Source organism: Paenibacillus sp. J22P51 (genome assembly GCF_059692215.1).
The window spans coordinates 1-115343 of the sequence record NZ_JCAUAZ010000012.1 but is presented as its reverse complement, the minus strand read 5'-3'; the positions used below and the strand labels follow the sequence as shown (position 1 = coordinate 115343).

Genomic DNA, 115343 nt, shown 5'->3' with positions numbered 1-115343 from the left:
TTGTACATCGGATGTAAGGGGAGCTTCAAAATACCTCTCAAGTCTATTCAACTTCTTGACGACATAGTCTCCGAGGGCTTCAGTAACTTCAAGGTGTTCTCCGCGAATGCTAATTTCCATAGTTAAACATCTCCCTTCCTTCTTACATTATACTACATTCCACCCCATCTTCATAATTCCTTTAAATACCGATCTAAATTTTTTTGGCAAAATATAAAAAACACCCCAGGTTAATCCCCAGGGTGACTTTGTTCGTAGGTGTATGCGATGGCACAACGCGTGCCAAATAATTATAGTCTGCTTACGTTTGCTGCTTGTGGTCCGCGTGCGCCTTCTACGATGTCAAACTCAACAGCTTGACCTTCGTCCAGCGTTTTAAAGCCTTCGGACTGAATCGCTGAGAAATGAACGAATACATCTCCACCATCTTCACGCTCGATGAAACCATAGCCTTTTTCTGCGTTAAACCATTTCACTTTACCTTGCATAACGTACACAATCCTTTCGTTTTAAAAAATATAAAATGATAAGAGCAGAGAAATGTAAACCCTTACATTCCGACTATAACACCGATCCGCTTGGCCTGTCAATTTCTAACTTTATCGGAAATTAATATTTCTGAAAATTCGTGTATATACAATCCGTGGATAACTGCGGAATTTGTAGAATCCTGTCGTGTCGGGCTCCTTTACAACTTATTCACAAAGTTATGCACAGAGTTGTGCACATTATCCACAGGTTACATTTGGTACAATAGATGGCAACGGTTTCTCCATTCGTTTATTCAAAATCTCTTGAATTTGTTCCTCATCGCGTACTTTCACCCAATTACTCGTTAGCGTGTCGTACATTTTAATTACTCTTGAAGGATTACCAACAACTACACTATAGTCAGGAATATCTTTATTTATGAAAGTGTTAGCCCCTATGACGCATCCCTTACCTATGTGAACATTGCCTACTATTACAGTGTTAATTCCCAGCCAAGAACCTTCTCCAATCGTAACTTCATTAGTGGTCGATGTAACACCTTGATGCATTATTGGCAACGTAATATCTTCATAAGCATGCCCGCAATCGGCAATATAAACATTAGGACCAACAATAACATTCTTCTCCAAGACAGCCTTATTTGCAACGGAAACAGTAAAGTTTTTACCTATTTGACATCCATCATCAATAATAATTCGAGGCTCACCTTGAAAATTATTCAAAGCAATATTTAACCAGCAATCCTTTTTTATAAAAACGTTGTCGCCAATTGAAATTGCTTCAGCACCTACAATCTCGCATCCGCTAGCTACAAAAGAATTCTTTCCAAGTTTGTAAAAAGGGATTTGTTGATTGGTTTGTCTTTTGTTCACAGTATTAGTGAATATAGTTGCATCAGGTGTAACTTGAATCGAATACTTCGCATCTTTACTACGTTTTTTCCTGCAAACAGCTACTACATACATTGGCTGCATATCCTTTACTTCACCCAATGGAATTAACTCATGCCCTTTTGCCTGTGATGCCTTTACAGGCACAAATTGTGTATCCATTTTTCGGACTTGCCGCATTACTTTTGAATAATAGGACTCTTGATCATTTTGAAACGTTTGGCCATACAATTCCAGAACATCATATTCCTTTAGTAACTCTCCTACGAATTCAGTGACGCTATATTCAAACCGATGATGAGGATTCATTGGCTGCTCTGTAAAATATGTACCTGGATTTGTAATCATTCGATTTGGTGTGGAGACAAGGAATACTCCTTCATCTTTGAGGACCCTTGCAGATTCCCGAATCCAATTCGCACCTCGCTCTATATGTTCGATAGTTTCAAAGGAAACGACAACATCAAAGCTGGCATCTTCAAAAGGCAATTTATTTACATCACCATAAGCGAAATCAACATTAGAAGCACTGTATACTTTTTTCGCATTGTCCAAACATTCCTCTGAAACGTCTACTCCCATTACAAGTTTTGCTCCTGCCTGTTGAAGCATTTTCGTTCCATAACCAGCTCCGCAAGCGGCATCCAGTATTACTTTGCCCTCCGCATATTTACAAGCTAATTGGTATCTATGCAAATGTTCTTCTAATACATTATTGTAATTATTTTTGACTTCTTGATTGATTACGAGCCTCTCACCGGTAAATACGACATCATTCTGTTCGATTTCTAAAATATTCTCGTCCGCTTTTTTTGCCAACCTGATTGAATCAGTTATATTTTGTATTAAATCAATGACATCGTCACTCTTATCCTTTATTTTATTTGCATAGCTTAAAGCCAAATCCGCTTCCCCAAATTCCGTTAGAACAATACTTATATTAATAAGTGTATCTTTATGAAATGGGTCTTGTTCATGCGCCTTTTGAAGGAAGGGTAGTATACAATCGTAATTTTTGTTTTCATACCCAGTAACCGCTAGAATGTTGTACATGTCTATCTTTTTCTCAACTTGTTTATCAATGAGCTCCATCACTTCAAGAAGAACTCGATTGCCTTGTAATCTTGTAACTATTTCTTTAGCATTCTCATCTACTTTATTTTCCTTATCGATTTCAAGTAATAACTCTATCAGACTTTTATTCTCTGTCGACTCAACCATTATCAGCATATCTCCTTGACTCTCTGATCTCCTCGCACTCACAAGGAATTTATATACTTCATAATATTTAGAAATCCCAACATCGTTTAATCTATTTAATTCTTTTAAGAAAAGTTCATCCTCTGTTCGTTTTGGCAAAGTAGTATAATTAATCTCTATATGTTTATAACCAGCATTTTCAAATAATAAGTTAATATCCATTGGAGACAAATGATTTACTTCCGATTGATTCAATACTCCGTCCATTTTCTTTTTAAGCACAGAAAAGTGAGCTGGATTGGGAATACTTGCAATGAGCATCCCATCTTCTTTTAAACACTTTCTAGCTAAATTCAACACATGAACAGGTTCTTCAAGTGCATGGATGTTATCACCGAAAATAACAATATCAAAATATGACTCAGAATAGCCATCTAAGAATTCATCAAAAGGTCGATCTGATACTTGGGCGACAAGATTAGATATCCTGCTAGTTATTGGGTTAGTCTCAATCCCATACAACTTCGCATTTGGATACTCACTCTTCACTTTAAGCAAAGTTCCTCCACAAGCGCATCCAACTTCAAGCACCCTAATTGCTGTATCTTTTGGTTTATTTATTAACATTAGAACATCTAGCCGTATTAGGTTGTCTACGTCTGGATCATATTCCCATTTATCTATAAATTTCAACTTGTTTTTAATCAATAAATCTGTGAAAATTGGAATATTTTCTCTAAAAGATACACTTCCAAAATGATGAATAAACGTGTCTTTACAAAGCATAAGTTTATACCCAGCTTTTCTAATTCGTAAAGAATAATCATCATCTTCATAATTGCCAGGAGTAAATATTTCATCTAGTAATCCGATTTGATCGACAACAGATCTCTTAACCAGCATGCAGAAGCCAATTAATTTTAACCTTTCTTCCCACATCAGAGGGTTAGAATGATTATATCCAGCCGCAAATATGTGCATTTCTTCTAATGATTGATAGTCAACTTCAATATTTTGATAGTAAGAACAGTTGTTAGTAACTGCTCCAACAGCACCTATATTATCGCTATGATACAGGCATAAAACCAGATTAGATAACCAATTTCCAGTCACTATTGTATCGTTATTTAACAGCAGGATATTCTCACCACTAGCAATTTGAATCCCCTGATTACAAGCTTTTGGAAATCCCAGATTGTCATCATTAAAAATAGAAATGACATCAGCTTGCTGTCTTAACCAATCTACTGTTCCATCTGTTGAATGATTGTCTACCACAATTATTTCATATTCATCAGATGGAGTATACGTTCTAATACTTTGAATACATTGTTGCGTATACTCAAGTTTGTTATATGTCGCCAATATTATGCTTGTTTTCACGTATGCTCCCCCACATCATTGCTATTTCATTCCTATGACATATATCGACAACTATGAATAAAATAATAAGAATAATCTTGTACTATCATATTCCAAACTATGAATCAACTTATTTATATCGTATTCTACAACTAGACTTGGTAGTCTAATGAATCATATATCCTTAAACCAGTGTAGCCTAGAATTTAAATTTGAACGACAAAAATCGAATTTAAAACTATACTATTTATATAATATTTTTCAACATTCGTTGATATGGCTAAAAACATTTTACTAATTAAAACCTAGCAAATACCGATAATAAAAGTGACTCGCCTAATTCATCTCCTTGGAGGAAATAAATGAAGCCCCTTCTTTCACTCTGTATGATTGTTAAAAATGAAGAAAAAGTACTTGAACGATGTCTTCTGAGTGCCAAAACCCTAGTCGATGAAATTATTGTTGTCGATACCGGGTCAACGGATCAAACCAAAGCTATTGCAGCCCGTCATACAGATAAAGTATTTGATTTTACATGGACAAGCGATTTCGCTGTTGCACGGAACGAATCAATCCGACATGCTTCAGGGCGTTGGATATTAATTCTTGATGCAGATGAGTATGTGCAGCCCACTGATCATGATAATCTTAGACAATATTTGCTGGAGTATAAGAGCAATAAGCCTTGTGGATTTTTGCTGAAAATTTTGAATTATGGCGGCAGTGGTTATGACGAATCAAATGTAATCGAATCGACAGGAGCACGCCTTTTTCTCAATGACCGATCCACTCGATATGTCGAACCAATTCACGAGCAGTTAACATCAGACTTCGGTACACCTTTGTTCACAGCATATCCATTTGTTATTTATCACACTGGTTACACGACACCGTTCGTTCAGGAAAAGAATAAATCAGAACGCAATTTGTCCATATTGGAGAAAATGAACGTAGGCGATAAGCGGAATAACCCTTATTTCTGCTTTATTCTCGGCAATGAATATGCAAGCGCCAAACGTGAGGATGAAGCACTGGAAGTTTACCGAAAATCCTTGGAATACAGCAACCCAACAGATACGTGGTATTTTTATCTACTCGAAAGTCTTATCACCATTGAAATGAAAAAGGGTCATTACGCGAGAGCGCATGAAAGTATTCGAACAGCCATTAAATTAATGCCTGATCGAACGGATTTCCTGTGTATGGAAGGCATTTTATTTGAAACTCTCGGGCTTTGGAACGCTGCAGAGTGTGTATTTCAGCAGTGTATTCAAATTGCAGAGGAAGCTGAAATGAAAGGTTCACCATATTGGATTGTGAAGCCGTCGTTCGGAAGGATTGTTCCACATCAATCTATTGCTGAAATAAGGCGCAGAAAAGATGATATCACAGGTGCGATCCATCATTGGGTGAAAACGCTCCAGCTTCAGCCAAAAAATTACGCTGTACTACAAAAATTAATGGATTATATGCTTCAAACAGAATCAAGCAATCAAGTGATGGATATTATTGAACAACTATATCCCCTTCACCAGCCCATAAATAAAATTTTATTACATAAAATGGCATTGAATATTGGTAGCTTTGAGCTAGCTTCCAAGTATTCAGAGAATATGAAGGAACTCAATTTCCGTTTGGATGATACTGACATCGTCCAACAAGATTTGCTGCTCCACAATTTGTCCCAGTTCACTATATCTTCTCTTCAGCAGGCATCCTTAGAAGATTCACTGGCAATTGCAGTTGCCATTGCACAGCAAGACATTTCGATAGCTCACGCAGCGATCGAAGACTCCACTGTCTGCGTTGCCATAGTGGAACAGGCCCTGCTGGCAATAGATAATAAATCTTGGAATACTGCTGTCCTAACACATCAAGAGGATAAGTTTACGCAAGCGCTACAACTGCTATGGCGTTACAGATATTCGGAGATCTATTTAACGCTTATGAAAAATATGGCAAATGAAATCATCTTAAACCGTATGGCAGACTGGTTTTTCCATGTAGGACTTAATGAGCAGGCCCTCGACCTGTATAGTGTCCTTCTAGAGAACGAATTGCTCCATGCCGAAGGCCTAAAAAATGTTGGAATATGGTATTTTAGTTTAGGAAATGCGGAAGAAGCTTACACTTTTCTAGAAGCATCGTTCAATATCGAACCTTCTGTTGATGTCATTGGGTTAATCAGGGAAAATGCAGATGAAGAAACTTACCGTAACTTTGCTTCGATATACTTAAAGCAATTTCCTGATCTGTCCGAATGTAACTTTCTGCAATAATAGCAACGGAGCAAATCATACACCTCAATCGTTTTTATAACTTATTCCTCCACATTATATCGTATTAACGCGACATTTAATTAAATCATCGTAAATAAAAGAAAGCCTGTTGATAAAAATCAACAGGCTTTCTCTATAAGTAATCAAGTATATTATTTATATTCGTATTGAACAATATTGCTTTCTTGACCGTCAGGATTCACTACCTTAACTCCCGTGAAACCAAGGCTTCCTGCAGGTGCAATTACTTTGACTTTGAGTCCTCCTGCGTAATAAGTTGCTACTTGGGCTAATGCAGACCCAAAGTAAACTTTAAGCCCTGATACGTACCCTGAACCAGTTAGGCTAACAACAGTTCCGCCAGCAACAGATCCGTTTGTTACACTCAGACTAGTAATTACTGGTGCAGGGGCTGCAGGTGGAGCATCATACGTAAATGTACTCGCCGCCGTTCCCCCTGATGGTGATTTAATTACTAGTGGAACTGATCCGGAAGTAGTGCTGCTTGGAGTAATGATCTTTACTTTAGTGCTTCCATAATAGGTACTAATAGGAACTGGTTTGCCATTTAAGCTGATTGTCATACTAGGATCAAAGTTTGTTCCGTCAATAGTGACTACAGTACCTCCCGCTAAAGGACCGTTACTTGGGGTCAAGCTAGTCACAGTTGGAACTAGTTGTTCATAGGTATACCCTTGTGTTAGAGTGAAGCTTTGTCCGTCAGGGTTGGTAACGGTCACATCTACCGCCCCGGTGCTAGTAGATGAAGGAGCAATTACCACAACTTTTATTGTACTTTTAAAGACTGCATTTACAGTTGTTGACCCAAATGTTACTGAAGCACCTTGTTGAAAATTAGCCCCAATAATAGTTATTCCCTCTCCACCCTGTACAAATCCTTTGTTAGGGGTTATAGAAGTAATTTGCGGGGCCGGCACAGGTGGTGGTGCAAGATAAGTATAACCTCCTTTTAAAGTACCCCCTTGCCCATCCGGATTCACAATTCTTACATCTACGAGTCCTTCAGCTACGGCAGCCGGAGCAGTGGCTGTTAAGTTCGAACTCGAAGTAAATCTAGCTACTATTGCTTCATTATTTCCAAAATAAACTTTTGCTCCATTTATAAAATTCTGCCCGTCAATAGATATAAATTCTCCTCCGGTCGTTATACCACTATTCGGAGTTAAATTTGTAATAACCGGTGATGGCGGTGGTGGTGGTGCAATAAATGTAAATCCTGAAACCAATGTATATTCTTGTCCATCCGGATTTACCACTTTTACATCTACAGTTTCTTCGACACTTGATACAGGAGATAGAACTTTAACTTTTGAAGTAGAAGTAAAAGTTGATATAGGTACCTGTATCGATCCAAAAAATACATTCATTCCATTAACAAAATTTGTTCCAGTAATAGTAACTACTGTGCCACCAATCGTAGGCCCAGAGTTAGGTGAGATATTTGAAATACTCGGAGCAGGTACTACGGGCAAAGCATTATATGTAAATCCATTAGCCAATGTCGCAGTTGTATTATCTGGATTTACAATTTTTACATCTACAGCTCCTGCATTTGCAACCTGAGGTGAAGTTACTTTGATTTTTTCACTTGAGTAATAAGTAGCGATGGGCGCTTCGTCATTGCCAAAATAAACTTTCGCACCATTTTCGATTTTCGTCCCTATAATATTAACACCGTCTCCACCAGAAACTAGACCTGTATTCGGGCTAACCGAATTGATTTCTAACTTAACTATCGGAGGTGCGTTATAGGTATAACCGCCTGATATCGTTAAATTTGTTCCATCTGGGTTTTCAAGGGAAATATCAACTGGACCTTCCGTAGTAGAAGCAGGGGCATACACTTTCAGATAAGTTGAGCTAGCATTCAAGAAAGTCTGAGCGGCAACGCCACCGAATTTTACGGTTATGCCACTCATGAAGTATTTCCCAGTGAACGCTACAAGATTTCCACCATCTAAAGGCCCATTATTGGGCTGTATTAATGTAACAACAGGATCCGCTTTATATTGATAATTTGTAGTTGTTTTTTGGCTGTCTGGATTGGTAACTGTTACTGTAACTGTTCCTTGAGCTCCTCCTGGAACAGTTACAGTAATCTGATCGCTACTCACAACATTAACATTTAATGCATCAGTATAACCAAAAGTAACAGTAGCACCTGGTCTAAACTTAGAACCGTTTATTGTGACTGTTTCTCCTCCTACAGGACTTCCATTATCATTTACTATTGATGTAATTGTTGGAGCTGGAAAAGTTACATTTATGTAAGTATTAGGTATTAACTTAGAACGATTTGCACCGGCGTAGTCGTTGTAAGTAATGTTCGATGTGGAAGTGGATACTGAAAGTGTTCCTGCTTTATTAGGATCCTTAGGTTTGATCTTATATTTAAAAACAAGATCATTATTTTTTAACTCTTGAAAATTCCAAGTTAATGTATTTCCTGATACTGTTGGTTTTGGGATATTGTTATCGTAGGAACCCGGTACAATATCAAAATCAGAAGAAACAGTATCGGTAACAACAACATTATATGCACTTGCTACACCAATCTCTTTTACGATATTGGTGTAAATCTCCGATAATCCTGTTGTACCAAGAACAAAGTGATGATGCTGTTCTGTTGTAGACATTTGTTTTAATAAAATATTAGGACCACTGGTATCTGGATTATCAGTAGGCGATAGCAAAGCAATTGTGTAAAATACAATACCTGCGTCTTTTGCAAGCTGCGCATTCTGTAATGCATACTCATATGGATTTTGACTAGGCAGAGTAGCTTCGCCATCAGTCATGATAACAATGACTGGCTGCGCATCAGGACGATGGTTGGAAAGCAACGCTATGGCTTGATCAATTGAATAACCAGTTGCTGTAGCTCCATTAGCAGATAAGGTGTTAATGTAGCTTTTTGCAGCAGCTGCATCAGTTGTTAGTGGAAACGTGCCTGTTACACCTTCTGAACTAAAATCCACTATGCCAACCTCATGCTTTGTTAGATCCATAAGATCAATAAAGCCTTTTGCTGCATCTTTAGCGGCGCTCATCTTGGTAACACCGTTACCATAACTAGTACCCATACTACCAGATTTATCAATAATCAGAATGACATCATTGGGCATAATTATGTTAGCTGGCGGTGTCCCCTTAATATTTAATGTAACTTCGGCTTCTTGCTCGGTAGTAATGGTAGTCGGGTTAACACTTTTTGAAACCGTTACATAATCATTCACTGCAGCATTGGCTTTTGATGTGAGCGGAACAGAAAATCCGCTAAAAGCTAAAATTAAGACCATTGTAAGCAAAAAATTCTTGTGAATTCTTTTCATTGTTCTTCCTCCCCTTTTATACTAGAAATAAAAAAAACAATAGCAGATTGCTATTGCTTGAAGAAACATTCAAACAGTTTGCAACCTGGCGATCATGAGTAGTCTATTCTGACTATTCAAGACCCATGGCTTTGCGTCCCTATATCTCTATAGGTTTGCCAAATATGCTGTTATTTTGTAGAAATCAAGCGATTACATAAGTAAATATTACCATAAATAACACACCGGTAGAACAGTTATTTTATTAAGTTATGACAAAAGTTTGGGTCGCATTCCCTAATATTTATTCCAGAAAGCCTTTCCAATCCTTTAAAAAAGATGGGAATACCTACCGGTTTTCTCATTTGTTAATTATGTTTATCTATAAAATAACCATCTATCTGTGTAGGTAATAATCGATAGCCATTCCGTGCCTTATGACCATTTTCAATATGTTTAATGTTGCGGGCCAACTCCAATTTGTAGCTATTCATCTTCTCATTTAATCGGGCTTGCAGATCAATGCATTCTTTAACTACTGCTATTAATTCTTGCGAAGAATTTGACTTACTATAATGAAAGTTAAGTTTGTCTATTTTCTCTCGAAGCTCATTTTGCTCTATTTGCAAATTATTTAGCTGTTCTATTGAATCATCCATTCCTAAATCTAGCTCCAAAACTTTTTCTATAGAGTGCTTCAATGTAACGAACAAGGAATCAGGTGCGCTTTGAATCTGGATCATACGGTTACCTTGTTATTCGACTTAATAACCTTCAGAGCTTCAGACCATGTATCCCTTAGTTCTTGAATAAAATCTATACATATTTGAAGACTTTCAACATCCAATTGAACATTTGCATAGATTAATTTTTCTTTAATATAGTTGTATAACGCTGATAATTGCTTCGAAATCTCATAATTCATGTTTAGTGTAATTAAGAGTTCATTAATAATATCTTGAGCTCGAGTGAGATTACTATTTTTTAGCTCATAATCCTTTTTATTCATCCCATCAAGAGCCTGCTTCATAAATTTTAAGCAACCATTATAGAGCATCAAAGTAAGTTCTCCTGGTTGGGCAGTATTAACCTGAGTATTAATGTAAAGATTCTGTGCTTTATTCATTGTTGTTATCCCCTCTCATCAAAAATAGCGCCACTAATCTCCTGTAACTTGTCCATTAAATCCAGGAATTTCTCTGGTGGCACCTCTCTAATTACCTCATTAGTCTCCGCATTGAGAACTTTTACCACTATATCCCCAGTTTGCTTATGAATACTGTACTGAAATTTCTTTTCTACACCCATAATTGATTGATTGGCTTTATTAATCGCTTTGATAACTGCCTCATCAGCAATGGACAACTCATAACTTTTTTTATGCCTTAACTCAACATAGGAGGAAGAATCAACTGAACTTGAATGATTACCTTCTTGGATAGTATCACTCTTATATGCCTTTGTAACCACATCAGTTATTGTTTGAGTAACACTTCCTTTAGCTGAGATAGAATTTATGTTCATCTGTAATACCCCCTATATTATTTGAATTGCTGAGACAACCATGACATTTGACTGTTTCCATTAGCAACAGCCTGATCCATAGCGGTAAATCTTTTATAGTAGTAATCTTCTTTACTGCTTAATTTACGATCAAAAGTACTAATACTATTCTGCATGTCATAAAGCCTTTTCCCTAAATCGGTACTTATGTCTGTTGAAATTCCACCGACGCGTCCAGCTTTCTTGACTAGGTCGCTCAGACTGTTGTTTACTTGTTCATATAATGCTTGTGCAATTCCTTTTTCATCCAAAACATCGTTCGATGATTGGTTAGTAAAAAGGTTAATTACACTAGTTGGATCTTGTGATAATGCTTGTTTTAATTTGGTTTCATCGAGTTTTATTTTACCTGCATCAATAGGATTATAAGCTGCTGCAGGAGAAACCGTAGTTATACCAACTTTATATAGTGCATTATATGCTGTAGGAATATTTTGTACCGTTTCGGTTAATAATGAGCGGAAATTACTCGCGGTTTTTGATAATATCGTATCATTATGCAAAAGACCTGCCTTCGCCTTATTTTCCCATAAAGTAATATCAGTATCCTTCATACTACTCTTTTGCTCATCAGTTAATGGATCATAACCTTTTACTTTTGTATCGCTTAATCTTTGATTAATGAAACCAATCATATCATTATACTGAGTCACAAAATCTTTAATTTTACTCAGAATAGCATCATTATCTTTTGTAACAGAAACTGTTACATCTGATGTTGTCTTGCTATTTAAAGAGTAAGTGACCCCATCTAATGTAAAGCTGTTAGAATCTCGTTTGGATGGTACTCCATCAATTGTTACATCAGCATCTTTACCCGATACTATCGTTGAATTCATTTTTATAGAGCTGAGAAAATTACCACTTCCAGATTGAAGATCAACCTGTGCGGTTGCACCTACTGTTTTACTACTAAATGTAAATGAATCACTAATTGAATCATAGCTCATATTTACATTGGCTGCGGAACTGTTCACTCTTGAAATAATTGAGCTGAGTGTGTCTGTATCCGTGTATGATATTACTTGACCATTTACTTTAAAATCAAATGTCGAACCTGCTGGAGTTATAGTAAGTGGAGTCGAGAACTTGGAAGCAATGTCCTTTAACTGAGCTTTTACATTAATTTTATAAGATTGTTGATCAACAAACCCCAAGTCCGTTATGCCACTGTTTCCAGATACCGCACCTATGACTACTTGCGGTAGGCTTCCACTTGACCCATTCGGTACAATTTCCAGCTTGCCCCCATTAAGGCTAGCGTTAATTTTATTTGCACCAAAAGCATTATCCAACTGTTTTTGAACCTCAGTTGTTAATTGGCTGTTATCATAAGTACCCGCTGTAAGCTTAATGGTTTGTGTTACTCCATTCAAAGTTACATTAATGGAATCATTAGGGGTTGCTCCGCCACTTGTAATGTTAATACTAGCAGCTAAAGAATTCCCAATGAGCGCTGGGTTAGAAACTCCTCCTGGAGTACTATTCTTGATTGCGCCAGATGCTAATTCATTTACAGCAATCGTGTGTGATATTGGGTTGGCAATATTACTCGCCGTTACCGATACTTGAGATGGATTTGAAGATGCTGCTTGAGATTGGTTTAAGGCACTTGAAAATCTCATTCCACTTAAAAAATCTCTAAAACTGGCAAGTTTTGAGTTAACTTCTCTGTACATGTCTGTTTGCCAGCTAAGTACTTGTTTTTTTTGATTCAACTTTTCCCGTGGCATTTTTTCTGCCTTCATTAAATCACCGACAATTTTGTCGATGTCCATACCCGAGCCCATACCACTAATTCTCATCGGCATATCCCATTACCTCCAATTTATTTCTATATACTATTATATCGACCATTTATCTCTCGAATTATAGTAATTTTTTTATATTTTTAATAATCTTACTTGAGCCTCCCTATATTCATATTTAGCGGAAATCTCATAATAACTCCTAGCTAGATTTAGATTGCCTGTCAGTTCGTAATAAATCCCCAAATTGAAGGCCGCCTTATAAGACCCGACACCATCAACTGATGTATATTTATCTGTTTCTCCAATTTCTAGAGCTTTCTTGAAATTACTTTCGATGCTTTCTATTTTCCCTGTATCCATTGCAAGTAATCCAAGTAAAAATGGCAAATCAGGGTAATTTCTGTACACGTTAAAGTAAGCTAGCAATAACTTTTCAGCTTCCGCGCTTTGTCCCAAATGCTTAAGCACATATCCCAAAGATACAAGTAGAACCGGGAAATATAGCATTGATTCTTCATTTTGGCTCAACGACTTATAAAATACTTCACGAGCCTGTTGAAAATGATGTTTAGAAAAATATAATTTACCTAATTGATAGAGCATGTAACCGTCATTTGGGAATTTTATTAAATGTTCATTATAAACTTCCAAATATCTTTTGAACTTATCTTTATTATCATACTGGTCTGAGTGATAACCAGAATGAATTATTTTCACTTTTGTGTCCATGAAATCAGCTACCACATCATTACAGTATACTTGTTCATGTACCTTTCCACGAAAAAAAAACTGGGAGTTATTTGGGAAAAACCTAACCATCCTATGTCTAGTGACCTCTTGGGCCTGTATATTATTTATAATAACTGTACCAGCATGAATGGGATATTCTGATACAAATTTATTAATCTGTCTCTCTGCATCTTCGGCAAGCTTTTCATCAGCATCTAAGACAAGGATGTAATCTCCATTGGCTTGAGTAATAGATGCATTTCTTGCAGCTGAAAAATCGTGGTTCCAGGTATAATGACTTACTTTTGCACCTAGCTCCAAAGCAATTTTAACAGTTTGATCTATTGACCCCGTATCCACTACTATCTTCTCGTAAGACTCTGGGATACTACTTAAAGCATTTCCGATATTCGCTTCCTCATCACGCACAATCATACAAACGCTAACTTTCATAGTTCCCCCTATATAACGAAAAAAGCCCAAATACATGGGCTTTTTTCTAGTTTGCAAATTAACGAAGCAATTGAAGAACACCTTGAGGGGCTTGGTTTGCTTGAGCCAACATTGCAGTTGCTGCTTGTTGAAGAATGTTGAACTTCGTGTAGCTCATCATTTCTTTCGCCATATCTGTATCACGGATACGGGATTCTGCACCCTGCAAGTTCTCTGCTGTTGTACCCAGGTTATTAAATACATGCTCTAAGCGATTTTGGAATGCACCAAGATCTGAACGGAAGCCGTTAACTTTACCAATAGCAGTATCAATTGCCCCTAATTGTGCACCAGAAGATGCAGCTGAGAGTGTTCCAAGATTTAGAGCTGCAGCACCGGATGTAATATCAGTGTTTGTTAAGTCGATAGCAGCTACATCAGCAACTGAATCGCCAATTTGAATTGTGAGTGGAGCTGTAGTGGAACCATCTAACAGAGTAATTCCGTTAAATTTAGTTGTTGTAGCAACACCATCGATTGCACCTTTCAAAGCCTGATATTCCTTGTCCATAGCAGCTACGTCAGAAGCATTGTAAGTAGCGTTGTTTGCTTGAACTGCTAATTCTTTCATGCGACCAAGCATATCAGAAACTTCACTCATTGCACCCTCAGCTGTTTGTACAAGTGAAATACCATCTTGAGAATTACGTTGTGCTTGACCTAAGGATTTGATTTGCGCGCGCATTTTTTCGGAGATGGAAAGACCTGCTGCATCGTCAGCTGCACGGTTGATGCGGTAACCAGACGATAGTTTCTCACTGGATTTACCTTGTTGAATATTGTTCAGTTGCAGGTTGCGGTGCGAGTTCATTGCATTCATGTTGTGATTGATAATCATTTGTTATTCCTCCTTGAATTTGTATTCCACATCCATGTGGATTATTTAGGTCTTTGACCTTACTTTTATATTATCGGCTGAACTCTGGAGAAAGTTTATAGCTAATTAGTTCTTTTTCACTATTTTTATAATTTTTTTATCATTTTAATATAGGCAATAGGTTTATCTACCCTAAATCTCTTCTAAATTCATCATTTTTCTCATGTTCTCGATATTCGGCAGCCTTGTAATCGCTTGTTTATTGCTCTGCTGAATTGCCTCAAACACTTCCTTACGAAATATCCTTGTCTCGTTAGGAGCTTTTATACCTATTTTCACTTGATCCCCCTCTATAGATGTGATGAAGACTTCAACATTTTCACCTATTAGAATAGACTGGCCAATTTTTCTTGTAAGAATTAACATGATTCACCTTCAATTCCTTTCTCGTTTAATTTTGGAAATAAAGGTGTTTGGGTACTATATCCTTTAGATGGTGCATGCACAATTTGACTTCCTGCAAGATGATTAATATTAATAACAAGCGGCGCCACCAAATTCATTGTTGATTTTTCAAAGGGATCTTTCAAGGTAATAATCCCTAACACAAGAACTTCCTCATGAGTATTTATGTGCAACCACGCCTTATCTTTTTCATCCAATTCAAAACTATATTCTTTGAAAAAAGTAAATGGATCGGCTACAACAAAACCGATACTCTTTTCTTCTATACTCTTTAAATATGCAAAAGGTCCATTTGCATCAATTATCTCCAATTCAAATATATCTAATTCCTTAAAACCAAGTATTGTTCCATTAAAGCTAATTGTTTTCCCATTTAAATAATTAAACATTCTTTATCCTCCTCTTCAATAATTTAAGGCAATAGCATTAGCTATTGCCTTAAATTATTGATTAATTGCTACTTATACCAATCATACGAACTTACGTTAATTTCTATTGAGTTTTTGTGCTTTACATAAATATCAATATTTCCAGGAACATAATTGACCTGGGGTTTCTGAGGTGTATATTGTATATCAGCTTGATGGGGCGTTATGTTTATTTCTGGCTTCCTCATTTCATAATTCAGCTTAACATTAAGATTGGAAGCCTCACCTACATATTGTACAGGGTTTTGTTCATTCATTTGGTTTGCGGCAATCTCGGAAAATGGATTACTTGTATTTGTGATCATGGCCATTCGGTTGCCATCTTCAACAATCTTACCGATTGCTTGCAGCGCAACTGATTGTAGCTGGCTGTAAATTTGGTTCATCCACTCCAAATGGTTTCCCTTACCTAAGGCACTCCAAGCGGCAGAAGAATCAACGCTTAATTCTCCCATGGGACTGGTAATATCAATTGTTGCCTCTTGCTGCTTGATAACCAATTGGCCGGGCGGGGATTCTATAGAGAGTTGCGTTCTCTGGGTATCGATGCCGATCTCTGCGTAAGTTTGGTGGATAGATAATCTAGGTATGTTCAAAACGAACCTCCTTATTATCTTAAGAAGTCAATTAAGCTGGGTTGGATAATTTTCGCTCCTGTTGATAGAGAAGCTTGGTATACATTTTCATCCGTTTTTAATTTGGTAATAGTTTCAGCCATGTCTGCATCTTCAGTTTTGCTGCTGAGATCGGTAAGGTTTACGTTTAGATCTTTAAGTCTGTTATCCATTAGATCAATACGGTTAGCTCGCGCACCTACTTCAGATCTAACTTGTAAAAAATTGTCAAATCGTTTTGATAGATCGGTCATTAACTGTCCTGCAGCCACCAAATTTGCCGTGCCTGGAGGAGTTGGGGAAAAAGCATTCTGCAGACCCTTCAATATTTTAAAGAGGTTATCATTATTGGGACTAGTAGCTGTATCACCTGCCCCAAAGACATCAGTTCCTGTTTGATTCACAGATATAGTAATGCCCGCAGAAATCTGATAATTAATCTTTTGATCATCAGTTTGATCTGATGACGCTGTACTAACATTATAAGGCTGTTTATCTGTAAATTGCCCATTAAATGTATACTTACCATTTAATTGATCATTTCCAAGACCTACTGCCGTTTCATATAATTGTCCCATTTCGATGCCAATTGCATCTAACGCCGATTGTGGGTTTGTTCCGTTTAGTCCTTGAACCGTTAACTCTTTGGCCCTTTGCATGACGTCATTTATTTGGGATAAAACTGTCTCTGTATGGTCAACAGCGGATTTAGCCGCATCAATGTTTCTTTGATACTGGTCATTTATAGAAATTTCACTGCGATACCGAAGTGCATAAGAAATCCCTACGGGATCATCGGAAGGTTTATTAAGTTTTTTACCCGTAGAAAGTTGATTCTGACTCTCGCTCATACGCTTCACATTATTGCTTATGTTAAAAAGAAGCTGTGATTGTATCATTCCTTGCGTTACTCTTAAAACCAACTGAACAACCTCCTAGTCAAACATGATTATCTACCTACTACGCCCATTCCATTAATAACCTTATCCAACATTTCATCAAATGTGGTCATAACTCGAGCAGCAGCAGAATAGGCATGCTGAAACTTAATCATGTTTGACATTTCTTCATCCAATGAAACTCCGCTTACAGATTGCCTACGGCTCTCTACTTGATCGACTAACGTCTTTTGATTGCTCTGCTGCCGTGTTGCCTCTTGAGCTTGTACACCGAGTTGACTGACAATGGATCTGAAGAAATCATCGAGTGTTCCCGAACCCAGAATGGCACCGGATTTTGCGGGATTAAAGTCAAAACTAGTATCCTTTAATTGTCCCATTAATAAGGCCAGTGTATTATTTCCCTTTACGACTGTTTCCGCCACGCCAGTACCGCTAGTTCTCATAGAACTGGCTATCTTAGAAGTGTCTCCGTCAATAATAGGATTAAATTGTATGCTGTCCGCGGTTATTCCGGTCGAGCCCGCTTTGGCTGTAAAGAAGTCAAGACCGGGTTTAACAGGATTCTCCAGTGTGTATCCAAGCTTATGCAGGCCATTTAACCCTTTTACTGTTACCGTTATATCACTAGCGAGCTCTCTAGAAGCTCCTGTATATGTAATACCGTTAAATATGGTTTTATCAGGCAAAACTGTTCCCTTAGGGATTGTAATCTGGATGTCGCCGTTAGCAATTGTATCAGCAAGCGTGTTTAGTTGATTTTGATAATCAACTACAAATTTATCTCTAGAGACAATAATACCATGTACCTCACCGCTATTCAGATCACTTGAAGCATACGCGGACATTAAAGAGGCAGAAGTAGTTGGATTGGTAGTATCACCAGTAACTAAATTCGTATTACCCATATTAATGGTATACCCATCCGGTGTATCAACGACCTTAATGTTTACGATTTTGGATAGGTTGTCCGTTAGTAAATCCCTCTGATCTCTTAGATCATTAGCATCATCGCCCAAGCTTTCGATCTTTTTGATTTCGAGATTTAAATTTGCAATCGAGGAAGAGAGCGAATTGATCTCTTTTGATTTTAATTCAATACTATTGGTCAAATCTTCTTGTAAATCTTTCAACTTGCTGCTTGTAAAATTAAACGTATCTGCCAAAGCAACAGCAGTCTCCTTAACGACCTTACGTGCAGAGACACTTTCAGGATCTTTACTTAAATCAGACCACGCTTTCCAGAAATTATCCAGAACAGTTCTAAGCCCTGAATCGGTCGGTTCATTCATAATTTTTTCCAATTTTTCGAGAGTGTCAGACTGGATATTCCAACTTCCAAATGCCTTATTCTCATTCCGATATTGATCATCCAGAAATTTCTCGCGAACTCTGGTAATTGAAGTTACCTCAACCCCTGTTCCAAGTTGCCCAGGCGCATTGGAACGGTTCATGCCAAAGGCTTCAATAGGGATACTTTCGGTCATATTCGTAATTTGCCTAGAGTAGCCCGGCGTGTTAGCGTTAGCTATGTTATGCCCTGTCGTGCTTAGAGCTGCCTGTTGCGTAAACAAACTACGTTTAGACGTTTCCAGCAAATGAAATGTGGATCTCATAATCTTTCTCCTTTACGCTTTCGTATCGAACCAACCGCTTCTTGATGAAGTTTGATACTGCTGATTAGGGTTACTGTATACGGCATCTTGTTCGGTTGTATTCATCAATAAATTAATAGAATAATCCACGAACGATAAAGAATGCTCAATTAGATTCTGATTTAACTCATTGATCTCTTGTAATTCCTTAATTTTAGTAGATAATCTCTCATGTATGTCAGTAAGGTTCTTCTTCTCTTCGGCCTTAAAAATCACTTTGATTAAATCACTGACTTTAACCCGCGGGTCTGGCCTATAACCTCTGGACAACAAATATTCACCAATCAATTGAACTCGAAGTTGATTGATTTCCTCAATCTGCTTAATCAGTTTGCTCTCTTTAAGGACAATTTGGTTTAATCGATCTATCCGATTGTCCACGAGAACCGGTGTTTTTTCCTTGGAAGTCACCAATAGGGCATCATGAAGGGCAATTAACTCCTCTATCGTTTCCACAATGGCTGAAATGGACACTCGAAACCACCTATTTCTCTTCAGGATATATGTCTAGTACTTATCGTAAGTAAGGATACAATTTTTCTGCAATTTGGTTGGCGTCAACCCGATACGTTCCTGCTGCAACAGACCTCTTTAGCTCTTCAATATGTTTTCTTTGTTCAGTTCCTTGAAGTCCGTTCGTGTTTTCAAGCAATTCTTTGGCCTCAGGAGAGATTTGCACTTCATCTTTTCTTTTTTTCTTTTCCGTTCCGTTTGCAGATCTACCTTCATTGCTTTGTATATATTTGTTGATATTTCCGATTCGTTGATTCTCATTGATTTTCATAGGTTACACCTCACTATCCCTCTAATAAACAAAAAACCGATAATCATTACTCCTATTATCGGCATCCGGTATATGAAACTTTATATCTATCCATTGTTTAATGTCGATCTCTTAAACGATCTTTAATTTTAAAACTAACCTGACCTTCTTTGGCCCCTTGTTCCGACTTCCGTTGTTCATCCTCCGCATTGTTCCTAACATCTTTCACGAGCTTACTGCGGCAAGGTTCACAGATTGTATTTTCACGGATCAACGTTCCGCACACTTCACATGGGTAAGACATATTAGGCGCATTCATGATAGAAATGCGACCCTCACGAATAAACTTGGTGATTTGTTTAACAGTTACACCTGTTGCTTCGCTTAAATCATTTATATTGACACCCTTGTTTTCACGCAGGTATTTCAAACATTTCTCGTATTGAAGCTCCAGGTCCTTCATGCAGTTCGGGCAAAACTCTGCGAAGCCTTTCACAAATATCTTTCCACAACGCGAACAATTCGCCACGTTCATACCCATAATATGGCCTCCTTTTAGTATTCCCAGTTTCCGCTCTTTAATTCCAGTTTACCGCAATTCGACGGCGTTTGCCTATCCTTATTTTCAGAGAAATAGAACTACCACACTTCTACCTCGCCCAAGTTAGCCCATATATTTCGACAGGTATCAACATTCGTTCCTTAATTGCCATCGCACATTGGTTCATGGTACTCCCCGTTGTGTATACATCATCGACGATATAAACGATAATCGGCGCTCCCTGAGCATCTAATTCAGGCTGACCCGAGGCATCAACTTCAAAAACATGCGCCAGATCGTCGATCCTCTCACTCCGTTTCTTAAAACTTTGCTTATCTGTATGCTTAGAACGATTCAGCAAGCGTACGACCGGGAGGCCGACTCGTCGACCTAACTCTATAGCCATTTGCTCCGCTTGATTGAATCCACGCTCTTGCAAGCGACGTTCGCTAACAGGTACGTATGTGATGTACTCTCGCACCTCACCCGCTCCTATTAGCTGCGTTGCCGTCCTCTCTAACTGCATTAGCTGAAAAGCGTGAACAAGCATATGGCCGAGAACTGTCTTCAATCGTTCATCCCCTCGATATTTGTACCTGGCCAATAGCTCTTTCATCACTTCATCATATCGGACGGCACTCCGACTTCTAGTGAAATGGGCATGCGGCTTCCGGCGACAGTCTGGACAGTACTCTCCTCTTCCACAGGATGCACAAACTACCTTGCGAATCCACGGAATTCGTATATAGCACGTATGACAAAGCCCTAGCTCGCCTCTCTCCAAGCTGCACATTTGTTTACATAATAAACAGGCTTCTCTCTTGGGACTTAACAGCGAAAATAACGCGTTCCCCGTTTTTCTCCACCACTTGCTCATGTCACGCCCCCTTGTAGAAAACCCTGTTTACGGGCTATCCGATTCATTGTACGGATCTGTCGAACGGCTTCTTTCTGGGATCTTGTTGTTTCAGCAGCAGCAAAATACACCTTCCCATGCGGGTCATCTTTCGATCTTCCAGCACGTCCCGCCATCTGGACTAGCGCAGCTTCGTCGAACAACCTCGAGTCCGCGTCCAAAATGAAAACATCCGACTGGGGCACGGTTACCCCTCGCTCAAGGATGGTCGTCGTGACGAGCACACGAATTTCCCGATTGCGGAAAAGCTGCACCTTCCCAGTACGCGACAGATCCTTGGAGGAGGTTCCCTCTACGCGAACAGCCGCATCACCTTTTAACCTAATTCTTAATAACGCTACCATCGGCTCTACGAGCTGGATATTCGGGACGAAAACAAAAACTTGCGCACCACGTTCAATGGAAACCTCCAAGCGGGATTGAATCGACAGCGGAATGGTTTGTGCAGCGATGAACTTCCTTACTGTAGGAGTAGAAATCAAAAGAGGGACAGGCAGGGGATGTTTATGAAAGCGTACGGGTACGCGAACATGCGGTAAGCGCCCGCGCTCGGCGGCTTGCCTAATCCGCACAGGCGGTGTTGCCGACAGCAGGATATTCGTCCCGCTGGGCTTGCATACGCTCTCAGCAGCGTAGCTGAGCATCGGGTTGTTATGATACGGGAAGGCATCGATTTCATCGATGATGACGAGGTCGAAGGCTTGATGAAAGCGCAACAGCTGATGCGTTGTTGCGATGGTGATTTGCCCTTGCTCCCAGCGCTGCTCGCTTCCTCCATACAGCGTGACCACGCTGTAGTTAGCGAACGCCCGCTGGATGCGCGGCTCTAGCTCTAACACCACGTCTTTGCGTGGTGTTGCAATGAGGACACGCCCGCCACGGGCGGCAGTGTAGTGAATGAACGGGAAGATCATCTCCGTCTTCCCGGCGCCAGTGACGGCCCAGATGAGGAACTTCCCTGTGCCCTCTGGTTGCTTGCCCTGGATATAGCTCAAACCATCAAGGGAAGCTTTGGTTTGCGCATCACTTAGTCCCCAGGGTGCGATGTACGTTTGCAAATCGGCTGCAGCTTCCGACTTAGAAGCTGTTTCACCTGAGCCTCCGTGAACAAGCAAAGAACAAGAGCGAACCCTCCCCATCGTGAGACACTCCTCACAATAGGGACACGCTTGTCCGCAATGCAAGCATGGCGACCAGAACATTCGCTCCGCTCCGCTTCCACAGCGTTTACATACGTAGTCCGAAACTGTCCTGAACCACTTTCGCCAGTCACGCCTTTCTCGAATGCGTAAGCCATTCGTGAGCACCACATCACCATTGAGGTGTGCGAGTTGCAGGTAGGCTGGCCACAAGGACTCCAACCCAGCTAACTCCGCCCCAGACGCCTCTATCAGCTGTTGAAGCTCATCTACCAGCAAGGAACGCCCTTTGCAAGCTTCAACAAGACTGATATATGCGCTCGAAAGAATCTTTACTCTGCGAACACGCTCATCACACCATAGCGAGTATACCATCATTTCAGAACGCATCTCATCCGCATTCGTCATTCCAATCGCCATAGCCTCTCGCTTAACCATCGCAAGTAAACGACTCTCACTTTCTTTGCCATCCGTTACAACTGCCATCTTACTTAACTTCTCAAGCAGTTCCATGCCCTGCCCTAAAGAAATAAAAGGTTCGAACAATACGAGGCCGGCGTCGGCTGCGTAGTGCTCGAACCAATATTGGATATCCGTCTGGGCGTGTACCGTAACTCGCCATTCCCATACATTTGCCTTACGAACAGCATAGATCTGAACCTTCATTCCTCACCGTACTCTCTTCATAACATACTATTTGAAAGCGTTCACCATCAGATAACAGGGATCTTCACGAGATCCTCCCTGTTGCTGAGATGAACAAGTACAACAGGATCTTCGTCATGCTGACTCAGAAAGCGATCAACCGCATCATAATCCGACTGTAAACGCAGTTCCAACGCATACGTTTGGGATAAGCGCTCAATGATCTCTCGCGTATCGTCGGACGAACCCTCATCGATGATTGTTGCTCTAACCTGATTGCCTTTTACACGCGAAAAGAAAAACAATGAGCGAATAACCCACTCAATCTGATTTTGATTATTTTTGGTAACAAGTAAAATAGTAGCTGGTTTCTTCTTAGTCCCCTTACGGGCACCCAATAAGAGATGCAGCATGACAATGCTCACGCCATAGCAACCGAAGATACAAAGCAATCCAATCCACATAGCGGGTCCCTCCCTTACCTGCAGTGTATGCGGCAGAGCAAAGGGGGGTTCCTATTGGCATTGTAATGAGAGTCTGTGAATTACAGCGTTACCCAACCATTTTTGATAGCAATAATTACCGCTTGTGTACGGTCATCGACTTCCATTTTTTGAAGAATACTACTTACGTGGTTTTTCACTGTTTTCTCACTGATATAAAGGAACTCACCAATCAGCTTATTGCTTTTGCCTTCTGCCATAAGACGAAGCACTTCCGCTTCCCTTTTGGTCAATGGGCTGTTCGCATTATGTATGTATTTCAGCGCGGAATCCTTAGCGGCTGTGCCTGTTCCAACTACACCAGCGTCATCCAGATACGTCATACGTCTTAGTTGATTAATAAGCTTGCCCGTTACTTTAGGATGAATGTAGGCATGTCCTGCAACAACTGAACGAATCGCATTAATTAGCGACTCTGCTTCCATATCCTTCAACAAGTAGCCAGAAGCCCCTTTACGCAGTGTTTCAAACACATAGCTTTCATCATCATGAATAGAAAGAATGATGACTTTGATATCAGGAAAAATCAGTTTCAGACGTTCTGTTGCGATGACACCGTTCTCAAGTGGCATATTAATGTCCATGAGCACAATATCTGGCGTGATCTGATTACACAATTCAATGACTTGGATCCCATCGCCACACTCACCGATAACTTCCATATCATCTTCCATATTAATGATTCGTTTTACACCTTCACGAAATAGCTGATGATCGTCGGCAATGACAATATGCACATTGCGTTTATGACTCCCCGTGTTGTCCATTCTAATTATCCTCCTTGTTCTCTCCAACGCCGCCGATAGGGATGAGCATCGTAATTTTTGTTCCTGAATCTTTCTCGGACTCCAGAACCATCGTACCTTCTAGCAGCTCCACACGCTCTCGCATTCCCAGAAGACCAAAGTTATTTCCCTTGGCTATTCTTAGTTCTGTTAGCGGCACATCAAAGCCGATTCCGTTATCTACAACGTAGATCTGAACTTGATCTGGTTCTAATGTGAGTTCAACAGACAAGAAGGTTGCTTTGGCATGTTTGTATACATTCGATAAAGCTTCCTGCACCAATCGGAAAATAGCAATTTCTAGACCGGACGGTATGCGTGTCTCTTTCCCAACCAAGTTGAATTGTGTGTGGATTCGATATTTATCTTCGAAATCCTGCACATATTTCCGCAAAGTAGGCACAATCCCTAAATCATCGAGCGCCATTGGCCGGAGGTTGAAGATAATCTTCCGAACCTCCTCAAGGCCATTTCTGACTTGTCCCTTTAAATCGATTAACTCATCCTTCACCGCGGAAATATCTTCCTTCACGAGCATGCGATGGGCAATTTCAGTCCGAAGCACGACATTCGCCAAGGTTTGAGCCATGCCATCATGAATTTCTCGTGCGATTCGTTTGCGTTCTTCCTCCTGAGCCAGAATAATTTTCAGCCCCAGCAGTTGTCGATTCTTAGCAGACTCAATTATACGTGTTAACTGATTGAGATCCCCTGATAAGTATTCCAATGCCACATTCATCTGAGAGACGATCGTCTCGGCACGTTCTACCTGCTTGTCCACATTCTTCATGCGAAGCTGCAGGTCATTGCGTCGGTCCTTGAGAGTATTCTCTTTTTCCCGCGCAACGGTTAGCTGTAATTGAAAAGCGATAGCGGCTTCATAAGCAATCTTGATATCTTCTTCACGATACTTGTTGAAATCACGACTCACTTCCGTTAGTCGGATCCGCGACCTCTTGTATTCTTTCTCTAACATATCCACGAGATCAATCGTGACACCCGTCTCATGCTTAATGTCATTCAGCTCTCGAGCAAGTGACTCTTTCTCTAAGCGTGATGACTCAGCAATTTCAAACAATTGATACTTGCTGCTTTCCATGACGTTAATGGCGTTGGTAATGACCTGGTCTATAGCGTCTGGTTGCACATGAAACGAGCTCCTTTTTGATAAAACCATATAGTAGTAAGTTGTCTACCCCATATTGTAGCATAGTTCTTCCCGTTTGCCGTGTACTTCTAGTACTATTTATTCAATAGAAATTCCATAATTCTGGGGATCCCAGCCTACTTTGAAGCCTAATCTCTCAGAAATTAGCCGTAATGGGACCATAGTCACATTATTCATGATCGCTGGCGACACCTCTGCAGTGACTCGCAAGCCGTTTACAAGCAGATCCGGTTGATCAATCCAGAGGTCAATTAGCTTATCACCACGAATAACGGTTACCTTACGTTCCTTGTCGTCCCACTTCACAGTTCCACCCAATGCCTCCGTGACGAAACGAATCGGAACCAACGTATTATCCTTCACGATCGTCGGTGCTTGCTCTAAAGTCATCGCTTTGCTATTCAAGGTTGCTTGCTTTTTATTTACAGTAAGTTTAATTGCATTTTTCGGTAGTGCAGGCAGCTGCCCTTTATAAATGAATGAAATATCGTCAATATTAATTTTCCCTTTAGCAGCTCTTTCATCCTGTCCGTTAGCTGGATTTGCGACATAAATGCTTTTGACCATAAGAGGTGCCTTCAGATCCGAAACATCGGCCGTCACCTTGCGCCAGCCTGTCCAGTTCATGTTTTCCGTAAAACTCACATAGTTCAACTTGCCGTCAGCATCAATGACCTCTGCACGAACCCAATTGAAGCTGCCATCGCCTAGGACTTTAGCAGTAATAAATTCAGGTTCACCCTCAATTGGTGCACCGTTCCCGTTATTAAACTTCGCGTAGGCCGCTTTCGTACCTAGTCCTTTGGTGAAATCATAGGCGATTTCCAAATTCTTATTTCCATTGTTTTGTGCAATATTAACTGTAGAAACGACCTCTGCCGGATATTTATCCCCAGTTGTCATCACAGCAAATTTATCAAGATCGTACCAAACCTTCTCCTGTCCTACTGGAAGTGTGACCATTGTGCTATACCCATCGTATCGTGCGATGACCTGGGCAGTTTGCGCTCCCGCTGTGCTGTCTACGTGCAGAACGCCGTTGGTGATCGTCCCCTTAACACCGCTGAGCTCCCAAGTGGCTGATGCCGCGGGTAGTTCTCTGTTTGCTCCACTTCGTGTTGTAACGGTAATCGGAAGCTTGAAATCGCCGCCTTCTGTCAGCGAAAATGCCCCGGAGCTAAAAGCCATCGACGTAATCTGATCACGCCCGACAATTTCGACATCCATAGTCGCGGATCCTTTGCCTGATCTAGCGACAATCTGCGTTTTCCCAGGCATCGTCGGTGTATAAATGTTATCTTTGAAAGAGCCATTAGCCATCGTGCTGCTCCACTGTGGAATAATGCCAGTCGTTGCAATCGGATTATAATAATCATCATATGCTTTAAATTGATAAGTGCTGGATTCATTCATGAATAATAAGGATTGCCCTTTTAAAATAAGACCTTTCAACTCACCCTTCGGCGCTGTCGAATACACACCCAATCCATTTACAACAGCACGCTGATTGCCATTCTGTGTTTTGTTCCAAAGCTTCGGATCCACATCACCTAACGGCCTAGACACCATCTGTGTCGAACCACCGCCGTCAAGCACCATTCCCCTCCAAACACCTGCATCAATCATGAACTGCTGCAGCTCTGGGAGTGTCATACCGGCACTATCACCGCTGCGGTCGGAAGTAATAATATAAGCCTTCTTCAAGTCTTTCGAGTAACCAACAGCCGTCCGTGAAAGTGGACTATATCCGTTAAAATCATTAATATTCCGCGTAAAATAGCTCGGCTTTGCCTCATCCACCAGCAAGGTGCTGCCACCGATGAGCATTTTGAAGTTTTTCCAATCATAGGTCTTGGATGCATCGTGCGGTACCATATCATACTTCGTCGTAATTTTATCCCCAACCTTGAGGTGATTTACGATAAATTCCCTAGCTAATCCGGAGCCTCTTAGAATATACCCATCTGCAGGAGCAATCATTTTCACATTTGTATCGATCTGGATTTCCTTGACGATATCATTCTGGATGAGAGCCTCGGTTGGTACGTGTGTACCATCCACAGCACGCTGTGTCATCGCCCAAGCACTTGTATAGAGGAATAGGCCGTCTGCAATCATCGGAACGTCATTGTCGTCCCAGTAGAACGTTTTGTTCACGCCGCCAAGCTCGAACTGTGTGCCATCCTTTGCCGTAACCTTACCCTGAAAATCAAAAATATCAATAATTGGCTGATTCGTATTCGTAATTGCAAATGAGTACATACCTGAGATCTTCGCAGGCGTTGACATCACTTGTCCATTCGTGATCTGTGCCCCCTCCGGTACACCTTCTGCCTGCGTATTGTAGAAGTCACCGTTCACCCCAGCTACAGCACCTGTATCCTTCACCATGCCAAGCACACTCTGGTTCTTCGTAAACTGGTTCTTCGTGCCTGCCATTGCGTCTATCTTCACGTTCGGGTTCGTTAGATCAACCTCGACCACATTGGCGTTCACCGATACTTCCTTATTGCTTCGTGTTGTTGTCCATACGTAATTTTTCATGATTGCGCCTGATGTAATCGTCTCTTGCGAGCTCAGCGTCAACTTCGTGCCCGCCGCGTTCACCGTTGTCCCCGCTACTAACTGCCACATCATTGCGCAAGCCAGTGCAGCTACTCCTACTTGCCTCTGTACCTTCACGTTGCTGTTCCACTCCTCTTTTTCATCTAAGTCTAGTATCTATCATTCATGCGATAACTATATAGACTCTTAAACTATGGAAAAAGTTACGATATTCTCCATGTTGTATTCATATGTCAGCAAATAAGGCATCAAAAACTAAAAAGAGCATAACCCTCCCCGGGTTTGCTCTCTGCTTGAGATGCTTTGTGTATATAAATATAATCAAATAATTTTCTTTAATTTAGCCTCTTGTTCAATCGAACGCGCTGAGAGAAGCTCAATAATCCTGTGTTGTTGTTCTTGAACAACCTCCAGACGCTTCACGATCTCATTAGTTTCTAATACGGCTTGTTTGATTTGAGATTGTTCGAATTCTATTCTGTCTAATTTAGAGTCCATCCCATCTAACCTTACTTCCATTCCATTTAATCGTGAATCAATGCCTTCTAATCTTACGTCCATTCCATTTAATCGTGAATCAATGCCTTCTAATCTTACAAGTACTGGTGATAATTCTGCCTTAAGTATAGCGGTAAGTGCGTTTTTCAAATCGTTATCTAACATATCGCTCTCCCTTCTTCTAATAAAACAGAACTTATCTAGTATTCATCATAACATAATTCCCTATGTAATGGCATGAGATGACATATACAGATATTACTATAATTAAGTTTACAATTGCAATTAAATAATATCACTTAAGTAGTTTTTATAATAGACATAAACAAAAAGCCGCCCACAAAGGACGGCTTCTCTCTATTCTAAAGCTTAAGCTCTAACGCTTGTGCTTTCAACGTTTCTGCTTTATCTGTACGCTCCCAAGGAACATCAAGATCGTTACGACCGAAGTGGCCATAAGCCGCTGTTTGACGGTAGATAGGACGACGAAGATCAAGTTCTTTAATGATACCCGCTGGGCGAAGGTCAAAGTTTGAGTGAATCAGCTCAACAAGCTTCTCTTCACTTACTTTAGCCGTACCGAACGTATCCACAGCAATGGACACCGGACGAGCAACACCAATCGCATAAGCCAATTGAACTTCACATTTCTCAGCAAGACCAGCTGCTACGATGTTCTTAGCAACATAACGCGCCGCGTAAGCACCAGAACGGTCAACTTTTGTTGGATCCTTACCAGAGAACGCACCGCCGCCATGACGAGCATAACCACCATACGTATCAACGATAATTTTACGTCCAGTCAAACCAGCATCCCCTTGAGGTCCACCGATAACGAAACGACCAGTAGGGTTGATGAAATAGTTTGTGTTCTCATCTAACAAATGAGCTGGAACGATTGGGTTAATAACATGTTCTTTAATGTCTTTTTGGATTTGCTCCAAAGTTGTATTCTCATCATGCTGTGTGGATACAACGATTGCGTCTACACGAACTGGTTTATCATCGATGTACTCAACAGTTACTTGTGTTTTACCATCTGGACGCAGGTATGGAAGAGTGCCATTCTTACGAACTTCTGTCAAACGACGAGCCAATTGGTGAGAAATGGAGATCGGAAGAGGCATAAGCTCAGGCGTCTCGTTAACTGCGAAACCGAACATTAAGCCTTGGTCACCAGCACCAATCGCTTCGATTTCTTCATCAGACATGGAACCTTCTCTTGCTTCAAGGGCTCTATCCACACCTTGTGCAATATCAGGAGATTGTTCGTTCAAGGAAACGAGAACCGCACATGTTTGGGAGTCAAATCCGTACTTCGCGCGTGTGTAACCAATTTCCTTAATTGTTTGTCTTGCGATCGCTTGAATATCTACGTATTCAGAGCTTGAAGTGATTTCACCAATTACCAAAACTAAACCAGTTGCTACAGATACCTCACATGCTACACGAGCATTCGGATCATTAGCTAGAAATGCATCCAATACCGAGTCAGAAATTTGGTCACAAATTTTATCTGGATGACCTTCTGTTACGGATTCGGATGTAAATAAACGACGTCCACGTACTTGAGCCATATTATTCATCCTCCTACATTATCATTAGTATGTTTGAAAAGCTTCTACTCGATGCCTCTATAAATAAAAAAAATTGGGCCCGGCTTTAGCGGCAGCTTTTCACGCCAAACGGAATCCCTCTTTTGCGCTCATGCGCTGACAAGATCTTTGAATTCCGCACTAGGTAAATATATATAAATCATGAATAAAGACAACATTAAATTGACCCTTCCCCTATAGGAAAAGGTTAAATTAAATATTGACCTTCAATAAACCATCCTACTTCATTTGTCGTCTAATGTCAATTTATAATTTCGATTTGGATTGAGGATTACAGCGTAAATTACAACCTGCAGAATGAACAAAGAGGTCAGCGATAGCTGGCCTCTAAGGTGTTTCAATATAGATAAATGATTACAAAGTAAATAGAGTTTCTTCCGCCCTTTGGATCAGTCGCTGCGTAATCCGACCGCCTACAGCTCCTGCATCTCTAGATGTGATATGTCCCCAGTAGTCTTCCTTCACTGATGATGCTTGGATAGAGCCTAGTTCAGTCGCAAACTCCGTATCAGCATTCAACGACGACATTTGCTTACCTACCGGCAAGCCCAATTCAGCTGCAATTTCATACTTTAGAATATCCAATGCCTTTTTCGACTCCGGAACCACTTTACTTCTAGCCATAACCAAACGCCTCCTCAGAGTTTTTAGTTGTGATCATGTACGTGTTAAGCAGCTGACCTTTCTCAGTTGGGTACAATGATTAGTATGGCTAGAATCGTACAGGCAACACGAATAAGAAGTTGTCAATTTGGGTAAAATTATGGAGTAGATATTTATTGCGTAACCTTACTACCGTCTGCATTCAAAATCAAAAATCCACCACGTACCATTACATAAATGGACGTGTCATTCTTCGGTGATGGCTTAATACCTCGGCCCTCAGTCGGGAAAATCAAAAGATGATTCAGCGCGACTTCCGTCCCCGCTGCCAAGTCTTTGCCTCCCGTTACATCCGGGATGCCATTCTCATCGTTGCTCACGGCGAGTACCTTGCCGCTTCGCACGATAAACTCCGCGCCAGCGCCTGCGTACAGGGTTTGTCCATTCTGCAATTGGACAACCTTCATGTTCGCCGCTCCCGTTGGGGTAGTGCTCGTGCCTCCGTTGCTCCCGCTAGGCTGGCTTCCGCCAGCAGCTGCGATCGCGGAGGCAACAATCTCCTTCACCTTTGCTTCGCTTAAGGTGTTCTGCTCGAAGTAGCTTTGAGTGATCAGCGGGTCTGTTGTGCCTGGTGTTGGGGCTTCGGCTTGGAAGGTTGTTACGAAAGTGCTTAGGAGAAACGTTAGTAGAATTGCTGTTAGGGTTAGTTTGATTTTCATGAATTCTCTCCTTTTCATTTCTTATATCATAGAAATACTATGTAATAAACAAAGAAAGACCCCGAAGGGTCTTTCTAAATTTGTTACAGGTTTTACAAAAGATTAGTTCGTAACGATTGTAGAAACTGTTTTACCATTGCTTGTTACAGCTGTTAACAAGAACTCATTAACATTTGCACCAATTGTTACTGCGCCAGTTGATTGATCAACTGTTACAGTTCCAGCAGTTCCACTAGTTGCTTTAACACCAGAAACTGTGTACAGCACGCCTGTAATTGCGTTGTAAGCGTTGATGTTTGCACCAGTGAATTCAATACCATAGTTGTCAACAACTTTAATGTTCATTAGATCATAAACATTTCCAGCAGCACCAACTGTACCAGCAGTCAAAGCTTTCGAAGCATCTGCAGTGATTGTAGCAACTACAGGAGCATCTACTTTAACGTTTACGTCTACAGCTTTGGAAATAACTTCATTGTTAGCTGCTTTGAATGCAACTGTAATTGTAGCTGTTCCCACTTTGTTACCAATAACTTTTACTTGACCATCAACTGCGCTGTATGCAACTTTAGCAACTGTTGTGTTGGAAGAAGTTGCGCCAATTACACGGTTGTTTGGAATAGCTACTTTGTTGCCAGATCCGTCAACTGCAGTAATTTCTACAATGCGACCTGTTGCTACTGTGAAGTATTGAGTGTCAACTTTTTGAGCTGCAGTCAGGTATCCACTATCAAGAGAAGCATGTAGATCTTTAACAGTATTCACGCTGTAAGTCAAGGAGCTATCGTTAGCTACAGTTGTGATGGACTTAGCTACTTCTTTGATAACTTTATCTTTAGTGCGATCAGCAGCATTAACAATCTCTACTAGAGTTGCTTTGAACTCTGCTTTACCTGCTGTACCTGTGATTGTGTTAAACACAAAGCCTTTGTTAAAGCCAGTGAAGTTAATAAGCTCTGATCCAGCTGTGTAAGGATAAGCAGCATCTTGACCAGCAACAGTAGCATAAGTTGTTCCTGTTACGCTTGTTTTGATAGCGTATTTAGCAGCTACAGACGGTTTAAGTGCATCTAGAGTAGCACCGTATTGGTCTTTAACTAACAATTTAAATTTGGACGTTGCTCCAAGTACAGCTTTAGCAGCTGGATCTGTATCAACAGCGATTGTGGTTGGTTTACGAACTTCAACAACATTAAGGTTCAATGTAGCATTGTTTTGAACTCCAGTTGAGTAGATACCAACGTTTAGGAATACGATTCCTCTTTCGCCAGATGTAACAGTAGCAAGTTTCAATTTACCTTTATTTTCGCCTGTCTCAACAACACCTGTAGTTCCAACCATGCCAGTACCAGTAGCAACAGTTGCACCAGATACTTGAACAGTGAATCTACCGTTCTTTGCATTATCAACGATTTCATCTTGCGTTAATTTGTTTCCAGCTGCATCATAAGCAACGATTGGAACATACTTGTTAGTATCCTCAGCTGCAAGAACGCCTGTGAAAGCTCCAAACTCAACTTTGTTAGCTACTTTGGAAGACTTAATGCTTACAGTTGCTGTAGCAGAAGAAGAACCAACGAATAATGTTACAGTATAATCAGCATCTTTCTCGACGTTTTTGTCAAGAGTTACTTTGATTTTACCGAAGTCGGATTTATCAACAAGTACTGCATTGTCGTAGGAATAAGGGGAAAGAATGGATTCAGTTGTAACAGCGTTAGCGTTAGTAGAATCTGAAGTAACAACGTCACCGTACTGGTCATACTTAGTAAGGCTGAACTCAGCTACGTCACCTTTGCTAGTAAGTGCCTTCTTGTCTCCTGGGTATTTAACAGTTCCAAGTTCAATTTTGGAGATGAAAGGAGCTGTTCCAATTTTGAACACTTTTTGTACGGATACAGCAGAGTTATTGAAGAACACGTTGACTGGAAGTACAGAAACTTCAGGTTGTGTAGCAACTCCACCCACCACTTCAGTGTTAACATCAAGCTCTAGTAAACCAGTGTCGTCGTTTCTTGTAATTGCTTCAGTGTTACCGTTCACGTATGCTGTATAGCTTCCACCAGTGAATGCAGCATTTTCGCCATATTGGTTAGTAGCTTTTACTTTGATTTTTACTTTCGCACTGCGAGCGATTTTCTCACTTGCATTTACGAATTCGATTTTAGTTACTTTCTCGTCTTCAGCAGTGAATTTAGCAACTCCAGTTGCAACAGTCGCTGCATCAACTCCACCAAGAGTTACAGTGTACTCACCAGCAGTTAGCTTGTAGTCTTTCAAAGTCAATACTGCGGATTTCTTGTCAGCGGACCATACTGCAGTAGTTGCTAGAGCAGTATTACCATTAGCAAGAGAAAGTGTTGCTACAGCTGTGTCAACTGCTTTGCTAAGTTTAACTTCAACTTTAGTAACGCCAGTTGCTTTAGCTTCTGTAACGGATACTTTACCTTGAGATTGAACAGCCACGTCAGCAGCGTATGAACCTACAACAAGATCAGCACGAGTTGCAAGTTTAGCGCCGTCAGCTCCTAGGTCTACACCAGCTGCTTTAGCAACATCTAGGTAACCTTGGTACCAAGGAGTAGTTGTTTTAACGTCAGCTGCTTTACCAAAGCCTTTAACAAGCAATGTAGCAAGTTGACCTAATGTAACGTTATCTTTTGGAGCGAAAGTTGTATCAGTCATACCATCGATGATACCAGCTTTTTTAGCTGCTTCGATGAAAGGAATTGACCATGCTATGGAAGCATCAGTTCCATCAACATCTTTGAAAGAAGAAGTTTTATCAGTTCCAACAGTTAGGTTGAAGATTTTAGCAACCAATTTAGCAGCTTCCGCACGAGTCATGTTACCTGTTACGTCGAAAGTTGTATCTGTTTTACCTTCCATGTAGCCTTTTGCAAGCAATGCATCGATTTTCGCAAGCAATGCTGCGTCTTTACCAGCAAGATCTGTAAAGTCTTTGGAAGTTTTAACTGCAGCTTGTGTTGTTACCGCTGTTGGAGCTGACTCAGCAGCCATTGCCACCGAAGCGAACATAGAGAATGCTAGTGTTGCTGTTGCGATTACTTTTAAACTTTTTTTCATAACCTTTTTTTCTCCTCCTTGAATATCGTGAGTTTTATTTTTTAAGTTTGTTTGTTCTTTATTCCAGCTCGATTTACTCATCTTATTGTTCACCCCCTCTCCAGAGTTAGAGCATAATATAACTAAGGTTCGCTTGTAGCTCTCAAGCTACATTTGAAACTAGTAAACTGTAATGAAATAAAATAGGAACCTAGACCAATTTACATTATACATTGATCACTCTGGATCGTAAAGAACTATTTTCAATACTGTATCCATGTATAACTTTTGCTAGCTTACTGAGTGTTTCAAAGTATTAAACGCAGGAGTTTCATAAAAGTTGCGATTTACTTCAAAAAATATTAGCACTTCACTTCTTTGCTCTCGTGTAGCTTCGCGTCTATCACCTCGGCTACAAACTTAGTATACGACATTGTATACGTGATTTCATTGATAAGTATTTTCCAGTCGACATACCTTCAAACAAAAAGAGAAGACCCATAAGGGCCTCCTCCGCTTATTTCATGCCTTAAGATTAGTTAACCAGTGTTGTAACGGATTTCCCATTTGCAATTGCTTTAATAGTGAACTCAGTTACACCTGCCCCAACGGTGATCGTACCGTTAGCATTCACAGTTACTTCTCCGCCTGTTACGTTAGTTACTAGATATTGTACACCAAGTAGGCCTGCGTATCTCACTAGCTCAGCACCTGTATATTCAACACCGTAGTTATCAACGACTTTCAGGTCTGGCAACAAAGTGTATGCAGCAACTGGCGTCGTTGGCATTGTGATGTCATTAGATCCAGCAGCTGTAATTGCTGTAGCTACTACTTGATCCGCTTTAACAGTAACCGTCATTGCCTCGTCTTTCGTAGTTCCGTTAGCCAATTTGTATACAACTGTAATCGTCGCTTTACCAGCTTTGTTACCTACGATTACCGCATCACCAGCGTCTTGTACTACTTTTGCTACGTTTGGATCAGAGGAAGAAGCGCTAACTACTCGGCCTGCAGCAATTGCAACTGCTTCTCCGGATTTGTTTTTCGCTGTAATTTCTACTTTTCTTCCTAGGCTGCCATTAAATGCCCATTCTGTTGCGGAAGTAAGTCCTTTCTCGCTGTTTGCAACGAAATCACTATCCAATGTCGCATACATGTCACTTACTGGTTTGATGCTGTACGTCAAGTCAGTGCTATCCGCAACAACTTCCATGGAGCTATCCACAGTTTTCAAAATATTTTGTTTTGTAGCACCTGGGTTTTGAATCAGTTTAGCTTCTACTTTAGCTGTCCCTACACCCGCGGCTGTAAATGTAAGACCTTTGTTGTTCAAATCTTCAAGATGAGTTGCTGTGTACTCATAAACTTTTGGTCCTTCTTGGTTAACAACAGTTGTTTCTAGACCTGTGAATTTTGCAAAATTGCTTCCTGTGATTGTAACAACAACTTTATAGTCGCCATCGTAATCAGCAATTGTTTTACCTAATTTCTCACCATATTGATCTTTTACAAACCATTTTACAGTTGTTGTGCCGCCAATCAATGCTTGTTGAGCTGGCTTGTTACCATCAAGTACCAATGTTTCCGGTTTACGAGCTTCTTGAATTTTAAAACTTTGTTGCGCATTGCTTTGAACATTTGCAGAGTAGATACCTACATTTATAAAGACTACGCTGTTTGCGGAAGCTTGGATCGAATTAAGCTTGATTTGTCCTTTGTGTTCGCCCGTTTGAACAATCGCGTCGTTTCCATTATGTCCTGTTGCAGCTGTTGCACCAGAGATGGATAGAGTGAATCTGTTTGCTGCCGCTTGATCAGCGATTTCTTGTGCAGTCAATTTCGCACCATTTGCATCAAAAGCAACAATAGGAATGTACTTATCCGTGTCGCCATGAGCTAGTACACCTGTAAAGGTACCGAACTCTACTTTGTTTGCTACTTTAGAAGCATCCGTTTTTACTGTAACTGTTGCACTTGCAGAGCCAACATAAATTGTTGCTGTGTAGTCTCCTGCTTTTTCAAGCTTTTTATCCAAGTTTATTTTCACAGTATCATAATCGCTATTTACAAGTTTAAGAGCTTCAAAGTTATTAGGTGTGATCACAGCACTATATTCTGTGCGATTTGCTGGGATTGCTGCCTTAGGAACAATATCACCATACTGATCGTAACGAGTGATTCCAATTTCTGCAACATCGCCTTCGCTGGAAAGTGCTGTTTTACCCGCTGGATATTTCACTGTACCTAACTCAATTTTCGTTACGTATGGCTCAGTTCCAACTTTGAATGTTTTTTGTACAGATACAGAAGTGTTTGTTAAGAATACATTCACAGGGATTACATCAATCTCAGATTGATTTGCACTTGTGTTAAGCGTAATTTCTAACAAACCTGTATCATCGTTACGGGTCAATGTTTGGGAAACACCTGATACATACGCTGTATAGCTACCACCATTGATTGAAGCTACTTCACCATATTGGTTCTCTGCTTTTACTTTTACAACAACTTTAGCAGATTTAGCAATTTTATCACTTGCATTTACAAAGCTCAATTTTGTTACTTTTTCATTTTCAGCTGTAAACGTTGCTGTTGTTTTATCGACACCAGCTGCATCCAAACCTGAAAGTGTTGCTGTGTAGCTGCCTTCAGTTACTTTTACATCAGTCAAGGTCAGTACAGCCGATTTCTTGTCATTAGCAAATTTAACTGTTGTTGTTACATCTGCAGTGCCTTTTGTTAAAGTAATTTTAGCTTTATCTGTGTCTACAGGTTTGTTAAATGTCACGGTTACTTGTTGGAAACCAGTCGCTTTTGCTCCTGTCACTGATACTTTACCAGCCGGTACAAATTGTTGCTTAGCTTCGTATGCGCCGCTAACTAGTAAATCGCGAGTTGCGTTAACCATACCGCCGAAAGTGCCGTCACCATTGTTAGCTAAAAGGTTCAATTTCAATGCTTCAGCTACATAACCTTGTGCCCAGCCAGAAACAGTTTTATCTGTACCAGTCAATGTTTTAGCTTCTCCGTCTTTACCAAGAACACGAACCAAGAAAGTTGCTAATTGTTCTTTCGTTACTTTACCAGCCGGGTTGTACATGCCTTCTGCATATCCGTCAGTTACGTTAGCTGTTTTCAAAGCTTCGATGTAAGGAAGTGCATAACCATTAGCCGCGTCGGACACACTAACATCCTTGAAGCTTGAAGTTTTAAGATCCTTGTTTACGTCAAGACCCATGATCAATGCTGCTACTTTCGCAAATTGCGCGCGGTTCATTTCGTCTTTAAGACCGAAAGTTGTGTCGCTCACACCGTCAAAGATCTCAGCGGAGATCATTGCGTCGAACTTCGCTTTTGTTGCTGCGTCAAGGTCTTTCAAGTCCGTGAAATCTGCAGATGTTTTACCAAATGCTACGGATGAGAACATGGAAAGAGCCATGGCGGACGTAAGAACTACGGATAGGGTTTTCTTCATAAAGGTTATTTCCTCCTAATATTTGAAAGTTTTTTTAAAAAAACTTATAACCAACGGGGCGACTGATAATCTGATTCCTATTTCCTATTCGGATGAATCAATGTTTGTTTCGCGTGTAGCTTCGCGTCTATCATCTCGGCTACAAATTTAGTATACGATACTCTATACGATTTTTCATTGCTAACTATTTACCAACAGTCATTCTGTGTATAACAAACAGACCCAACACGTTTTAAGTGCTGGGTCTGTTTGTTACTTTAAATTTAAGGAACCATCTTCTGTTGCTTCATCACACGATATCCGATTATGGATGCTTGTGCGCGTGTAAGCAGCTCAGTCGGGTCAAATCGCACTGTTTCTTTCTTCTCTCCTGGAAGTAAAGCGTTTGGAATTCCTTCGATTAGCCCCGCTTTAGACACTGCTTCTACAGCAGGTCTGGAATAGGACTCAATTCTGTCGCCATCCGTAAATGCTTTTTGCAATGTGATTAGGGACTTATTAAGATCAGTGTTCATTTTCATTTCGGCCGCCCTAGCGATCATTACAGCAGCGTCTTGGCGCGTAATGGATCCGCCTGGGTTAAATCTATTGCTCGCTTGACCACGAATAATACCCGCTCTCGCGGCTGTCTCAACATACTTATAGTCATAAAGCATGCCTATTGCGTTATCAATTTTGAGAACATCCGAGAATGTTGAGCTACCCGCGTAGTTCAATGGAAGCTTAAAGATTTTAACCAATACTTGAGCAAACTCGCCACGTGTAATGTAATCATTCGGGCCAAAAGAGAACGTAGTTTTCGCTCTCATTAAACCTTTGGAGTACAGTGTCTCGAGCTCATTTCTTGCGAATGAGTGCCCTGTCATATCATCGAAGCTGCGATCCATATACATAACTTGATAGTAGCCGAACTTTCGGAATGGCACTGTGATCGTGTTGTTTTTGGTATCTACAACGCCGCCGAGGTTCCTCCAGCCATAGTCTGTTGTATTGGAATAATTCGCATATATATCGTAGAAGAACACAGTGATGTACTTTCCAGCATCTTGACGAATGGCTGGATCAAACTGCAGTGTCAATTCTCCATCTTGTGTAGGTACAACGATCTCATCGTTGAGACGGTTAAAATATGCTCTTCCTGAGTTCGTTGTGTCATACGGATCAACGCCCGTGCCGTTAAGCCCATTAGTTAAATCATCAGCTGTTGTTGTAGTTGAATTTGGCGCTGGAATGAAACCTGCGTCCATATAGTACAGATTACTTGCTGCATGGAATGTATCTTCTACAATTTTGGCGCTAATTTTAGATTTATAATACCCATTCGGTACAGGAAATAGTGCTTTATCTACTCGACCATCATCTGTATCCGCGATACCAAACAAGATCTTACGTCCTGTTGTAATATACTGATTGTTATTGCTATCCGGTACATTTCTCATTAATTTAGTGTCTTTAGGGAAAGATAGCTGTAATCCACTATTAAAGAGTTTAAACTTACTATTCATATTTTGAAGCGTGGCTGCACCCTGAACATTGGTATTGGTATTGAAGAGAATAAAACTACCATTCACTTTAGCCCCATTACGATTAATAGTAAATTTGATTTGATTTGCACCAGGCTTCAAATTAGTAACTTGATATAAATATTGATCCACGGAATTCACTGTACGTTTGGTTGCTTCATTCTTATCGAAGAAAACACTATCCGCATTCTCAGCTTCAATAATGATGTTATAAAAATCACTATTGATGTTAGATTGTAACTCCCCTTTAGGGTTCTTAATCAAGAGAGGTTGAACAACCGTGTAAGGAACATTCTGCCTTGTAATAGTAATAGACTTCGTTGCTGTGATATTAGAATTATTGGTGATTCTAAACTCAAATACAACATCTGAGTCATCCAGCAATTTAAAAGCTGTTGTTTTAAAGTTTGTGCTACTAATTGAAGTAAAGTAATCAGCATTACCAGCTGAAGTCACTGATTGCGAATTCGCTGTTTGGTCGATAACAGCAATCGAGCTGGAACTACCTATCGTTTGCTGATAAACTAACGCATCTCCCTTGGCATCTTTCGTATGTACAACCAAGGTTAAAGCTTTAATTGGTGAGGCCGTTCCATTTGCGTCTAGACTTGAATATAGCCCGTCAAAAGAAACAGTACGCTGCGTCGTTGTGTAAGTATCAGGATCACTGTTGGCGATAAATTGAGTTCCTGATGTACCACTCTCCACAGGCTTAATAGCTGTAAATTGAGGAGCATCTGTTGAGAATAAATAGATGTCATATGACTGTTCTGTAATAAATACATTATTGACGTAAATTTTGAACTTCAACGTATTTTTACCTTCTACCATTACCTTCGTAAGATCAGCATTAAAGGAATTCAATGGTAGAGTAAATGTATTCAATGTTCCTGGAATCGTTGGTGTTGAAGGAACTTTTCCAAATATCGCTTCAACAGTTCTAGAATCAAGCGTATAAACACTTTCGTTCATAGATACTTCTACTTTATTAACAGGTACCGCAGGGGCTGTTACTGGATCTTGATAGAAGTTAACAAGTCTACCCGAAATACACGCTTCTGTAGCTCCACATTTTAAGTTTTTGATATTTTTAATCGTCATACTGTTAGAAATATTATTAACCAAGACATAAGGAGCGTTACTTATGCTCAACTTATAATCAACTGTGCTGTACTTCGGCGTTGTTGCCCCAGCGTCACTATAGAGCTCAATACTTAATTTCTTGTTACCATCAGTTATGCCTTGTAGTCTTAGGTCATACTTGTACATACCGGTCGCAGCATCAAGTGTCCTTACTATTGGTTCAGGGTAATATACCCCATCAATCAGAGCTTTGATTGCGCGAGTTTCGCTATTTGCATACACGTGAATGTCAGCAGGAAGCTCATTCACTAGTGTTGCATCACTTAAGCTAAGTTCATTTTCAATCGTTCCATTACTTATGGTTGATTTATCGATGTATGGATGACTAGGATCTACATATTTAAATTTATATTCTGTGATGGCTGGAATTAGGCTATTAGTAACATCTCTGAAAGTAAATGTTAGACGCTGCTCATTCGCGGCAACAGTAGTAATAGTTGATATGGCAACCTTCAAGTCTTTCACCAGATATTCATTGTTTCGAGTCAATGAGTTGTTTTTAGATGCAGAGTAGGTGACTCCTGATACCGTTGTTGGTAGAAGATCACTAGGATCACCTAAATCAATTGTTGCCACAGAAGCGTCGTTAACAGCCACATCTACATAGCGGTATCGCAAGGAACCTGATGTTTCTAAATCACTTTTTACACTAGCCGTGAAAGTTAAGGCACTTGTTTGGAATGTTGGAATCGTAATTAAGTCTTTTTGAGGTAATAACCCTGCCGTATCCTGTATTTTTCCGTTAAAAGCAAACGGCTGGCCATTATCGTACCAAAGTTTTTTAACTACTTGATATTTATTCGTATCATTGTTCGCAATGAAGCTAATCATGTTGTCACCTGGATTCAAACAGAAGCTGGTAACAGAAGCACATGTAGAAGATGATTTGTTCTTGTCGTCCCCTGTGAAATAGAAGTAACCATCATTACTTTTGAAGCCTTGTTTAGGCAGACTATCGCCAGTTAATGTAGCTTGAACAGCACTAGCATTGGATGCCTTCGTTTTAATTTGAATACCTGTTGTCCCTGCTTTCAGAGGACCACGGTCAATCGGATAGATCTTTCCTTCTTCCAGTTGAGCGTTATTTACCGTAATATCGGATAAATTGGTCGTTGGGGCGTAGTAAAGCCATCCTGGTGCAGATGCAATTGCATTTGACTCTCCCAGGTAAACGACGACTTTATTTAAGCCTTCTGTTAACTGGATATTATCGAATTTCACAAGATTCGTTCCAGTAACAACCGCTTTGTTGTTTTTCTCTGTTGTCACAGCGCCTGAATTGATATTCGTAATTTCGAAATAGATGGATGGAATCTGTGAATCTGTTACATTTGTTGTTTCTACATTTAATGTAAAAGGTAATTGCGTGATTCGTGTAACTAAATTGTTATCCGTTGGCTTGGCCAAGGATGTACCGGCATTATCAGTCCCTGTGTAAAGATTCTTAATAACAAGCGTTGAAGCTGCGCTCGCAGTCATAGCAGGCATTAAACTAATCATTAAAGTCATGATCAGTACGATACTTGCCCATTTGGTATGCAGTTTTTTCAAAACGAGTTCCTCCTTATGTTATATAAATGTTGTTAGCATCCGGCAGGTCAATCCTTATAACTCTATGTAAGACTAGATTTCGACAATCCCTCCCATATTCTTCTAACATTCCACAAGATTAGACGCGGCTGACCGCCAAAAGTTACTGTACATTACTTATCGGTAGATTACTTGGAAATGTTTAGAGAGAATCCTTGAAAGTAAGAAAAACCCAGCCACGAGGGCTGGGTTTGATAAGTCATATGAAATGAGATGAATATTTATTTCCCTAAGCGATCGCTCTGCACTTGCTTACCAACTAACCTTTGTAGGAAGTTGATCACTGGTTTGCGGCTTTTGCTTATGATACCAATGGCCTCTGCTCCTACAAGCATAACGAGGAACAACGCTACTATAATCATGATCAATCCCCAAGTAGAGTCTTGGGAAATAAATACCGAGCAGACTACCGCGCTGCCACCGAAAATCGCAGCAATTCCATAGATGATCAGAACGCTTGTACGATGGCTGAAGCCCATTTGCAATAAGCAGTGATGCAAGTGACTTTTGTCCGGTGCCGAGATCGGCAGTTTATTCACATAACGACGGAGCATTGCGAAGAATGTATCAGATAATGGCACGCCTAGAATCATAATCGGAATTAAAAGTGAAACGACAGCCGCTTGCTTAAAGCCGAGAATCGATAGCGTTGCGAGGGCGAAGCCCAGGAACAAGGCGCCAGAGTCGCCCATGAAGATTTTGGCTGGATGGAAGTTAAAGAACATGAAGCCTGAAATACTTCCTAGCAAAATCACACAAAGTAAAATAACAGTTACATTACCCATCATTAGGGCAAGAACGAGAATTGTTGTTGTTGCGATACCCGATACACCTGCTGACAAGCCATCAAGGCCATCTATCAAGTTAATCGCATTCGATACGCCGACAATCCATAATATCGTAATCGGGATACTCAACCAGCCAATTGGCAGATTAGTTTCACCAAATGGAATATTGACTAAATCTATTTTGAGTCCAAAGGAGACAACGATACAGGCAGCGATGAGCTGGCCTAACAGTTTCCATTTGGGAGATAGTTGAAAGCGATCATCTAGGGCTCCTGTGACAACAATCACAAAGCCTCCGAGCAGAAGTCCGAAAGCAGCATCTGAGTTCACGGCATCAAGTGCTGGAGAGACGATGAAATAAGCTCCGACGAACGCAAGGAAAATCGCTAATCCTCCTAGACGCGGCATAATTCGCGTATGAACCTTCCGATGGTTCGGGGCATCAACAGCTCCTACATAGAAGGCGAATTTTTTGACCAGGGGTGTCAGCAACAACGCCATAACGCACGCAGCAATAAACCCTATCGCATATAATCCATACATGTCTTCTTCACAGCTCCTCTTATCATGGGTGGCAGGCTGGTGACCGCCGAAATGAATTATACTCCCATTCCGTCACAAATACTACTGCTAAATTCATCTGAAATGACCGTTTTCAGCCAATTTTCATAGATTTTTTCATGATTTGGTGACTTTTTCTTTGTCACGCATCACTTTCACTGCGAATTTCGGGAGTAGAAGCATTCTCTTATAGCGCCAAGGCTCCTGAAGAAGGCGGTAAAACCATTCCAGACGTAATTTTTGAAAAAATACGGGTGCTCGTTTTAGCTTGCCCGAAAGCACATCGAAACTTCCGCCGACTCCCATCATGACAGGCACACCCAATTGTTCTTTGTATTTCCCAATCCAAGGCTCCTGATTCGCCGCCGCTCTTCCTACTAGAAGCAGGTCTGGTGCAGCAGCATTGATGGCCCGGATCACTTCCGCATCCTCGGCATCACCGAAATAGCCGTCACGGACTCCGACGAGATTAATCTTCGGATATGTTGTGCGGATTTTCTCAGCCGCGGCTTGAATGACTTCATCAGAAGCCCCAAGTAAGTATACCTTCCAATCCTTCTTCTCCCCAACTTTCATGAGCTCATGGATCAAATCATAGCCTGGCACTCTCTCAGCAACAGGTTGGCCGACTCGACTAGCAGCCCATACGACGCCTGTTCCATCAGGAACGATTAGCTCCGCGCGCTGCATCATGCTTAGATAAGAAGGATCGTCCTGTGCAGCCATGACCATAATGGGATTGGCGGTGATAACCTGATGCGGCTGCTTCAATTCGATAACTTTGGATAAGTAATCGACGGTTTGTTTCATACTCATTTTGGAGATCGGCACGCCGTAGATACGTACCTTCGGTATAGCTTGTAAGGACGCCAGTGCTGCTGGTCCATTCGTTACTGAAGTCGAGCTCATTATATCTCTTCCTTATTATTGACGTTGTAGGTTAAGTTTTGGTTGCTAGTTGGTGGAATGTGGATGGAAATCTACATTCCCTTGCACCGTAGAAAAGGCGATCAATGCAGAAATAGCGCACTAAGTTCCGCTTCAGGGCAGAAGATTATTTCCTTTTGTAAAAGGAAATGATCCGCTGCGCAGGCAGCTGCGCTTGCGCCTTCAGCTGCTCGATGGCGGCGCGGCTTGACGCCGCCCACTGCTCGCGAGCATCGAGGAGGCCCAGCGCCTCCTCGGTAAACACCTGCGCGTCGAAGCGAGCTGTCGATGCGGCGGCTTTCATACCAAGCCTATGGAGGAACTGGTCGATCTTCGGATCGTACGAGATTCCCACCATAGGCACGAACTGCGAGGCTGCATAAATCAAAGAATGCAGCCTCATCCCGATCAGCAGGTCGCACGCCGCGACCTGCGCGAGCATATCCTGCGGATGCGTGATGCCACGCACCATCTCCGCACGCCCACCGTGATCGCCCAAGCGGTCGATCACGAACTGCGACGCCACCTCATCCGAGGGGAGGTGGAAGGGCAAGAACCGCAGCTGCACATCCGTGCGTGCTGCGAGCAGCTCTTGCAGGGACCGCGCGAGAGCTTCCAGCTCGGAGCGGTCCTCGTTCCAGAAGCGGACGGACACGCCAATCGTCCGCACCGCGCCCTCAGACACGCCACCACTAGGCGTGTCCACCACACTATCCCGGAGGGGCAAGCCCATCACCGGGTCGGGCACGACCGTGATGCGCTCCCGCGGGAGACGCATCTTCCCAAGCAGCTCCGCGGACTCCGTATCGCGGACCGACACGAAGGCGCAGCGCTTGAACACGCTGCGGATCCAGCCAAAGAACATCGGCCGGCTAACAGGCCCGATGCCTTGCGAATAAATAAACGTTGGCTTCCCGAGCCATTGAGCAATTTTCAAAACGGCCAAGTAATACGGGATCGTCTTCGAGCTGGTGGCATCCTGCAATAAGCTGCCACCTCCGCTGATTAGACCATCCGATTCGCGCAAAGCTCGTAGGAGTGAACCTGGCTTCATCCGATGGTAAGCCTTCACCTCGTACATCTCTGTAGTTTTCTCTGGATTGGCCGAAAGCACGATTGGTTCAACCTGAACACCCTGCGCCTCGCCCTGCTCTTTCAAAGCGAACAAAATCGACTGCAGCACAGCCTCATCCCCGCTATTATCGAAGCCGTAGTAGCCGGATAACGCTATTTTGACAATTGGGGCTGTACCCATCGTTTCCAACTCCTTGTGAGTATTTCCCAAGCTGCAATAAGGACTAGTCCGATCAAAGCACCTAGTACAAGTCCGTAGGAGATACGGATCAGGGAGATGTGCAACGGCGTATGCAGATGAGCAAACGTATCCACTAAGGAAAGCTGGCCAACAACGCCGATGAAGAGTAAATATACAGCATGGCGATAGCGGACTGACAAGTACGCACCCAGCAAGAAGATCGGATGGGCCACCAAGAATTCTTTTGTTCGTGGACGCACGCCTAATGTATTTTCCAAGAAAGAACGGAATAACTTCTCGATAGAGGAAGCTTGTCCTTCATTCCCCGTACGAGACAAGTAGTAGAAGACAGCTGCAAGTGCTACGCCTGCAATCACGATCCACAACACACTTATATAGGAAGAAAGCAATTTTCGAATATTCGCGATCTTTTCCTTATACGTATTATTCTCACTAAAGAACAAGAGATACAGACCAACAATGCCAATTGGAAGCAAATGCAGCATCCCAACGCCTCTGAATTGTTGCAGCACCAAGGAATACGTTACATGATTCAGTAGCGCTACGACATAAACGACACCGAAGCATGAAATTAGCGATGTTCGAAGCAGCTGCCATAGTCCGTAGGCGAGTCCTGATTTCCATCTGGCTGCAACACCTGAACGGACCGATCGAATGGCCAGCATGACTGCAACGCTAGGTGCGCTAATGGCCGTCGCCAACGCAAGTCCTTGTGCATACAGATTCGCAGAAAGCGTATGTAAGGCCACTAAACCAAGCAAGCCCACAACGAAGAAAACAATCGTCAATTCAGGCAAGAAGAACGAAATCATCCAAACAATCAAGCTAAGTCCGCCTAACAGTAAGAAGAAACGAGCAATCTTCTGCCAACCTGTTGTATGTACATCGAAAGGCTCAGCTGGCCCTAACGTAAAGCCTACGTCTTGGATACGCGGAATTGCGCCATCTTTGCCCTGCAGGGCTGCATAATAGGACGAAAGCGGATCAACAACCTTGCCTTTGTCTAAACTTTTCACTGGTTTGGCATTCAGAAACACCATACGGATATTCCGATCCTTCACAGCCAAAACAAGTCGGTCAGACACCCCTTGAATACGGTCAGCAAGCTCGGATTTCTTGAGCGGCTCTGTCAGCTTTTCGCCATCCTTCTCTGTAAAAGAGTGCAGGCGTACGACGTTGTAATTCGTTTGTTTGGCTAATGTGCTGAAGCCTTTTTGCGGCTCCTTCAACAGCTCAATCGCCGCGAGTCCGATACCATTTTTATGGAGCAAATCGGCCATCTTATTCAAGTTAACTTCTGTATTCTCTTCGGTATACCCAGGGACTTCATTTCCGTCCACAATAATTCGCTTCACACCAAGATCATGGAACTGCTTCAGCATGGCATCCATCTCATTGGTATTAAACGGTCTGCGGTTCGATAAGCGTACGACGATTTGGAAGCCTTGATCTTTCAACGTTTGCAACGTGATCGGGTCCGGATCCATCGCTTTAATGGAGGCGTCATCCATGCTCATCTGAATGATGAGACCATTACGACTCTTGAAGCTCCACGGCTTCACAACAACCTTAAGATCTGCGAACGTTTTTTGGATAAGCGGTTCAAGCTTCTGCTGAGTCTGGCTATCCGCGAACAGCACATACGTGAAATTCTCACTCGGGTCGCCAGGTGTTTGGGTCAGCATGGCCGCGTCACGTGAGCTATACATCTCGATGCGACGGCTCTCCTTGAACTCCCCTAATGTACTTTCATAAACAGCCATAGAGCTTATGCCCGCGGCTTTCATGTTCTTCAGCTCTGTGTTCACAAAGCTCTGCGGATTCGTCTGCACATCAGAAATATCCAGCAGGTCGCGATAGTCAAAAACAAATTCAACTTGGTTCGCCGAGGTTTCGGTTTGGTGACGTGTGTAGGCAAGAGGCAAGGAGATCAGCATCCCTAAAATCACGATCCACCACAAAATATTTCTTAACGGGTTATTCCAGGTTTGATACAAATTCACTAGTTCGTCCACTCCTTAGAGCATGTACTTTTTATAAACATAGCATTTAAATGCTTCACAGGATAAGTCGGCTATATTTCTAGATAAACGCTACCGTCCAAGAAGGACGGCGGAGTCGTTTATTTCGTTACTTTCCGATCCCGTATACATTCGAAAACCTCTCCGCCCCAAACGCGGGAAATACGCCCAATGCATGGTAGATTTCATATCCAGCCATTCATTAGACGATCTATCCCTCACTTAGGTTCTGAAGAGGTTTTGTACACCTATTGCACTATCCGTCTACACGATTAAGTACGTATTGAATAATACCATCTAACTGCTGTGCAGCATCAGGTCCTGTTGTCCCTTGCACTGCGAAATAGAATTTAATCTTCGGCTCTGTACCAGATGGACGCAAACAGAACCATGAACCGTCTTCTAGTTTGAACTTCAGTACGTTCTCGCGAGGTAAGCCCTGAATGCCTTGTGCATAGTCCTCAACGGAGCTTACGCGTGTACCGCTGATCTCAGCTGGCGGATTCGTTCTCCAAGCTTCCATCATGCGGCCAATTTGTTCCACGCCGTCTTTCCCTTTGAGTGTTCTTGATTCCAGTTTTTCCAAAAAGAAACCAAAGGATTCGTATAGCTCCTGAAGCACCTCATATAGGGTCTTGCCTTGCTTCTTATAATAAGCCGCAGCTTCCGCGATTAACATGGCTGCGATGACCGCATCCTTGTCCCTTGCATAACTGCCAGCCAGGTAACCGTAGCTCTCTTCATAGCCAAACAGGTACGTATGCTCACCCGTTTGTTCGAATTGCGACATCTTTTCACCGATATACTTAAAGCCCGTTAGCGTATTCAGTGTTGGAATGCCGTAATGGTTGGCAATCACTGCGCCCATCTCGCTGGTTACGATCGTTTTGATCACAACGCCGTTCGCAGGAAGTGTTCCACGCTCTTTCATGCTCCCCAATAAATAGTTCACTATAATCGCACCGGATTGATTACCCGTTAAGACGACATATTCACCGTTCGCATCCTTCACGACTGCTCCCATGCGGTCAGCATCCGGATCAGTTCCGATGATGATATCGGCATCCCATTCCTTCGCTTGTGCAATGGCTAGTGTGAACGCTTCGCGCTCTTCCGGATTTGGTGATTTCACGGTGGAGAACTGCGCATCAGGCAGCTCTTGCTCAGCTACTACACGCACTTGTTCGAAGCCGACGGCCTGCAACACCTCGCGTACCGGTATATTCCCTGCGCCATGCAGCGGCGTGAACACCACGCGGAAATCATCGCTGATTTCCTTAATGACGTCTGGATTTTGACTAACGGCCGTAACGGCCTGTATGTAAGCCTGATCAACATCTTCGCCTAACCAAGCCAATAACCCTTGCGCTTCCGCTTCTTGCTGAGACAGCTTCTTCACTTTATCAAAGGTATCAATGCTTTGTACGTGAGCAATGACTTGCTCTGCAAACTCAGGCACTAACTGCCCACCGTCTGCCCCGTACACTTTGTAGCCATTATATTCTGGCGGATTGTGGCTCGCCGTAACAACAACACCCGCAGTCGCGCCTAAGTATCTGACGGCAAAAGAAAGCTGAGGTGTCGCGTGCAGCGTCTTGAATAGATACGCTTTAATCCCATTACCTGCGAAAACAAGCGCGGATTCCAGTGCGAACTCAGGAGACATATGACGGGAGTCATAGGCAAGAACGATGGCAGGGTTAGCCGCACCTGTTCCGTTCACATATTGCGCTAAGCCTTGGCTTGCGCGTCCCACGGTGTACACATTGATACGATTCGTACCTGCACCAATGACTCCACGGAGACCGCCTGTCCCAAATTCAAGATCTTTATAAAAGCGATCCTCGATTTCTCTCTCATCTTCCCGAATAGCTTGAAGTTCTTTCTTCGTTTGCTCATCGACAGCTGGATCTTGGAGCCATAATTGATACTCTGTTTGTACACGCGTCATCGTCGTCAGGTTCATCTCCTTTATATGTATGGGCTATTTATTAGCAAGGGCGAACATAAGCTCACCTTCGACTACCACTTTGTCACCAACCTTAGCCACAGCTTGACCTTTGACAATGGTGCCTTTCACTCGTGTGATGGTCATTTCTAGCGTAAGTGTATCGCCTGGCACAACCTGTTGACGCCAGCGAATGCCGTCTGCGCCTGCGAATAGGCCAATTTTGCCTTTATACTCCGGCATTGACAAGACGGCTACAGCGCCAACCTGAGCGAGGGCTTCAACAATCAGAACGCCTGGCATCACCGGATAACCGGGAAAGTGCCCTGCGAAGAAAGGTTCATTAATGGTAACATTCTTAATCCCAACAGCTCTGACCCCTTCTTCTACTTCCAAAATGCGGTCAACGAGCAGAAAAGGCGGGCGGTGAGGAATGATCTCTTGAATTTGGTTAATATCTAGCATCGTGCATTCGTGCTCCTTTCGAATACTTGTATAAAATACAAGGGAATTACTTACAATAGGGAGGTCCCTTCATATCCTGCAGAAGTGAAGGTTCATATAAGGGGAGCTTATGTAAAGGTCTGTATCACAGACCCCTACATAGGCTCTTTTTCCGTTTTGCCTGTGATGGTCATTTGGCTCTAGCCCCTCGATTTAGCAGAAGGAACTGGAAAATATAAATAAATGATGTTAAGAAGGAGACCCCGATCACAATCCATAAATACGAGACGGCAAAGGTAAATTCAAACACAATGAAGAGGATGGCGAAATAGTAGAGAACGGTCGTTAGCTTCCCCATAACATTCGCTGGAACGGTCAGTTTCCCTCTGAAATGGAAAAAAGCGGAGCCAATAATCATGCCTGCATCACGTATGAACATGGCCACTGCTGCTTGCCAAGGAATCATCTCTGAGATGAGGAGGGAGAGGATAACCGCAATCAGCATACACTTATCGGCCAGCGGGTCTAACATGACTCCCATGGGGGTGATTAACTTACGCGTTCTAGCGATATAGCCATCTAAGATATCCGTTAATCCAGCTACGAGTAGAATGATGAAGGAGGTTCGGATATAGCCATTGAAAAAAAGCACGAGGTACACGGGGATTAGTACAAACCTGCTGATCGTGAGCATGTTCGGTATATTCAAGGTACTCCTCCTGCGCCTAAGTATCCGATCCGAAACTTCATGATTTGGTAGATAAAGCCTTTATCCATTATACCGCTGCTTGCATAAAAATAAAACTCCCATGAGGGAGTTCGAATTAATTTGCAAAAACGAGATCGTATAAATGCCGCCATGTGCTAATATGTAAGATTTCTGATGATGGCTGTTGTCCTAGTTTCGTGTAGCCCACCCATAATCCTACATAGATAGCTAGAACACAGAGCACAGGAATACGTATGATTTTGAAAATAAGCCAAAGGATCTTCTGCCATCTCGGCCTTGGCTGCTTCTTCTTGACTGGAGCAGGCTTATCTGCCATCGAGCCTATCCCTACCTTTCTACGATCAAGCGCGTAAATTGTTAGCCATGTTCATCATCTGATCGGACGATGTGATAGCCCGGGAATTCAGCTGAAGCGCGCGTTGAACAATAACCAGGTCTGTCATTTCATCCGAAAGTGTCACATTCGATTGCTCTAGGAATCCTTGCAGCAAGCTAACGCGATTCGCTTCTGTCGCAGCCACGCCGTTCACATCTTGCAAGATGTTCGCCTTCTCACCCGCCGTAATCCCTGATGGCAGCGTATAAAGGTTATCTCCTACATCTTGAAGCAGCTGTGGACGTACCACACGAACAAGCTTGATTTGACCTAATGTTACGGGTGCTGCTGATGGATCCTGTTCATTGTAGCCTTGAATTGTACCATCTTTCCCAACGGCTAGTCGGAAACCAACTGGCACGTGAATCGGGTTGCCGTCCGTACCTGAGATGAAGTGTCCTTCTTTGGTCGTGAGGACTGTCCCGCCAGTTCCATCCGGTGTTAAGCTGAATGCCCCATTACGGGTCCAAGCTGGTTGAAACACTTGATTACCATTCTCGTCCACCTTGCTGACAGTAACTTCGAACAAGCCGTCGCCTTGGATGGCGAAGTCTGTTAGATTACCTGTCGACTGTACAGGTCCTTGCGACAAATTCGTTTGAATTTGCACTAGCCTCGAGCCCCAGCCTTGGTTAAAGCCAAGCGGAGAGAAACGTCCTTGCTGGCGGAACCCTTCGGGCTGAGCTTGAACGTTTGTCAAGACATCCTCGAAGGAGGCTTCCTTCTTCTTGAATCCATTGGTATTTACATTTGCTATGTTATTGGAGAGAATATCCAGCTTTTGCTGTAAGCTGTGCATGGATACCGATGAGTTGATCATGGAATTGTTCATGGCTGGCCCCTTCGCAAGCTAGATTTAGACGCGTCCTACTTCGTTTGCTGCTTTGTCCATACTTTTATCATACGATTGAATGACCTTCTGATTCGCTTCATAGGCGCGCAGCGCCGACATCATGTCCACCATGGATTGCGCGGAATCCACGTTCGAACGCTCGATATAGCCCTGACGTACTTCAACTTGATCGCCTGGCGCTACTTGCGTGATCGTCGCTTCATCCCCCGGATTAATGCGTAGTAATCCATTCCCCTCGCGGAGCAAGAGATTCGGATTCTCTGCCCGTGAAAGCATCAAGCCAATCGGTGCTCTTGCCGCATCCAATATCGGAATTCCGTCACTGTCCATGAACTCGCCCTTAGCCGTTACTTTGAAATTGGAAATCGGTTGCCCGGCTCCATCCAACAAGACCAAGGGTTGTCCATCCCGACCCAGCACTTGTTCTCCGTTGGCATTCACAAGCTGGCCTGCTGCATCGACAGTGAATTTCCCGTTTAAGGAGTAACGTTGTTCACCATTCGGATTCAACACGGTAAATAACGCCTGCGGTTGGAACGTCCGTTCTCCGTCTTCGTTTACGTACTTGCCCGTTGCATCAAATGTGATTCCCGGCAGTTGAATATTGGAGACGAGTGCGAAGTCGAAGGGATTCTGCGTCTCCTGCAGATCACCTTGTGTATGGACAGAGATACTCTCCTCGGAGAACACACCTAAGCTCATCTTCCCAAGCGGTGCTGGAGAGGCACCTTGTCCACCGCGAATCGTAGAGATAAGCATTTCTGGAAACGAACGCGACAAGGCATTACCCTGTTTAAAGCCTGGGGAATTCAAGTTGGCAATGTTATTCGTGATGGTATCGTGTCTGCGTTGCTCAGAAATCATCCCTGCTGCCGCGGTATAAAGTCCTCTTAACATCTAGTCACCTCTTAGGTAGTGTATCTAACTAAAATTTGCGTTTGGTTACTTTATCTAAATTATCCAGCATAATCCCTGTTCCTTTAACTACACAGGACATTGGATCTTCTGCGATTAATACAGGCACTTTCAATTCATCCGCAAGCAATTGATCAAGACCATGCAGCAATGCGCCGCCGCCTGTCAGAATAACACCACGGTCAATAATATCCGCAGATAACTCTGGAGGTGTCCGCTCAAGCACGCTCTTCGCCGCAGTGACGATGGAGGAAACCGGATCCCATAGTGCTTCCTGTACCTCGCTGGAGTGGATCGTAATGGTCAATGGAAGTCCGGATACCATATCTCTTCCGCGAATATCCATCTCTTGATCGCGCCCATGTGGATATACCGTTCCAATTTTCAACTTGATATCTTCGCTTGTCCGTTCACCGATAAGCAGCTTGTACTTATTTTTGATATACTTCATGATCGCTGTGTCGAACTTGTCGCCAGCAATCTTGATGGAAGAGGAGGTGACGATGTCGCCCATAGATAGCACGGCAACATCCGTCGTACCTCCGCCAATATCTACAACCATATTACCGCTAGGCTGGAAGATGTCCATCCCGGCGCCAATTGCTGCCGCCTTCGGTTCTTCTTCCATGAATACCTCACGGGCACCGCTGCGCTCAGCGGCTTCGCGAATCGCTTTCTGCTCGACCGAGGTAATGTTGGTAGGGGCGCAGATCAGTATTCTCGGGTGAGAATACCAATTCTTGCCCCCAATTTTCGCGATAAAATGCTTTAACATCATTTCTGTAATATCAAAATCTGCGATAACACCGTCCTTAAGTGGACGAATAGCAATGATGTTGCCAGGTGTTCTACCTACCATGCGAAAGGCTTCTTCGCCTACAGCCAGCACGCGTTTCGTATCGCTTTCAATCGCAACTACGGATGGCTCATCAAGCACAACCCCGCGACCTTTAACATGAATAAGCACATTTGCCGTGCCGAGATCTATTCCAATATCCTTGCTGAACATTTCTAATTAATCCTCCCTAAACCTACCGTCCATCCCGTGAAGAATCGGCGCTCTGATATACAGTTCTAATTATAAGCTAAATTCGCTATAAATGCATGTTTTCCTCTTTTTCCGTGAAAATTCGACACGCCCAGTTATAGGAAACATAGGAAACATAGGAAACATCTCGGGATGAAGGGTATCTTAGGACTTAACCGTAACCAGAACTTCGGAAGGCTTAGGATTACGGGTCTTACGATACTTAATTTTCGTCGCTTCTCCTCCCCTAAGGTGCCGAATTGACTTGTGATACTCCAAAATGTGCTTCACCTGATTGGCCAGGTCTGGGTTGATTTCCGGTAGTCTTTCCGTCAAATCCTTATGCACCGTGCTTTTGGAAACGCCGAATTCCTTAGCAATGGTGCGAACCGTATTCTTGGTCTCGACGATACAGGTACCAATCTTAATGGTTCGCTCTTTGATGTAATCGTGCACTCCCCTCGCCTCCCTACTCGAGATAGTTTGGTAAAGTATATGAGGGGCATGACTAGATATTCTACGTAACCAAGCCTGACAAGCTCATTTCCCATATTTATTTTCAAAATAATGGAGCAATTTGGGCTTTAGCCGCTTATACGGGTCCAAATCGGATGAAAAATAGGAAAAAGCAGCAGGAATGTACCCGCTGCCTTTCACTTATATCTTATTGTTTCACGTTCAAGAGGCTTTCTGGGTTAACGGCTGCATTGTCGCTAACTTGGCGCACTTCAAAGTGTAAGTGCACGCCATCTTCCTTCTCGAAATCGTTGCTGCCTGCTTTGGCGATGATGTCGCCTTTTTTCACTTCTGCACCTTTTGTTACCTTCACGTCTGATAAGCTTTGGTAAATACTGATCAAGCCATTGCTGTGTGTAATCTCAACCAGCTTGCCTACAACAGGGCTTTGCTCAACTGCTGTAACTTTACCACCAAGTGCCGCTAGAACATCAAAGGCTGCGCCATCTTTGGCTTTCAAGTCAATTGCGGTGTGCGGAGTCAATTGATCGAGATATTCGATCATAGCCGCTGCTTTCACATCATTGGATGCATTGGTGTCATAGTAAGGAATCGCCACTTCGACAGCAGCTCTGTCTTTCACAGGCCATTGCATCGCTTCAGCTGTTCCGTTAACCGCGACAGCCCCATCATGTGGTGCTCTTGGATTATCGGTTTGTTCCGTGCTGCTAACCTTAATACCCAGTTCTTCTTCGCTGACTGTTTTCGTTCCTGCTCCCTGGTACACCCACATTAAGGTTAAGATAATTGCTGCTGCTGCCACATACGTCGCTGGGAATACCCATTTCTTAGCAAGCAACCTCTTCCATGCAGATGTTGAACCTTGTGCTCCTTGAACAGTTTTAGGAGCTTCTTCTTTCTGAAAACCTTTGTTATTATCACTCATGGTTATCACCTCATCAACCATTCTTGACACATTCCAAGGTTTTATACTTGAAGAAAGATATTTTTATAGAAACGCTGAAAGTTTAAGATTTGTGGAGAAAAGAAGCTGCATTTTCGATAGAGATGCCCGTGTAATAGTAGGTTACGATCTCCTCCGCCGTTTTCCCTTCCTTCGCCATTCCGTTGGCTCCCCACTGACTGAGACCTACACCGTGGCCGTAGCCATACGTGGTAATGATAATTTGAGAGCCTGCCCACTTCCAAGCGAATTGAGAGGATGCTAGGCCTAGCTTCTCTCTCACCTCACGTCCAGAGAAAATCTTGCCTCCTATTGTCATACTTTTTATTCGATGTCCGGTAGACCAAGAGAGTACCTTCATCCCTTTGGCGCTCGTATCCGTCGTCGCAATGCTCGTCACCCCCAGTTTCTGAAGCAGCGTCTTGTAACTGATCGTGACACTTTCTTGATAGCGAGAGGAAAGCTTGATATCCCATGGACTAGGCACGCTGCGCAAATAAGGACTTTTGAAAGGCCAGTACTCTTCCGAATTCTCGGTATAGCCATTACTTGTTGAGAAAAATGTTGCATTGATCGGTTCGTGACCATAGGTCAATATTTTGTCCTTGGTCTCATTGACGGCTCTATCAATCTTGGCCATATTCGTTTCATACTTGGACTTGTCCCACTTCTCTCTGAGCGCTTGATCTGTTAAATAGGCCTGATGAGCTGTCGTATCCGTCACAAGTGCATCGTTTACCGGCATATTGCTATAATCCTTTTCTATCACTCTACGTACAACATAGGTTCTAGCTGCCATCGCTTGTGCCTTGAGTGCCTCTAGCTCGAAATCGACAGGCATCTCGGCAGCTAGCACACCTCTCACATATTGCTCTAGTGGAACGGTTTGAACGGTCGCCTGTTTCGTTAAATACACAGGGATCATCAGCCCTTGTTCGGCACTAGTCTCTTGCAAGGTTGAGCCTGCAATTGGGATGGGGTACACCTCGTCGGTCGGAATCTTCTTGACTAGCAATCCAGGCACAATGATAGTGACACACAACATGGAAGATAAGCAAACAGCCATCCACAGGATGACCCCTTTTCTGAGCACGCGTTTCTTTTTGAACATATGTCTGAGCAGCCTCCATAAGCGCGTTTACTAGCAGGAATTTTGGTATGTCTTAGCTTATGAGAGGGGTTGATAGAATAGAACTTGAGAAGGGTCTGGGAAGTGCTTGAGAAGAACTTGAACAGACGCCGTCAATCGGACAGATCACGAAATAAACGCATTCCGAGTCTACTAGTTCGCCTTGAATCCGGGTCAAGCTAGAACGACAAACTGCCCCGCTGGCTGCGGTTTAACTGGAAAAACTCCATTTATTTTCGTTGAAAATGCCTTAACTAGCTGATTAGCTGGAAAACCTACAGCTATCTTGCACGAATTCAGGCTTATCGGCGAAATCTCGCGAAATTAACTACAGGAAACCATTTAGTTTAGTTCAAAGTGAGAAAAGCAGTGAGATTAGCTGTAGTTTTTACAGTTAAACATGGGGATTTGCAGGTAGATGGGGGCAGGTAGAGAGAGTAGGAGTAGGAGTAGAAGTAGGAGCTGAAGCAAGTGCTGGTAGGAGTAAGCAGGAGTGAAAGTCGAGTAAACGCGAGCGTAACTGTTCAAATGAGAGCTTGAGCGAGAGTGAGAGAGTCAGTCCGCCACAGCAGCTAAATCGTAATTTGTTTAAAACACGTAATCCCTCAACAGTACCTCCCCCCACCAACATGCGATAAACCAAGGGAAATTAACTGATCATACTCATCTGATTATCCGCAATAGATGCACATTCACAGGTTTTTCTGGCGAAGGGAGCGTGCCGGGTGAACCTCTCTCATTCAAAACAAAAAGAACCATCAGGTTCGTTCCCTGATGGTTCCTCTTCTATTACGCGAGCGTTGGCTGGATATTGAAAAATCCAAGCTCCGCCACTTCCTGTTCGATCTCTTGTGGGACCGAGCGATAAATATCGGCACCTAGTTCACGCAGAACGTCCGTGATGTCAACATATCCACGATCGATATGGTGAACACCCGTGATCTCGGTTTCACCCTCAGCCGCTAAAGCCGCAAGAATGAGCGCCGCACCCGCACGAAGGTCTGTTGCGCATACCTTCGCACCACGCAGTTTCGAGTTACCGCTTACTATCGCTGTACGTCCGTCCACTTTAATGCTTGCGTTCATATTCGCGAACTCATCCACATGCATAAACCGGTTCTCGAACACGGTCTCGGTTACAAGACTCGTTCCGTCTGCCACCATTAGCAGCGCCATCATTTGCGACTGCATATCGGTTGGGAAGCCCGGATACGGCAACGTCTTCACGTCCACCGCGCGCAGTGGACCCGTAGCCCGAACGCGAATACCGTTCTCATCTTCTTCGATCGTTACGCCCATTTCCTGCATCTTTGAAATGACAGGACGAAGGTGATCACCAATCGCACCTTCCATGTAAAGCTCGCTGCCCGTAATAGCTGCAGCGATCATATACGTTCCGGCTTCTACGCGATCCGGAATCACCGTATGTACGGCGCCGCGAAGCTTCTCAACACCCTCAATGCGGATAACACCCGTTCCCGCACCGCGGATGACAGCGCCCATCGCATTCAGATAATTGGCCAAATCAACAATTTCCGGCTCTTTCGCCGCATTTTCAATCGTTGTTGTGCCTTCCGCAAGCGTTGCGGCCATCATAATGTTCTCGGTTGCGCCTACGCTGGCGACATCCAAATAGATTTTGGCACCCTTCAGGCGCCCTTTCACTTTCGCTTCGATATAGCCTTGACCCAGTTCAATATCGGCACCCATCGCTTCAAAGCCTTTGAGATGCTGGTCAATCGGTCTTGTGCCAATCGCACAACCGCCAGGAAGCGAAATCCTCGCTTGACCCAACCTAGCTAACAAAGGACCCATCACGAGGAAAGAGGCTCTCATTTTACGGACTAGATCATAGGAAGCTTCACAGGTATTAATCTGCCCAGCTTTTACTCGAATCACCTGACGGTTATATTCGACTTCAATTCCTAAGCTTTGTAATACTTTATTAATGACTAGTACATCGTCAAGGGGAGGCGCATCGTGGATGACGCTTTCACCTTCCGACCCCAGAATGGAAGCCGCAATAATCGGCAGTACCGCATTTTTTGCTCCGTTGATTTTTACATTGCCAGCTAGCTTTCGGCCACCGCGGACGATAATTTTGCTCATCATGGTCCCTCCGCGCACTTATTTTTAAAGACAGGTTTTGCACATTTCCTAAGTTTATCATTTGGAGCCACATAGATACAACTGTGTTCTTTTGGCAGTCAGAGATGCCCTACATAGAGTTCGAAGCCTCTTGCGTTTTTCATTCCGTTCTATTATCCATTGTTGACAACAAACTTCTGCATTATTCGGGAAATTGTATTAAAACATCTTACTGAAACTCATGGAGAGACCTAAATACTGAATGAAAAAGCCCGCAACCAACTGCCCGAGTCCAATCGAAAGTAAAATTTGCAGCATAATGGCTTGTGCGCCTTTGGGCCTTCGCAGCAAAACATCGAAGCGGAACGCTTGCAGCGACCACCACGCTAAACCGATGCAAAGAATATAGACAGCTATACTGGCCATGTTCATCAACGACGCGTATTGCGCCACTTCACTCCATTTGTCCGTCTCGCTCATAGGTCACTCCTCTTCGATTTTACCGATTTACGACTTTGGCCAGCAATGTCACAAATTCAGCCCGTGTTGCCTGATCTTCCGGATGAAAGGTACCGTCGGGAAACCCGCTGATCCAGCCGTCCGCCGACATCTGTTTGAGAATGCCTACACCCCAGTAAGATTCACTGACATCGCTAAAAGGCGTATTGCCGCGCAGCTTTCCTGTCATATTCATACTGCGTGCAAGCATTTGTGTCATTTCCATGCGGGTTAACTTACCGTCGGGATCAAAGGTCCCATCCGGGTAGCCCTCTACGATCGACGCTTGAACTGTTTTGGCAATATCTGCGTATGCCCAGTGCGAAGCTGCTACATCGCTAAACCGTAAGTCCTTGCGTTTCGTTAAACGCAAAGCATGTGACAGCACGGTAGCTGCTTCGGCCCTTGTTATCGACTGATTCGGAGCAAACCGATAGTTCCCATACCCGCTAATCATGCCTTGCTCGGTAAGCTGGCTAATGGCATCCTGTGCCCAATGTCCTGCAATATCGACATACCCGCTGACAAGCCCAAAACTACTCAACTGCAAGCGATACATTTGGCTCATAAACCATTGGTTCGCCTGGAGTTTAATATAATAAGTCCCTTCGGGTAATGGCTTCTCGAAATTGAGCTGACTCGAACCATTTTCACTACGATAGGTACCTTGCTCCTGAAGGGAATGATTATACAAGGTAGCATATAACGTACGTGATGTAGGAATATTCGTTAATCGCACTTGCGCCAAGCTATCTGAAGTCAACCGGAATTCAAACCAATCGACGTCATCACTTTTGTTAAAAACACCCTCATACCCTGCATTCATCGCAGCAAACGTGGCTTGATACGATTTGTCATTCGGTTCGTTAGGGTCAATTAATTTAGGATCATACTCAATCTCTAACGTGTATTCACCCGTAATCGGTCCGGTATAGTCCTTCACATTACTAACACGAATATAGTACTGTCCAGGAAGGACTTCCATCTGCGAGCTAACCTCAATACCACCATCGCCAGCTTGATCAATCGTCGCCCCCTTCTCTCCTTCTTTCTGGAAAAGAAGCATGGGATCAATCCGCCCAGTATCCGTGGATAGTCTAAGGCGCATCGTGCCCGAGTGTTCCAACGTTAGTGCGAACCAATCGAGATCCCCTTTTTCATGAAAAGTACCTCGTACAGTTTGACTGCGCTCTGGTAATGTAAAAGCCTTATACTGCCTATCATTATCCTCAAAAGGATCCGTATAAATCACAAAGTCCGTCCAGACTGTGTAATTCAATGCTGTCTTGCGCGTCCGATCCACGTTCTCCATTTGCACATACGTTCGCCCTTTAGTCACAGCCACCATGTACGGCTTAGCATCTGTACCACTGGCCGCGACAAAGCTTTGCCCCGAATCGAAATTCACGCGGATTCCTGCGCCGCTATCTTCGGGCAGCACACCTAATTGGATGTACCCGTCATACGCCGCATCAATCACGTACCAGTCCTGATCCTGCCCCGAGCTAAGGTTCACTCTGACCATCGTATGATTTGGAAGTGACGCTGCCTGACTGGCTAGATCATTCGGCTCAAACCGATCTTGCTTATACGTCTCGGTCAGCGCTTTCTCGATGTTCAATAAGCCATAACCCGTCTTAGCGTCCCACCCTTTGGTCATCAAGTCCTGCGCCGTTTGTTCGATCTGCGATCGCACCTGATACGCCGTCATCCCAGGGTATTTACCCCAGACTAACGCTGCTGCGGCTGCCACTTGAGGCGCAGCCATCGAGCTGCCATCTTGGTACTGATAACCCCCGCCAAGAGCGGTTGTGTATACATCCCAAGGTGCCATAATATCCAGCTCTGGGCCGTAATTCGATCGTGGATCAGCGAGTTTAGCTAGGCTTACCCCACCAACGGATAACACCGTCGGATAAGCCGCGGGATATTTCACACTTGTGCTTTCATTACCAACAGCTGCGACAAGCAACACATTATGATCCTCAGCGTATTGCACAACACCTGCCAGGTAATCCGAATATTTATTCAAACCTAAAGAAAGCACAACGATTTTCGCTCCGTGATCGACTGCATATTTAATGCCTTCTCCTAGCTTAGCCTCGCCGCCTGTTCCATCTGCTTCTAGCGCCTTAATCGGCATAATCTTGGCATTGGGAGCGATTCCCGCAATACCTTTATCGTTATTAATCGCAGCGGCAATTAAGCCAGCTACGTTCGTTCCGTGTCCATTATCATCAAAAGGCTTCTTAGAAGCCTGCAGCAAATTCACACCATCCACCAAATTGCCAATTAAATCTGGATGCCCAAGATCAACGCCTGTATCAACAACGGCGACTATAATCGGCGAACGAGAATCTCCTGCCGCCGCCCACGCTTGATCAACGCGAATCATATCCAGATAGGTTTGTTTCACCCTCATCGGATCCGAAGACACCGCATACGCTGCCTCTACGTTGGTCACGAACCCTGTTAGTCCTAGGACGAGCAGCAGCATCATTATCATGAAGCCTACGTATCGAAAACATTTCATCACATCAGGTCCTTTATCCCATATTAAATCTCTTTTGTCATTTACTTATATATCTATACCACAATAAACTTCTTCTCGATACCTATAACGGTTTATCTTCGCAAAAAGTTCGGATCTTGCGAGAATTTTTTAAGTATTTTCTGGGAGTTGTCTGACAGATGGAGCAAGTTGTTCATTCTTTATGGCCGGTTGAGCCGCGGAATATCATTCCTACACGTCCATGACCTGCGACGGACCTGAGCGCCGTTATTTCCGGGGAAATAGGTAAATTGCATTTCTAACGGACTTCAGCGCCGTTATTTGCTGATACAAGGGCAAATCTAATCATTTAGGCGGATAATAGCGGTCTTGCGGTCCGTTACGGTTTGAAATTAAAACATTGTCGTCAGATAACGGTTCCTATGTACTTTAAGTAGTTAGTATTGCCCGAGAAGATTGCCCGATTGGATATATCCAATGTAATGCTCTATTAAAGAGCTGAAATTTGAAAATGATTGGACAAATACAGTCAAATAGAAAAATCAGGGTGCTAATAAGCCGAATTGTGGACGATCCACTGGATATATCCAATGAAGATGGACAATTTAGGCTCTATTTAGAGCAAACACTGTATTTATCCAATGAGTGCAGTGTATAGTACCAAGTTTAGTCTGGTGCGGGATTAGGTAAATAGAAAAAAGCCCTCCCTACTTTTACGTAGAGAAGGCACTGTGAGAACGAATCTATTATTGGATGATAAAATCTTTCGTCAAGGTAAAGACGCTCTCAATAGCTTTCAGCACCAAGTGTGGTACCACGCCAAGCGCAACGCTGATTAGGGCACATAACCAAACGGTTATGCCTAATGGTACGGACACTCTGATAGCGGCAGGCTCATAATCGCTGCGCATGAACATTTGACGCACGATGCTGAAATAGTAGTAGAACGAGACCACGCTGGTTGCGATCATTAAGGCCCCAAGCCAGTATTGCTGCGTCTGCATCGTTCCTAAGATAATGTAAAGCTTACCGAAGAATCCACCTGATAAAGGAATACCAGCTAAGGACAGAATGATCAGTACCATCGCCACGGCTGTTAAAGGTGCGCGATAGTATAAGCCTGCGAAGCCTTTGGCCTCGGTATGGCCTTCAGCCTGCTCGATAATCATCAGCACAGCAAAAGCTCCGATATTCATAAACAAATACGCAATTAAGTAGAAAATGAATTCCGAGAAATTGGCATAATGCGTGGCTGAGAAGTATGTTCCGATCGGAACGAGCAGATAGCCAGCATTCGCAATACCCGAATAGGCGAGTAGCCTTTTCAAATTCGTTTGCTTCAGTGCAATGAAATTCCCCACCACCATCGCGATGGCCGCCATAACGGATATCGCTAGGAACACATCAGACTGCAAATGGCTCTCTTCGAAGCCACTAAATCCGAACAGGACATAGAAGACACGGAACAAGATGGCAAAGCCGGCCGCTTTGGACACGACAGCCAAAAATGCCGTAACCGGTGTTGGCGCTCCTTCGTATACATCCGGTGCCCAGCTGTGAAATGGCGCAGCGGCGATCTTGAAGCCGAAGCCTGCTAATAGCAGGAAGAACGCCACGTAAAGCAAGGGCTCATAGGAGCCTACCAGTGTCGGGAGGGCTGTACCAATCTCTTGCAGATTCGCAGAGCCGACCATCCCATACAGGAAAGACATGCCGTACAGAATGATTGCGGATGAAATACCGCCCATCACTAAGTACTTGAACGAGCCTTCGTTGGATTTATGATCATTTTTCTTCATCGCAACTAACAAGTACGAGGTAATGCTAAGTAATTCCAAGCCTACGTAGAGTGTAATCAAATCACCCGAGGATGACATGATCATGGCCCCTAACGCAGCAGGCAAATAGAAGTAGTAGTACTCCCCGACATGCGGGATGCTATCCTCTTTCACGAAGCCTAAGCTCATGAAGACGATGAGTCCCGTACCAACGAGGGTACATAATTTAAGTAAGTTCGAGAAATCATCGACGCGGTAGCTTTGATTTAGAAGCTGAATTGCCTCGTCTGGATTCAACTGCAGGACAACGAAGACGGCGGAAATCGCGATGCCGACTAAGGTCAACCATCCGATAATCGAGCGACTGAATCGGTTCGGCAGGACCAAATCCAAGAGAGATAGGATGATCGCGGTAGCAACCAGCGCAAGCTCAGGGAGCAGATGCATCAAATCAGCAGCATGGAGTCTAATCTGTTCCACTGGACTAACCTCCTATCTTCCCGGCTACGCTATGGATCAATTGATCCAAGCTGCCAATGGTTTGTTGAAGCGGCTGACTTAGCACGCTTGGGTACACGCCCAGCAAGAGAATGAACGCGACCAAGGTAATCATCGGCACAGCCTCGATGAGACGCGCGTCGCGCATCCCTTGCTGCAGTAAGCTCGGCTGCTTAGGGCCGAACGTGATGTTCAGTACCCCGCGCAGCACGTAAACCGCTGCGAAGATAATACCCAGTGTACCGACAATCGCGTACACACGGTGTGTTTCAAAGAGTCCGACGAACGCGAGGAACTCACTGACGAAGCCGGATAAGCCTGGCAATCCGAGCGAGGCCATCCCCGCAATCAGCAGAATCCCGCTGATGAAAGGAATGTTCTTGGCGAGACCGCCCAAGCGATCGAGCTGCGTGGTTTCGGTTCGCTCGTAGATGCTGCCAACGAGCAAGAACATCAGGGCTGAGATCAACCCGTGTGAGATGAGCTGGAACACGGCGCCTTGCAGACCTGCAATGTTGAAAGCAGCAAGTCCCAACAGGACGATGCCCATGTGGCTGATACTCGAGTAGGCGAGCACGAGTTTGAAATCTTTTTGGACCATCGCGAGAAGCGCACCATAAACGATGTTAATAACGCCGAGGAGCGCGAGCACCCATGCCCATTGCTGAGCTTCCGCAGGGAAGAACAGAATGCCGAATCTGATGAGGCCATAGGCCCCCATTTTGAGCAAAATCCCGGAGTGAATCATAACAACAGCAGGCGGAGCCTCTGTATGTACTTTCAGCATCCACGTATGGAACGGGAAGATCGGCAGCTTGATCCCGAAAGCGACCAGCAGCATGATGAACACGGTCCATTTCATAGCTTGACTCATAAAGAACGGCGTGTTCGCCTGATTCACATAGGCCTCAGGGGCCTGTAGCAGGTTATGCGCAATCGTATGAATGTCACCGCTATAGTAAATGATAGCTTCTGTCTGCGACGGATCTTGGTTAAATCCTGCAGTAGTGACCAGAATTAGGAACGCAATCAGCATAATCGCGGAGCCAAGTCCGTTATACAGCAAGAAGCGATTTGCCGCTTGCTCCCGGTTCATATAGCCCCAAATTCCGATTAAGAAGAACATCGGCACAAGAGTAATTTCGAAGAACAGGAAGAACAAGAAGAGATCCTGCGCCATGAATACGCCGAACATACCCGTTTCTAGCAAAAGAAACAGAATGAAATACGTTTTCCAACGTTTCTTGATGTAAACGGACGCTAATGCGGCCATCGACGAGATCAGCGCCGTTAGAAAGACGAGTGGCAGCGAAATGCCGTCGACAGCTAACGAATATTTAAATTCGAAGAAGAATTGTGTGATTTGCTGAATGCCCTCGTGATTTAAAGGAACTTTGATCCAATCCAGCTGTTCTTTGTACTGAAGCGGATCCCCTTGATAGTTATAGTCCACATACAGCCATGCCGCCAAAATCAGCGGTATCAACGTCGTGACGATACCTACTGTTTTGATCAGGCGTCCACGATCTCCCCGAAGGAAGAGCAAGACGAGAACACCAAGCAGGGGCGAGAAGGCAATCATACTTAGAATGGGTAAGTTAGCCGGCATGTATGAACCTCCTTCCTGCAATGGCAAGTGCCAGAATCAGCATCCCTAGTAGCATGATGACCCCGTAGGACTGCAGTTGACCATTTTGGAGTCGGGAGCCTAAACGTCCAAGGCTGACCACCGTGAAAGCAACTAAGCGTACAATCCCATCAATGATGTAAATATCAATCAATTCTAAGATATAGCCAAGACCGCGAAGCGGTTTGACAACAATGGCATCATAGATTTCATCGATGAAATATTTGCGATTAAGCAAAGTGTACAGCCAAGGCATTTTGCCCGAAACGATGTCCCGAGGGATTGTGCGTTTGAGATAAATCAGGTAACCCAGTCCAATTCCTAATAGGCCAGCTAGTGTGGACAAAATGATAACCGTCCAATTGGCCGTCTCTTCATGCTCGTGCCCTGTAAGCCAGTGCCCCAACCATTCATTGAATGGCGTATTCACAAAGCCTGCAACAACAGCTAGAACAGCTAGAATAATAAGCGGTGTCGTCATAGACGCCGGAGATTCATGCGGCTCATGAGCGTGGTGGTGCTCGTGATCATCGTGATCCTCCACAGCATGATCTTTCGCTCTAGACGAGCCCATAAACACAAGGAAGAACAGGCGTGACATATAGAAAGCGGTGAAGAACGCCGCAATCACACCGACCCAGAACAGAAGCTGGTTATGCTCATAGGCTTCGGTTAGAATCATATCCTTCGACCAGAAGCCTGCGAATGGGAAGATACCAGCCAAAGCCAGCGTTCCGATTGCGAAAGTCCAGGTCGTGATTTTCATTTTGCGGGATAGGCCGCCCATTTCATTAATGTCTTGCGTATGAACCGCATGAATTACACTGCCTGCGCCCAAGAAGAGCAGCGCTTTGAAGAAGGCATGCGTGAACAAGTGGAACATTCCTGACGTCATCGAAACGCCAATCCCCAGCGCCATCATCATGTAGCCGAGTTGACTCACGGTCGAGTAGGCAAGAATCCGTTTAATATCGTTCTGCGCAATACCGATTGTTGCTGCGAAAATAGCGGTAAATCCTCCGACATAGGCAACAACCATCAGCGCATCTGGCGAGGCATGGAAAATATCAAACGTCCGTGCCACGAGATACACCCCAGCAGCAACCATCGTTGCGGCGTGGATCAGCGCCGAGATCGGCGTTGGTCCTTCCATCGCATCAGGTAACCAAGTGTGCAGCGGGAATTGACCGGATTTCCCCATCGCCCCGATGAAAATCAAGACAGCGATCCATGTGACGATCGTAGGGTCGATTTTGCCCGTTGTGAAGGCATTATGTATAGATGTGAAATCAAGCGCATGCCCTGGCATGTATAGATACAACAGCAGGATCGCGATAAACAAGCCCACATCCCCGATGCGGGTGACGATGAATGCCTTTTTGGCTGCAGCCTTCGCCTCTGGCTTGAAGTACCAGAATCCAACGAGCAAGAAGGAACATACCCCTACAAGCTCCCAGAAGATGTAGAGTTCAAACATATTTTCTGAAATAACAAGACCTAACATGGAGAAGGAGAACAACGCAATGTAACCGAAAAACACGTGAATGCGCTCGTCGCCTTTCATATATCCCTTGGAATAAATGTTAACCAGCAACGATACGAGTGTAACAATTACAAGCATGAGGGAATTAAGGTTAGTCACCTCAAAGCCCATTTTCAGCGTGAAATCGCCTACCTGCAGCCAGTTCATTTTATCCCACGTATAGTCTTCCACCTTGCCGCCAATACGCTCTACGAAAATGAGCAAAGCCACAATGAAGGAAAGCAGCATCGCAAAAATACTTATATAAATCCCTAAATCCTTAAGTTGACGTCCCATCGCCGTAAGCGCTAGAAAAGCAAGCAACGGAAACAATGGAATGAGCCAGGCGTACTGTGAATAGTCCGATACCATAGCCTTGTTAGCCTCCTAGCGCTTCATAGAATCCAAATCCGTAACTTCAACTGTACCTTTATTCCGGTAAATCGTGATCAATATCGCAATCCCCACAGCCGCCTCAGCAGCTGCAATCGTAATGTTAAAGAGGGAGAAAATTTGCCCCGTTAATGCCGGATGATCCCCTAGCTTGGAGAAAGCAATCAAATTCAAGTTCACCGCATTGAGCATGAGCTCGATGGAGAGTAAGACGATTACCCCGTTTTTCTTTGTTAGTGCACCGTAAAGTCCAATGCAGAATAGGATCGCCGCCAATGTAAGATAAGGAGTAATTAAGTTACCCAACGCTAATCCTCCTCTCTCTTCGCGACTACGATAGCACCAATGAACGCTACCGTCAGCAGCACGGACATGATTTCGAAGGGAATGACATGCACATTATAGAGCAGCTTCCCAATTTCGAGTGTATTATCCTTGCCAGCATCCAAGGCCCCCGAAGAAACGAAGGTCGATTTCTGAATCGCATAGAACAATACGCCGAATAATCCCACAGCGCCGAGAATGGCCAAACCTTCATGCCATGGACGCTTTGGTCCGTCGTCTTCACCCTGTCTATGCTTCGTCATCATAATGCCGAAAATCATCAGAATCGAGATCGCCCCTGCATAAATCAGGACTTGCACGAAAGCGACAAACTCAGCTTCAAGGATGACATACAGGCCGGCCAAGCTAATAAACGTAAGGGCAACCGCGATAACCATGTGCACGACTTTCGTAAAAGAGATCATAAAGATTGCCCCGCCGATGGCGAGCAACGCGAAGATGAAGAACGCCCAGCTCGTACCGCTGGATAGGAAATCGCCGAGTCCACTAAACATCTTTCTTCGCGCCCCCTTTAGGCATCGCAGAATTGTTCTCTTGACGAATGTTTTGTGTGTTGTTGCTCAGCCACTCCATATTTTTGAACAAGTCATCCCGACTGTAGCTGCTCAGCTCAAAATTGTTCGTCATTACAATTGCTTCTGTCGGACACACCTCTGTGCAAAGGTCGCACAGAATACAAATTTCGAAGTTGATGTCATACGTATCAATGACCTTCCCCTTTTTCTCAGGGTCCGGGTTCGCTTTTCCAGTTAACGTAATACACTCCGTCGGACATACACGCGCACATTGATTGCACACAATGCATTTCTCGGGATCAAAATATTGAATACCACGAAAGCGATCCGGCATTTTAATCGGAACTTCAGGGTATGCGTACGTTACTTTCTTCTCAGTCAAGTGCTTGAACGTAAAGCCTAAACCTTTCATAATGCCCTTCATGTGTTTCAACTCCTTCAAGTTTTCCAGTGGAAAACTAACTTCGTGCGCATTAACTTAACGGTTGCGAAAGACAAACTAACATCTTGGGCTTAAAAAGACGCTTTCATCTACTTTTATGACTCAAGAATCGTTCTACCCGACTAGGTTAACCTACCTTGCTTGTTTAAAAGATGGTCATGATGATCGCTGTCAGCAGCATGTTGACCAGTGCCAGCGGAAGCAGAACTTTCCAGCCAAACCCCATCAACTGATCAATCCGAACACGTGGCAGTGTCGCCCGCAGCCAGAAGAGGAAGAACACGACCGATGAGAATTTCAACAGGAACCAGAGGAAGCCTGGAATGAAATCAAGGAACCCGAATGGTGCATGCCATCCACCAAGGAAAATCAGACTGACGAGTGAAGCAATGACGAAGACGTACACATACTCCGATAGCATGAAAAAGGCGAAGCGGAAACCGCTGTATTCGACATGGTAGCCAGCAACGAGCTCTGATTCTGCTTCTGGTAAGTCAAACGGCGTACGATTGAGCTCCGACACGCCCGCAATCACGAAAATAATGAAACCCAGGAACTGCGGGATAAAATTCCAATGCCAGAAGCCGCCTGTTTGATGATCAACAATGGTATGCAGATTCAAACTGCCCGTCATCATGACCACGCCAACGACCGAAATAACTAACGGAACTTCGTAACTAATCATTTGGGCTGCGGAGCGCATGCCGCCCAGCAACGCATATTTATTGTTGGATGCCCAACCGCCAAGGATAATCCCAATGGTTGAGATCCCAGTTAGTGCTACGTAATAGAGCAATCCCACATTCAAATTCGCATTGAACATTCGATCCGAGAACGGAATGGTCGCAATGATCGTAAAGGACGGGATAAAGGTAATGATCGGTGCGAGAATGAACAGCTCACGCTCGGCTTTCCGAGGAATCGTATCTTCCTTAATGAGAAGCTTGAATACGTCAGCGACGCTTTGCAGCAGCCCGAAAGGACCTGTCCGGTTCGGCCCAATCCGCAATTGCATCCAACCGATGACCTTACGCTCGAAGTAGATCGCATAGGTAACGAACCCCAGTACGAGCATGAGCATCACGATGCCCCAGAATAGGAAAACGAAGAAGTTCGTCCACGTCAGACTCTCCTCCAATAGATTGACCATTAGGCATCCACCTCCCCAACGACAATATCGATGCCGCCCAGAATCGTAATGAGATTAGTCATCGACTCCCCGACCAGAAGCTTGGGCAATATTTGCAGATTCACGAAGGATGGTCTGCGGAATTTCAAGCGGTAAGGCTCTTGTTTCCCTCGGGAAATAATATGACAACCAATTTCCCCACGCGGAGACTCGATTGCTGCATAAATTTCGCCTTCTGGCGGGCGAATGACCCTCGGCACCTTGCCCATGGTCTCGCCACCCTCAGGGAACACGTCTAAGGCTTGTTCCAGGATGCGCAGGGACTGTTTAATTTCTTCCATACGGATTAAATAACGGTCATAGCAGTCTCCGCCATTCCGTACGGGCACATCGAACTGGAAGCGGCTGTACAGGCTGTAGGGCTGTGTTTTACGAATGTCCCAATCCACACCCGTACAACGCAGGTTCGCCCCGCTAAGGCCATAAGCAATGGCTGTCTCGGCGTCATATTTACCTACACCCTTGATCCGTGAAAGGAAAATCTCATTTCCAGTAACAAGCGTGTGATACTCTTCTAGTTTGCCATACATATATGGCACGAATTTCCGTACTTTCTCGATCCAGCCTTCCGGTGCGTCCCATTTCACGCCGCCTACACGCATGTAGTTGTACGTTAAACGAGCGCCGCACAACTCATTGAATAGATCGATAATGATTTCGCGGTCACGGAACGCATACAAGAACGGACTCATCGCCCCGATATCCAGCAGGTACGTTCCCCACCACACCATGTGAGACGCTATACGTTGCAGCTCCATCACGATGAGTCGGAGGAACTCCGCGCGTTCAGGTATTTCTAGCCCCATCATTCTCTCTACGGCGTTAACTAACGCATAGTTGGTCGTCATCGCCGATACATAGTCCATACGGTCGGTGTACGGGATGATCTGGGTATAGCTGAGGTTCTCAGCCAATTTCTCGGTTCCTCTATGTAAGTAGCCCATAACGGGTATTGCTTCACGAATAATTTCACCATCCAGCTTTACGATCACGCGGAAAACCCCGTGAGTACTAGGATGCTGAGGGCCAACGTTTAACAGGAGCTCTTCTGTCCGTAACACGTGCTACACCTCCGGGTCAAGCGGTTCGTAGTCTTTGCGCAGTGGATGACCCACCCAATCATCAGGCATCATGATCCGTACTAAGTTCGGGTGGCCAGGGAAATCGATGCCGAAAAGGTCAAAGGCTTCGCGCTCGTTCCAGTTGGCCGTCGGCCAAACATCAGCTACCGAAGGTATGCTTGCTTGCTCGCGGTCTGTTTTTACTTTCACACAATACTCATGCTTATGTGTAAGGGAAAGGAGATGATACGCCACCTCTAGGTGCGTTTCTTGGTCAACACCGGAGAGATTGCGCAAGTAATCGCAGCGCAGCTCCGCATGATCTCTCAGCGTCAGCGCGGCCTGCGGCCAACGTGAGCTGTGAATGATCACGTAAGGGCGATGCGCGTCCCTTTCGTTGATGAACGCGTCGACGACGGCGTCTTCGCCTGCCTCGGCCTTCAAGATCGCGACCAACCTGTCCAGCAGCGGCTGGTTTGGTGAAGGCTCCTTCGGCGCGGCTGGCTCCGCCGATTCGGTCTTCGCCCCGCGTGCTGCGGCACGCGCGGCACGGGCTTCTGCGGCGGCCTGGGCTTTGGCCGCCTTCTCTTCGTCGCTAGCGTCTGCGGACGCTGGCGTTGCTGTTGTGGCCGACGCGGGCTCGCCCGTCGGTTCTGCGGCAGCGCGCGCTGCGAGGCGCGCGGCTCTTGCCGCGGCGCGCTCCGCCGCCGCGTCCGTAGCTGGCGGGCTCGCCTCTGGAGCTGCCGCCGTCTGAGGCGGCTCGTTGGCTACCGCTTTGTTCTCGGTGTTACCTACAGCATTGCTTTCCACAACTTCCGTTTTACTCTCAACCAGGCTCTCCGCTGCGGTGTTCTCGCTACCTTCAACGTTGCTCTCTACATTGCCTTCCTCTTTCCCATCCTCACCAACAGGAGGAGTCGGAACCGCTGTTTCTTCCGGCTTTTTCTCCTCGCTCATCGATTGGTCACCTGCTTCCCAGTCTTCGCTTCATAACGAATCTTCTCCTGAAGCTTATTAATCCCATAGATAAGCGCAGCCGGATTCGGCGGACAACCTGGGATATACACGTCCACAGGTACGATTTGATCGACACCTTTAACAACTGAATACGATTTCACATAAGGCCCGCCTGCTGTTGCACAGGAGCCCATCGCGATAACCCACTTCGGTTCTGGCATTTGCTCATATAAACGGCGCAACAAAGGAGCCATTTTCTTCGTAACTGTCCCTGCAACAATCATGACATCTGATTGCCTAGGTGACGTACGGAAGATGACTCCGAATCGGTCTAAATCATAGTGAGATCCGCCAGTTCCCATCATTTCGATCGCGCAACAAGCCAATCCAAAGGTCAATGGCCAAAGCGAATTACTGCGAGCCCAGGCTTTGACCTGCTCCAGTGTTGTCATAAATACATTACGGTTTATTTCTTCCCGTTCCTCGGGAGAGATTGACTCTAGACTGAAGTCCATCGCAGCACCTTCTTCTTCCAAGCGTATATTAATCCTATGGCTAGCAAGGCTACAAAAATACACATTTCTATTAAAGCAAACAATCCAAGCTGATCAAAAGCAACAGCCCACGGATAGAGGAACACGGTCTCCACATCAAAGATGACAAACATCAAAGCAAACAAATAATAACGAATGTTAAACCGGATTTGCCCCTCACCTACAGGCTCATTACCACTCTCATACGTCGTATACTTCTCATCGATGGGTTTACTCGGTCTTAACCATTTGCCAATCGTCAGCGCCACAATGGGGAGAACAATGCCTAACCCAAGGAAAATCGCTACGATTACATAGTTATTTGTATACATCATGTGAATGTAACCGCCTCCATTTCTTATTTACGTTCCTTAGCATTTAAATAGTTTTGGTAATAATCACCTATATTAGTATAACAAAAAGGGGTTTAGGCGTCGACATTAATTCTTTAACACTATGAGTAGCATACCACGTTGACGGGTACACTATGCATTGGGCAATCGGGGCTCTGGCCACAATGTCTATTTAAATACGCGAAGGGACTGATTATTCATGTCAAGAGCATCAAATGCTAACCACCAACATAAAACGAATGACAAAGTGACGGAAACGGGTCGATATCGCGATGCCGACGGACAAAGCATTGAGTTGAGCGCAGGCGAAACGTTCCCTCCTTGCCCGAAAACAGGCGAATCCACCATTTGGCATCACGCATAAAATGAAATCTATGCAGCTGCTCCTCTCATTAGAGAGGGGCAGCTTTTTTTTCCACCAATTAAACGCAAAAAAGCGGAAGAGCCTAGGCTCTCCCGCTTACATATAAAATTTATTTCCCGGACACACCGATACGATTCAATGCTCTTTGTAAAGAAGCTTCAGCACGTTTGAAATCCACGTTATCTTGCTTAGTTTCAGCAAGACGTTTCTCCGCACGCTCTTTCGCTGCTCTCGCACGATCGATATCAATTTGTTCAGGTAGCTCGGCGCTTTCCGCCAAAATAACCACCTTATCCTTGCGCACTTCCATGAAACCGCCGTTCACTGCGATGACTTCGTCTTTGGAGCCCGTTTTCTTCACAGTAATCGGTGCAATTCTGAGTGGAGTGACCAATGGAATGTGATTCGGCAGAATTCCAAGCTCCCCTTCAGCACCCTTCACGCTAACCATGTTCACTTGTTCAGCGTACACTTTGCGCTCCGGTGTTACAATTTCAAGTAGGAATGTACTCACTTGGATTCTCCTTCCTAAACTTACTTAGAGAGTATGCAACTTACAGCGTTTTAGCTTTAGCGATTGCATCCTCGATTGTGCCCACGTTGTGGAAGGCAACTTCAGGAAGATTGTCGTGCTTACCTTCAAGAACTTCTTTGAAGCTGCGCACGGTATCCTTCATTGGTACATACAAACCTGGGAATCCGTTGAACGGCTCAGCAACGTGTAGCGGCTGAGACAAGAACAGACGAAGACGACGCGCACGAGTAACGACCAATTTGTCCTCATCAGACAACTCATCCATACCCAAGATCGCGATGATATCCAAAAGCTCTTTGTAACGTTGAAGAATTTGTTTAACGCCTTGTGCTACTTTATAGTGCTCTTCACCAACGATTTCAGGTGTCAAAACACGGGAAGATGATGCTAGTGGATCTACCGCAGGGAAAATACCTGCAGCCGCGATGCTACGCTCCAAGTTCGTTGTTGCGTCCAAGTGAGCGAAAGCCGTTGCTGGAGCCGGATCCGTATAGTCATCGGCAGGAACGTAAATCGCTTGAATGGAAGTAACGGAACCTTTTTTCGTGGAGGTAATACGCTCTTGCAATTGACCCATTTCTGTAGCTAGAGTTGGTTGGTAACCTACCGCGGAAGGCATACGGCCTAGCAAAGCGGAAACCTCGGAACCTGCTTGTGTGAAACGGAAGATGTTATCGATGAAAAGAAGAACGTCTCTTCCTTCTTCGTCACGGAAATACTCAGCCATTGTCAAACCGGACAAAGCTACGCGAAGACGCGCGCCTGGAGGTTCGTTCATTTGACCGAATACCATCGCTGTTTTTGCGATAACGCCGGAGTCTTTCATCTCGTGGTAAAGGTCATTACCTTCACGAGTACGCTCACCTACGCCTGCAAATACGGAGATACCGCCGTGCTCTTGTGCAATGTTGTGAATTAGCTCTTGCATCGTTACCGTTTTACCTACGCCGGCACCACCGAAGAGACCAATTTTACCACCTTTTGCATAAGGAGCCATCAAGTCAATAACTTTAATACCTGTTTCAAGAATCTCTGATTTTGTCGACAAGTTGTCGAAAGCTGGAGCTTCTTTGTGGATCGGGCTAGTAAATGTACGGTCAACCATTTCGTTACCATCGATCGGATCGCCCAATACGTTAAATACACGACCCAGTGTTGCTGCACCAACAGGTACAGTAATCGCTGCGCCAGTATCTGTTGCTACGGCACCACGTACAAGTCCGTCTGTTGAGGACATTGCTACGCAACGTACGAGGTTGTCACCAAGGTGAACAGCCGCTTCAACCGTCATAGTGGATGATTGTCCACCTTCGGTTCTTTCAATTTTGATAGCATTCAGAATTTCAGGGAGTTGTCCGCGTTCGAACTCAATGTCGACGACAGGCCCTGTAATATTCACAACGCGCCCTTTGCTCATGGTTTCCCTCCTAAGTAAAGCTTGTGTCTCCATCGAGACCGTTTATCATTATGCGTTCGCGTTAGCTCCAGCGACGATTTCCGAAATCTCTTGCGTAATCGAAGCTTGGCGTGCACGATTGTAAGCCAATGTGTAGCTGCTGATCATCTTCGTTGCATTCTTCGTTGCGGAGTTCATCGCTGTCATTCTCGCGCCAAACTCACTTGCTTTACCTTCCAGAACAGCACTGTAAATAAGCGTCTCAGCATATTTAGGGAGCAGTACTTCCAGAACGCCTTCCGGTGACGGCTCATACTCATAGCTAGCTGCAGCCACGCCGGATACATCTTCCATAGGAAGTAGACGAATCATGGTTGGAATTTGGGTAATCGCATTTTGGAACTTGTTGTAAATCAAGAACAGTTGGTCATACGTACCGTTCACGAAATTAGCGACCGCTGCTGTTGCAACAGGCTTAATATCCGAGAATTTAGGCGTATCCGGAACACCGGTTACTTCTTCAACAATCGGAATATTTCGTTTTGAGAAGAAATTGCTTCCCTTACGTCCAATTACGAAGACGGAGTACTCAGCTGTTGATTTATGATTTTCACGAATTTCAGTCATTGCTTTACGCAACACGTTTGCGTTGTAACCACCAGCGAGACCACGGTCGGAAGTAATGACCAAATAGGCCGTTTTCTTCACTTCACGTGATTGTAGCATCGGGTGCTTCACGCCTTTGGTGCCAGCTGCAATACTTGCAACCACTTCTTTCAACTTCTCGGAGTACGGACGTGCCGCTTCCGCTGATTGCTGTGCTCTACGTAAGTTAGCTGCTGCAACCATTTCCATTGCTCTCGTGATTTGCTTCGTGCTTTGTGTGGATTTAATTTGGCGCTTAATCTCGCGCATTCCTTTTGCCATACCTGCTCACCTCTCTTTTGAGGCTTAAAAAGCCTTCATTCGAAGACCTGAATTCAGGCGTCCGCCTGCCCAGGATTCACATGGTAGCAAGAGCTTCACTTCAACATGAAGCTCTGCCATCATGAATTATTCTGAAACTGCAAAGCTCTTTTTAAATGTATTGATTGCATCAACCAATGCTTTATCGTTATCCGCAGTAATATCTTTCGTGTCACGAATGCTATGCAGAACTTCAGGACGGTTGGATTCCAAGAAAGCCAAGAATTGTGCTTCGAAACGCGTTACGTCTTGAACTGGGATATCATCCACATGACCTTTTACAACCGTGTAAAGGGAAGCAACTTGCTTTTCCAAAGACATTGGTTGGTGAACGCCTTGTTTCAAGATTTCAAGCGTACGAACCCCACGATCCAAGCGAGCTTTAGTTGCTCTATCCAAATCGGATCCGAATGCGGCAAACGCTGCAAGCTCACGATATTGTGCCAAGTCTACACGAAGTGTACCCGCAACTTTTTTCATCGCTTTCGTTTGAGCGGAGCCCCCTACACGGGATACAGAGTTACCAACGTTAACCGCTGGGCGCTGACCGGAGTAGAACAAATCGGATTCCAAGAAGATTTGACCATCGGTGATGGAAATTACGTTCGTTGGAATGTATGCAGAGATATCGCCTGCTTGTGTCTCGATGAATGGAAGTGCCGTAATGGAACCACCACCAAGTTCATCGTTCAATTTCGCAGCACGCTCTAGCAAACGGGAGTGCAAGTAGAATACATCCCCTGGATAAGCTTCACGACCTGGTGGACGACGAAGCAAGAGGGACAACTCACGGTATGCGGCAGCTTGTTTGGACAAGTCATCGTATACGATAAGAACGTGCTCACCTTTGTACATGAAGTACTCAGCCATAGCACAACCGGAGTATGGAGCTAACCATAGCATCGGTGAAGGCTCGGAAGCGGAAGCTGTTACTACGATTGTGTAGTCAAGCGCACCAGCAGCACGAAGGGTTTCAACAACACCTACTACTGTGGATTGTTTTTGACCGATCGCAACGTAGATACATTTAACGCCATTGCCTTTTTGGTTGATGATTGAATCGATCGCAATCGCCGTTTTACCTGTCTGACGGTCACCAATGATCAACTCACGCTGACCACGGCCTACTGGTACCATAGCGTCAATCGCTTTAATACCTGTTTGCATTGGTTCATGTACGGATTTACGAGCCATTACGCCTGGAGCCATGTTCTCTACAGGGCGGAACGCTGTTGTATTGATTGGACCTCTGCCATCGACAGGTTGACCCAAGGAGTTAACTACACGACCTAGAAGTTCTTCACCAACTGGAACCTCCATGATACGGCCTGTGCGTTTAACTTGGTCGCCTTCACGAATATCTCTGTAAGGTCCAAGAATAACGATACCTACGTTGCTTTCCTCAAGGTTAAAAGCATAGCCTAGTACGCCGCTTGGGAATTCAAGCAGCTCGCCTGCCATAACGTTTTCCAAGCCGTGAGCACGAGCAATACCGTCACCTACTTGAATGACTGTACCTACATCAACTACTTGGATATCGGAATTATAGTTTTCAATCTGTTGTTTAATCAATGAGCTGATTTCTTCAGGTTTGATACTCAACGAACTTCACCCCTATTCTTACAGTGCTTATATTAAACTAACGCTTTGGCCAAACGATCAAGTTTGCCTGCCAAGCTTCCATCATATAAACGATCACCGATACGTACTTGAATGCCGCCGAGCAGTTTAGGCTCAACCACAGACGAAACACGGATCGTTTTACCAGTTACTTTACTGAAATGTGAAGCAATCTCAGCTTGTTGTGCATCCGAAAGTACGTATGCAGAGTATACGGTCGCACTCGCTTGACCGAGCGCCTCATTCGCAACTTTGGCATAATCATTCGCCAAAGCAGAAACAATGGACTGTCTACCTTTATCAATCAAGACAAGCAGCGTGTTCCACACCGGTTCGGAAACTTTGCCTTCGAAAATCTGCTTCAGCAGGTCCGTTTTAGCGGTATTCCCGATGTTCGGATGGTTCAGGAACTTCTGCAAGTCTGCATTATCCCTAATCGCACTAGCTACAGATTTAAGCTCATCTTCAACTTGGGAAATAATATTCTTTTCCTTCGCTACTTCGAATAAAGCTTTGGCATAACGCTTCGCTACGACGATGTCACTCATACGTTGCCTCCTACCTCTTTGAGGTAATGCTCAACAAGTTCTTCTTGTGACTTTTCGTCAATTTGTTTCTCAATAATTTTGGATGCGATCAGAACGGACATCGCGCCAACTTGGCTGCGAAGAGCGGCAACCGCTTTGTTCTTCTCATTCTCGATATCTTTCAAGGCTTCGTCTTTCAGACGTGAAGCTTCTGCACTAGCAGCATGAATAATATCATCCGCTTGCTTGGAACCAGTATGCTTCGCTTGCTCAATAATATCGTAAGCTTCCTTACGAGTTTGTTGCAGCGCTTGCTTTTGTTCCTCTAACAATTGATCAGCTTGCTTACGGCTTGCTTCAGCTGTTTGTATTTGATCTTTCACCAATTGTCTGCGTTTTTCCATCATGCCAAACAGAGGACCGAACGCAAATTTGGAAAGCAACACATACAGAATCAAAAACGCGATAAGTTGTATAAAAAATGTGGACCATTCAATATGCAAGTAACGTCACTCCCTTCTGATAACGTGGGCAAAACGAAGGCGTGGTGGCGACTGCGGCCATCAACGCCAAACGATTTCTTAAGCTTTTCCCATAAAGATGAACGCAAGAACCAATGCAACGACCGGCATTGCCTCAACTAGACCTACCCCGATAAACATTGTTGTTTGAAGCGTACCACGAAGTTCTGGTTGACGGGAAATACCTTCCAAAGCGCGACCTACGATCAAACCGTTACCAATACCTGCACCTAGTGCTCCCAAACCGAATACGATACCTGCTGCTACTAATGCTATTGCTCCCATTGATAAAATCCTCCCTTAAACTCTTAAGTTTTTGTTGTTGTATAAGTGACTCGAGACTTCCCGAGGTAAGTCTAATGCTTAATGCTTTTCTTCGTGAATTAATGTTTGTGAGATATAAACCATGGTCAGCATCGTGAATACGAAGGCTTGAATCGCACCAACGAACACACTGAAGCCCTGCCATACGAAGAGAGGCGCAATTCCAAACCAACCTGCTCCAACAATGACAGATATCATGATCTCACCTGCATAAATGTTACCGTAAAGACGGAACGCAAGCGTAAGTGGCTTGGATACAACTTCAATTAAATGAAGGATCAACATTGCCCCTTTGAACTCAAAGTAATGCGCGAAGTAATGCTTTGTGTTACGCGTTATCCCTAAGTAGTGACTTATGAAGATAACGACAATCGTTAAGGCTCCTGTAACTGCGATATCAGCTGTCGGTGATTTCCACCAAGATACGTGATCTTCCGTTACGATTGAGAAAGGAAGGCCGAGCATATTGCCGATAAAGATATACATGATGAGCGTAAGACCAAGTGCAATAAATCCTTTGCCATGCTTGGAACCGATCGTGCTTCCAATAATGCCTTCTACAAACTCAATCGTCCATTCCATGAAGTTTTGAAGTTTCGAAGGATTCGTTACGGATGCTCGGCTAGCGCCTGCAATTGCAAGAATAAGCACGATAACTGTGGTAATTCCGATCATCATCAGTGCTGATGCATCGAAATGAATGCCTAACCACTCAAACTCTGGTACCTTATGTTCCATATTTTCCATTTTCACCCCTTTCATCCGTGGAAGTTACATCGTGGAATTACTTCTTAGACTTCTTAATAGAAAGAATACCCAGTACGAGTGTTGCCAATTGAGCAAAAAAGTATCCAACAATCGTCGTAGTTAATGCAACTTGTTCTGGATACCTGACGGCAACCAAACCTACAAACCCCGCGATTGCTGCCCTTGTCAGAAAGCCAAGGGTTACCTTGCGCCCTGACTGCTCTATCGCAGCTGCTGCCAGCTTGTTAATCTTCCAGGCTAAGAACCTTGCATTGATCATACTCGCACAAGCTCCAAGCATTATCCCTGCAACGTAAACCCGGTAATCGACAAGAAGCGCCCATGCAGCCAAACAAAAGGATAAAAAGAAAAGAAATACATTTTGAACCGTTTTCAGAGTGGCTGAAAAGTCGTCCATCATAGCCCTCCGTACCGCTTAATCATGAAGTAAATGCTCATGATTCCGGTTACAAGCCCAAGTAAAAACCCGACTAACAACCAGATCTGTCCACCTAATGCACCACTTAACCAATCGCCGAAGAAATATCCGGCTGCCAAACATACGACAAGGTCTATGCCAATTGCACTAGTTAACGCTACTGCCCGCCAAGGATTATCATTGGAATTTGGCCGTTTCATTGCACCCTCCTGGGTGTTTTCCACATGGGAAAACGCGTCTCGTAGCTCATCTGCTACGAATCCTCATTCATTGTATCGAAGCCATGCTAAGTTTGTCAATTGACGGAACTTCATTTGTCACATCTCACAAAACTCCTTAGAGCCTTGCGGCTCTAGGGTTTGCGCGTTTTCAAACCGAACAGTCCAACTGTACGCTGTAACGTTTGTCATGATTTTGTCACGGTTAGAAAGCTTCAGGACGTTCCGTAGTCCTACCGAAGTGGTGGAGAATCGCTTGAACGATGCGTTCTGACGCTTTTCCGTCTCCGTAAGGGTTCGCTGCTTGGCTCATTTTATTGTACAAATCTGGATCTGTCAGCAGCGCACGTGCGCGAGTGTAGACCACTTCTTCATCTGTTCCAACTAGCTCCAAGGTGCCGGCTTGAATGCCTTCTGGGCGCTCCGTTGTGTCACGTAGAACGAGAACTGGCACACCGAATGAAGGTGCTTCTTCTTGCAGACCACCCGAGTCCGTTAGAATCATGTGTGCATGCGGGTAGAAGTTATGGAACTCGAACACGTCAAACGGCTCAACCAGCTTGATGCGTGGGTGATTTCCTAGAATCTCATGTGCTGGTTCTTTAACCGCTGGGCTCGGATGAACCGGATAAACGATGGCAATATCCTCGAACTCATCAGCAATACGCTTCACCGCACGGAAAATTTGGCGATGAGGCTCACCTTGAGCTTCGCGACGGTGCGCTGTCATCAGGATCAATTTGCGGCCAGCCGCCCACTCCAGCACGGGATGATCAAATTGTTGTTGCACTGTGTATTTGAAAACATCAGTAACCGTATTCCCAGTAACATAAATTTGTGACTCTGATTTATTTTCTTTGCGCAGGTTATCTGCCGATTGTTGTGTCGGTGCAAAATGAAGATCTGCGATAACGCCCGTTAATTGACGGTTCATTTCTTCTGGGTACGGGGACAATTTGTTCCACGTCCGAAGACCTGCTTCCACGTGCCCTACTTGGATCTGCTGCATGAAGGCTGCATAGCTAGCCAAGAAGGTAGTCAGCGTATCACCATGCACAAGAATCAGATCTGGCTTTGCTTCTTGGAACACAGGCTCCAAGCCTTGCAGCACGCGCATCGTAATCTCATTCAGTGTTTGGCGATCCTTCATAACGTTCAGATCGAAGTTTGGTGTGATTTTGAAAATATCAAGCACTTGGTCCAACATCTGACGATGCTGTGCAGTTACGCAAACCAGAGACTCAATGTGCTCAGGATGCTTCTCCAGCTCGAGAATGAGCGGAGCCATTTTGATAGCTTCAGGTCTTGTTCCGAAGATCGTAATCACTTTTAGACGTTTCATCGGTTTCTTCTCCCCTTTTTCAAAAATTAATCCGTGCCGTATAGACGATCCCCAGCATCCCCGAGACCAGGCACAATATAGCCATGATCATTCAAATGATCATCAACGGCTGCGACGTAGATGTCGACGTCAGGATGTTCTTTTTGCACAGAAGCTATGCCCTCTGGAGCAGCAATAAGACACATCAGCTTAATACGCGTACAGCCTCTGCGTTTCAGCACTTCAATCGCTGCGTTCGCAGACCCGCCTGTAGCGAGCATAGGATCGATAACTAGTAAATCCCGCTCCAATACATCAGTAGGCAGCTTCACATAGTACTCTACAGGTTGAAGCGTATCCGGATCGCGATAAAGACCAACATGTCCTACTTTTGCAGCTGGCATCAGCTTTAACACGCCGTCAACCATACCTAGCCCTGCTCGCAAAATCGGAATCAGCCCTAACATTCTGCCCGAAATAACTTGGCAATCTGCTGTTGTAACCGGGGTTTTCACTTTCACTTGCTGTAGTGGCAGATCTCTTGTAATTTCATAAACCATTAATGTAGCAACTTCATCGACAAGCGCTCTGAAATCCTTCGTTGTCGTGTTCTCATCCCGAATATAAGTAAGCTTATGCTGGATAAGCGGATGATCGCAAATATGTACTGTACCCATATGTTCCTCCTAAGTATAAGCTTGTAGGTCAGGCAAACCTCGTCCATTATATCATATGTTATCCAACTTATCTGCTGTAGAACCCAACAAGTTAGACTGTTTTGCAAAGGGTGTAAAAATCAGAGTATGAATGCCTCAGCACACCAGTTTGTGTCACGTGGAGGCTGCCAACTAATGTTTACATGGATAAACTACAGCTAATTTGCTCCAAAATCGGTGTGTGTTCAGGAATAGATGGAAAAAGTGCAGCTAATTTATCGAGAATTTGAAGAATCGAGCTAATCGATGGAAATTAACTGTAGGAACTACAGTTAATCCGTCAAATCTGAGAAATATGCTACAAATAGATGTAGAAAATCCAGTTAGATTGAGGGCGGGTGGACTGGGAGGGTGAGTTGCGTCGGGTCGAGTAGAATTGAGTTGAGTTGAGTGGGCTGAAGTGGAGTTGCGATGATAGAGTTGGGGCTGGTGTGAGTTGAGTTGCATATCATTGGATCGACATACTTGGATTGATGAATAAAATTGGGGGTTAGGTTGGTGTTGGTACACAAGGCATTCCAAAGACATAAAAAGGGCCAGCTCCAAAGAGCTGGCCCTACAAATCAGACTTAGTAAGTCAAACCTGGGTAAAGCGGGAATTGCGCAGTCAAATCCTTCACCATGCCGCGAGCTTTCTCCAGCGTAGCTTCGTCCTTCGGATTCTTCAGTGTAAGACCAATAACTTTCGCGATGGTTCTCATCGCTTCTTCGTCCATACCACGGGAAGTCACAGCCGGTGTACCCAAGCGAATACCGCTTGTGATGAACGGGCTTGTTGGATCGAAAGGAATCGCGTTTTTGTTCGCTGTAATACCGATTTCATCAAGAACGTGCTCTGCGTCTTTACCAGAGATGTTCAGGTTACGCAGGTCAACCAACATCAAGTGGTTGTCCGTACCGCCGGAGACAAGGTTGATGCCCTCAGCTGTCAGTGCAGTCGCCAAGGCTTGTGCATTGTTGATGACGTTTTGACCGTACACTTTGAAATCCGGTTGAAGAGCTTCACCGAAGGAAACAGCTTTAGCTGCAATTGTATGCATCAAAGGACCGCCTTGGGAACCAGGGAATACCGCTTTATCAATCGCTGCAGCCCAAGCTTTCTTCGTAAGAATCATACCGCCGCGAGGACCGCGAAGCGTTTTGTGTGTTGTTGTTGTTACGAAATGTGCGTGTGGCACTGGGTTCGGGTGCAAGCCAGCTGCAACTAGACCTGCGATGTGTGCCATATCAACGAAGAACAATGCGCCTACATCGTTAGCGATCGAAGCCAATGCTTCGAAATCAATCGTACGCGGGTAAGCACTTGCACCAGCTACTAGCATGCGAGGCTTATGTTTGAAAGCTGCTTTGCGAACATCATCATAGTCGATGCGGAAATCTTTTTCACTTACACCGTAAGCTACGAAGTTGTAAAGAATACCGGAAGCATTTACAGGGCTACCGTGTGTTAAGTGACCACCATGCGCAAGATTCATACCAAGAACCGTGTCACCAGGGTTTAGAGCAGCCAAGTAAACAGCCATGTTCGCTTGTGCACCGGAATGCGGTTGAACGTTCGCGTGCTCAGCACCGAAAAGCTCTTTCGCGCGGTCACGAGCGATGTCTTCCACGATGTCTACGTACTCACAGCCACCGTAGTATCTTTTGCCTGGGTAGCCTTCTGCGTATTTGTTCGTAAGTACAGTACCCATAGCTTCAAGAACCGCTTGGCTCACGATGTTCTCGGAAGCGATTAGCTCAATTTTGTCGCGTTGACGGCCTAGTTCAAGGTTCATAGCTTCTACGATTTTTGGATCTTGTTTGTTCAAAAAGTTTGTCATATTGAATTCCTCCTAAGGATGTTAGTTAAAAGTAAATTAGCAATCTGCATCAGGTGCAGCTTGTTGATAAAGTTGATCCGCCAAATCAGCGGAGTATACAGCTCTAGTACCACCGATCAGCTTCGGCCGAGCGAATGCCATCGTGACATAAGCCTGGCCAATATGGCGAACTGGCGGCCTTGCGGGAACAGCGACTCTGCGCAGATGCATGCCGATCAGCGTTGAGCCAATATCGATGCCCGCATGCGCCTGAATCGTCTCAACAACGACCGGCTTCGCGAAGTGTCTATATGCGTACGAAGCCATCGAGCCCCCGGCCTTCGGCACGGGAATCACGGAGACGGGCTCAAGCTGAGGCACCAGCGTCAACAGCTCTTCCTCCACGACTAGCGCACGATTCAAATGTTCGCAGCATTGAAACGCCGCATGCAGCCCGAACTCGCCACAAATAAGCTTAACCGTCTCGAAAATCGGCTTTGCCGCATCTAGCGTACCCGATGTCCCAATCCGATGTCCGAGAATTTCACTCGTGCTCGTGCCGATCACCAAGATGTTGCCAGGACGCAGGCTGCCAACCGCAATCAGCTCACGCAGGTTCGATTCTAAAGCTTCTGCTATAGGTTCATACATAGAATCTGTCATTGTGGCTCCCTCATCTCTAGGGATGTACCGTGAAACGATCTTCGATGCTCTGTACTTTGTTAATACGATTCTTGTGGCGGACACCTTTCGAAAACTCGGTTTCCAGCCAGATTTTGACGATTTCTTCCGCTACGCCAGGACCAACAACACGCTCACCCATCGCTAGCACGTTCGTATCATTATGTTCACGCGTCGCTTTCGCTGAGAAGAGATCATGCACAAGTGCACAGCGGATTCCCGGAACTTTATTGGCCGCAATGGACATCCCAATGCCTGTTCCACAAAGCAGAATACCTTTATCTGCGTCTCCCGAAACGACTTTTTCGCAAACCTGAAGCGCATAATCTGGATAATCGACGGAGTCGCCGCAGCTGCATCCGAAATCGATCACTTGATGACCTAATGATTCAATAAAAGGAATGATAACATCTTTCAAACGATAGCCTGCATGATCAGCACCTAAAGCAATTTTCATAACTTAAACGCTCCTTTTGACTTGTTCGAATTCGACCATCCTATTATATCCCAAAGCTCACCAAAAACGAAAAAAAGAGCGCACACGCTAGAAAACGCGCGTTGCTCTTTTGCCCAGGCGACCGGCCGTATAGCTCAATGCTCCATTGTGGTTAACCCCACTCGTCGCCAGTTACATTGAGTCTTGCTTGTTACTTGTATTTTATCGCATTCCCTGCGATGTGTAAAGCTATATTGACCTATCTCATGCACGTGAAGACAGAATTATAGGCTTGCTGTTGATTTTAGCGTAATTTTTTTACCAATTTATCCAAGCTCCGGCTAATTTCCTCAGCAGTGAATCGGTAATCGGCTAGGGATCCGCCATAGGGATCCGAAATATCGTAATCTGGGATCGAATTTTCCAGCGTATACATACGGCTTCTTTCTTCCACTGATACTGTCTGAGATAGCGCCATTTTGAGTTGAAGCTCTGTCGCAAGCTGCTTTCGTTCTTCAATCGCTTGGAGAATACGAGAATCGTCCTCTACATACTCTTTGAGCGTATACGTCTTCTCGATCGCATGAGGAAATCGCCCAATGACTGTGCGCTTATGCCCCGTCGTCATCGTCAAGATCAGATCAGCCCAATCAACATCCGCCGCGCCAATCGCTAGAGAACTGATAGATTCCTTAAAGCCCGCTTCGTGAAGAAGCGACTGGCTGTTTCTCGAGATTGGACCACCCGTCATCGCAGATACACCTGCTGAACGAACCTCCGCCGCAAGCCCCTCTTGATGCACCCTCATACGCAGCAAACCTTCAGCTAACGGACTGCGGCACGTATTTCCTGTACAGACAAATAGAATTCGCAACATGAAATCCTCCCGATATAAGCATTTTAAAACCTAACTCCCCATATTGTATCATAGTAAAAACTTGATCCCAAACCCTAATAGGATGAGCCCGCCGAATGCCTCGCCGTATTCCCCTACCCATCCGCTAACGCGTCTGCCTAGCAATAGGCCAGCTATCGAAAGTAACCCGCCAAACAGACCGAAGATGAGCACTGTAAGCACAATATCCGTAGCAAACATCCCCAGAGAAACGCCTACAGAGAACGAATCTATACTAACACTGAGGGCGAAAATGATAAGCCCCCATAACGTCCGATGATCGAATGCCGTTGCTTCTTCCCCGCGTATCGAGCTATACACCATATGCGCGCCGAGCAAAATAAGTAAACATCCACCTGCAGCCGTCGCAACGTTTCCCAGAAGGAGGGAGACATACTGTCCCATAAACATGCCCATAAGTGGCATGAGCACGTGAAAAATGCCGATCACAATGCTAATTTTCAAAATATCCAACAAACGAATGCCCTTCATTCCTATGCCAATTCCTAACGAAAAAGCATCTAGGCCCAAAGCAATCGCCATTATTCCAATTGTCATGAGTTGCCCAACTTGTACCCCAGATGCGAGCATAGCACGATCCCCCTTGTCCACGATTCTTTCTCAAGATATGCGGACAAACTGGGAATCATGCTAATTAGAGGCGGATCCGCTCATGACCAGCTGCTTTCAACAGTCGGTTCATTATCGCGCTGCCAATACCTGAATCTGGAATACCTTCAGCAACAATATAGCTAATGCCTTTCTGATCAAAAGCCCGCAGAGCGGCATATAGCTCCCGAGCTATCGTATCCGGCTCAGATAAAGAGCCGCACGCGAGAACGAGATCTGCCCGATATCCCTGTACTCTTTCTTCAAAAGTGAGAATACCCGTCGATTCCCCCCGTGACTTCGCGGCATCAATATCGCGTTGAATCCAAGTCGAGACTTCCTGTTCGTCATCTCCTTGCACAATGTGCATGAAGCCCTTCGGTGCATAATGCGCATACTTCATTCCCGGTGCGCGAGGCGTATCCGCAGCTTCTACCTCTGTCGGCTCAGCCACATGAATACGCATGTCTGGCAAAACCGCTTGCAGCTTTTCCGCAGTCACCCCACCCGGCCTCAGCACATGTAACTCGCCGTCTACAAGCTGTATGACCGTGGACTCGACGCCAACACCTGTTGCACCACCGTCTACAATTCCGCCAATTTTGCCATCCAAATCATCACGAACATGCGATGCCAGCGTCGGGCTCGGTCTACCCGAGCTATTCGCGCTTGGCGCTGCAATAGGAAGTCCCGCTTCACGCAGCAGCTTAAGGGCAACTGGATGATCCGGTATTCGGATACCAACGGTTTGCAGACCAGCCGTAACTAACGGCGAAAGGCTACCTGCAGTAACAGGTAGCACAATGGTTAATGGCCCGGGCCAGAAAGCCTTCATAAGCGCTTGATGATGGGTTGTCACACAATCTGGCTGAACAAGGCTTGGGAGCTGCTTCGCATCAGCTATATGTACAATCAGAGGATTGTCGGAAGGTCTCCCCTTTGCAGCGAAAATCTGCTTAACCGCTGCGGTATTGGTCGCATCCGCACCAAGTCCGTACACCGTTTCGGTCGGGAACGCGACTGTATCGCCCTGCTGCAAGAGGCTCGCCGCCTCTGCTATATCCTGCGCTATCGCGCGCTCTTCTCCTTGATTCACGTTCCAGTAGATTGTCACAATCACTCTCATCCTTACTTATATGTAATAAAATTTATATGCCTGATCACACAGCATCTATTAGCTGAACCACGAAAAAATAGCTTTAAACATTTCCCAGATAAAAAACTTCACTTTCGGTTGAGTTGGCTCTTCGGTCGTGGAAGCTGAAGCTGCTACTACTTCAACTTTAGCGTCTTTCTTTGCCACTTTCTCAGTCGATGCAGATTTATCTTTACTTGCGACTTCGTCTTTCTTTTTAGCAGATGACGTTTCACCAACTTTAGCCTTATCTTCATTAACCGGCTTCTTTTCCTTACCGTTCTCATCCGTTGTTTTGGCCACGACTGCAGCCGAAGCAACGGCTTCACCGGATACAGAATCTACAAAGCATAATGGCGGAAACAGCACACACCACCAGTTCTGGCCTTCACCAGAACCAATCACAACACGCAAAGCTTCATAATCCCCTGCTGGGTAAACGTCATTTCCGTACATTTTCGTTGGGAAAGGAACAACACCAAGCTCAACCGTATATGGATAGCTATAGCCGCGTTCTTCAATCATTTGGCCGACAAGCTCATGAAATTCAGGCAAATGCGCATTCACGACTGCTCTCGCCTCGTCCAAAGAATGTGGCCCAACGACCCACTCCGCCATACGAGCAATAATCGCATCACGAATCTCGCGTTTCATAGCCTGGTCCTGCGCTGAATCCGAATTTGCTAGAATACGCAAACGAATGGATTCTTCGGGTATAGTAGGCGAAATAACCGCCGCGTTCGTACGATTGGATTCCCAACACATAATCATAAGTATAAGTGCAAAAACAATGAATAATAGGCTCTTAACTGAGTGGCGCTCCGTTCTCTTAACCATGGAGAGTAGCCCCTTTCCCGTCATCTACTAGCCAGTATGGACAATAGTGGGTGGGGCTAAACCTATGAATCTATGATTTTTTTGCAAAATGATAGAGTTGGTTCGCCGAGAAAACAGGCGGAAAGAAAGCAGCCGATCCTGGAAGGCAATCGGCTACTCGGAAGAGCGGATCGCGATCACGTGGCGATCGATTCCTTGGAGATCCTGCACGAAGCGGATCTCCGTCCAGCTAGCTGCGACGCGCAGCAAGGCCGCAACCGCCTCCGCCTGCCCGATGCCCACCTCGAACCCGACCACGGTCGGGATTCGCGGCAGCCGGTGCAGCTGCGAAATCATACGGCGGTACAGGTCGAGTCCCTCGACACCGCCGAACAGTGCTGTGTGCGGCTCGAATAGCCGCACCTCGGGCATCAGCGCCGGCAGGTCGCTATCCGGAATATATGGTGGGTTCGACACCAGTATATCCGGCGCGAGCCCGCGCTCAATATAAGGCTCGAGGAGGTCGCCCTCGAGCCACGAGATCCGCGCAGCCACGTCGTGGCGCTGCGCGTTCTTTAAAGCCATCTCCAGCGCTGCCGCGGAGATGTCGCTGGCCGCCACGCGCCACGCAGGGCGCGCGTGCGCGATCGTCACCGGGATGATGCCGCTCCCGGTGCCCACATCCGCAAGCAGCGGAGCGCCTTGCGGGAACAGACGCGAGCCCTCGTGGAGCAACGCCTCCACGAGCAGCTCGGTTTCCGGCCGGGGGATCAGCACCGCCGGGCCGACTTCAAACGGAAGGCCGAAGAAATCCTGCTCACCGGTGATGTACTGCACCGGTTCGCCTGCGGCCTTCCTTGCAACCAGCTGGTCCCACGTGGCGACCAGCTCTTCAGGCATCTGTTCCTGCCACCAACGGAACAGCAATTCGGTCCGACTGCAGCCACCCAAGAGGTGCTGCAGCAGCAGTTCCGCGCAAGAAGAAGCCTCTGCGACGCCTTGCTCTGCTAAAAAAGAAGAAGCCTTCACAAAGGCTTCTCTCACACTCATGTTTGCAGTCGTCATTACATAGCCTCTAACGCGTCGGATTGTGCAGCAATCGTTAATGCTGACACAATTTCCGCCATATCGCCGTTTAACACGGTTTCCAAACGGTGCAACGTCAAACCGATACGGTGGTCGGTAATCCGGCTTTGCGGGAAGTTGTAAGTGCGAATACGCTCTGAACGGTCGCCAGTTCCGACTTTGGTTTTACGCTCGCCGGCATATTTCGCTTCTTCTTCTTCACGCAATTTATCTGAAATCCGCGTACGAAGTACGCGAAGCGCTGACTCTTTGTTAGAGTTCTGCGATTTACCATCCTGACAAGTTGCTACGATACCCGTTGGTACGTGCGTTACACGCACAGCAGATTTCGTTGTATTAACGGACTGACCGCCCGCTCCACTGGAACAGAACGTGTCTACGCGAATGTCCGCATCGTGGATCACGATTTCCACATCTTCTGCCTCCGGCATAACAACAACCGTCGACGTGGATGTGTGGATCCGTCCACCGGATTCCGTTACTGGAATACGTTGAACACGGTGCGCACCGCTCTCAAACTTGAGCTTGCTATAAGCACCTTTACCCGTAATCATGAAAATAATTTCTTTGAATCCGCCCAAATCATTCACGGACGCGTCCAAAATCTCCGTTCTCCATCCTTGACTATCCGCATAACGCGTATACATCCGGTAGAGATCGCCTGCAAACAGTGCAGCTTCATCGCCGCCTGCCGCTCCGCGAATCTCCACGATGACGTTCTTGTCGTCATTCGGGTCTTTTGGCATCATCAGGATGCGAAGATGTTCTTCCAGTTTAGCGGATTGCTCGCTAAGCTCTTCGATCTCCATTTTAACCATTTCGCGCATCTCATCATCCAGCTTCTCATTCTGCATCACTTTCGCATCAGCTAGCTGCTCGCTCACGCTCTTATACTCATTATAAGCATCATAAGCTTCCTGAAGATCAGATTGCTCTTTGGAATACTCTCTTAGTTTCTGCGTATCACTCGTTACATCCGGGTCACACAATAACTCGCTTAGTTTCTCATAGCGGTCCACAATGGACTGAAGTCGATCCAACATAGGGGATCACTCCTTTCTTGTTTTTATTGTTAATTAAACATTGAAGCGGAAATGCATAACATCGCCGTCATTAACCACGTACTCTTTACCTTCAAGGCGTACTTGGCCTTTTTCTTTCGCACCAGCCATGGATCCAGCAGCAGCCAAATCGTTATAAGAAACAACCTCTGCACGAATAAATCCACGTTCGAAATCCGTATGAATGACGCCAGCCGCTTGAGGAGCCTTCGTTCCTTTACGGATCGTCCATGCTCTAACTTCTTGAACACCAGCTGTGAAATACGTATACAAGCCTAGCTTTCTATACGCTGCTTTAATCAATCTATTCAAGCCGGACTCTTGAAGTCCCAACTCTTCCAGAAACATGGCTTTTTCTTCGTCTTCCAGCTCAGCGATTTCGGATTCAACCTTCGCACTAATGGAAACGACTTCGTTGTTTTCTTTCTCAGCGAATTCCTTCACAATTTTAACGTATGCATTGTCGTCCGCAGTTGCAACTTCATCTTCACTCACGTTTGCCGCGTAGAGCACTGGCTTCATCGTCAGCAAATGTAGATCGCGAACTAGAAGACGCTCGTCATCTGTTAAATCCAAGCTGCGTGCTGGCATATCATTATATAAGGCTTCTTTGATACGTTCCAAACACTCAACTTCAGCTACTACTTTCTTGTCGCCGCCTTTGAGGTTTTTGCGTGAACGCTCGATCTTTTTATCAACCGACTCAATGTCTGCCAAAATCAATTCAAGATTAATCGTCTCGATGTCACCAATCGGATCGACTTTCCCAGAAACGTGAGTAATATTATCATCCTCAAAACAACGTACAACATGCACAATCGCATCGACTTCACGGATGTGTGCTAGAAATTTATTACCAAGGCCCTCGCCTTTGCTCGCACCCTTAACCAAACCCGCAATGTCAACGAATTCGAAGGCCGTCGGAACGATGCTCTTAGGCACAACGATTTCCACCAGCTTCTGCAATCTCTCGTCTGGTACTTCTACTACCCCAACATTCGGATCGATCGTACAGAACGGATAATTCGCAGATTCTGCCCCCGCCTGTGTAATTGCATTAAACAATGTCGATTTTCCTACGTTCGGTAGACCGACGATACCTGCTTTCAAAGCCATTGTCGTTACAACTCCTTAATTTTCGAAAATCATCCTTCTTATTATATAGTACTTGGAGGGCAAAAAAAAGCCTGCAAGCTATTGATTGGCTGCAGTCTTTTTTTCCATTGCTTTTTTGAACTCGTCATCCCGCTTCTGCTCGAAGTAGGTTTCGATCTGATTTCGTAGGATGAACCCGCGCAGCGCATTGCTTTGTTCCTCTGGATAGCTTTCGAAGCTGGCCCCGTAGTAGTAGCTGTCTTCCAGCTTTTCTTTCCGTATAATTTCCAACATGCAAGGCAGCTCGAAACCTAATTCCAACTCGACTTGAAGCAAACACTTCTTATGAAGAATACCATCGATCATGGAATTATCATTGATGGTAAATCCAATTCCATTCATCGAGATATTTTTAATCGATAGTTCAATGGGATTTTCAAGGACATGCAGTTCTTTTTGTTGGATATTCTGAAAACCTATAATCTGACCCGTGTTTTTCACATTCACCCGCGGGAACTCCCGTTTCTCCGAAAACTTCTTCCGATTCTCAGGTGGATTGATCACAATGAGTGAACCAGGTTCTTTCGCTACGACTGTCGTTTGAAGGACGAATAGACCCGACTTGGTATATAACGTCATTTTCGCCTTATCTCCAAGCTGAAAAACATCATATTCGGGCAACTCGATCTCCATGATGTCTCCTTGGGCATAGGTAAGAATACCTGTAGACACGAAATCATCCTTAGACAGAACAGCCTTGCAATCAATTAATACTTCCGCATCGTATCCTTCTTTACTCCCATACCGCTTCAATGCATCCTGCTTCATCGCCATGTGTACCAACACCCTCCTTCTACAAATGGATTCTACAGAACTTCTCCGCACAAAATAGACTGCCCCCACACAAAGGAGCAGCCTATCACCTTAATCAAAAAAGCATCGATTTTCGGTAACCAGGCTGCCATAGTTCATTAGAACCGTAGACCCTCAGCTTTGCGTCCTTGCTTTTCAACAAGTTTGCTATTGTCGAACCCTGCCGTGTCATTGTATGTAAGCTCATCGTTTATGGTCTAAAAGACCCACTGTTATCACCATTATACGTAGCCTAGATATTTCTTTCAACTAAAATCCTTGCATAGGCGATGTTTTTATTGTATGAATGTGTAGTGGATTGAATATCCACAGGTTTATAAGTTATCCACATTGTTATCCACAGCTTGTTAACAACGAATATTTGTTCGATTTTTATGCACATGTGGATAAACTATTATTGCGAGGTGTCCCCCTGTGGATGAACATATCCCCTGGATGAGAGAAGCGATTGGAGAGGCGATGAAAGCCGAAGCCATCCGCGAAGTTCCTATTGGCGCGATCGTCGTCCATCAAGGTCAAATCATTGGCCGCGGCTACAATTTACGTGAAACAACCTTAGATCCCCTCGCGCATGCGGAGATGATCGCGATTAAGCAAGCGAGCGAGCATTTGCAGGCTTGGCGCCTGTTGGACTGCCAGCTTTATGTAACTCTGGAGCCTTGTCCGATGTGTGCAGGAGCGATTGTGCAAGCGCGTATTCCGCAGGTCATTTACGGTACGGTGGATCCGAAGGCCGGCTGTGCGGGGACGTTGATGAACTTGCTGCAGGAAGACCGGTTCAATCACCGTGTCGATGTGGTGAGTGGCGTTCTGCAAGAGGAGTGTTCGACGATGCTGACGCAATTTTTCCGAAAATTGCGCGGGAAAATGTAATTAGTGAAACCTCCCCCATTGGGCTAAAATGGTTGCAGTTAGAAATCATCTCATGGTAGAATGACGATACTATGCGCCCGTAGCTCAGCAGGATAGAGCAACAGTTTCCTAAACTGTAGGTCGTACGTTCGAATCGTATCGGGCGCGTAAAAGTACCTTTAAACCTTGATAATTCAAGGTTTTTTTGTTTTTTTAGGGGATAAATTCCTTCTGATGATAAACAACAGTCTATACCTAGAATATATGTAGACTGTTGTTCTAAGTCTAATGAGACTGTTGGTATGCCTAGCCAATAGAAATAAGTGTAACCTTCTTCTGGTCAATCTCAGGAGGTTTATAGAATGTCTATTGAAATTAGATCGGAAAACCGAAAAGGAAAGAGGATTGTCCTAGAGCGCGGTATAACATCAATCACAGGGCAATCTCAACACAATCAAGAGCAAATCAATATTAAAGAAGCTTTCGATTTGTTCATTAATGTAAAAGAAGCTGAAAATGTTAAGTCACGGACAAAAAAGGAATACTATGTTCAATTCAATAATTTTGGTAACTGGTTGCAAGTAAATTTTTCAGACATTCACTACATACAACAGATTACATCATCAATAATTCGCTCCTATGTCAGTTACCTAGCATATGACAAAACGAAGTACGGTGGAGTTAATCATAGGGATCAAAACACTAAAGGTTTATCCCCCTATACAGTAAACATCTCTATACGATTTTTAAAGTGTTGGTTTAATGTATTAGTTAAAGAGCAAGTTAATTTGGTTAGTCCTACTAAGAACATTAAGCTAATGAAGGTAGAATATGACACAAAGCAACCTATATCTGAAGACGAATTGCGTCTTTTGCTACAACAACCAAGTCACCGTTCCTATGCTCAATTCCGTGATTACATAATGATGTTGCTCTTTGTTGACAGCGGTATGAGGGTTCAAGAAGTTAGTTCCCTAGATATTGAAGATATCGATTTCCAATCAAAAGTTGTTAATTTACCAGCGATTAAAAACAAAAACCGTAAATCGAGAATCATCCCTATATCCAATGAAGTACTCCAACTTATTCATGAACTTATCAACGAAACCAAACAACACTTTCAAAGTAACGCTCTTTTTACTAGCAATTTCGGCGATAGGTTAACCTCAGACGGTATCCGAACAAATTTAAAAAAATATGCGAAACGTGCTGGATTAAAAAAGGCAGTATCGCCCCACGCATTCCGTAGGTTCTACGCCAAACATTCTGCCCTAAATGGCATGGATTTGTTCTCGCTTCAGCGCATATTAGGTCATGCAGATATTTCTACGACTAGACGCTACATACAACTTGAGAATGAAGACCTAATAATTCAACATAACCAGTATAGTCCTCTTGCAAATGTTCTTAGAAAGAAAAAATAAATGAACTTGAATAGATCTCCTTTGGTAAGGTTAAATTTAAAATAAAAGGTGGAAGATAAAACTGATTTAGGGAACTTTTTTTGACTTACTGGGCATGTGCGGTCGCGGAGAAAAAGGCAAAAAACGCTTTTAGACCCCGCGGGGGGATGTTGACAAGATCTAGTAAAAAATTAAGGCAGGAACACATAGAGGAAAGGTTGTATGTACCTTGTCCACTCGTGATCCTGCCTTTCCTATTTCTTGCTCATCGTATTCCCGCACTATACTTATCTTAGTTTGCCCACCGCAACAAACCTTGTACTACTAAAGCTCACCGTTTAGTTTTATGAATTACCCTCAATAATATCAATCGTAAGCATCGCCTAAGGATTCAAAATCCTCTTTTAGCCAGTACCATCGTTCGCCGTTATTTTGAACCAATTGATTGAGCAGCTCAGTAAATGAATTAGCTACTACGGGACAATCTCCCACAACACCATGTCTATCCCAAAAACTATCGTAACATTTTCCTAATCGGTCTTGATTTAGGTCGATAGAAATGTAGTCGCCATTACCATCATGGCAAATTAAATACCAATGTGAAGATATATCTTCTTCTACTGATTCTCCAATGATAACTGGATTAGATAAGGTAAACTTTTCAGGTGGGAGTATCTCGCAAGTATAATCTTTACCTTCAAAAAGAAACACGCCTCCGCAAAGCTCAAAGAAACGTCTTACATCAGCAGGAAGCTCATGCTTATCCAAATGTGGCATCCCATTTGATGGACTTACTCTACAATAAGGTAAGCTCTTTATTTGTTCTAATAATGCTTCCATATCCTTCAAGATACACCTTTCCTCTCACTTTCCCTCCATAAACTAAAGTTTCTTGTTAGTTCAACGACGACACATCTTTAACATCAATTTTTTCTATTTGGATTTTGATTTTTTTACCCGAACGAAAACAAATAAACGAAAATACTAGACTAACAACAAAAGAAGTTCCAGCAAGAACATAATCCCCAAGAAGTAAAAAAGAAATCAGACCATACAAACTACTTGATGCAAATATAAATGTAAACAGGACTAGAGAAAAATATTGTGATTTTAAATAATACCTAATTAGCTTTTTCAAGTTATTTTGCACCTGACATTCTGTATTTTTGAATACATATTTCTAGTTCAATTATCTATAATCCTGCCCGTTATTTCTTTGGTTTGTACCAAGTTGTGTTTTTAGTGTGACCGTTGTAACCATTTCGGTACAAAACAACTAAATCATCGATCATATGGATTAAACGATCTTCGGAAACTCCTTGGAATAAGTCCGAAGTACTCTTACCTTCCTTCCACACATAGATGCTCAGTGGTTTTTCAGCTGTCAAACGAGTTGTTATCTCGATGTCATCAGCGTTATCAAGATCAAGTAAAATTTCGTGCTCATTTGCGGACTTAATGGTATATTTCTTTGCCAAGATAGGCACGATACGTTTTATAATATCATTGTTTTGTTTATTGATTTGACTCTGTTTCATTGTCAGTTCCTCCAGCTAGATTAGTTTTGTGTTTTTTGAGAGACTTATCTTTCTATTTAACTGCCCTAAATGCAAACGGTATTTTACCAAGAAATTTGAACACTTGAACACTTTGAACACCGTTTTTCATAACTTTCAGACATCATCACAAATAACAAAAATGAAAATAATCTTTAGTAGATAGGTGTTCATGTGTTCAAGTGTTCAGATCTTTATCCTAGATGTGGATAGCTGCTGACAAGCTTGCCCGCCAAGTCTGGTTGACACCCAACTCTTGTACGCGGTACTTTACGATCAAACACCAGTACATTACCGTAACTTCCAAAGCGAGTACGTGTGTATTTAACATAATCGGGATGACTTTCAATAATGGCGTTAATACGTTTGACATCAACATCCTTGATGGTTTCCAAGCTACGGTGTAAGGCGTGTACCCAAAGTTGCTTGGCACATGTACGATTTAGATATGTTATGTTTTCAAGCTTGTTCACATCTTCACCAATCATTGTAAATCCATCGTCCAGTGCGGAAACAATTTCACCCTCGTAAACTCCCAAGTTCGTATATGAGCGTTGAACCTCATTGGCTTCCTTCTCCAAGTACGATGGTAAAGCTAGTCGCCCTCCATTATGTTTCGAGCGATATAGATGGACGGCTTCTGCCCAAACTTGAGTTAGATCAATCTTGCCGTGCACCTGTTCTTGCTCCTTATACTTTTTGGTGACCTCCATAATCCACCAACGGCGACCTCCTGTCTCATCCTTGATCGGTGCTTCATCATTGGTAGTACCGATGAACACGCATTGACGCGGACGGGAGACCTCGTGGCGACCATATGACGGGCGAAACACATCAACCATACGTGTTAGCCAACCTTTTACGAATTCTGCTTCTTTCTTAGTCATTGCTGCCATTTCACCAAACTCGACAATAAGCTTACCTTGAAGTAACTGCATTGCGTCTTTGCCATCAAGGGATTGAATAGAATCCGTGTACCAATCTGCAGATGGTGTGATCTCCCTACAAAATGTGGATTTACCGTATCCCTGTGGTGATTTAAATACCAAGACGTAATCCCATTTGCAACCCGCTTCAAACGTGCGAGAGACAACTGCTTGGAAAAACAATCTGGTCTGCATTTGGATCAATTCAGTATCATCTACGCCAAGGTAGTCGATTAAAATTGTCTTAATCCTTTCAATACCGTCCCACTCTGGTAATCCATTGAAATATTCCTTAACAGGGTGGAATGAACGCTCATTTGCCGATACGGACAAAGCGTCTGAAATAGCGTCTGTTGGCGATGTTCCATATTTACCATCAATATAAACACGCAATGCCCGCTCGTCTGAATCCTCTATTTTAGAAGTACCCGCGGTACGTTTCCATGGTACTCCATCGTCTACCTCGATCTGGTTGGTGAACTCATTGTGTCTAAACATGCCGACTAGCTTTGGATCGTTCTCAAAGATTTTAATCATATTAGTGCGTGTGGGCAGTGTACGTCCAGATTTCTTGTCCACCTCTAACATGTCCATCATTTCATGTCTCGCTTCTTGCTTGGCTAACCAATCGTAATCAACGTAAACTCCTCTCATATCTATGCCGTTATCTTTCATCACTTTAACGATATGTCCAAAGTTGATGTTAAAAGATTCATCACGTAAGTGACGCTGAAATTTAGCAGCTGATCCCTTTTTTTCATCGTCGATCAGTGTGCAAATCTTCAATGCTTCTTGTTCAGTAATCCGATTCTCTCGAACCATTGTGGCTAGTGCAGTCAAGAAGTTATTCCACTGATTATACGTACCTGCATCAAAATAGCCCTTAGATTGGAGTTCTAGAACACGTTGGGTGAACTCTATAAAGTAGAACTCCCCATTAAATGGAACAATCTCCGTATGTGGTTGTATCTTTTTTATAGAGTCTTTCAAGAATAGTTCAGGCAACATCATTCGTTTATTAGGATTAGTAACTTTACGCTCAATACCGTTGCGTTTTACAGTGATACCACCGTTGCCGTTTGATCCCGCAGTTTTGAACTCTACATCGACCCATTTCCCACCTATCTGGACGTAGCCTTCCGACTTGAATTTCTCTTCAGGTTTCAAACTGTCGTAGGTAAAGTAAGCATGCCAGCCTCGATCTGTTTCGACTAACTGAGTGTCGATGCCCTCCGTCTTAAACAACTCAAAAATAGTTTCCTTGGAGAGATCGGCGTTCTTGGTATCTGAGATGTCAATATCAATCACCACCTCATTCGGCTCCAAGCAATAACCACAATCCTCAAACGCGTCTTTAGTTTCAGAATACTCATTGGGATATGATGCATGTTTCTCTCCCGTGGCGAACTTAATAAATTTCATTTTCATATGTCTCTCCTTAGAAGTTAGTTTTGGTTTTCTTAATTTGTTTACTTACTTAAATCTCGCTGTACAGCTTGTTTGACCAACATTCCCAAATAGTTAGTCTACATACGCTACTCGGCTTGTAATAACTTTATCAGCCTTGCATTTGTTTCCTTGGTAATCTAAACGTTGTGAAACTCAAGATGCTCCCCCCTCTCTTTTGTCTACATGAGATAAAAAAGTCCTCCCAACCCCACAACCGTAAAGAGGAATCCAAACTCACAAATACGCTCCTCGATTTAATCGTCTATCGAAATCACATCCTTCTTTTTTGGCTTAATGGCGACAAGTCCTCACATATACCTAATCGCAAGTAACTGTTAAAATTCACAATACGACTATAAAGGTATTTTCTGTAAATGAGGTTGAAAAATATTAAGAAGCAGGTACACCTGTTTAAATGCTCCTTTTCAAATATAAGAAAGCATTGAAAAACTCCACTCGAGTGCTATGTCGTAAAACGAGTTGGAAAATCACACACTGCTCTCAATTACTTAAGGTAATTAGATTGAAAAATGCACAATAAACAAAAAAAACGCTCCAGTTATGGAAACGTTCTTATCAAAGTTTACGTATACGTGGTTAAGCTTGAACAAACTCAATGCCGTGGTTATTTGTACGCTTAACACGACATAGTCAGGTACATCTAGGTCTTTCAGAAGCACCCCTGCATAACTATCGTTTGCCGTTATTTAATGAGAAAACGGGCAAGTGGTTAATCGATTTGATCTACCGAAACTACCTCAATAGCATTACAATAAAAGCCTAAAACTTCACACTCGATGTCCCGTACCCAAAAATTTAATGCACACCAACCATCACCTTTAATATCTACAATATCAAAAATCCCAAGTTGTATTATGTTTCCGCTAGCATTGATATTAAGACTTTCAATCTCTCTAAATCTAATTTGAATTCTTAGGTTTATTCCATCCTTATTGGATAAGAACTCAATATCAAGCATTGAGATGTCTTCATAGTGCCTATTTTTGTCCATGTAATATTTAAAGGCAGAAATACATACCAAATCAGACCATGTAAAATTTGTTATTCTGGATTGTATTATGGATAAATTCTGAATCTGCATAGATTCCTCCTTTCGATGGGTTCTTAATCTTATTTATCTATTGTTCACCGTTTCTTGAATAATTCGGCTACCCGTCATGCTCAAGTAATAAATATGTATAACCATCAATCCAAACACAAGTTTTCCAAATGAACTGATAATCATAATAAATTATTTATAATATAATACAATAATATTAGATTCTATTGGAGCTTTGTCTGTTGCCTCTCCATTATTCCAATCTGCCTCAATATACTCCTCCCAGCTATGTGCTTTACGAGCCTCCTCGTTTCGTCGAGCGTGCTCTTCTTCGAACATTTGTCTATGCATCTCCTGTTCATCCTCGGGGTGCATGTATTCATGTTCAAGATCCTCGCTATAGCTTAACCCATACTGATTCTGCTTGAAATTATAACCCGATCCACGAAAAGGAAGACCATTTTTTAAAATACCCGTAAATTCATAAAAGGAATCTCTTGTAAGTTTGAATGCCTCCCCTTTCCATGGTTTATTACCGTTTTTTATCTCCCCTTTAAACACTAGCTTCCCATTTTCACTTAACTCACCATTCTTCGGTCGGTCGTTCTCCCAGATACCTGAAAAATACTTTTTCCCCTCTCGATAAGATGTACCCTCACCTTCTCTTTTACCATCAATGAGATAACCCTCGTACATCTTCTCCCCTTCGGCATTATATTTAATTACCAAACCATTAACAGGTTCATTGTTCTTTATTTCAGCGTTATAGATATCTTTTTCTGCTTTAAAATCATGGATTACTAAATTAGTTATTACTGGGAAGCCTTCTTCCGACTCTGCTTTTTGAATTACAATATTGTATGCAATACTTGACAGAGATCCATGAATCCTTTTGCCTCCCAGGAATTCAGCTCCTCCATATGTAAAAGAACCAACAAGAATATTATTTCCAAGAGCATCAAATAGCGTTGAAGTGCTTCCACCTCTAAAATAGGTATAATTATTGACTTCTATATTCATTACGTCCTTTTCACCGTCGACTTCAATCCAATCCTCTTTAATTTTAGTCAAGGGAAAAGTAGCTTTGTGAATCTTTCGGTAAATAGTAAGGAGTCTTAGGGACATCTTGCTCTCTGTATTTAACGAATTTGAATATTGAATTATTATTGGCAGTGGTAATCCCTCTACAAGATAATTCTCAGAAAGCTTTTTCACATGTTTTGTTATTTCGACTGGTTCATTATGTATTTCAAGAACAGATTGTAAGGTCAGAAACTCCTCGTAAAACCGAAAAAGATATTTCATTTCTTGCTCTGAGAGTTCATTCCTGAGGGAAGCAACGTTCTTCATCCAATCTGCACTTAGGTATAGACGAGATGGACTCGGATCCTTTTTACTTACAACCAAACTTTTATATAAATCAACTAGATTAGTAATTTGTCTCTGAACATCGTAGTAAACAATTAAAGCATTCTCTTGAATAATTGTTTGATCTCTTTGAATTTCTAACTTCTCCGACCTTTCTGTGACTTGTAAAGTGCTAACACTTACTTTCCAAATTAAATAGCTAAAAACAATCGTACTTATTAATGAATAGATTCCGAGCAATGAGGAGATTACCAAAAATAATGAAGCTACAGCGTCTTTTGTTTTGTTGGGTTGACCGCGAAAGCTATACATCACTTTAACAGCCTCAGTTAAGTCACCAAAAATAAAATAGGCTAAAACTATTAAAACTATAGCTGGCAATGCAATTCCTAAAACCAAATAAGTCCATAACGTTCGGTTTGATTTCATTTTACTTTCTCCTTCACATGATTAAGGTCCTGACAATGAAGAAGCTCAATTGCCATATCCTCTTTTCGATATACACGAACCATTTCCTTTTTCACATTTATTATTTATGTAAACGCCAGTTAGTTCAATTAATGCCAACTAACGTAGAACAATAAAAATAACGTTCCCAATTAGCTCATGTTCGTACTCATTGATTAATCTGTCTACCGCAGGTCTTGATATGCCCAAATCTTTAGCTAGTGCCGACTTGCTGACATCACGCTTCATGTATAGAGCATAGTGAGCTTCAAAGTTTGTAACTTCTACCTCTTTACGCCCTTTGTACTTACCTCCCTCTTAGTTTCTGCAATACCTTCACGTTGACGCTCTAGCATATTAGCACGATCAAACTCATTGATTTCACTGATCATGGTCAACATTAGCTTGCCTGTTGCTGTTGATGTGTCTAGGTTCTCTTTCAAAGAGATCCGCAGTTGAACATAATCATTAACTATTATAATTGAATATTTATCCTACATTTGGATTTGAAGGAAATTAATAGTGTACAATCTTTTGTTCTGATATAATATAAAACATACAAAAAATATGCCACGGAGGTACTTTATGTCCAATAATGTCTTAAATTTAGTTCGTGAGTTACGGGTGGATGCTCTTTATGGTAAAAAAAAGCATTATAATGCTGCCGATAGAAAACAGAGATATCATGCCTATGTTGGTATCATTAGCTTAATCGCAAATATTCTTGCTGGATCAATCTTATTTGCATTTTTTTCGGACGAATGGTCCAATTTAGGTAAATGGGTAGGAGCGTTTCTATCATTACTAACAGCAGCACTTATCGGTATTCAAACATTTTTTAATTTTCAGAAACAAGTGGAAGGGCATAGAAGCATTGCCTCAAGATATTTAGCCGTTGCAAAAGAGTGTAATCGAGTGGAAGCCTATTCACTAGATAATCATTTTGATCCTGAGAGTCTACGAGAGCAGTTGGAGAATTTATCGAAAGTCTGCAACCAAATTAACAATGATGCTGATGCTTTTCCTACTTCGAATGCTGATTATCGACTTGCTCAGAAAGGGCTAAATGATGGTGAGGAGCTATATACCGATTCAGAAAAAAAGCGCAAAGGTGAGTAAATTACATGGGGAATATTGACACGGCAATTAGTGAGTTTATCTACGATGAAATTAAACTAAATCGAACAGATATAAGTGCAGCAGTTAGCAGTAGAGAATGGTTTTTAAAACGGTTGCAGAATGAGATCAATCGCAATTCTAATGAACCTAGCCTCTACTCTCCTACTCCTTTTGTTTACTTTGGTAGTTTTTTCAAAAAGACAAAAGTATCTACCGTTGACGAGTTTGATGTTCTTGTGGTTATTGACTGTAGTACAGGTGTTTTCACTAAAGGGGGAATTGCATATGGCACTGGACAAGGAAATGCGACTCCTAATCATCGATATGATAGTAAATATAAAAAGTCTGATGATTCTGGGGTAAGTCCAACTAAACTACTAAACTGGCTACAAGGTGTCGTTACTAAGGTCACAGAAAGCTTTGGTGGAGAAGCTCCAGAGCGGGCTGGGCAAGCAATAACTGCTTATATTCAAAAACATAACTTAAAAATAGATTTAGTTCCTGCAGGAATATTTAAAAGAGACGATGATGACACAACATTTTATATTATTCCAAAAGGAAATAAGGAAGGATCTTGGATTATCACCTCACCACGTGAAGATATACAGTTACTTGATGGTGCAGCAATGAATAATGATGGTTTTAGAAACGTTATTCGTTTATGCAAGTATATAAAGAGTAAATATAGGTTTTCAATATCGTCATTTGCGATAGAGTCAGCTGTTGTTCAATACGAAAAATCTCATATTTGGACTGAAGTATTTTCATACAATGTTAAAGAGGTTTTAAGTTACATTGCAATGATATTTAGGAAAGGGGTACTTCCTGATCCATATGATTCCAATGTAAATTTGCTAGCAGATGTAAGTAGTCTTGATTGGTATGCCCAAAGAGTTGAACACATTGTATCAGTTCTTAATAGTATGGAACAGGAAGAAGATCAAGACAAAGTAATTCGAAACATTTATAGAGTTTTTAAGAACGAGTAACAAATACTTTATAACTCCTTTCATGTAATGATATAATAGACTGTGTAGTTAGAATAAAGTAGACTGTTGGACGTTACACAGTCTGTTGGTTAGGTAAATATACAAAAAACTCATTATATCAAGGGTTTTGGGAAGCCCGTAGCTCAGCAGGATAGAGCAACAGTTTCCTAAACTGTAGGTCGTACGTTCGAATCGTATCGGGCGCGTATACGAATAATTGTCCGTTCAAAAGTAAAAGACGATGGCAAATCGGGTGATATCCGACTGCGATCGTCTTTTGTTTTACGATGATATTAGCTCGGTTTGTGCAGCCGCACCGCCCTTGTCTACTAATACCAAGGATAGTAAGGATAATAGGGGCGGTAGTATGGGTAAGGTCTGAAGAACGGAAATGCAAACAGGAAAAACGGAAAATGCTGCCGACGAAATCGGCGATACCTGTGGCCTTATGGTTGTCTGCTTGGATCAATCTCCCTTTCCTCGCCATCAACCTCTTCAGGGATTAACATAGTGACGCCTTCCTCGTCCATATCATCGATGATTCCCGTACACGCCTATCCCTCCTTTGACTATCGTTAGGATATTCGCCCACTAATGAAACTGTTACAGCTTTTTTAGCCACCATCATGCATTGGTTGAACAAGTACGCGGCATCGCCTCTATGCATAATCTTTTTGACGTTGAGTCAACAAAAGAAGGATAATAGAGATAACACTGAATCGAAAGGAGTTCTTACTCCGATGACAACAACTCGCAATATGCCATCCTATCGCATTCCGCTCTTCTGTGCGGTCACGATGCTCTTCTGGATGTCGATGTACACTAGCGTTCCCATCATGGCGCCCTACGTGGAGTTCCTCGGGGGAAGCCACCAGCTGGCTGGCTGGATTGTCGGCATGTATGGCATCTCGCAAATGCTGCTCCGTATTCCCGTAGGCATTATGTCGGACCGATTTCATAAAAGAAGACTGTTCATCACCTTCGGTCTTCTCTTCACCGCCATAACGGGACTCGGGCTATGGTTCACGCACGATTTCACTTGGATCTTGATTCTTCGCGCACTTGCAGGGGCAGCTGCAGCGACTTGGGTTGATTTTACGGTGCTATTCACGAGCTATTACAAGCATGAAGAGTCTACCAAGGCGATCGGAACGATCTCCTTTTTCAACTCACTCGGTCAGGTGCTGGGCATACTTAGTGCGGGCTGGGCCGCAGACAAGCTTGGTTGGGAGTCGGTGTTCATTCTAGGCGCCGTGCTTGGTTTACTGGGCATGATTGGCTCTTTCTTTCTTATCGAAAAAGTAGAAAAAGACGCGCCTAAAATCACCCTGCGCGGGATCGGCAACGTGGCAACGGATCGCACACTCTTATTCGTCTCCCTGCTCGCTATTTTATCGCAAGTGCTGATCTTTGCTACGGTTTTCGGCTTCACGCCGGTTTATGCCATGCAGCTCGGCGCGGACAAATTCTCGCTGTCCCTGCTCTCTTTATTCGCCAACGTCCCTGTAGCTCTGGCCTCCTTGTTCGGTGGACGACGTTGGTCGGTCCGGTATGGGGAGAAACGTATGGTTGTAGCTGGCTTTCTGCTCATGGGTATATTCACATTCACGATTCCCTTCACCCATCATCTCTGGCTGCTCATGATTACACAAGCGTTAGCAGGCTTTGGTCGCGGACTTTCGTTTACCCTGCTCATGGGGATGAGTATTAAGCATATGCCTGCGGAAAAGCGAGCAACAGCGATGGGCTTTTTCCAAGCGATTTATGGTCTCGGTATGTTCATCGGGCCTGTCCTTATGGGGATCATTGGCGATTATTTCTCGCTTAATGAAGGCTTTATTGTACTCGGCATTCTCGGTGCTGGCAGTGCACTACTTGCTTATTTCGTTCAAAGTGCAACTAAGAAACAGCCTTTGTCAGCTAACAAGTCTACAATTGCGCAATAATAGGAACGAATCACGCGATTCGCTCTAACCGTGATATAGCTGTTAAGCTGTTACCCAGACCACTTCCGACAACTCCATAGACATAGAAAAAAAGAACCCCTAAGGGTTCTTTTTTCGTCGGCATTGATGATATTTCTTTGAACCTTGTTACACGAAAACCTAAGTTAAATCTGCGTATAAAACACGGTAAGTGTCTTTAGCACATCGCCCTCCAGCCTGATTATAACAGGTAGAAAAGTCCTCTTTGCAACGGTTGTTTCGCTTTCGCTAATTGCTCCAACGGAACCACACCTCTCTGCTTGCCGACAATAATAGTATGACCGGTTTACGTTTTTTTAATCATGTTTGTAAAAAAAAATTAGTCGCCGCCGTGTCCATGGCCTTCTGCCGCGTGTCCACCGTGATGATTCTGATTCTTCACCTTTTTCGATCCAGATAAGGGCTCTTGATTCCCGCCATGATTATTTCGGTTTTTAACAGAACCATTGTTCACAAGATTGTCGCCTGCTGAATATGATTTGGGTTTAGACATGAATGCCCATCCTCCTTCTACGAGCTAGTTTCCATCTTGATTAAGCGCATCCTGATGCCGATGATCATTGACCTTCTGCTGGATCTGCTGCGCATTATGAGCGTTGACCGGATTGGCACCCAGATCTTTCGCCACATTTTGCAAGTTTTTATCTGGACTCTTTTGCTTCGTCATCACGGTGTCCTCCTTCTTACTTAAGCGTTGGTGACCTTCTGCAAAGCCTGCGCACATTCATGGATATGACGCACATAATCATCGATTAAAGACTGTACGACATCGCCACGCTCGTCAATATGCGTCGTTCCTTGCTGTACATCGGTCAGCTCAACCTTCACTTCTCTGGCATCTACATACGTCACTTTAAAATCAAACGAATAGCCGGTATGCCCCGCCGTCATTATGTGCACGCGGATGGCATCCGCATCGCCCTCGTCTGCCCATACCCTTGTTTGATCAGCAGGCTGCAGAACGGTGGGCATTACGCGCATCCATTCGTTTACGAGTTCAACTTGATCCACGCTAGGTTTATCTGATTTGCTCATAGGTAACACCTCCACATGATTAAAATGCGGAAGCGGCCCGTCTTTTATCCATGTAAAAAAACACCTACTACCAACCACGGTTTAAGCCGCCTGATGGTTGTCAGTGGGATATATCCAGCCTGCTTTCTGCCTATTTGGCCAGATCCCCCATAGAAGGCCAATAAGGCCTTTACATGGGCTGTAATGACATCAGAGAGCCCATAAGATACAACGTCCATTTCAGGCGTCACGGTGACACAGAGCCTCTCAGGGAGGTATACTAATGAGATTTAATACTGTCCTCTCAACTAGAAAAACAAAAAAAGCCACACGATTTCGAGAATCGCATGACTTTTTGGTTAGGTATTACTTTGGCTACGGAGAGGGTGGGATTCGAACCCACGGAGACCTTGCGACCTCGGCGGTTTTCAAGACCGCTGCCTTAAACCACTCGACCACCTCTCCACGATAGGTGTCTCCGATTAGGGAGACGACCTTGTGCAGTGACAAAAAGCATTGTAGCACATAATCGTCACTCGATGCAAGTGCTATTTTTTCGTGATCACTTTAACGTTGTTCATGTACGGAACAAGCACGTCTGGCACAACGATTGAACCATCCGCTTGCTGGTAATTCTCAAGAATCGCCGCCACTGTTCGACCTAGCGCCAAGCCTGATCCATTCAGCGTATGTACGAACTCCGGCTTCGCCTTCGCATCCCGGCGGAAGCGAATGTTCGCTCTGCGGGCTTGGAAGTCTTCGAAGTTACTGCAGCTGGAGATCTCGCGGTAGGCGCCGCTGTTAGGCAGCCATACTTCTAGATCGTACGTTTTCGCTGACGTGAAGCCAATATCACCTGTGCAGAGTGACAGCACACGGTAAGGCAGCCTCAATAGCTGTAGAACGCGCTCAGCATGCCCTGTAAGCTTCTCCAACTCCTCATAGGAGTCTTCGGGCTTCACAAGCTTTACAAGCTCAATTTTGTTGAATTGATGCTGTCTGATTAAACCGCGTGTATCTCGTCCTGCCGATCCTGCTTCCGAACGGAAACAAGCACTGAACGCCACGAAGTTAACTGGCAGCTGTTCATTCGTTAGAATATCTTCACGGTGGTAATTCGTGACTGGTACTTCCGCTGTTGGAATAAGGAAATATTCCGAATTCTCCAGCTTAAACACATCTTCCTCAAACTTCGGAAGCTGACCTGTACCCGTCAAGCTATCACGGTTTACAATATAAGGAGGCAGCATTTCTTCATAGCCATGCTCATCACTGTGCAAGTCCATCATGAAGTTGATCAATGCGCGCTCTAACCGAGCTCCCAGTCCTTTGTAGAACACAAAACGCGAGCCCGTTACCTTCGCCGCTGCTTCGAAATCCAAAATGCCTAAATCCTGCGCCACTTCCCAATGCGGCTTCACTTCGAAATTGAACTGCGGAATGTCACCAATGCGGCGCACTTCCACGTTCTCTTCCTCTGTACGGCCCACAGGAACGCTTGCATGGGGCATATTCGGGATGGAGAGTAGGACTTGTTGTAAAGACTCGTCCAAGACACGGATCTCGTCATCAAGCTCTTTAATACGGTCTCCGACCACTTTCATTTCTTGAATCAACTCATCCGCATTTTCACCGGATCTTTTACGGCCCGCTACCTCTTGGGAAACGGTGTTGCGGCGGTTTTTCAGCTGTTCGGTTTCTTGCAACAGCTCTCTGCGTTTCACATCTAATTCTGTGAAACCATTAAGCTCCTCGATCTGCTTGCCGCGGTTTTGCATGGCAGCTTGTACAGCTGCTAAATCACTTCGAAGTAACTTTACATCAAACAAGGAGATTCCTCCGTTAGCGCAAAATGGTTTGTATATGGAAGCAAGCACCCATACCGGCAATCCGGTTAACTCGGGGTGCTTGAACCGTTTATTATGCTTGGCTTTGCTTTACCATGTCTAGGAAATAACTGTGCAGACGGAAATCATCCGTCAACTCTGGGTGAAACGACGCCGCAAGGAGGTGCCCTTGCTGCGCGGCGACGATCTGGCCGTCATACGTGGCCAGTACATCCACATCCGGTCCCACCTTTTCGATGAGTGGAGCCCGAATAAAAACCGCGCGAACGTTCTCGTCAATGCCTTTGATCGGCAAGTCCGTCTCAAAGCTTTCACGTTGACGACCGAACGCGTTGCGAGCCACCGTAATGTCCATCAGCTCAAGGTGAGCTTCTGGCTGTCCGGTGATCTCTTTCGCAATGACAATCAACCCTGCGCAGGTGCCGAAGATCGGCTTGCCTGCCGCGGAGAAATCACGTAGCGCATCGATGAAGCCATACGTACGCATGAGCTTACCGATCGTCGTGCTTTCCCCGCCAGGAAGAATAATGCCATCAAGCTCAGCGAGCTGCTCGGTGCGTTTGACAACCACACCTTCTGCGCCCGCCTTTTCAATCCCACGAATATGCTCCGCTACCGCGCCTTGCAGCGCGAGAACCCCAATCTTCGTCATTACCAGCCGCGCTCCTGCATACGCTCGGAAGCTTGAAGCTTGGAAATTTCGATTCCCTTCATAGGGGTACCTAGGTTTTTGGAGATTTCAGCGATCATTTTGTAATCTGTGTAGTGCGTTACCGCTTCAACGATTGCTTTAGCGAACTTCTCTGGGCTATCGGATTTGAAAATACCAGATCCAACGAATACACCATCAGAACCAAGGTGCATCATAAGCGCTGCATCAGCAGGTGTAGCAACACCGCCAGCTGCGAAGTTAACAACAGGCAATTTACCTGTTTGGTGAATTTGCAACAAGAGCTCATAAGGAGCGCCAAGCGTTTTGGCTTCGAACATCAACTCATCCAAAGACATGCTTTGAACTTTGCGAATTTGACCTTGAATCGTACGCATGTGACGAACCGCTTCAACGATGTTCCCTGTTCCTGGCTCACCTTTGGTACGAAGCATGGATGCACCTTCACCAATACGACGTAAAGCTTCGCCAAGATCACGGCAACCACATACGAAAGGCACGGTGAAATCACGTTTGTTGATGTGGAATACTTCATCCGCAGGTGTTAGTACTTCACTCTCATCGATATAGTCAACGCCTAGGGATTCAAGAACCTTAGCTTCAACGAAGTGTCCGATTCTTGCTTTCGCCATGACTGGAATGGATACAACTTTCATCACATCTTCAACAATTGTTGGGTCAGCCATACGGGATACGCCACCAGCAGCACGAATGTCTGCAGGTACGCGCTCAAGCGCCATAACAGCGGACGCGCCAGCTGCTTCTGCGATTTTAGCTTGCTCAGCGTTCATTACATCCATAATGACGCCGCCTTTTTGCATTTCGGCCATACCTGTTTTAACGCGGGAAGTTCCAGTTTCCATTCTCTATTTCCTCCTATAGCTTCTATGCAATTTCGGTGTAGTTCCCTACACGATTCGATAATAAACTTCTAAACAACAATTTTACATGAAGGAGGGGTAATATACAACCCATTTTCTGGCCTAAGAGCCGCCTTTAATCCCATTGAACATATCGCTGAAGAAGTTTTTAATGGAGCGGAACAACAGTCGGATCCAGCTACCTTTTTCAACATCAGCATCCGCAATCAAATCTACGGTTTTTTCTTGACCATTGTAGCTTACTTTTACTTTCCCCAGCGTGTCGCCTTTCGCAATAGGAGCTACAAGCTTGCTTTCTTCAACTGGCTCAGTTGTAACTTTGAAATCCGTATCCTTCGCACCTTTTCTAGCAACGAAAGTTAGACCTGTTTTCGTTACAAGAGATACTTCGGTTTGTACACCCTTCTTAATGTTCACACTTTTCAAAGAATCTATCGGTTGCTTCGCATTCAAGAATGGCTTCATCTCGAAATTGTTAAATCCATAATCCAGTAGCTTGCGTGTTTCATTGAAACGCTCTGGTTCAGTCTTGGTGCCCATAACAACCGTAATCATACGCATGCCGTTACGTTCTGCAGTTCCGGTGAAGCAGTAGCCTGCATCATCCGTTGATCCCGTTTTCAAGCCGTCCAATCCTTGATACGCATACTTTTTGAAATTGGTGTTTGTCGAATTCCCTTCGAGCATCCAGTTCCAGTTGATCATTGGAGCCTTGTCCGTTGCTCTTAGCTTTAACGATGGAATTTTCGTAAATTCCAGAATTTCTTTATGATCCTTCAAAATATTATAAGCAAGAATTGCCGCATCGCGAGCGGTCATCTTGGTTTCACCCTCAATGGAAGCCGGCGGATTGATAAGATCAGCACGTGAAAGTCCTGTCGCACTAATAAAATGTGCCTTGTCGGACATCCCAAGCTGTTTCGCTTTGTCATTCATCATTTTCGCAAAATTCTCTTCCGTCCCACCTAGCAATTCAGCAAAAGCCACAGAAGCATCATTCGCGGAATAAATGGACATCGCATTAAACATATCTTTGAACGTCAGTGTTTCATTTTCGGCAATCAATTGACCAGAGCCGATGACATCTGCCGCATTCTTACTAGCTGTCACGGGTGAGTCCCACTTAAATTTGCCCTCTTTGATACTCTCCATCGCCAAATATTCCGTCATCATCTTCGCCATACTCGCTGGAGGGAATGCTTCATCCGCATTCATTTGAAACAATACTGCCCCGGTGCTTGCCTCCATGATTATCGCAGATTTCGCTGCTACTTGAGGTTCATTCAGTGCGGGTGCAGGCGTTGTTCCTGCATTAGGCGCAGGTGTTGTCACCGCAGCAGGTTTTGGAGTTGCCGAAGGAGCAGGCGATGCCGCATAGGTTGGCTGTATATGTAAAAGTAAGGATTGAGCAATTAAGCTAACACCTAACACCAAAGCAACCTTTTTCTTTGTAAAACTTAAAAATCTCACAATTTCACTCTCCCTAAATATGTTTGGATAACAGTTATGACACGTTATATTGTAACACACCCCATTAGACAAAAAAAAGAAAACGTGGGTTCAACTCCCACGCCTCCAATTTCATCCATATTGTGACAACAAACTTACATCGAGTAATTCGGTGCTTCTTTCGTAATTTGGATATCATGCGGATGACTTTCCTTCAGTCCTGCACCTGTAATACGCACGAATTGCGTATCATGAATGAGTTCTTGAATGTTACGCGCTCCACAATACCCCATGCCTGAACGAAGTCCACCCACCAGTTGATACACCGTATCCGCCATTGGCCCTTTATAAGCTACACGGCCCTCAATACCTTCTGGAACCAGCTTGCTCTCGTTCTCTTGAAAGTACCGATCCTTGCTGCCTTCCTTCATTGCGCCTAAGGAGCCCATTCCGCGATAAACCTTGAACTTCCGTCCTTGGAAAATCTCAGACTCACCCGGACTCTCTTCTGTCCCTGCAAAAAGACTGCCTATCATAACCGCGCTAGCTCCCGCTGCGATCGCTTTAACTACATCACCAGAGTACTTGATACCGCCATCTGCGATAATCGGAACGCCGAACTCGGCAGCTGCTTGCGCACAATCATAAATCGCTGTAATCTGTGGAACACCAATCCCTGCAATAATACGAGTTGTACAGATCGATCCAGGACCGATCCCTACTTTCACCATAGAAGCTCCCGCTTTGATCAAATCACGCGTACCATCGCCTGTTGCCACGTTTCCAGCGATGATCGGAAGCTCTGGATATTGGGCTCTCAGCTTCTTCACAGTCTCTGCGATATTAATATGATGTCCGTGAGCAGAATCCACGACGATAACGTCAATACCAGCTGTGACAAGCGCTGCGGCTCTCTCTAGCACGTCTTTGGATACACCCACAGCTGCGCCTACTAGCAAGCGGCCTTGCGCGTCTTTCGCCGAGTTAGGGAACTGAATGGCCTTCTCGATATCTTTAATGGTAATTAACCCTTTTAGACCAAAATTCTCGTCTACCAAAGGCAGCTTCTCAATCTTATGCTTCTGAAGGATGCCTTCTGCCTGCTGCAGCGTTGTTCCAACTGGCGCTGTCACAAGGCCTTCCTGCGTCATCACTTCTTTAATTTTGATGGAATAGTCATGTACAAAACGCAAGTCGCGATTCGTCAAAATACCGACTAAACGATTATTCTCATTCACAATCGGTACACCGGAGATCCGATATTTCGCCATCAACTCTTCTGCGTCATAAACATGATGCTCAGGCGTTAAGGAGAATGGGTTTGTAATAACGCCGCTCTCGGACCTTTTTACCCGATCAACGTGCTCCGCTTGAAGCTCAATCGGCATATTCTTATGAATAATTCCGATACCGCCTTCACGTGCCATAGCAATCGCTAGCGCAGACTCCGTTACCGTATCCATAGCGGAGCTAATGAAAGGGATATTTAATTTCACACCAGGTGCCAGTTGCGTCGAAACGTCGATCTCCTTACCGAACACTTCAGACTTTCTAGGCACTAACAATACATCGTCAAACGTTAAGCCTTCCTTGCCAAACTTATCTTCTCTCACAGCGTACCATGTCCTCCTTAAAGCCCTCTATCTGAAGAAAGCTTGATTCATAAGCTTCTGCTCATTCTTTCGTATGATTGCAATCTTAACAAAAGCCTATTTTTGGTGTCAAGGAAAAGGACGAGCACACGGCTCCCCCTCACCTTGAATAAGTCAATTCCGTTAACGATAGGAGTATGTGCTGCTTGGATTCCATAACAAGAACTGCTCAACCCCTTGCTCCCTAGCCGCCTTAATCTGCTCTTTTACATCAACAACACCATACTTCTTATGCGGTTTCACCCAAGTAGCTGTAAAATCCTGATACCAGGGCCTGATCTGAGCGATCTGACCACTCGATTGTGCTAACTGATGATTTTTCCATTTGGCATCGTTAATAGCTTGATGGATGATCGCGTATGGCTGCAAATCTGGATGTTTCACCCCATAAATCCCGGTCGTGTAGTGTGACGGATACAGCATTGGAGAAATAAAATGAACCTCCTTGCTGATCATCGCCCAGTCCTGTCCAATTCCCATATCATTAGGTAAAGACGTCGTTAATCCAAATACATCCGCTGAAATATACGCCTTCCCTCCGATCTGTTCCTTTGCCTTATGCAGAAAGGTTGCAATATCCAGTGCTTTACTTAGCTTCTGCGGGTTATCGAATTGGACCTCCCGATCCACCTTTTGCCCATTCTCTGGGAACCTCACATAATCAAATTGGATTTCATCGAACCCCAGAGCAGCTACTTCATTCGCTATTTGAATGTTATAGTCCCATACCTCTGTTTTAAAAGGATCTACCCAAGCAATTCCTTTCGCATCCTTCCAGACACTTCCGTCTTTGTTTTTCATAGCATACGTACTCTTCTTCTTACTTAAATAAGGATCCTTAAACACGACAAGCCTTGCAATTGTATAAATTTGCTTCTGCTTCAATCTTTGCAGCTTCGCTTTCATATCTTGTATAATGACGTGGCTATTCGCCCCGATCTCATTGACCAATGGAACCGTCGAGGGATAGGTCACCTGACCGGAATCGTTCTTAACATCAATCACCATCGCGTTTAAATCCGTACGATCCACTAGTTCTATCAATTGCTCGAATTTATTGCCTACAGCGGACCAGGCTGAAACATAAATACCTTTCACGATCGGTGGTTTAGCAGGCTTTTGAAAATAAGGCGTTGCCGCAACGACCGGCATCTTCTTCGGCTCCTGATAGGGCGCAGGCTCCATGCTTCCTACATGACTTAATGAGTGAAGTGGATTTGTCTCCTCCTTCACTTCATCGATTTTGGTTGAGCAACCATTCATCATCAGTGTTACTAACGAACAAAGACACACCCTGTTGATCCATCTCATGCTGCTTGTTGTCCTCATCGTCATCCCTCCTCGTAGGATTAGTATGGTTAAAAAAGCAACATTTACAGATATAAAAAAAAGAGTCTTTCTGGAAAATAATCCAGAAAGACTCTAACTCTTTGCTTGGCAACGTTCTACTCTCCCAGAACCCTGCGGTTCAAGTACCATCGACGCTGGAGGGCTTAACGGTCGTGTTCGAGATGGGAACGCGTGGGTCCCCTCCGCCATCA

At 44.1% G+C, this 115343-nt stretch carries 104 protein-coding genes, 3 tRNA genes, 1 rRNA gene and 3 riboswitches (1 of these 111 running past the window's edge); of the genes, 9 read left to right on the top strand and 99 right to left on the bottom strand.

Going from position 1 to position 115343, the window contains the following annotated elements; translation table 11 throughout:
* The 3 genes from hpf to AC58QC_RS22665 form a co-directional block, all read right to left on the bottom strand.
* Nucleotides 1-120 carry the start of a ribosome hibernation-promoting factor, HPF/YfiA family gene (hpf, locus tag AC58QC_RS22675; protein WP_497417323.1) on the bottom strand. Its footprint begins 429 nt before the window's first position, so 120 of the gene's 549 nt are visible here — the first part of the coding sequence; it begins with the start codon at nucleotides 118-120; its stop codon lies beyond the left edge, outside the window.
* Nucleotides 121-290: 170 nt separating this feature from the next.
* A complete protein-coding gene (locus AC58QC_RS22670) occupies nucleotides 291-488 on the bottom strand; it encodes a cold shock domain-containing protein (protein ID WP_028556842.1) in 198 nt (65 codons plus the stop codon).
* A gap of 240 nt (nucleotides 489-728) precedes the next feature.
* Nucleotides 729-3965 (bottom strand): methyltransferase domain-containing protein, encoded by a 3237-nt coding sequence (locus AC58QC_RS22665; RefSeq protein WP_497417322.1) that lies wholly within the window; start codon nucleotides 3963-3965, stop codon nucleotides 729-731.
* 365 nt (nucleotides 3966-4330) lie between these two features.
* Between AC58QC_RS22665 and AC58QC_RS22660 the strand changes: the two genes are divergently transcribed.
* Nucleotides 4331-6223 (top strand): glycosyltransferase, encoded by a 1893-nt coding sequence (locus AC58QC_RS22660; protein WP_497417321.1) that lies wholly within the window; start codon nucleotides 4331-4333, stop codon nucleotides 6221-6223.
* 152 nt (nucleotides 6224-6375) lie between these two features.
* Here the strand turns inward: AC58QC_RS22660 and AC58QC_RS22655 are convergent, their stop codons facing one another.
* From AC58QC_RS22655 to AC58QC_RS22380, 56 genes are all read right to left on the bottom strand, one after another.
* Nucleotides 6376-9576, bottom strand: coding sequence for an IPT/TIG domain-containing protein (locus AC58QC_RS22655; protein ID WP_497417320.1), 3201 nt, complete (start codon nucleotides 9574-9576; stop codon nucleotides 6376-6378).
* 76 nt (nucleotides 9577-9652) lie between these two features.
* A riboswitch (cyclic di-GMP riboswitch) is annotated at nucleotides 9653-9746 on the bottom strand.
* Between the two features lie 177 nt (nucleotides 9747-9923).
* Nucleotides 9924-10298, bottom strand: coding sequence for a hypothetical protein (locus AC58QC_RS22650; RefSeq protein ID WP_497417319.1), 375 nt, complete (start codon nucleotides 10296-10298; stop codon nucleotides 9924-9926).
* The gene (gene fliS, locus AC58QC_RS22645) at nucleotides 10295-10681 is read right to left on the bottom strand and encodes a flagellar export chaperone FliS (RefSeq protein WP_497417318.1); all 387 of its coding nucleotides are present in this window, start codon (nucleotides 10679-10681) and stop codon (nucleotides 10295-10297) included. The genes AC58QC_RS22650 and fliS overlap by 4 nt, the downstream gene beginning before the upstream one ends.
* A gap of 5 nt (nucleotides 10682-10686) precedes the next feature.
* The gene (locus AC58QC_RS22640) at nucleotides 10687-11079 is read right to left on the bottom strand and encodes a flagellar protein FlaG (protein ID WP_497417317.1); all 393 of its coding nucleotides are present in this window, start codon (nucleotides 11077-11079) and stop codon (nucleotides 10687-10689) included.
* A gap of 17 nt (nucleotides 11080-11096) precedes the next feature.
* The gene (gene fliD, locus AC58QC_RS22635; protein WP_497417316.1) at nucleotides 11097-12929 is read right to left on the bottom strand and encodes a flagellar filament capping protein FliD; all 1833 of its coding nucleotides are present in this window, start codon (nucleotides 12927-12929) and stop codon (nucleotides 11097-11099) included.
* A gap of 72 nt (nucleotides 12930-13001) precedes the next feature.
* On the bottom strand, nucleotides 13002-14051 hold the full coding sequence (locus AC58QC_RS22630; protein WP_497417315.1) for a glycosyltransferase: 1050 nt from the start codon (nucleotides 14049-14051) through the stop codon (nucleotides 13002-13004).
* 58 nt (nucleotides 14052-14109) lie between these two features.
* Nucleotides 14110-14928, bottom strand: coding sequence for a flagellin N-terminal helical domain-containing protein (locus AC58QC_RS22625; protein WP_497417314.1), 819 nt, complete (start codon nucleotides 14926-14928; stop codon nucleotides 14110-14112).
* 171 nt (nucleotides 14929-15099) lie between these two features.
* Nucleotides 15100-15333: a carbon storage regulator CsrA gene (gene csrA, locus AC58QC_RS22620; RefSeq protein ID WP_497417313.1), complete on the bottom strand. Its 234-nt coding sequence runs from the start codon at nucleotides 15331-15333 to the stop codon at nucleotides 15100-15102.
* Nucleotides 15327-15761, bottom strand: a complete 435-nt coding sequence (gene fliW, locus AC58QC_RS22615; protein ID WP_497417312.1) for a flagellar assembly protein FliW — start codon at nucleotides 15759-15761, stop codon at nucleotides 15327-15329. The genes csrA and fliW overlap by 7 nt, the downstream gene beginning before the upstream one ends.
* A gap of 68 nt (nucleotides 15762-15829) precedes the next feature.
* Nucleotides 15830-16396: a DUF6470 family protein gene (locus tag AC58QC_RS22610; protein ID WP_497417311.1), complete on the bottom strand. Its 567-nt coding sequence runs from the start codon at nucleotides 16394-16396 to the stop codon at nucleotides 15830-15832.
* Nucleotides 16397-16410: 14 nt separating this feature from the next.
* On the bottom strand, nucleotides 16411-17337 hold the full coding sequence (gene flgL / locus AC58QC_RS22605; RefSeq protein WP_497417310.1) for a flagellar hook-associated protein FlgL: 927 nt from the start codon (nucleotides 17335-17337) through the stop codon (nucleotides 16411-16413).
* 26 nt (nucleotides 17338-17363) lie between these two features.
* Nucleotides 17364-18929, bottom strand: coding sequence for a flagellar hook-associated protein FlgK (flgK, locus tag AC58QC_RS22600; protein WP_497417309.1), 1566 nt, complete (start codon nucleotides 18927-18929; stop codon nucleotides 17364-17366).
* 12 nt (nucleotides 18930-18941) lie between these two features.
* Nucleotides 18942-19442: a flagellar protein FlgN gene (locus AC58QC_RS22595; protein WP_497417308.1), complete on the bottom strand. Its 501-nt coding sequence runs from the start codon at nucleotides 19440-19442 to the stop codon at nucleotides 18942-18944.
* Nucleotides 19443-19482: 40 nt separating this feature from the next.
* Nucleotides 19483-19752, bottom strand: coding sequence for a flagellar biosynthesis anti-sigma factor FlgM (gene flgM, locus AC58QC_RS22590; protein WP_497417307.1), 270 nt, complete (start codon nucleotides 19750-19752; stop codon nucleotides 19483-19485).
* A 97-nt stretch (nucleotides 19753-19849) separates the two neighbouring features.
* Entirely contained in the window at nucleotides 19850-20266 is a 417-nt protein-coding gene (locus AC58QC_RS22585) for a flagellar protein (RefSeq protein WP_497417375.1), read from the bottom strand.
* Nucleotides 20267-20381: 115 nt separating this feature from the next.
* Entirely contained in the window at nucleotides 20382-21149 is a 768-nt protein-coding gene (locus AC58QC_RS22580; protein ID WP_497417306.1) for a ComFC family protein, read from the bottom strand.
* The gene (locus AC58QC_RS22575; protein WP_497417305.1) at nucleotides 21146-22993 is read right to left on the bottom strand and encodes an ATP-dependent helicase ComFA; all 1848 of its coding nucleotides are present in this window, start codon (nucleotides 22991-22993) and stop codon (nucleotides 21146-21148) included. The genes AC58QC_RS22580 and AC58QC_RS22575 overlap by 4 nt, the downstream gene beginning before the upstream one ends.
* Before the next feature lie 47 nt (nucleotides 22994-23040).
* Nucleotides 23041-23436 (bottom strand): hypothetical protein, encoded by a 396-nt coding sequence (locus tag AC58QC_RS22570; protein ID WP_497417304.1) that lies wholly within the window; start codon nucleotides 23434-23436, stop codon nucleotides 23041-23043.
* A gap of 80 nt (nucleotides 23437-23516) precedes the next feature.
* A complete protein-coding gene (locus AC58QC_RS22565; RefSeq protein ID WP_497417303.1) occupies nucleotides 23517-24242 on the bottom strand; it encodes a response regulator in 726 nt (241 codons plus the stop codon).
* A gap of 1 nt (nucleotide 24243) precedes the next feature.
* Complete coding sequence (locus AC58QC_RS22560) at nucleotides 24244-25407, bottom strand: sensor histidine kinase (RefSeq protein ID WP_497417302.1); 1164 nt, start codon at nucleotides 25405-25407, stop codon at nucleotides 24244-24246.
* 99 nt (nucleotides 25408-25506) lie between these two features.
* Entirely contained in the window at nucleotides 25507-28110 is a 2604-nt protein-coding gene (locus tag AC58QC_RS22555; RefSeq protein WP_497417301.1) for a stalk domain-containing protein, read from the bottom strand.
* 204 nt (nucleotides 28111-28314) lie between these two features.
* Nucleotides 28315-28656 carry a hypothetical protein gene (locus AC58QC_RS22550; RefSeq protein ID WP_497417300.1) on the bottom strand — a complete coding sequence of 114 codons (342 nt, stop codon included), beginning with the start codon at nucleotides 28654-28656 and terminating at the stop codon, nucleotides 28315-28317.
* Nucleotides 28657-28853: 197 nt separating this feature from the next.
* The gene (gene metK, locus AC58QC_RS22545; RefSeq protein WP_497417299.1) at nucleotides 28854-30068 is read right to left on the bottom strand and encodes a methionine adenosyltransferase; all 1215 of its coding nucleotides are present in this window, start codon (nucleotides 30066-30068) and stop codon (nucleotides 28854-28856) included.
* Between the two features lie 393 nt (nucleotides 30069-30461).
* Nucleotides 30462-30731 carry an alpha/beta-type small acid-soluble spore protein gene (locus AC58QC_RS22540; RefSeq protein ID WP_497417298.1) on the bottom strand — a complete coding sequence of 90 codons (270 nt, stop codon included), beginning with the start codon at nucleotides 30729-30731 and terminating at the stop codon, nucleotides 30462-30464.
* A gap of 152 nt (nucleotides 30732-30883) precedes the next feature.
* Nucleotides 30884-31429, bottom strand: a complete 546-nt coding sequence (locus AC58QC_RS22535) for a hypothetical protein (protein ID WP_497417297.1) — start codon at nucleotides 31427-31429, stop codon at nucleotides 30884-30886.
* A gap of 102 nt (nucleotides 31430-31531) precedes the next feature.
* Nucleotides 31532-34597: an S-layer homology domain-containing protein gene (locus tag AC58QC_RS22530; RefSeq protein ID WP_497417296.1), complete on the bottom strand. Its 3066-nt coding sequence runs from the start codon at nucleotides 34595-34597 to the stop codon at nucleotides 31532-31534.
* Nucleotides 34598-35030: 433 nt separating this feature from the next.
* The gene (locus AC58QC_RS22525; RefSeq protein WP_497417295.1) at nucleotides 35031-37973 is read right to left on the bottom strand and encodes an S-layer homology domain-containing protein; all 2943 of its coding nucleotides are present in this window, start codon (nucleotides 37971-37973) and stop codon (nucleotides 35031-35033) included.
* A 263-nt stretch (nucleotides 37974-38236) separates the two neighbouring features.
* Nucleotides 38237-42190: an S-layer homology domain-containing protein gene (locus AC58QC_RS22520; RefSeq protein ID WP_497417294.1), complete on the bottom strand. Its 3954-nt coding sequence runs from the start codon at nucleotides 42188-42190 to the stop codon at nucleotides 38237-38239.
* 260 nt (nucleotides 42191-42450) lie between these two features.
* Complete coding sequence (locus tag AC58QC_RS22515) at nucleotides 42451-43560, bottom strand: glycosyltransferase family 4 protein (RefSeq protein WP_497417293.1); 1110 nt, start codon at nucleotides 43558-43560, stop codon at nucleotides 42451-42453.
* Between the two features lie 135 nt (nucleotides 43561-43695).
* Nucleotides 43696-44487 (bottom strand): WecB/TagA/CpsF family glycosyltransferase, encoded by a 792-nt coding sequence (locus AC58QC_RS22510; protein WP_497417292.1) that lies wholly within the window; start codon nucleotides 44485-44487, stop codon nucleotides 43696-43698.
* A gap of 145 nt (nucleotides 44488-44632) precedes the next feature.
* Complete coding sequence (csaB, locus tag AC58QC_RS22505; protein ID WP_497417291.1) at nucleotides 44633-45760, bottom strand: polysaccharide pyruvyl transferase CsaB; 1128 nt, start codon at nucleotides 45758-45760, stop codon at nucleotides 44633-44635.
* A complete protein-coding gene (locus tag AC58QC_RS22500) occupies nucleotides 45733-47784 on the bottom strand; it encodes a DUF5693 family protein (RefSeq protein WP_497417290.1) in 2052 nt (683 codons plus the stop codon). Before AC58QC_RS22500 ends, csaB begins: the two co-directional genes overlap by 28 nt.
* A gap of 274 nt (nucleotides 47785-48058) precedes the next feature.
* On the bottom strand, nucleotides 48059-49762 hold the full coding sequence (locus AC58QC_RS22495) for a phospho-sugar mutase (RefSeq protein WP_497417374.1): 1704 nt from the start codon (nucleotides 49760-49762) through the stop codon (nucleotides 48059-48061).
* 24 nt (nucleotides 49763-49786) lie between these two features.
* On the bottom strand, nucleotides 49787-50215 hold the full coding sequence (fabZ, locus tag AC58QC_RS22490) for a 3-hydroxyacyl-ACP dehydratase FabZ (protein ID WP_029195635.1): 429 nt from the start codon (nucleotides 50213-50215) through the stop codon (nucleotides 49787-49789).
* 169 nt (nucleotides 50216-50384) lie between these two features.
* Nucleotides 50385-50903 carry a CDP-alcohol phosphatidyltransferase family protein gene (locus tag AC58QC_RS22485; RefSeq protein WP_497417289.1) on the bottom strand — a complete coding sequence of 173 codons (519 nt, stop codon included), beginning with the start codon at nucleotides 50901-50903 and terminating at the stop codon, nucleotides 50385-50387.
* 115 nt (nucleotides 50904-51018) lie between these two features.
* On the bottom strand, nucleotides 51019-51240 hold the full coding sequence (locus AC58QC_RS22480; protein WP_497417288.1) for a DNA-directed RNA polymerase subunit beta: 222 nt from the start codon (nucleotides 51238-51240) through the stop codon (nucleotides 51019-51021).
* 25 nt (nucleotides 51241-51265) lie between these two features.
* On the bottom strand, nucleotides 51266-52132 hold the full coding sequence (locus AC58QC_RS22475; RefSeq protein ID WP_497417287.1) for a flagellar hook-basal body protein: 867 nt from the start codon (nucleotides 52130-52132) through the stop codon (nucleotides 51266-51268).
* Between the two features lie 24 nt (nucleotides 52133-52156).
* Nucleotides 52157-53050 carry a flagellar hook-basal body protein gene (locus tag AC58QC_RS22470; protein ID WP_497417286.1) on the bottom strand — a complete coding sequence of 298 codons (894 nt, stop codon included), beginning with the start codon at nucleotides 53048-53050 and terminating at the stop codon, nucleotides 52157-52159.
* A gap of 28 nt (nucleotides 53051-53078) precedes the next feature.
* Nucleotides 53079-54077: a rod shape-determining protein gene (locus AC58QC_RS22465; protein ID WP_436233409.1), complete on the bottom strand. Its 999-nt coding sequence runs from the start codon at nucleotides 54075-54077 to the stop codon at nucleotides 53079-53081.
* Nucleotides 54078-54260: 183 nt separating this feature from the next.
* Complete coding sequence (gene spoIIID, locus AC58QC_RS22460; protein WP_497417285.1) at nucleotides 54261-54551, bottom strand: sporulation transcriptional regulator SpoIIID; 291 nt, start codon at nucleotides 54549-54551, stop codon at nucleotides 54261-54263.
* 208 nt (nucleotides 54552-54759) lie between these two features.
* Nucleotides 54760-55497, bottom strand: a complete 738-nt coding sequence (locus tag AC58QC_RS22455) for a peptidoglycan DD-metalloendopeptidase family protein (RefSeq protein WP_497417284.1) — start codon at nucleotides 55495-55497, stop codon at nucleotides 54760-54762.
* A gap of 82 nt (nucleotides 55498-55579) precedes the next feature.
* A complete protein-coding gene (gene spoIID / locus AC58QC_RS22450; RefSeq protein ID WP_497417283.1) occupies nucleotides 55580-56626 on the bottom strand; it encodes a stage II sporulation protein D in 1047 nt (348 codons plus the stop codon).
* A gap of 807 nt (nucleotides 56627-57433) precedes the next feature.
* Nucleotides 57434-58753 (bottom strand): UDP-N-acetylglucosamine 1-carboxyvinyltransferase, encoded by a 1320-nt coding sequence (gene murA, locus AC58QC_RS22445; protein WP_497417282.1) that lies wholly within the window; start codon nucleotides 58751-58753, stop codon nucleotides 57434-57436.
* 198 nt (nucleotides 58754-58951) lie between these two features.
* Nucleotides 58952-59212: a DUF1146 domain-containing protein gene (locus AC58QC_RS22440; RefSeq protein ID WP_477592462.1), complete on the bottom strand. Its 261-nt coding sequence runs from the start codon at nucleotides 59210-59212 to the stop codon at nucleotides 58952-58954.
* Nucleotides 59213-59231: 19 nt separating this feature from the next.
* Nucleotides 59232-61763: a S8 family serine peptidase gene (locus AC58QC_RS22435; protein ID WP_497417281.1), complete on the bottom strand. Its 2532-nt coding sequence runs from the start codon at nucleotides 61761-61763 to the stop codon at nucleotides 59232-59234.
* Nucleotides 61764-62488: 725 nt separating this feature from the next.
* Nucleotides 62489-63967, bottom strand: a complete 1479-nt coding sequence (locus AC58QC_RS22430; RefSeq protein WP_497417373.1) for an NADH-quinone oxidoreductase subunit N — start codon at nucleotides 63965-63967, stop codon at nucleotides 62489-62491.
* A gap of 37 nt (nucleotides 63968-64004) precedes the next feature.
* Nucleotides 64005-65627 carry a complex I subunit 4 family protein gene (locus AC58QC_RS22425; RefSeq protein ID WP_497417280.1) on the bottom strand — a complete coding sequence of 541 codons (1623 nt, stop codon included), beginning with the start codon at nucleotides 65625-65627 and terminating at the stop codon, nucleotides 64005-64007.
* Nucleotides 65617-67539 (bottom strand): NADH-quinone oxidoreductase subunit L, encoded by a 1923-nt coding sequence (gene nuoL, locus AC58QC_RS22420; protein ID WP_497417279.1) that lies wholly within the window; start codon nucleotides 67537-67539, stop codon nucleotides 65617-65619. Before nuoL ends, AC58QC_RS22425 begins: the two co-directional genes overlap by 11 nt.
* A 15-nt stretch (nucleotides 67540-67554) precedes the next feature.
* Nucleotides 67555-67866 (bottom strand): NADH-quinone oxidoreductase subunit NuoK, encoded by a 312-nt coding sequence (nuoK, locus tag AC58QC_RS22415; RefSeq protein ID WP_436240115.1) that lies wholly within the window; start codon nucleotides 67864-67866, stop codon nucleotides 67555-67557.
* Between the two features lie 2 nt (nucleotides 67867-67868).
* Nucleotides 67869-68399, bottom strand: coding sequence for an NADH-quinone oxidoreductase subunit J (locus tag AC58QC_RS22410; protein WP_497417278.1), 531 nt, complete (start codon nucleotides 68397-68399; stop codon nucleotides 67869-67871).
* Nucleotides 68392-68844, bottom strand: coding sequence for an NADH-quinone oxidoreductase subunit NuoI (nuoI, locus tag AC58QC_RS22405; protein WP_056611658.1), 453 nt, complete (start codon nucleotides 68842-68844; stop codon nucleotides 68392-68394). The genes AC58QC_RS22410 and nuoI overlap by 8 nt, the downstream gene beginning before the upstream one ends.
* A gap of 163 nt (nucleotides 68845-69007) precedes the next feature.
* Complete coding sequence (nuoH, locus tag AC58QC_RS22400) at nucleotides 69008-70012, bottom strand: NADH-quinone oxidoreductase subunit NuoH (protein WP_497417277.1); 1005 nt, start codon at nucleotides 70010-70012, stop codon at nucleotides 69008-69010.
* On the bottom strand, nucleotides 70012-71112 hold the full coding sequence (locus AC58QC_RS22395) for an NADH-quinone oxidoreductase subunit D (RefSeq protein ID WP_497243359.1): 1101 nt from the start codon (nucleotides 71110-71112) through the stop codon (nucleotides 70012-70014). The genes nuoH and AC58QC_RS22395 overlap by 1 nt, the downstream gene beginning before the upstream one ends.
* 3 nt (nucleotides 71113-71115) lie before the next feature.
* Nucleotides 71116-72069 carry an NADH-quinone oxidoreductase subunit C gene (locus AC58QC_RS22390; protein ID WP_497417276.1) on the bottom strand — a complete coding sequence of 318 codons (954 nt, stop codon included), beginning with the start codon at nucleotides 72067-72069 and terminating at the stop codon, nucleotides 71116-71118.
* Nucleotides 72066-72584, bottom strand: a complete 519-nt coding sequence (locus AC58QC_RS22385) for a NuoB/complex I 20 kDa subunit family protein (protein ID WP_028556938.1) — start codon at nucleotides 72582-72584, stop codon at nucleotides 72066-72068. The genes AC58QC_RS22390 and AC58QC_RS22385 overlap by 4 nt, the downstream gene beginning before the upstream one ends.
* The gene (locus AC58QC_RS22380; RefSeq protein WP_497417372.1) at nucleotides 72569-72934 is read right to left on the bottom strand and encodes an NADH-quinone oxidoreductase subunit A; all 366 of its coding nucleotides are present in this window, start codon (nucleotides 72932-72934) and stop codon (nucleotides 72569-72571) included. Before AC58QC_RS22380 ends, AC58QC_RS22385 begins: the two co-directional genes overlap by 16 nt.
* Nucleotides 72935-73154: 220 nt before the next feature.
* Between AC58QC_RS22380 and AC58QC_RS22375 the strand changes: the two genes are divergently transcribed.
* The gene (locus AC58QC_RS22375) at nucleotides 73155-73319 is read left to right on the top strand and encodes a hypothetical protein (protein ID WP_497417275.1); all 165 of its coding nucleotides are present in this window, start codon (nucleotides 73155-73157) and stop codon (nucleotides 73317-73319) included.
* Nucleotides 73320-73428: 109 nt separating this feature from the next.
* Here the strand turns inward: AC58QC_RS22375 and AC58QC_RS22370 are convergent, their stop codons facing one another.
* The 23 genes from AC58QC_RS22370 to AC58QC_RS22260 form a co-directional block, all read right to left on the bottom strand.
* Nucleotides 73429-73833, bottom strand: coding sequence for a F0F1 ATP synthase subunit epsilon (locus AC58QC_RS22370; RefSeq protein ID WP_497417274.1), 405 nt, complete (start codon nucleotides 73831-73833; stop codon nucleotides 73429-73431).
* Nucleotides 73834-73873: 40 nt separating this feature from the next.
* Complete coding sequence (gene atpD, locus AC58QC_RS22365; protein ID WP_497417273.1) at nucleotides 73874-75271, bottom strand: F0F1 ATP synthase subunit beta; 1398 nt, start codon at nucleotides 75269-75271, stop codon at nucleotides 73874-73876.
* A gap of 48 nt (nucleotides 75272-75319) precedes the next feature.
* Entirely contained in the window at nucleotides 75320-76177 is an 858-nt protein-coding gene (gene atpG, locus AC58QC_RS22360; RefSeq protein WP_029195659.1) for an ATP synthase F1 subunit gamma, read from the bottom strand.
* Between the two features lie 126 nt (nucleotides 76178-76303).
* On the bottom strand, nucleotides 76304-77818 hold the full coding sequence (gene atpA, locus AC58QC_RS22355) for a F0F1 ATP synthase subunit alpha (RefSeq protein WP_497417272.1): 1515 nt from the start codon (nucleotides 77816-77818) through the stop codon (nucleotides 76304-76306).
* Between the two features lie 32 nt (nucleotides 77819-77850).
* Nucleotides 77851-78384 carry a F0F1 ATP synthase subunit delta gene (locus AC58QC_RS22350; RefSeq protein ID WP_056611679.1) on the bottom strand — a complete coding sequence of 178 codons (534 nt, stop codon included), beginning with the start codon at nucleotides 78382-78384 and terminating at the stop codon, nucleotides 77851-77853.
* Entirely contained in the window at nucleotides 78381-78866 is a 486-nt protein-coding gene (atpF, locus tag AC58QC_RS22345; protein ID WP_236290479.1) for a F0F1 ATP synthase subunit B, read from the bottom strand. Before atpF ends, AC58QC_RS22350 begins: the two co-directional genes overlap by 4 nt.
* A gap of 78 nt (nucleotides 78867-78944) precedes the next feature.
* Nucleotides 78945-79169, bottom strand: a complete 225-nt coding sequence (gene atpE, locus AC58QC_RS22340) for a F0F1 ATP synthase subunit C (RefSeq protein ID WP_028556930.1) — start codon at nucleotides 79167-79169, stop codon at nucleotides 78945-78947.
* A 78-nt stretch (nucleotides 79170-79247) separates the two neighbouring features.
* Nucleotides 79248-79946, bottom strand: coding sequence for a F0F1 ATP synthase subunit A (gene atpB / locus AC58QC_RS22335; RefSeq protein ID WP_497417271.1), 699 nt, complete (start codon nucleotides 79944-79946; stop codon nucleotides 79248-79250).
* 46 nt (nucleotides 79947-79992) lie between these two features.
* Complete coding sequence (locus AC58QC_RS22330; RefSeq protein WP_497417270.1) at nucleotides 79993-80373, bottom strand: ATP synthase subunit I; 381 nt, start codon at nucleotides 80371-80373, stop codon at nucleotides 79993-79995.
* Nucleotides 80373-80594, bottom strand: coding sequence for an AtpZ/AtpI family protein (locus AC58QC_RS22325; RefSeq protein WP_056611689.1), 222 nt, complete (start codon nucleotides 80592-80594; stop codon nucleotides 80373-80375). Before AC58QC_RS22325 ends, AC58QC_RS22330 begins: the two co-directional genes overlap by 1 nt.
* 223 nt (nucleotides 80595-80817) lie before the next feature.
* Nucleotides 80818-81954, bottom strand: coding sequence for a non-hydrolyzing UDP-N-acetylglucosamine 2-epimerase (gene wecB, locus AC58QC_RS22320; RefSeq protein ID WP_497417269.1), 1137 nt, complete (start codon nucleotides 81952-81954; stop codon nucleotides 80818-80820).
* 26 nt (nucleotides 81955-81980) lie between these two features.
* Nucleotides 81981-82610, bottom strand: a complete 630-nt coding sequence (upp, locus tag AC58QC_RS22315; protein WP_497417268.1) for a uracil phosphoribosyltransferase — start codon at nucleotides 82608-82610, stop codon at nucleotides 81981-81983.
* 608 nt (nucleotides 82611-83218) lie between these two features.
* Nucleotides 83219-84469, bottom strand: a complete 1251-nt coding sequence (gene glyA / locus AC58QC_RS22310; RefSeq protein WP_497417267.1) for a serine hydroxymethyltransferase — start codon at nucleotides 84467-84469, stop codon at nucleotides 83219-83221.
* A 36-nt stretch (nucleotides 84470-84505) separates the two neighbouring features.
* Nucleotides 84506-85111 carry a TIGR01440 family protein gene (locus tag AC58QC_RS22305; RefSeq protein ID WP_497417266.1) on the bottom strand — a complete coding sequence of 202 codons (606 nt, stop codon included), beginning with the start codon at nucleotides 85109-85111 and terminating at the stop codon, nucleotides 84506-84508.
* Between the two features lie 16 nt (nucleotides 85112-85127).
* On the bottom strand, nucleotides 85128-85586 hold the full coding sequence (gene rpiB, locus AC58QC_RS22300) for a ribose 5-phosphate isomerase B (RefSeq protein ID WP_497417265.1): 459 nt from the start codon (nucleotides 85584-85586) through the stop codon (nucleotides 85128-85130).
* Between the two features lie 104 nt (nucleotides 85587-85690).
* Nucleotides 85691-85771, bottom strand: a riboswitch (ZMP/ZTP riboswitch).
* A gap of 98 nt (nucleotides 85772-85869) precedes the next feature.
* Entirely contained in the window at nucleotides 85870-86442 is a 573-nt protein-coding gene (locus AC58QC_RS22295) for a low molecular weight protein arginine phosphatase (RefSeq protein WP_497417264.1), read from the bottom strand.
* 48 nt (nucleotides 86443-86490) lie between these two features.
* Complete coding sequence (locus tag AC58QC_RS22290) at nucleotides 86491-87051, bottom strand: manganese efflux pump MntP (RefSeq protein ID WP_497271000.1); 561 nt, start codon at nucleotides 87049-87051, stop codon at nucleotides 86491-86493.
* 64 nt (nucleotides 87052-87115) lie between these two features.
* Entirely contained in the window at nucleotides 87116-88183 is a 1068-nt protein-coding gene (locus tag AC58QC_RS22285) for an L-threonylcarbamoyladenylate synthase (protein WP_497417263.1), read from the bottom strand.
* 60 nt (nucleotides 88184-88243) lie between these two features.
* Nucleotides 88244-89041: a stage II sporulation protein R gene (gene spoIIR, locus AC58QC_RS22280; protein ID WP_497417262.1), complete on the bottom strand. Its 798-nt coding sequence runs from the start codon at nucleotides 89039-89041 to the stop codon at nucleotides 88244-88246.
* A 153-nt stretch (nucleotides 89042-89194) separates the two neighbouring features.
* The gene (gene prmC / locus AC58QC_RS22275; protein ID WP_497417261.1) at nucleotides 89195-90085 is read right to left on the bottom strand and encodes a peptide chain release factor N(5)-glutamine methyltransferase; all 891 of its coding nucleotides are present in this window, start codon (nucleotides 90083-90085) and stop codon (nucleotides 89195-89197) included.
* Complete coding sequence (gene prfA, locus AC58QC_RS22270) at nucleotides 90085-91149, bottom strand: peptide chain release factor 1 (RefSeq protein ID WP_497417260.1); 1065 nt, start codon at nucleotides 91147-91149, stop codon at nucleotides 90085-90087. Before prfA ends, prmC begins: the two co-directional genes overlap by 1 nt.
* A 33-nt stretch (nucleotides 91150-91182) precedes the next feature.
* Nucleotides 91183-92283 (bottom strand): redox-regulated ATPase YchF, encoded by a 1101-nt coding sequence (gene ychF, locus AC58QC_RS22265; protein ID WP_497271010.1) that lies wholly within the window; start codon nucleotides 92281-92283, stop codon nucleotides 91183-91185.
* A 78-nt stretch (nucleotides 92284-92361) separates the two neighbouring features.
* Nucleotides 92362-93096, bottom strand: coding sequence for a PilZ domain-containing protein (locus tag AC58QC_RS22260; RefSeq protein WP_497417259.1), 735 nt, complete (start codon nucleotides 93094-93096; stop codon nucleotides 92362-92364).
* A 111-nt stretch (nucleotides 93097-93207) separates the two neighbouring features.
* A riboswitch (cyclic di-GMP riboswitch) is annotated at nucleotides 93208-93294 on the bottom strand.
* Between the two features lie 276 nt (nucleotides 93295-93570).
* Here AC58QC_RS22260 and tadA point away from each other — a divergent pair.
* From tadA to AC58QC_RS22245, 3 genes are all read left to right on the top strand, one after another.
* Nucleotides 93571-94008 (top strand): tRNA adenosine(34) deaminase TadA, encoded by a 438-nt coding sequence (tadA, locus tag AC58QC_RS22255; RefSeq protein WP_497417371.1) that lies wholly within the window; start codon nucleotides 93571-93573, stop codon nucleotides 94006-94008.
* A 73-nt stretch (nucleotides 94009-94081) separates the two neighbouring features.
* A tRNA-Arg gene (locus AC58QC_RS22250) sits at nucleotides 94082-94155 on the top strand.
* 194 nt (nucleotides 94156-94349) lie between these two features.
* A complete protein-coding gene (locus tag AC58QC_RS22245) occupies nucleotides 94350-95411 on the top strand; it encodes a tyrosine-type recombinase/integrase (protein WP_497417258.1) in 1062 nt (353 codons plus the stop codon).
* 345 nt (nucleotides 95412-95756) lie between these two features.
* Here the strand turns inward: AC58QC_RS22245 and AC58QC_RS22240 are convergent, their stop codons facing one another.
* From AC58QC_RS22240 to AC58QC_RS22215, 6 genes are all read right to left on the bottom strand, one after another.
* A complete protein-coding gene (locus tag AC58QC_RS22240) occupies nucleotides 95757-96239 on the bottom strand; it encodes an SMI1/KNR4 family protein (protein ID WP_497417257.1) in 483 nt (160 codons plus the stop codon).
* Between the two features lie 359 nt (nucleotides 96240-96598).
* Nucleotides 96599-96928, bottom strand: coding sequence for a hypothetical protein (locus tag AC58QC_RS22235; protein WP_497417256.1), 330 nt, complete (start codon nucleotides 96926-96928; stop codon nucleotides 96599-96601).
* Between the two features lie 212 nt (nucleotides 96929-97140).
* Nucleotides 97141-99300 (bottom strand): virulence-associated E family protein, encoded by a 2160-nt coding sequence (locus AC58QC_RS22230; RefSeq protein WP_497417255.1) that lies wholly within the window; start codon nucleotides 99298-99300, stop codon nucleotides 97141-97143.
* Nucleotides 99301-100051: 751 nt separating this feature from the next.
* On the bottom strand, nucleotides 100052-100423 hold the full coding sequence (locus AC58QC_RS22225) for a hypothetical protein (protein ID WP_497417254.1): 372 nt from the start codon (nucleotides 100421-100423) through the stop codon (nucleotides 100052-100054).
* A gap of 150 nt (nucleotides 100424-100573) precedes the next feature.
* Entirely contained in the window at nucleotides 100574-102178 is a 1605-nt protein-coding gene (locus AC58QC_RS22220) for a toxin-antitoxin system YwqK family antitoxin (RefSeq protein ID WP_497417253.1), read from the bottom strand.
* Between the two features lie 302 nt (nucleotides 102179-102480).
* Complete coding sequence (locus AC58QC_RS22215) at nucleotides 102481-102588, bottom strand: hypothetical protein (protein WP_497417370.1); 108 nt, start codon at nucleotides 102586-102588, stop codon at nucleotides 102481-102483.
* Between the two features lie 193 nt (nucleotides 102589-102781).
* Between AC58QC_RS22215 and AC58QC_RS22210 the strand changes: the two genes are divergently transcribed.
* The 4 genes from AC58QC_RS22210 to AC58QC_RS22195 all read left to right on the top strand — a co-directional run bounded on the left by AC58QC_RS22210 (nucleotide 102782) and on the right by AC58QC_RS22195 (nucleotide 106250).
* Nucleotides 102782-103315, top strand: coding sequence for an SLATT domain-containing protein (locus AC58QC_RS22210; RefSeq protein ID WP_497417252.1), 534 nt, complete (start codon nucleotides 102782-102784; stop codon nucleotides 103313-103315).
* A gap of 5 nt (nucleotides 103316-103320) precedes the next feature.
* Nucleotides 103321-104304, top strand: a complete 984-nt coding sequence (locus AC58QC_RS22205) for a hypothetical protein (protein ID WP_497417251.1) — start codon at nucleotides 103321-103323, stop codon at nucleotides 104302-104304.
* Nucleotides 104305-104436: 132 nt separating this feature from the next.
* A tRNA-Arg gene (locus tag AC58QC_RS22200) sits at nucleotides 104437-104507 on the top strand.
* 537 nt (nucleotides 104508-105044) lie between these two features.
* A complete protein-coding gene (locus AC58QC_RS22195) occupies nucleotides 105045-106250 on the top strand; it encodes an MFS transporter (protein WP_497417250.1) in 1206 nt (401 codons plus the stop codon).
* Nucleotides 106251-106608: 358 nt separating this feature from the next.
* Here AC58QC_RS22195 and AC58QC_RS22190 read toward each other — a convergent pair whose 3' ends face one another.
* From AC58QC_RS22190 to rrf, 11 genes are all read right to left on the bottom strand, one after another.
* Nucleotides 106609-106782, bottom strand: a complete 174-nt coding sequence (locus tag AC58QC_RS22190; protein ID WP_497417249.1) for a small acid-soluble spore protein P — start codon at nucleotides 106780-106782, stop codon at nucleotides 106609-106611.
* Between the two features lie 24 nt (nucleotides 106783-106806).
* Nucleotides 106807-106956 (bottom strand): hypothetical protein, encoded by a 150-nt coding sequence (locus tag AC58QC_RS22185; protein WP_497417248.1) that lies wholly within the window; start codon nucleotides 106954-106956, stop codon nucleotides 106807-106809.
* Between the two features lie 20 nt (nucleotides 106957-106976).
* On the bottom strand, nucleotides 106977-107324 hold the full coding sequence (locus tag AC58QC_RS22180) for a hypothetical protein (protein ID WP_497417247.1): 348 nt from the start codon (nucleotides 107322-107324) through the stop codon (nucleotides 106977-106979).
* A 357-nt stretch (nucleotides 107325-107681) separates the two neighbouring features.
* Nucleotides 107682-107768: transfer RNA gene (locus tag AC58QC_RS22175), tRNA-Ser, on the bottom strand.
* Between the two features lie 83 nt (nucleotides 107769-107851).
* Nucleotides 107852-109132: a serine--tRNA ligase gene (gene serS, locus AC58QC_RS22170; RefSeq protein WP_497417246.1), complete on the bottom strand. Its 1281-nt coding sequence runs from the start codon at nucleotides 109130-109132 to the stop codon at nucleotides 107852-107854.
* A gap of 91 nt (nucleotides 109133-109223) precedes the next feature.
* A complete protein-coding gene (pdxT, locus tag AC58QC_RS22165; protein ID WP_497271028.1) occupies nucleotides 109224-109802 on the bottom strand; it encodes a pyridoxal 5'-phosphate synthase glutaminase subunit PdxT in 579 nt (192 codons plus the stop codon).
* Nucleotides 109802-110683: a pyridoxal 5'-phosphate synthase lyase subunit PdxS gene (gene pdxS / locus AC58QC_RS22160; protein WP_065854409.1), complete on the bottom strand. Its 882-nt coding sequence runs from the start codon at nucleotides 110681-110683 to the stop codon at nucleotides 109802-109804. The genes pdxT and pdxS overlap by 1 nt, the downstream gene beginning before the upstream one ends.
* A 120-nt stretch (nucleotides 110684-110803) precedes the next feature.
* The gene (locus AC58QC_RS22155; RefSeq protein WP_497417245.1) at nucleotides 110804-112171 is read right to left on the bottom strand and encodes a D-alanyl-D-alanine carboxypeptidase family protein; all 1368 of its coding nucleotides are present in this window, start codon (nucleotides 112169-112171) and stop codon (nucleotides 110804-110806) included.
* A 134-nt stretch (nucleotides 112172-112305) separates the two neighbouring features.
* Nucleotides 112306-113763, bottom strand: a complete 1458-nt coding sequence (gene guaB, locus AC58QC_RS22150; RefSeq protein WP_497417244.1) for an IMP dehydrogenase — start codon at nucleotides 113761-113763, stop codon at nucleotides 112306-112308.
* Between the two features lie 162 nt (nucleotides 113764-113925).
* Nucleotides 113926-115131, bottom strand: a complete 1206-nt coding sequence (locus tag AC58QC_RS22145; RefSeq protein WP_497417243.1) for a putative glycoside hydrolase — start codon at nucleotides 115129-115131, stop codon at nucleotides 113926-113928.
* A gap of 103 nt (nucleotides 115132-115234) precedes the next feature.
* Nucleotides 115235-115343 (bottom strand): 5S ribosomal RNA (gene rrf / locus AC58QC_RS22140); the annotation flags it as partial.

Excerpts from the sequence above, each read along its gene's own strand:
- AC58QC_RS22235 (WP_497417256.1), bottom strand. The coding sequence starts at position 96,928 with ATGAAACAGAGTCAAATCAATAAACAAAACAATGATATTATAAAACGT.
- nuoI (WP_056611658.1), bottom strand. The coding sequence starts at position 68,844 with ATGAAGGGCATTATGAAAGGTTTAGGCTTTACGTTCAAGCACTTGACT.
- AC58QC_RS22530 (WP_497417296.1), bottom strand. The coding sequence starts at position 34,597 with ATGAGTAAATCGAGCTGGAATAAAGAACAAACAAACTTAAAAAATAAA.
- AC58QC_RS22470 (WP_497417286.1), bottom strand. The coding sequence starts at position 53,050 with ATGTTAAGAGGACTTTATACCGCGGCAGCAGGGATGATTTCTGAGCAA.
- AC58QC_RS22510 (WP_497417292.1), bottom strand. The coding sequence starts at position 44,487 with ATGAGCTCGACTTCAGTAACGAATGGACCAGCAGCACTGGCGTCCTTA.
- pdxT (WP_497271028.1), bottom strand. The coding sequence starts at position 109,802 with ATGACGAAGATTGGGGTTCTCGCGCTGCAAGGCGCGGTAGCGGAGCAT.
- fliW (WP_497417312.1), bottom strand. The coding sequence starts at position 15,761 with ATGTTTAATTATTTAAATGGGAAAACAATTAGCTTTAATGGAACAATA.
- AC58QC_RS22385 (WP_028556938.1), bottom strand. The coding sequence starts at position 72,584 with ATGGACTTCAGTCTAGAGTCAATCTCTCCCGAGGAACGGGAAGAAATA.
- atpG (WP_029195659.1), bottom strand. The coding sequence starts at position 76,177 with ATGGCAAAAGGAATGCGCGAGATTAAGCGCCAAATTAAATCCACACAA.
- AC58QC_RS22650 (WP_497417319.1), bottom strand. The coding sequence starts at position 10,298 with ATGATCCAGATTCAAAGCGCACCTGATTCCTTGTTCGTTACATTGAAG.
- wecB (WP_497417269.1), bottom strand. The coding sequence starts at position 81,954 with ATGAAACGTCTAAAAGTGATTACGATCTTCGGAACAAGACCTGAAGCT.
- AC58QC_RS22670 (WP_028556842.1), bottom strand. The coding sequence starts at position 488 with ATGCAAGGTAAAGTGAAATGGTTTAACGCAGAAAAAGGCTATGGTTTC.
- AC58QC_RS22180 (WP_497417247.1), bottom strand. The coding sequence starts at position 107,324 with ATGAGCAAATCAGATAAACCTAGCGTGGATCAAGTTGAACTCGTAAAC.
- AC58QC_RS22550 (WP_497417300.1), bottom strand. The coding sequence starts at position 28,656 with ATGTTAGATAACGATTTGAAAAACGCACTTACCGCTATACTTAAGGCA.
- AC58QC_RS22455 (WP_497417284.1), bottom strand. The coding sequence starts at position 55,497 with ATGAGTGATAATAACAAAGGTTTTCAGAAAGAAGAAGCTCCTAAAACT.
- AC58QC_RS22210 (WP_497417252.1), top strand. The coding sequence starts at position 102,782 with ATGTCCAATAATGTCTTAAATTTAGTTCGTGAGTTACGGGTGGATGCT.
- pdxS (WP_065854409.1), bottom strand. The coding sequence starts at position 110,683 with ATGGAAACTGGAACTTCCCGCGTTAAAACAGGTATGGCCGAAATGCAA.
- AC58QC_RS22425 (WP_497417280.1), bottom strand. The coding sequence starts at position 65,627 with ATGCCGGCTAACTTACCCATTCTAAGTATGATTGCCTTCTCGCCCCTG.
- atpE (WP_028556930.1), bottom strand. The coding sequence starts at position 79,169 with ATGGGAGCAATAGCATTAGTAGCAGCAGGTATCGTATTCGGTTTGGGA.
- tadA (WP_497417371.1), top strand. The coding sequence starts at position 93,571 with ATGAGAGAAGCGATTGGAGAGGCGATGAAAGCCGAAGCCATCCGCGAA.
- metK (WP_497417299.1), bottom strand. The coding sequence starts at position 30,068 with ATGGCTCAAGTACGTGGACGTCGTTTATTTACATCCGAATCCGTAACA.
- AC58QC_RS22185 (WP_497417248.1), bottom strand. The coding sequence starts at position 106,956 with ATGACGAAGCAAAAGAGTCCAGATAAAAACTTGCAAAATGTGGCGAAA.
- AC58QC_RS22570 (WP_497417304.1), bottom strand. The coding sequence starts at position 23,436 with ATGTGGATTGGATTGCTTTGTATCTTCGGTTGCTATGGCGTGAGCATT.
- AC58QC_RS22330 (WP_497417270.1), bottom strand. The coding sequence starts at position 80,373 with ATGGACGACTTTTCAGCCACTCTGAAAACGGTTCAAAATGTATTTCTT.
- ychF (WP_497271010.1), bottom strand. The coding sequence starts at position 92,283 with ATGGCTTTGAAAGCAGGTATCGTCGGTCTACCGAACGTAGGAAAATCG.
- AC58QC_RS22565 (WP_497417303.1), bottom strand. The coding sequence starts at position 24,242 with ATGGACAACACGGGGAGTCATAAACGCAATGTGCATATTGTCATTGCC.
- AC58QC_RS22465 (WP_436233409.1), bottom strand. The coding sequence starts at position 54,077 with ATGTTCAGCAAGGATATTGGAATAGATCTCGGCACGGCAAATGTGCTT.
- flgK (WP_497417309.1), bottom strand. The coding sequence starts at position 18,929 with ATGAGATCCACATTTCATTTGCTGGAAACGTCTAAACGTAGTTTGTTT.
- AC58QC_RS22295 (WP_497417264.1), bottom strand. The coding sequence starts at position 86,442 with ATGTTGCGAATTCTATTTGTCTGTACAGGAAATACGTGCCGCAGTCCG.
- spoIIR (WP_497417262.1), bottom strand. The coding sequence starts at position 89,041 with ATGGTTAAGAGAACGGAGCGCCACTCAGTTAAGAGCCTATTATTCATT.
- fliS (WP_497417318.1), bottom strand. The coding sequence starts at position 10,681 with ATGAATAAAGCACAGAATCTTTACATTAATACTCAGGTTAATACTGCC.
- AC58QC_RS22540 (WP_497417298.1), bottom strand. The coding sequence starts at position 30,731 with ATGGCTAGAAGTAAAGTGGTTCCGGAGTCGAAAAAGGCATTGGATATT.
- fliD (WP_497417316.1), bottom strand. The coding sequence starts at position 12,929 with ATGCCGATGAGAATTAGTGGTATGGGCTCGGGTATGGACATCGACAAA.
- AC58QC_RS22655 (WP_497417320.1), bottom strand. The coding sequence starts at position 9,576 with ATGAAAAGAATTCACAAGAATTTTTTGCTTACAATGGTCTTAATTTTA.
- AC58QC_RS22190 (WP_497417249.1), bottom strand. The coding sequence starts at position 106,782 with ATGTCTAAACCCAAATCATATTCAGCAGGCGACAATCTTGTGAACAAT.
- fabZ (WP_029195635.1), bottom strand. The coding sequence starts at position 50,215 with ATGCTAGATATTAACCAAATTCAAGAGATCATTCCTCACCGCCCGCCT.
- AC58QC_RS22375 (WP_497417275.1), top strand. The coding sequence starts at position 73,155 with ATGTCAAGAGCATCAAATGCTAACCACCAACATAAAACGAATGACAAA.
- AC58QC_RS22195 (WP_497417250.1), top strand. The coding sequence starts at position 105,045 with ATGACAACAACTCGCAATATGCCATCCTATCGCATTCCGCTCTTCTGT.
- AC58QC_RS22480 (WP_497417288.1), bottom strand. The coding sequence starts at position 51,240 with ATGGCAGATAAGCCTGCTCCAGTCAAGAAGAAGCAGCCAAGGCCGAGA.
- AC58QC_RS22305 (WP_497417266.1), bottom strand. The coding sequence starts at position 85,111 with ATGACAGATTCTATGTATGAACCTATAGCAGAAGCTTTAGAATCGAAC.
- AC58QC_RS22225 (WP_497417254.1), bottom strand. The coding sequence starts at position 100,423 with ATGCAGATTCAGAATTTATCCATAATACAATCCAGAATAACAAATTTT.
- AC58QC_RS22205 (WP_497417251.1), top strand. The coding sequence starts at position 103,321 with ATGGGGAATATTGACACGGCAATTAGTGAGTTTATCTACGATGAAATT.
- AC58QC_RS22660 (WP_497417321.1), top strand. The coding sequence starts at position 4,331 with ATGATTGTTAAAAATGAAGAAAAAGTACTTGAACGATGTCTTCTGAGT.
- AC58QC_RS22380 (WP_497417372.1), bottom strand. The coding sequence starts at position 72,934 with ATGTATACAAATAACTATGTAATCGTAGCGATTTTCCTTGGGTTAGGC.
- nuoL (WP_497417279.1), bottom strand. The coding sequence starts at position 67,539 with ATGGTATCGGACTATTCACAGTACGCCTGGCTCATTCCATTGTTTCCG.
- AC58QC_RS22625 (WP_497417314.1), bottom strand. The coding sequence starts at position 14,928 with ATGATTATCAATCACAACATGAATGCAATGAACTCGCACCGCAACCTG.
- murA (WP_497417282.1), bottom strand. The coding sequence starts at position 58,753 with ATGAGCAAAATTATCGTCCGCGGTGGCCGAAAGCTAGCTGGCAATGTA.
- AC58QC_RS22145 (WP_497417243.1), bottom strand. The coding sequence starts at position 115,131 with ATGAGGACAACAAGCAGCATGAGATGGATCAACAGGGTGTGTCTTTGT.
- AC58QC_RS22220 (WP_497417253.1), bottom strand. The coding sequence starts at position 102,178 with ATGAAATCAAACCGAACGTTATGGACTTATTTGGTTTTAGGAATTGCA.
- AC58QC_RS22350 (WP_056611679.1), bottom strand. The coding sequence starts at position 78,384 with ATGAGTGACATCGTCGTAGCGAAGCGTTATGCCAAAGCTTTATTCGAA.
- AC58QC_RS22440 (WP_477592462.1), bottom strand. The coding sequence starts at position 59,212 with ATGAGCGAGACGGACAAATGGAGTGAAGTGGCGCAATACGCGTCGTTG.
- AC58QC_RS22525 (WP_497417295.1), bottom strand. The coding sequence starts at position 37,973 with ATGAAGAAAACCCTATCCGTAGTTCTTACGTCCGCCATGGCTCTTTCC.
- AC58QC_RS22580 (WP_497417306.1), bottom strand. The coding sequence starts at position 21,149 with ATGAGCAAGTGGTGGAGAAAAACGGGGAACGCGTTATTTTCGCTGTTA.
- csrA (WP_497417313.1), bottom strand. The coding sequence starts at position 15,333 with ATGTTAATTCTTACAAGAAAAATTGGCCAGTCTATTCTAATAGGTGAA.
- AC58QC_RS22215 (WP_497417370.1), bottom strand. The coding sequence starts at position 102,588 with ATGATCAGTGAAATCAATGAGTTTGATCGTGCTAATATGCTAGAGCGT.
- flgM (WP_497417307.1), bottom strand. The coding sequence starts at position 19,752 with ATGAAAATCAATGAGAATCAACGAATCGGAAATATCAACAAATATATA.
- AC58QC_RS22575 (WP_497417305.1), bottom strand. The coding sequence starts at position 22,993 with ATGAAGGTTCAGATCTATGCTGTTCGTAAGGCAAATGTATGGGAATGG.
- AC58QC_RS22435 (WP_497417281.1), bottom strand. The coding sequence starts at position 61,763 with ATGAAATGTTTTCGATACGTAGGCTTCATGATAATGATGCTGCTGCTC.
- AC58QC_RS22410 (WP_497417278.1), bottom strand. The coding sequence starts at position 68,399 with ATGTTTAGTGGACTCGGCGATTTCCTATCCAGCGGTACGAGCTGGGCG.
- AC58QC_RS22535 (WP_497417297.1), bottom strand. The coding sequence starts at position 31,429 with ATGAAAATCAAACTAACCCTAACAGCAATTCTACTAACGTTTCTCCTA.
- rpiB (WP_497417265.1), bottom strand. The coding sequence starts at position 85,586 with ATGAAAATTGCTTTAGGTGCTGATCATGCAGGCTATCGTTTGAAAGAT.
- AC58QC_RS22640 (WP_497417317.1), bottom strand. The coding sequence starts at position 11,079 with ATGAACATAAATTCTATCTCAGCTAAAGGAAGTGTTACTCAAACAATA.
- AC58QC_RS22630 (WP_497417315.1), bottom strand. The coding sequence starts at position 14,051 with ATGAAAGTTAGCGTTTGTATGATTGTGCGTGATGAGGAAGCGAATATC.
- csaB (WP_497417291.1), bottom strand. The coding sequence starts at position 45,760 with ATGGGTACAGCCCCAATTGTCAAAATAGCGTTATCCGGCTACTACGGC.
- AC58QC_RS22515 (WP_497417293.1), bottom strand. The coding sequence starts at position 43,560 with ATGTATGGATTATATGCGATAGGGTTTATTGCTGCGTGCGTTATGGCG.
- AC58QC_RS22430 (WP_497417373.1), bottom strand. The coding sequence starts at position 63,967 with ATGCATCTGCTCCCTGAGCTTGCGCTGGTTGCTACCGCGATCATCCTA.
- upp (WP_497417268.1), bottom strand. The coding sequence starts at position 82,610 with ATGGGTACAGTACATATTTGCGATCATCCGCTTATCCAGCATAAGCTT.
- AC58QC_RS22390 (WP_497417276.1), bottom strand. The coding sequence starts at position 72,069 with ATGAGCGAGGAGAAAAAGCCGGAAGAAACAGCGGTTCCGACTCCTCCT.
- prmC (WP_497417261.1), bottom strand. The coding sequence starts at position 90,085 with ATGACGACTGCAAACATGAGTGTGAGAGAAGCCTTTGTGAAGGCTTCT.
- AC58QC_RS22585 (WP_497417375.1), bottom strand. The coding sequence starts at position 20,266 with ATGAACGTGGCGAATTGTTCGCGTTGTGGAAAGATATTTGTGAAAGGC.
- atpB (WP_497417271.1), bottom strand. The coding sequence starts at position 79,946 with ATGGAACATAAGGTACCAGAGTTTGAGTGGTTAGGCATTCATTTCGAT.
- atpD (WP_497417273.1), bottom strand. The coding sequence starts at position 75,271 with ATGAGCAAAGGGCGCGTTGTGAATATTACAGGGCCTGTCGTCGACATT.
- prfA (WP_497417260.1), bottom strand. The coding sequence starts at position 91,149 with ATGTTGGATCGACTTCAGTCCATTGTGGACCGCTATGAGAAACTAAGC.
- AC58QC_RS22475 (WP_497417287.1), bottom strand. The coding sequence starts at position 52,132 with ATGAACAATTCCATGATCAACTCATCGGTATCCATGCACAGCTTACAG.
- AC58QC_RS22325 (WP_056611689.1), bottom strand. The coding sequence starts at position 80,594 with ATGAAACGGCCAAATTCCAATGATAATCCTTGGCGGGCAGTAGCGTTA.
- AC58QC_RS22230 (WP_497417255.1), bottom strand. The coding sequence starts at position 99,300 with ATGAAAATGAAATTTATTAAGTTCGCCACGGGAGAGAAACATGCATCA.
- AC58QC_RS22245 (WP_497417258.1), top strand. The coding sequence starts at position 94,350 with ATGTCTATTGAAATTAGATCGGAAAACCGAAAAGGAAAGAGGATTGTC.
- AC58QC_RS22260 (WP_497417259.1), bottom strand. The coding sequence starts at position 93,096 with ATGGCGATGAAGCAGGATGCATTGAAGCGGTATGGGAGTAAAGAAGGA.
- spoIID (WP_497417283.1), bottom strand. The coding sequence starts at position 56,626 with ATGTTCAAAAAGAAACGCGTGCTCAGAAAAGGGGTCATCCTGTGGATG.
- nuoH (WP_497417277.1), bottom strand. The coding sequence starts at position 70,012 with ATGGTCAATCTATTGGAGGAGAGTCTGACGTGGACGAACTTCTTCGTT.
- glyA (WP_497417267.1), bottom strand. The coding sequence starts at position 84,469 with ATGACAAACTTTTTGAACAAACAAGATCCAAAAATCGTAGAAGCTATG.
- AC58QC_RS22290 (WP_497271000.1), bottom strand. The coding sequence starts at position 87,051 with ATGCTCGCATCTGGGGTACAAGTTGGGCAACTCATGACAATTGGAATA.